This is a genomic window from Acetobacter fallax (assembly GCF_011516735.1).
Taxonomy (GTDB): domain Bacteria; phylum Pseudomonadota; class Alphaproteobacteria; order Acetobacterales; family Acetobacteraceae; genus Acetobacter; species Acetobacter fallax.
Genome location: NZ_WOSX01000006.1, coordinates 57,672 through 146,178, shown reverse-complemented (window position 1 = coordinate 146,178; position 88,507 = coordinate 57,672). Strand labels below are relative to the sequence as shown.

General features: G+C 59.1%; 78 protein-coding genes, 1 tRNA gene and 2 pseudogenes (1 of these 81 running past the window's edge). 21 read left to right on the top strand and 60 right to left on the bottom strand.

The annotated features are described in order from the left end of the window. Positions 1-102 (top strand): annotated as a pseudogene (locus tag GOB85_RS05520) (IS5-like element ISMex42 family transposase); the annotation flags it as partial. Between the two features lie 292 nt (positions 103-394). On the opposite strand, the gene GOB85_RS05515 reads toward GOB85_RS05520, so the two are convergent. Both GOB85_RS05515 and GOB85_RS05510 read right to left on the bottom strand, forming a co-directional pair. Then, positions 395-1,435, bottom strand: a complete 1,041-nt coding sequence (locus GOB85_RS05515; protein ID WP_173576516.1) for an aldo/keto reductase — start codon at positions 1,433-1,435, stop codon at positions 395-397. A gap of 53 nt (positions 1,436-1,488) precedes the next feature. Next, positions 1,489-2,181 carry a fumarylacetoacetate hydrolase family protein gene (locus GOB85_RS05510; RefSeq protein WP_173576517.1) on the bottom strand — a complete coding sequence of 231 codons (693 nt, stop codon included), beginning with the start codon at positions 2,179-2,181 and terminating at the stop codon, positions 1,489-1,491. 238 nt (positions 2,182-2,419) lie between these two features. Between GOB85_RS05510 and GOB85_RS05505 the strand changes: the two genes are divergently transcribed. Continuing rightward, on the top strand, positions 2,420-2,587 hold the full coding sequence (locus GOB85_RS05505) for a DUF1328 domain-containing protein (protein ID WP_173576518.1): 168 nt from the start codon (positions 2,420-2,422) through the stop codon (positions 2,585-2,587). Here the strand turns inward: GOB85_RS05505 and GOB85_RS05500 are convergent. The 7 genes from GOB85_RS05500 to GOB85_RS05470 all read right to left on the bottom strand — a co-directional run bounded on the left by GOB85_RS05500 (position 2,556) and on the right by GOB85_RS05470 (position 7,996). Then, positions 2,556-3,101 carry a disulfide bond formation protein B gene (locus tag GOB85_RS05500; RefSeq protein WP_173576519.1) on the bottom strand — a complete coding sequence of 182 codons (546 nt, stop codon included), beginning with the start codon at positions 3,099-3,101 and terminating at the stop codon, positions 2,556-2,558. The genes GOB85_RS05505 and GOB85_RS05500 overlap by 32 nt on opposite strands. 73 nt (positions 3,102-3,174) lie before the next feature. Beyond that, on the bottom strand, positions 3,175-4,533 hold the full coding sequence (locus GOB85_RS05495; RefSeq protein ID WP_173576520.1) for an alpha,alpha-trehalose-phosphate synthase (UDP-forming): 1,359 nt from the start codon (positions 4,531-4,533) through the stop codon (positions 3,175-3,177). A gap of 2 nt (positions 4,534-4,535) precedes the next feature. Beyond that, a complete protein-coding gene (gene otsB / locus GOB85_RS05490; protein ID WP_194298679.1) occupies positions 4,536-5,255 on the bottom strand; it encodes a trehalose-phosphatase in 720 nt (239 codons plus the stop codon). Between the two features lie 404 nt (positions 5,256-5,659). Next, entirely contained in the window at positions 5,660-6,277 is a 618-nt protein-coding gene (locus GOB85_RS05485) for a DUF2155 domain-containing protein (protein ID WP_242011308.1), read from the bottom strand. After that, on the bottom strand, positions 6,274-6,495 hold the full coding sequence (locus tag GOB85_RS05480) for a hypothetical protein (RefSeq protein ID WP_173576521.1): 222 nt from the start codon (positions 6,493-6,495) through the stop codon (positions 6,274-6,276). The genes GOB85_RS05485 and GOB85_RS05480 overlap by 4 nt, the downstream gene beginning before the upstream one ends. After that, positions 6,495-7,058, bottom strand: a complete 564-nt coding sequence (gene mlaD, locus GOB85_RS05475) for an outer membrane lipid asymmetry maintenance protein MlaD (RefSeq protein WP_173576522.1) — start codon at positions 7,056-7,058, stop codon at positions 6,495-6,497. Before mlaD ends, GOB85_RS05480 begins: the two co-directional genes overlap by 1 nt. A gap of 569 nt (positions 7,059-7,627) precedes the next feature. Then, the gene (locus GOB85_RS05470) at positions 7,628-7,996 is read right to left on the bottom strand and encodes an NADH-ubiquinone oxidoreductase subunit NDUFA12 family protein (protein WP_173576616.1); all 369 of its coding nucleotides are present in this window, start codon (positions 7,994-7,996) and stop codon (positions 7,628-7,630) included. Positions 7,997-8,202: 206 nt separating this feature from the next. On the opposite strand from GOB85_RS05470, the gene GOB85_RS05465 reads away from it, so the two are divergent. From GOB85_RS05465 to GOB85_RS05455, 3 genes are all read left to right on the top strand, one after another. After that, positions 8,203-9,834, top strand: a complete 1,632-nt coding sequence (locus GOB85_RS05465; RefSeq protein ID WP_173576523.1) for a TSCPD domain-containing protein — start codon at positions 8,203-8,205, stop codon at positions 9,832-9,834. A gap of 130 nt (positions 9,835-9,964) precedes the next feature. Then, a complete protein-coding gene (locus tag GOB85_RS05460; RefSeq protein ID WP_173576524.1) occupies positions 9,965-11,344 on the top strand; it encodes a sodium:solute symporter family protein in 1,380 nt (459 codons plus the stop codon). A gap of 159 nt (positions 11,345-11,503) precedes the next feature. Next, positions 11,504-12,973 carry a S10 family peptidase gene (locus tag GOB85_RS05455; protein WP_408737039.1) on the top strand — a complete coding sequence of 490 codons (1,470 nt, stop codon included), beginning with the start codon at positions 11,504-11,506 and terminating at the stop codon, positions 12,971-12,973. Between the two features lie 156 nt (positions 12,974-13,129). Here the strand turns inward: GOB85_RS05455 and hemH are convergent, their stop codons facing one another. The 3 genes from hemH to GOB85_RS05440 all read right to left on the bottom strand — a co-directional run bounded on the left by hemH (position 13,130) and on the right by GOB85_RS05440 (position 16,395). Next, entirely contained in the window at positions 13,130-14,188 is a 1,059-nt protein-coding gene (gene hemH, locus GOB85_RS05450) for a ferrochelatase (RefSeq protein WP_173576526.1), read from the bottom strand. A gap of 411 nt (positions 14,189-14,599) precedes the next feature. Next, the gene (locus GOB85_RS05445) at positions 14,600-15,235 is read right to left on the bottom strand and encodes a hypothetical protein (RefSeq protein WP_173576527.1); all 636 of its coding nucleotides are present in this window, start codon (positions 15,233-15,235) and stop codon (positions 14,600-14,602) included. Then, positions 15,232-16,395 carry an A/G-specific adenine glycosylase gene (locus GOB85_RS05440; protein WP_338421656.1) on the bottom strand — a complete coding sequence of 388 codons (1,164 nt, stop codon included), beginning with the start codon at positions 16,393-16,395 and terminating at the stop codon, positions 15,232-15,234. The genes GOB85_RS05445 and GOB85_RS05440 overlap by 4 nt, the downstream gene beginning before the upstream one ends. Before the next feature lie 11 nt (positions 16,396-16,406). Between GOB85_RS05440 and GOB85_RS05435 the strand changes: the two genes are divergently transcribed. Both GOB85_RS05435 and GOB85_RS05430 read left to right on the top strand, forming a co-directional pair. After that, complete coding sequence (locus tag GOB85_RS05435; RefSeq protein WP_242011307.1) at positions 16,407-16,907, top strand: DUF721 domain-containing protein; 501 nt, start codon at positions 16,407-16,409, stop codon at positions 16,905-16,907. 397 nt (positions 16,908-17,304) lie between these two features. Then, complete coding sequence (locus GOB85_RS05430; protein ID WP_242011306.1) at positions 17,305-17,535, top strand: hypothetical protein; 231 nt, start codon at positions 17,305-17,307, stop codon at positions 17,533-17,535. Between the two features lie 389 nt (positions 17,536-17,924). Here GOB85_RS05430 and GOB85_RS05425 read toward each other — a convergent pair whose 3' ends face one another. Together GOB85_RS05425 and GOB85_RS05420 are read right to left on the bottom strand one after the other, a co-directional pair. Beyond that, complete coding sequence (locus tag GOB85_RS05425; protein WP_173576529.1) at positions 17,925-19,070, bottom strand: GNAT family N-acetyltransferase; 1,146 nt, start codon at positions 19,068-19,070, stop codon at positions 17,925-17,927. Continuing rightward, positions 19,070-19,534 carry a RidA family protein gene (locus GOB85_RS05420; protein WP_173576530.1) on the bottom strand — a complete coding sequence of 155 codons (465 nt, stop codon included), beginning with the start codon at positions 19,532-19,534 and terminating at the stop codon, positions 19,070-19,072. The genes GOB85_RS05425 and GOB85_RS05420 overlap by 1 nt, the downstream gene beginning before the upstream one ends. Positions 19,535-20,318: 784 nt before the next feature. Between GOB85_RS05420 and GOB85_RS05415 the strand changes: the two genes are divergently transcribed. Continuing rightward, a complete protein-coding gene (locus tag GOB85_RS05415) occupies positions 20,319-22,730 on the top strand; it encodes a TonB-dependent siderophore receptor (RefSeq protein ID WP_173576531.1) in 2,412 nt (803 codons plus the stop codon). 514 nt (positions 22,731-23,244) lie between these two features. Here the strand turns inward: GOB85_RS05415 and ada are convergent. Both ada and GOB85_RS05405 read right to left on the bottom strand, forming a co-directional pair. After that, on the bottom strand, positions 23,245-24,324 hold the full coding sequence (ada, locus tag GOB85_RS05410) for a bifunctional DNA-binding transcriptional regulator/O6-methylguanine-DNA methyltransferase Ada (protein ID WP_173576532.1): 1,080 nt from the start codon (positions 24,322-24,324) through the stop codon (positions 23,245-23,247). Positions 24,325-24,340: 16 nt separating this feature from the next. Beyond that, the gene (locus tag GOB85_RS05405; RefSeq protein WP_173576533.1) at positions 24,341-24,529 is read right to left on the bottom strand and encodes a DUF1203 domain-containing protein; all 189 of its coding nucleotides are present in this window, start codon (positions 24,527-24,529) and stop codon (positions 24,341-24,343) included. 105 nt (positions 24,530-24,634) lie between these two features. Between GOB85_RS05405 and GOB85_RS19570 the strand changes: the two genes are divergently transcribed. Continuing rightward, a complete protein-coding gene (locus GOB85_RS19570; RefSeq protein ID WP_277875855.1) occupies positions 24,635-24,757 on the top strand; it encodes a hypothetical protein in 123 nt (40 codons plus the stop codon). 288 nt (positions 24,758-25,045) lie between these two features. Here the strand turns inward: GOB85_RS19570 and GOB85_RS05395 are convergent, their stop codons facing one another. Continuing rightward, complete coding sequence (locus GOB85_RS05395; protein ID WP_003618791.1) at positions 25,046-25,444, bottom strand: MerR family transcriptional regulator; 399 nt, start codon at positions 25,442-25,444, stop codon at positions 25,046-25,048. Positions 25,445-25,517: 73 nt separating this feature from the next. Between GOB85_RS05395 and GOB85_RS05390 the strand changes: the two genes are divergently transcribed. The 4 genes from GOB85_RS05390 to GOB85_RS05375 are packed head-to-tail and all read left to right on the top strand — an operon-like array spanning position 25,518 to position 31,768. After that, on the top strand, positions 25,518-26,168 hold the full coding sequence (locus GOB85_RS05390; protein WP_010516881.1) for a cation transporter: 651 nt from the start codon (positions 25,518-25,520) through the stop codon (positions 26,166-26,168). Further along, complete coding sequence (locus GOB85_RS05385) at positions 26,161-27,603, top strand: TolC family protein (protein ID WP_019088956.1); 1,443 nt, start codon at positions 26,161-26,163, stop codon at positions 27,601-27,603. The genes GOB85_RS05390 and GOB85_RS05385 overlap by 8 nt, the downstream gene beginning before the upstream one ends. Beyond that, the gene (locus tag GOB85_RS05380) at positions 27,600-28,634 is read left to right on the top strand and encodes an efflux RND transporter periplasmic adaptor subunit (protein WP_034932598.1); all 1,035 of its coding nucleotides are present in this window, start codon (positions 27,600-27,602) and stop codon (positions 28,632-28,634) included. Before GOB85_RS05385 ends, GOB85_RS05380 begins: the two co-directional genes overlap by 4 nt. Continuing rightward, on the top strand, positions 28,634-31,768 hold the full coding sequence (locus GOB85_RS05375; RefSeq protein ID WP_019092215.1) for an efflux RND transporter permease subunit: 3,135 nt from the start codon (positions 28,634-28,636) through the stop codon (positions 31,766-31,768). Before GOB85_RS05380 ends, GOB85_RS05375 begins: the two co-directional genes overlap by 1 nt. A 26-nt stretch (positions 31,769-31,794) precedes the next feature. On the opposite strand, the gene GOB85_RS05370 is transcribed toward GOB85_RS05375, so the two are convergent. Both GOB85_RS05370 and GOB85_RS05365 read right to left on the bottom strand, forming a co-directional pair. After that, positions 31,795-32,007 (bottom strand): hypothetical protein, encoded by a 213-nt coding sequence (locus GOB85_RS05370; protein ID WP_003618805.1) that lies wholly within the window; start codon positions 32,005-32,007, stop codon positions 31,795-31,797. A 264-nt stretch (positions 32,008-32,271) separates the two neighbouring features. Continuing rightward, on the bottom strand, positions 32,272-32,640 hold the full coding sequence (locus GOB85_RS05365) for a winged helix-turn-helix transcriptional regulator (RefSeq protein WP_010665696.1): 369 nt from the start codon (positions 32,638-32,640) through the stop codon (positions 32,272-32,274). Between the two features lie 115 nt (positions 32,641-32,755). Between GOB85_RS05365 and GOB85_RS05360 the strand changes: the two genes are divergently transcribed. Both GOB85_RS05360 and GOB85_RS05355 read left to right on the top strand, forming a co-directional pair. Further along, a complete protein-coding gene (locus GOB85_RS05360) occupies positions 32,756-33,880 on the top strand; it encodes an alkene reductase (protein ID WP_173576534.1) in 1,125 nt (374 codons plus the stop codon). Positions 33,881-33,896: 16 nt separating this feature from the next. Continuing rightward, positions 33,897-35,267 (top strand): annotated as a pseudogene (locus GOB85_RS05355) (NAD-dependent succinate-semialdehyde dehydrogenase). Positions 35,268-35,579: 312 nt separating this feature from the next. On the opposite strand, the gene GOB85_RS05350 reads toward GOB85_RS05355, so the two are convergent. The 7 genes from GOB85_RS05350 to hisB all read right to left on the bottom strand — a co-directional run bounded on the left by GOB85_RS05350 (position 35,580) and on the right by hisB (position 40,556). Continuing rightward, a complete protein-coding gene (locus GOB85_RS05350) occupies positions 35,580-35,957 on the bottom strand; it encodes a histidine triad nucleotide-binding protein (RefSeq protein ID WP_173576535.1) in 378 nt (125 codons plus the stop codon). Positions 35,958-36,137: 180 nt separating this feature from the next. Continuing rightward, positions 36,138-36,677 (bottom strand): phosphoribosyl-ATP diphosphatase, encoded by a 540-nt coding sequence (locus GOB85_RS05345; protein ID WP_408737036.1) that lies wholly within the window; start codon positions 36,675-36,677, stop codon positions 36,138-36,140. A 31-nt stretch (positions 36,678-36,708) separates the two neighbouring features. Further along, positions 36,709-37,470: an imidazole glycerol phosphate synthase subunit HisF gene (hisF, locus tag GOB85_RS05340; RefSeq protein ID WP_173576536.1), complete on the bottom strand. Its 762-nt coding sequence runs from the start codon at positions 37,468-37,470 to the stop codon at positions 36,709-36,711. Then, a complete protein-coding gene (gene hisA / locus GOB85_RS05335) occupies positions 37,470-38,822 on the bottom strand; it encodes a 1-(5-phosphoribosyl)-5-[(5-phosphoribosylamino)methylideneamino]imidazole-4-carboxamide isomerase (RefSeq protein ID WP_173576537.1) in 1,353 nt (450 codons plus the stop codon). The genes hisF and hisA overlap by 1 nt, the downstream gene beginning before the upstream one ends. Before the next feature lie 2 nt (positions 38,823-38,824). After that, positions 38,825-39,514 (bottom strand): imidazole glycerol phosphate synthase subunit HisH, encoded by a 690-nt coding sequence (gene hisH / locus GOB85_RS05330; protein ID WP_338421657.1) that lies wholly within the window; start codon positions 39,512-39,514, stop codon positions 38,825-38,827. Continuing rightward, complete coding sequence (locus GOB85_RS05325; RefSeq protein WP_173576538.1) at positions 39,511-39,894, bottom strand: hypothetical protein; 384 nt, start codon at positions 39,892-39,894, stop codon at positions 39,511-39,513. The genes hisH and GOB85_RS05325 overlap by 4 nt, the downstream gene beginning before the upstream one ends. A gap of 65 nt (positions 39,895-39,959) precedes the next feature. Further along, on the bottom strand, positions 39,960-40,556 hold the full coding sequence (hisB, locus tag GOB85_RS05320) for an imidazoleglycerol-phosphate dehydratase HisB (protein WP_173576539.1): 597 nt from the start codon (positions 40,554-40,556) through the stop codon (positions 39,960-39,962). Between the two features lie 194 nt (positions 40,557-40,750). On the opposite strand from hisB, the gene GOB85_RS05315 reads away from it, so the two are divergent. Beyond that, the gene (locus tag GOB85_RS05315) at positions 40,751-42,034 is read left to right on the top strand and encodes an N-succinylarginine dihydrolase (RefSeq protein WP_173576540.1); all 1,284 of its coding nucleotides are present in this window, start codon (positions 40,751-40,753) and stop codon (positions 42,032-42,034) included. Beyond that, positions 42,031-43,116: an arginine N-succinyltransferase gene (locus GOB85_RS05310; RefSeq protein WP_198912192.1), complete on the top strand. Its 1,086-nt coding sequence runs from the start codon at positions 42,031-42,033 to the stop codon at positions 43,114-43,116. Before GOB85_RS05315 ends, GOB85_RS05310 begins: the two co-directional genes overlap by 4 nt. A gap of 35 nt (positions 43,117-43,151) precedes the next feature. Here GOB85_RS05310 and GOB85_RS05305 read toward each other — a convergent pair whose 3' ends face one another. The 6 genes from GOB85_RS05305 to GOB85_RS05280 all read right to left on the bottom strand — a co-directional run bounded on the left by GOB85_RS05305 (position 43,152) and on the right by GOB85_RS05280 (position 52,993). Beyond that, a complete protein-coding gene (locus tag GOB85_RS05305; protein WP_173576541.1) occupies positions 43,152-45,560 on the bottom strand; it encodes an EAL domain-containing protein in 2,409 nt (802 codons plus the stop codon). 581 nt (positions 45,561-46,141) lie between these two features. Next, positions 46,142-48,502 carry a bifunctional diguanylate cyclase/phosphodiesterase gene (locus GOB85_RS05300; RefSeq protein ID WP_173576542.1) on the bottom strand — a complete coding sequence of 787 codons (2,361 nt, stop codon included), beginning with the start codon at positions 48,500-48,502 and terminating at the stop codon, positions 46,142-46,144. A 301-nt stretch (positions 48,503-48,803) separates the two neighbouring features. Further along, complete coding sequence (locus GOB85_RS05295) at positions 48,804-49,739, bottom strand: electron transfer flavoprotein subunit alpha/FixB family protein (protein ID WP_173576543.1); 936 nt, start codon at positions 49,737-49,739, stop codon at positions 48,804-48,806. 2 nt (positions 49,740-49,741) lie between these two features. Continuing rightward, a complete protein-coding gene (locus tag GOB85_RS05290; RefSeq protein ID WP_173576544.1) occupies positions 49,742-50,491 on the bottom strand; it encodes an electron transfer flavoprotein subunit beta/FixA family protein in 750 nt (249 codons plus the stop codon). Between the two features lie 110 nt (positions 50,492-50,601). After that, entirely contained in the window at positions 50,602-52,233 is a 1,632-nt protein-coding gene (locus GOB85_RS05285) for an electron transfer flavoprotein-ubiquinone oxidoreductase (protein WP_173576545.1), read from the bottom strand. 73 nt (positions 52,234-52,306) lie between these two features. Beyond that, positions 52,307-52,993: a 2OG-Fe(II) oxygenase gene (locus tag GOB85_RS05280; RefSeq protein WP_173576546.1), complete on the bottom strand. Its 687-nt coding sequence runs from the start codon at positions 52,991-52,993 to the stop codon at positions 52,307-52,309. Between the two features lie 447 nt (positions 52,994-53,440). Here GOB85_RS05280 and GOB85_RS05275 point away from each other — a divergent pair, with 447 nt between their 5' ends. Both GOB85_RS05275 and GOB85_RS05270 read left to right on the top strand, forming a co-directional pair. Next, positions 53,441-54,556, top strand: a complete 1,116-nt coding sequence (locus tag GOB85_RS05275) for an S-(hydroxymethyl)glutathione dehydrogenase/class III alcohol dehydrogenase (protein WP_173576547.1) — start codon at positions 53,441-53,443, stop codon at positions 54,554-54,556. Between the two features lie 128 nt (positions 54,557-54,684). Then, positions 54,685-55,617, top strand: coding sequence for a transglycosylase SLT domain-containing protein (locus tag GOB85_RS05270; protein WP_173576548.1), 933 nt, complete (start codon positions 54,685-54,687; stop codon positions 55,615-55,617). 154 nt (positions 55,618-55,771) lie between these two features. On the opposite strand, the gene GOB85_RS05265 is transcribed toward GOB85_RS05270, so the two are convergent. After that, positions 55,772-56,254 carry a YaiI/YqxD family protein gene (locus GOB85_RS05265; RefSeq protein ID WP_173576549.1) on the bottom strand — a complete coding sequence of 161 codons (483 nt, stop codon included), beginning with the start codon at positions 56,252-56,254 and terminating at the stop codon, positions 55,772-55,774. 87 nt (positions 56,255-56,341) lie between these two features. Here GOB85_RS05265 and mutL point away from each other — a divergent pair, with 87 nt between their 5' ends. Next, positions 56,342-58,192 carry a DNA mismatch repair endonuclease MutL gene (mutL, locus tag GOB85_RS05260; RefSeq protein WP_173576550.1) on the top strand — a complete coding sequence of 617 codons (1,851 nt, stop codon included), beginning with the start codon at positions 56,342-56,344 and terminating at the stop codon, positions 58,190-58,192. Between the two features lie 249 nt (positions 58,193-58,441). On the opposite strand, the gene GOB85_RS05255 is transcribed toward mutL, so the two are convergent. From GOB85_RS05255 to proS, 7 genes are all read right to left on the bottom strand, one after another. After that, a complete protein-coding gene (locus GOB85_RS05255; RefSeq protein WP_173576551.1) occupies positions 58,442-58,720 on the bottom strand; it encodes a hypothetical protein in 279 nt (92 codons plus the stop codon). 94 nt (positions 58,721-58,814) lie between these two features. Then, positions 58,815-61,793, bottom strand: a complete 2,979-nt coding sequence (locus GOB85_RS05250) for an ATP-dependent DNA helicase (protein ID WP_173576552.1) — start codon at positions 61,791-61,793, stop codon at positions 58,815-58,817. A gap of 130 nt (positions 61,794-61,923) precedes the next feature. Then, positions 61,924-62,502 carry a phage tail fiber protein gene (locus GOB85_RS05245; RefSeq protein WP_173576553.1) on the bottom strand — a complete coding sequence of 193 codons (579 nt, stop codon included), beginning with the start codon at positions 62,500-62,502 and terminating at the stop codon, positions 61,924-61,926. 126 nt (positions 62,503-62,628) lie between these two features. Next, positions 62,629-63,534, bottom strand: coding sequence for a glucosamine inositolphosphorylceramide transferase family protein (locus tag GOB85_RS05240; protein WP_173576554.1), 906 nt, complete (start codon positions 63,532-63,534; stop codon positions 62,629-62,631). Positions 63,535-63,552: 18 nt separating this feature from the next. Further along, complete coding sequence (locus GOB85_RS05235; RefSeq protein ID WP_173576555.1) at positions 63,553-64,248, bottom strand: ABC transporter ATP-binding protein; 696 nt, start codon at positions 64,246-64,248, stop codon at positions 63,553-63,555. Beyond that, positions 64,241-65,488 carry a lipoprotein-releasing ABC transporter permease subunit gene (locus GOB85_RS05230; protein ID WP_173576556.1) on the bottom strand — a complete coding sequence of 416 codons (1,248 nt, stop codon included), beginning with the start codon at positions 65,486-65,488 and terminating at the stop codon, positions 64,241-64,243. The genes GOB85_RS05235 and GOB85_RS05230 overlap by 8 nt, the downstream gene beginning before the upstream one ends. Further along, a complete protein-coding gene (proS, locus tag GOB85_RS05225; protein ID WP_173576557.1) occupies positions 65,488-66,804 on the bottom strand; it encodes a proline--tRNA ligase in 1,317 nt (438 codons plus the stop codon). Before proS ends, GOB85_RS05230 begins: the two co-directional genes overlap by 1 nt. On the opposite strand from proS, the gene GOB85_RS19565 reads away from it, so the two are divergent. After that, the gene (locus GOB85_RS19565) at positions 66,803-66,931 is read left to right on the top strand and encodes a hypothetical protein (RefSeq protein ID WP_277875853.1); all 129 of its coding nucleotides are present in this window, start codon (positions 66,803-66,805) and stop codon (positions 66,929-66,931) included. The genes proS and GOB85_RS19565 overlap by 2 nt on opposite strands. A gap of 248 nt (positions 66,932-67,179) precedes the next feature. Here GOB85_RS19565 and GOB85_RS05220 read toward each other — a convergent pair whose 3' ends face one another. The 20 genes from GOB85_RS05220 to clpX all read right to left on the bottom strand — a co-directional run. After that, positions 67,180-68,826, bottom strand: a complete 1,647-nt coding sequence (locus GOB85_RS05220; RefSeq protein ID WP_173576558.1) for a ribonuclease J — start codon at positions 68,824-68,826, stop codon at positions 67,180-67,182. Positions 68,827-68,835: 9 nt separating this feature from the next. Beyond that, entirely contained in the window at positions 68,836-69,648 is an 813-nt protein-coding gene (locus tag GOB85_RS05215; RefSeq protein ID WP_173576559.1) for a type III pantothenate kinase, read from the bottom strand. Further along, entirely contained in the window at positions 69,632-70,447 is an 816-nt protein-coding gene (locus tag GOB85_RS05210; RefSeq protein WP_242011305.1) for a biotin--[acetyl-CoA-carboxylase] ligase, read from the bottom strand. The genes GOB85_RS05215 and GOB85_RS05210 overlap by 17 nt, the downstream gene beginning before the upstream one ends. Further along, positions 70,434-71,864 (bottom strand): NADH-quinone oxidoreductase subunit NuoN, encoded by a 1,431-nt coding sequence (gene nuoN, locus GOB85_RS05205; protein ID WP_173576560.1) that lies wholly within the window; start codon positions 71,862-71,864, stop codon positions 70,434-70,436. The genes GOB85_RS05210 and nuoN overlap by 14 nt, the downstream gene beginning before the upstream one ends. A gap of 46 nt (positions 71,865-71,910) precedes the next feature. Then, the gene (gene nuoL, locus GOB85_RS05200) at positions 71,911-73,854 is read right to left on the bottom strand and encodes an NADH-quinone oxidoreductase subunit L (protein WP_173576561.1); all 1,944 of its coding nucleotides are present in this window, start codon (positions 73,852-73,854) and stop codon (positions 71,911-71,913) included. A gap of 6 nt (positions 73,855-73,860) precedes the next feature. Then, complete coding sequence (gene nuoK, locus GOB85_RS05195) at positions 73,861-74,184, bottom strand: NADH-quinone oxidoreductase subunit NuoK (RefSeq protein ID WP_173576562.1); 324 nt, start codon at positions 74,182-74,184, stop codon at positions 73,861-73,863. Then, positions 74,181-74,912, bottom strand: a complete 732-nt coding sequence (locus GOB85_RS05190; protein ID WP_173576563.1) for an NADH-quinone oxidoreductase subunit J — start codon at positions 74,910-74,912, stop codon at positions 74,181-74,183. Before GOB85_RS05190 ends, nuoK begins: the two co-directional genes overlap by 4 nt. A gap of 93 nt (positions 74,913-75,005) precedes the next feature. Further along, a complete protein-coding gene (gene nuoI / locus GOB85_RS05185; protein ID WP_173576564.1) occupies positions 75,006-75,494 on the bottom strand; it encodes an NADH-quinone oxidoreductase subunit NuoI in 489 nt (162 codons plus the stop codon). Next, positions 75,494-76,516, bottom strand: a complete 1,023-nt coding sequence (nuoH, locus tag GOB85_RS05180) for an NADH-quinone oxidoreductase subunit NuoH (RefSeq protein ID WP_173576565.1) — start codon at positions 76,514-76,516, stop codon at positions 75,494-75,496. The genes nuoI and nuoH overlap by 1 nt, the downstream gene beginning before the upstream one ends. A gap of 4 nt (positions 76,517-76,520) precedes the next feature. Continuing rightward, positions 76,521-78,557: an NADH-quinone oxidoreductase subunit NuoG gene (gene nuoG, locus GOB85_RS05175; RefSeq protein ID WP_173576566.1), complete on the bottom strand. Its 2,037-nt coding sequence runs from the start codon at positions 78,555-78,557 to the stop codon at positions 76,521-76,523. A 5-nt stretch (positions 78,558-78,562) separates the two neighbouring features. Next, complete coding sequence (gene nuoF, locus GOB85_RS05170) at positions 78,563-79,897, bottom strand: NADH-quinone oxidoreductase subunit NuoF (RefSeq protein ID WP_173576567.1); 1,335 nt, start codon at positions 79,895-79,897, stop codon at positions 78,563-78,565. A 12-nt stretch (positions 79,898-79,909) separates the two neighbouring features. After that, positions 79,910-80,551, bottom strand: a complete 642-nt coding sequence (locus GOB85_RS05165) for a complex I 24 kDa subunit family protein (protein ID WP_173576568.1) — start codon at positions 80,549-80,551, stop codon at positions 79,910-79,912. Further along, positions 80,548-81,825, bottom strand: coding sequence for an NADH-quinone oxidoreductase subunit D (locus GOB85_RS05160; protein WP_173576569.1), 1,278 nt, complete (start codon positions 81,823-81,825; stop codon positions 80,548-80,550). The genes GOB85_RS05165 and GOB85_RS05160 overlap by 4 nt, the downstream gene beginning before the upstream one ends. An 11-nt stretch (positions 81,826-81,836) precedes the next feature. Beyond that, on the bottom strand, positions 81,837-82,472 hold the full coding sequence (locus tag GOB85_RS05155) for an NADH-quinone oxidoreductase subunit C (RefSeq protein ID WP_173576623.1): 636 nt from the start codon (positions 82,470-82,472) through the stop codon (positions 81,837-81,839). Positions 82,473-82,491: 19 nt separating this feature from the next. Continuing rightward, the gene (locus GOB85_RS05150) at positions 82,492-83,064 is read right to left on the bottom strand and encodes a NuoB/complex I 20 kDa subunit family protein (RefSeq protein WP_173576570.1); all 573 of its coding nucleotides are present in this window, start codon (positions 83,062-83,064) and stop codon (positions 82,492-82,494) included. 46 nt (positions 83,065-83,110) lie between these two features. Beyond that, positions 83,111-83,476, bottom strand: coding sequence for an NADH-quinone oxidoreductase subunit A (locus GOB85_RS05145; RefSeq protein WP_173576624.1), 366 nt, complete (start codon positions 83,474-83,476; stop codon positions 83,111-83,113). 505 nt (positions 83,477-83,981) lie between these two features. Next, a tRNA-Val gene (locus GOB85_RS05140) sits at positions 83,982-84,056 on the bottom strand. 181 nt (positions 84,057-84,237) lie between these two features. Beyond that, positions 84,238-84,522: an HU family DNA-binding protein gene (locus GOB85_RS05135; RefSeq protein ID WP_173576571.1), complete on the bottom strand. Its 285-nt coding sequence runs from the start codon at positions 84,520-84,522 to the stop codon at positions 84,238-84,240. Between the two features lie 152 nt (positions 84,523-84,674). Further along, entirely contained in the window at positions 84,675-87,185 is a 2,511-nt protein-coding gene (gene lon, locus GOB85_RS05130) for an endopeptidase La (RefSeq protein ID WP_173576572.1), read from the bottom strand. Positions 87,186-87,423: 238 nt separating this feature from the next. After that, positions 87,424-88,507, bottom strand: partial view of an ATP-dependent Clp protease ATP-binding subunit ClpX gene (gene clpX / locus GOB85_RS05125; RefSeq protein WP_173576573.1) — the 3' portion only. It continues 182 nt past the right edge of the window; the window shows 1,084 of its 1,266 coding nt (coding positions 183-1,266); its start codon lies off the right edge, out of view; its stop codon occupies positions 87,424-87,426.

Below are 88,507 nucleotides of genomic sequence, written 5' to 3'. Positions count from 1 at the left end.
CTCAAGGAGTGGCGCGCTGTCGCAACCAGATACGAAAAAACAGCAACGTCGTTCCTCGCGGTCATCCACATCGCTGCCGCAGCAGACTGGATCAAGCCCTAACAGGCCCTAATATTTTTCACTAAATTAAATTCCAAATTACCGTAAATGTCAACATAAATAAAAATATTACAGAAAAATAAATTAAATTAAAAATACAGAAAAGTATTAGATAGTTTTTTTATTTAAAATATAATGCAATTTAGTATTTTTAATTTTAACAATTTACAAAAATATAATTCTAAGTTAGTATATAACTTAATTATATGATAATACTATAGGAAATATAAAACTTAACCGAAAATTATTTCGTTAAATTTAAAAATTATTTAGCTTTATATCAATTCTACTGGTATTACTCGGGGATCAGAACGCGGTCTGCGAAGGACAGACGGTCTGCGGCATTTCTGGCCTGATGCCAGTAAGGATAGATCAGCGGAGGACGACTGGCCTCATCCAGCTTCTTTATTTCTTCCGGTGTGAGCGTAAGACTGATTGCTTTCAGATTGGATTTTAGCTGCTCTTCGTTGCGCGCGCCAATAACGAGTGAAGTGATACCCGGGCGGCCCACAGTCCAGGCGAGAGCCACATCGGCAGCCGGAACATCTCGTTCTTCGGCAATAGCGACCAGCACTTCAACTATATCGAACAGATGCTCTTTGTCGTACACAGGCGGTTCGCCCCATTTTTCGAGCTGCCGGCCGTGCGGTTCTGGTTTGCCGCGACGATATTTCCCTGAAAGCAGCCCGCCCGCGAGCGGACTCCAGACCTGCACGCCAAGCCCCTGATCCACGGCTGCCGGAAGCAGTTCGTACTCTGCTTCCCGCGCCTGAAGCGAATAATAAATCTGCTGTGCGACCGGTGCGATAAAGCGATTTCGTTCAGCTACGGAAAGTGTTTTCATCAATTGCCAGCCGGTAAAATTTGAGACACCGGCATAGCGGATTTTACCTGACCGGCAGAGCGTATCAAGCGCCTCCAGAGTCTCTTCGAGAGGAGTCAGACCATCCCATTCATGCAGATAATAAAGATCGATATGGTCACGTCCGAGACGCCGAAGGCTGGCTTCGCAGGCAGCGATCAGATGGTATCGGGATGATCCTGCATCATTCTGACCCGGCCCCATGCGAAAACGCGCCTTGGTGGTCACCAGGATTTCCTCCGACCTGCCCTTTAGCGCCTGACCGAGAATTTCCTCGGAGGCGCCGGTTGAGTAGATATCTGCCGTATCAAACATGTTGATCCCTGCATCAATACACAGGTCGATCAGATATTTTGCACCTGCGAGATCTGTATTGCCGGTCTTTGCGAAATCACCGCTTCCGCCAAAAGTCATCGTTCCCAGAGTGAACGCGGAAATACGCAGGCCTGACCGGCCCAGCTGGCGATATTGCATGGTTCATGCTCCTCGTCCGAAAAACGCTGTATCGATTCCGATAATGTCTTCAGTTATGGTCTGGCGGTGTAGGTGACCTCAAGCTGCCCCACGCCCTCACAGTCAGCGCGAAGCGTATCCCCCGGTCTGACAGGACCTACCCCTGACGGTGTTCCCGTCATGATGAGGTCGCCCGGGCACAGCCTGACGTAAGTCGAAAGAAATGAGATGATCCGCGGCACAGACCAGATCATGTCTTCCAGTTTACCATCCTGCTTTATCACGCCGTTCACCTCCAGCGTGATGCGACCAGCATCAGGATGGCCTGATTTCGATTTGGGAACGATCGCGCTTATTGGACAGGACTGATCGAACCCTTTGCTGAGGTCCCACGGTTGCCCGGCTTTTTTTGCCGCGGCCTGAAGATCGCGGCGCGTCATATCGAGACCGACAGCGTAACCATAAATGAGTTCAGACGCCTGTTCGGGAGAAACGTTGAGGCCCGTTCCGCTGATCGCGACGACCAGTTCCACTTCGTAACTCAGGTTCTCAGTATGAAGAGGAAATAAGAGAGACGGCTCTGTCGTGACAGCATCTGCTGGCTTGGAAAAGAAAATCGGAGGATCTTTTGAAGGATCGCCGCCCATTTCCCGTGTATGATCGGCATAGTTGCGCCCGACACACCAGATACGGCGCACGGGAAACTCCGCGACTTCTCCTGTCACCGGAACACTGGTCTGCCTGGGCGGCTCAAACACATAGTTCATTCTGACGATCTCCTCTTTTTACAGAGTATAACATCACGTCAGTGGGGTTCCGCGGAGTGCTCCCACAAACGTGTTCCGGAACAACGAGGGAGGGGGAGAACGCCGTATCAGGTCGGTGTGCCATTCGCTGTCTTCTGAGTGGAGCTGGTTCCAAAATGTTGCTGAGCACGCCGGTCGCTCGCAACCCGCAATGACCCTGTTGCGTTGCACCTGCACCTCAAATACGGAAGAAAACCTCATGGATCTGATCCGCTGGACGCTCATTTTTCTTGTTTTTGCCCTGATCGCGGCTGTGTTCGGTTTTACCGGCGTTGCCTCTGATTTTGCCTATATCGGCAAGATACTCTTCTTCATCTTCATCGTGCTGTTTGTGATCAGCCTGATTTTCGGCCGCCGGGCCTCCTGATAAGCAGCAGCGAGACGAGCAGTGCGAGAATGGCGAGGGCTGCGACGCCTTCGAGCACTGTCATGGAAACAGGAAGCCAGTCGACCAGATAAGTCGGCGCATCGCAGGGTTTACCAGGTGTGAGCGGCATTGACGCAAGCCGTTCGGCTGGCGTCGTGCCGTGAAGCAGGGGAGCCCGGCATGAAGGAAGCGGACTGGGCCAGAGTTTCCATTCAACACCGGCATGAAGCACCGACAGGCCGATATCCGCTACAAGCGGCAGGACGCCGAGCCAGGCTATGCCCCGGGCCATACGTCTCGGAACCACAAGCCCGGCAAAGCCGATGACGAGCGCCACTCTCCACGGCCAGCGCTCCCACAGACACAGCTCGCACGGCATGATGCCGCGAACATCCTGCACCCACCAGACCATGGCAAAAGCCACAGCACTTGCGGCAACGAGCAGCAGCCCTGGCAACCTGACCGTCCCCGGCACAGTCTGACGAAAAATACGCCGACGCGGCAGCAGACTCATGGAGACCGACCTTCCTCCCGGGCAGTAATGTCAGAGCACTGTGTACTGAATACAAAAACGACCGGACAGGAACTCACGCGTCCTTTGCCTTTCCTGCATTGTGCAGAGCCTTGAGAAAATCTCTCGACCAGGTGCCGGCTGTTGTACTGCGCACTTCAGTGTCGAGCTGCTTCCACCGACGTTTACGAGCTGCTTTATCCATCGTCAGCGCCTGATGCAGCGCATCGGCGATGGCATCCGCATCATGGGGATTGACCAGCAGCGCTTCGGTCAGCTCCGGTGCCGCTCCGGCCAGATGCGAGAGCACCAGCGCGCCTGGATTTTCCGGGTCCTGCGCGGCGATATATTCTTTGGCCACCAGATTCATTCCGTCCCGCAATGGCGTGACGAGCGCCACGTCGGCGAGACGATAAAATCCGGCCAGAACCTGTCGCGGGACAGGTCGCGTCAGATAACGGATCGGTGTCCAGTCAAATTCCGCGAACGCACCGTTGATGCGTCCGATCGTCTCGTCAAGCTGACGGCGAAGCAGTCTGTATTCCTCAACCTCTCCACGGGAGACCGGTGCGATCTGCAGATATGTCACATGACACCGATGCTCAGGGTACCGTGTCAGAAGGCGTTCGTAGCCGAGGAATCGTTCTTCCAGACCTTTGGAGTAATCCAGCCTGTCGACCCCGATGATCAGCGGCTCATCATGCAGACTCTCCCTCAGACGGGCGACCTCCGGACCACTCCAGGCCTCACGGGCTTCCTTACCAAATTTAACCGGATCGATACCGATGGGGCATGCCATCACCCGGGACGCCCCGTCCAGGCCTTCGATCCGCAGACATTCTTTGAGGTTTTCGGCATCCTCATCCGTCTGGACGCCGATCAGATCGAATGCCGCCATATCACGAAGCAGGGCATCAGCCGGAGGCAGGGCTCTGAAGAGACTCCATGGCGGAAACGGGATGTGCAGGAAAAACCCGATCGGCGCTGTCACGCCCAGATCGCGCAGCATCTGTGCAAGCGGAAACAGATGGTAATCCTGAACCCAGATCGTATCACCGGGCTCCAGCAAAGGCAGGAGGGAACGGGCGAACATGCCGTTCACGTCCTTATAATACTCCCAGTCCGACTGGGTATAGTTCATCAGGCCCAGCCGATAGTGGCACAGTGGCCAGAGAATCCCGTTTGAGAACCGCTGATAATAGCCACGATGCTGTGCCGGTGTGAGCGGGATCGTGGCGTATGTTACCTTGTGATGGGTATCGATGGCCGGCGTCGGATCGCCCTCGAAATCCGACTGCTGACCTGACCAGCCGAACCAGAGGCTGCTCGCCTCATCCCGCAGGACGTCAGCAAGCGCGACGGCGAGACCACCGGCCGGCTGATCGCGCTCACGCGGATCCGGAACGCGGTTTGAGACAATAACCAGACGACCCATACTTATTTACTCCCGCCCGGAGACGTGTTTCCGGGAACCGGCACCAGAGACGCAAGCCATGACCGGAAAGAGGCCGGTGTCGGGAAATCCGCGGGGATGCGAAGTCCGAGCCCACCCAGGCTGACGGCGGCTTTCACCCCATCCTCGTCGGTCACGTCATCTCCTACAAAAACAGGTTTACGTCCGGTAAACGGTGCATTCTCCATGAGAAGTCGAACGGCATAACCTTTATCAATTCCGGCAGGCCGGATTTCCCAGGCCATTTTGGCTGCCTGCACATGAAAAGTGCCTTTGGTCGGTGCTACCCAGGCCTCGGCAGCGCGTTTCAGGACTTCTTCGGATTCCGGTGCCGCGCGATAATGCAGGACAAATCCGCCGACCTTGCGCTCCAGCCGTGTTCCCGGAAGAGACGCCACAAGATCCTGCGCTTCCCTGATCCAGTCAGTTGGCACGGGAGGAAGCGCGGCGCGCTCGACCGGGCCGCCGGGCCGGTGCCGGATAGCAATTCCGTGCTCCCCGGCGACAGCGAAAGGTATATCGCCCAGAAATTCATCAATCTGCGGCACGGGCCGTCCTGTAATGACGGCAAGCGCGCCGTCACATGCCTCACGCAGACGAAGCAGTGTTTCCTTCAGTCCCGGGGGCACGATGACGGCTTCCGGCGTCGGAGCGATATCAACGAGCGTGCCGTCAAAATCGAGCAGAAACGCCGCCTGCGACAACGAAAGATGGTCCCGTGAAAGACGGGCGGCTGAGCCGGAAGCGAGGGATTTGTCTTCTGTCGAGGCAATCACGTTGGGTGGCCTTCTTTACTATGAATACGTTCCGGTGCGCCGAAAACAGCTGTCCGTCTGGCGGTATCGGATCATCGGTTGCAACACCGGGGCACCCTGTGAGGGTCGCAGCATGCCGAAGCGCCTGGCGGGCGACAAGAGGCTCATCCCGAGGGACAGGACTGCGCCGTCTCATGACCGGGCACACGAGAATACGGCGATGCCCGGACAAAGCCCTGCGGCAGCCCTGTGCGAAAAAACCTCGCTGACTAAAGGATTCTGATCGCCCGCTTTCACCTTCATTACGGGATGGCCTGTCACACGACAACCGCTGACCGCTCAACGGATCGTGATCACTGTGGTGCCGGTTGAGCGCCGCTGTCATCCGGCACAACCGGGGAGGCTGATTCTGGCGACACACTGTCCGGCGAAACCGGGGCAAGCGGTGTGGCATCATTGCCAGACGTGCCGGGGTTACTGCCGGGCTCAGTCTTTGCTCCGGGCAGAGCGGGCACTGGCGGGTGTTCAGGCTGGGACAGAACTGGCGGGATGTCATTCCCTGCACAGCCCACGACACGGATATCATAGAGTGGATTTTCAAACACACCGAGCGATGGCTCAGCCGCCAGCATCCAGCCATGGAAGCCAGCACCCTGCATGTGCGTATCCTGCACATCGATCCAGGCGGCGGCATCCGTCCGCAGGGTGGGCGCACTCTCAAGACAGCGGGCCACGCTGATATTCAGAGTCTGATAGTGTGCGGAGCTGCCTGCTGGCACGTGAATCGTCTCAACATGCGTATCAAGCCGGTTAAGGACACGAAGCACGGCGTCGCTTTTCCCCTGCCAGGTGCCTGCCGGGTAAATCGCCGGAGGCGCGAGGGGTTCGGCGCTCAGGGCAGGGTCCGTTCCGATGCCGGCCATGACCAGCATCAGCACGCCGGCGCTCATGCCTGCTTGCAGAAGCCTCATGTTGCAGCGCCACCGGGTCTGACCAGGGACGCAACCATCTCTGTAATCATTCGCTTCATTTCGCCTTCATCAACCCCCATCAGCACCGCGTCCTCGAAGGCGTCGCGCATCACGTCGTGCAGTTCTTCCCAGTTTTCCCGGAGGACGACGAGTTTTTCCGTGCAGGACACGGGCGATCCGTCTGACTGCGGCCAGATCTTCGGTGTTTCAGCCGGCATTACGGAGGGGTTCCGTTTCCCTGCGGTGGCGATCCTGTTCTGGCGCGGTTTGCCTGTGTCAGCGTGTCGGTCACTGAGAAGATGAATTTACTGAGCAACTGCTCCAGACTGATCGAGCCCTGTGTCTCGGTCACGGTGCTTCCGGCCTTCAGCATGTGTGTGTCGCCGCCCGGCGACAGGGCGATATATTTGCCGCCGAGCAGACTGTCGCTGGTGATAATCGCTCCGGTATCGACCGGGAGCTGCACATCGGGCCGGACTGTGAAGATGACATTGGCCTGAAAGGTTTTCGGGTCCACTGTTTCGGACACCACATGGCCGATGGTGATGCCGGCAAGGCGGACATCTGAACCGACATCGAGACCGTCAATGTGGGAGAAGCCGGCTGTCAGCGGGTAGCCCTGATCGCTCTTTCTTCCTGTCCCGAGGATGGCCAGGGCCAGCATGGCGAGAAGCAGGGCAATCACGACGAAGCCGGCGATCAGCTCCGCTGTGGAACGCGCCGAGCGGGCGGGCACGATGACGGGAGATGGGGTCACGGCACTGGTCGAAACGGAATTCATCGGCCCTCATTCATTTCCACGGTCATGGCGCCAGTCTCCTGACCGGAGACCTGTCTGCACCAATAGCAGATCATGGAGAAGGGGACAGACCCGTCCATCGACTGTGGATAACGTGTAATACACCCGCGCGCATTGAGGCTGGCACACGGGAAGAGAGCCCCGGGACTCCGCTCCACCCCCCGCCAAAGGTCACGGGCCTCTGGAAAGGCTCTGTTGTCGTTACGTGTTGATCTGTGATTTTTCAAAGGGTTGGCAGATCCGGGCTCTGCCCGAACCCGGCAGGGACCGTCACGCGAAGGCGTGCTGCGCACGACGGCCCCTGCACCCCGATTGATTAATAATAAAATGGTTTCCAAAGGTCTGTGACCTTTGGTGGGTTCCAGGGCAAAGCCCTGGGAAGAAGCCAGCACTTAATGACAACAGAGCCTTTGGAAACGGCTTTTGCTACTCAACGGGGTAGGGTGAAGGCGCCTGCGGTCTCTTCCGGGTTCGGGCGGAGCCCGCGCTTTCTTCCTGACGGTCAATCTTCATGCGGGTGGGTATAACCCGCCGGAAGCCGGAAAACCGACTTACTCTTCAGGCGACCAGGACTCGTAATCACCGGTGGCAGGCGACCGCTTACCGCCGCGATACGCGCTTCCGGGCGGTCTGTATGCTCCCGGTGTTCCCGTCAGGTTGGGCTGAGCGGGGAGTTGCCAGGGTTTCCGCTCTTCCATCGGAACCGGCTTGTCCTCGACGTGGTGAATCCAGTTCCACCATTCAGGCGGTACGGCTGAGCCATCCTCACCCTTATGGTAGATGACCCAGCGCTCATACCGCTGCTCGCCGCCACCTTTGCGGGTGGGACGACGCGATTCGTAATAAGAGCGACCATCCTGGTCCTTGCCCACCAGACGACCATGCAGGCGGGTATGAAGAAGTGTGCCGAGCGTTGCCATGTCGCGACGATACGGCGGCGGCCGGAGCGCGTCCACAGGATTGGAGCATGACGTCGTTCACGATCTGATGTCCGGCAGATAACGGCACTCAAATGGCACCCTGAAAAAAGTTATCCCCTATATCCTCGTTTTGCGGACCATTAGAGGGCCTTCGAAGGTCTTATCCCTGCTTCCCTGGTGGCAAAGCAGAGGAATACAGTGAGCCCATGAACGCCCAACGATACTGGAACGGTGTGCGCATGCGCACCGTGATGGCCGCCCCCGATCCTGACGCCCCGCCGCGTCAGATCACACTTCCTGCTGACTGGGATGATGACGCGGCCTCGGCTCTCGCTGACATCGCACCGGGAACAGGCGCTGTGTCCATCGCGGCCGAATCCGCGCGATGGATCGATGCGCTGGTACCCGCCCGTGACGATGCAAAAGCGGCTCCTGTTAACGGACGCTCTCTCGCGTGGCTGCTGATGCTGAGGCAGGCGGCGCCGACACTTGCGCTGTGGAGTGGGGAATTCGACCGGCGGCCGGGATTCGTGGTCAATCTGGCGGCTTTTGTGCTGCCGGGCGAAGGGTTTTCGGGCGAGGCGTATGTCGCGGCACTCCGGCTGCTCTGCGCGACACTGCGGCTGGAGGCGGAAGAAAAGGCGAATCGCCGTAATGGCGAACTGGCCCTTGATGACGCTGCCACTGAGCCAACCCTGTTCGATCTTCCGGTGCGCGAGACCAGGCAGAGTCCGGACACCAGACCGGAACGTAATGACGCGGGCACGCCGGACCTGCCGCTGGGCGAACCGGCATCAGTCGCCGGTGAAATTCTGCTGACCAATCTTGATGCGTGCCTTGCCGCGCTCGGGCTGGATTACGATAGTGATGACGGTCGGGATGCTGCCTGTTCGCTCGTCGCACTGGCCACTCTCGTCGTGCGCGAAGGAACGGGCTGCGATCATCTGCCTCTTACCCCGCATCGCAATGTGATCCCCGGGCTTGCGCTGGTTGCGCGTGAAGCCTGGGCACGGGCGGCTGTGGAGACCGTGTCTCCGGCACAGCGCATTGAGACCGGTTTTTCAGGCCCCGGTCCGGTCGATGCACTGCTGGGATGCGAGGCCTGCGGTCTTGCACCGATCTTCTCGCCTCTTCGCACTGACGGACGGCTGGCCACCAGCACGCTGGCACGACTTGCGGCACGTGGTCTGTCCGTCGAGACAGCTTTCGCGGCCTGCCTTGCCGGCGACGTTCCGCTCGCCCTGCCCGCTCCTGACGCGCATATGCGGATGTATCGGGCTCTTGCCGGGTTTGTTGACCGTGTGCCGGCCCGGCCCGACCCGTCTGCTTCGCCGCTTCCCCGGATTCCGCCGCGGGGCGTGGCACGCATGCTGCCGGATCGTCACACCGGGGTCATGCAGAAGACGTCGATCGGGGGGCATCGCCTGTTCCTCCGCACAACGGAATATGATGACGGGACGCTGGGCGAAATCTCTCTGACGCCCGCACGGGAAAACGCGATGGTACGCGGCCTGCTGGAATGTTTTAGCGAAGCGGTGAGCGTCGGGCTGCAATATGGCGTGCCGCTTGAGGATTTCGTCGAACGCTTCGCCTATTCCTGTTTTGGCCCCGCGGGAACGGTGGAAGGCGATCCTGTTGCTTCCTATGCGACGTCGATGCTCGATTATGCGTTCCGGGCGCTTTCCGATCTCTATCTGGGACGACGTTTACCCGACGCGCCGCATGAAGATGCCGGGACAGACTCGTCACCGTTGTTGCCGTTCGAGTTCGATGCAACAGGAGCCGGAGTGCAGGCTCCGGGGCAGCCCCGGCGGCGTGGTCTGCGACTGGTGAGCTGACGAACCGGGCGGACGAAGGAAAGACGGCTTTTCTCCGTTCAGCCCTCGACAGCGTCGTCATTTCTGGTCCGTATTGAGTCTGCCGCTTTCGGGCGGCAGGTTTGAACCGGACACGGAGTAGCCTCGCCCGATGGACAAACTGGTCTTCGTTGCGATTCTGGCAGCGTCACTGCTGACGGCCTGGTGGTCACGTGGCGGGCGACGACATGATGAAATCCACGATTATTTCGTTGCGTCACGCCAGTTCGGCGGGGTTCTGCTGTTTTTTCTGGCTGTTGGTGAAACATACAGCCTTGGTGTTCTCACAGCGTTTCCGGGCGGGATTTACCTGCACGGCACCACATTCTGCATCTGGTTCATCGGTTATGTCGTGCTCGCCTTCCCCGTGGGATATTTCCTCGCTCCGATGATCTGGCGCGCGGCTCAGCGTTATGATCCGGTCACCATCGCGGATCTTTTCCGCCGGCATTTTGATAGTCGCGCCCTTGAGATTCTTGTGTCGCTCATTGCGATCCTGTTTCTGATTCCCTGGGGCGTTATTCAGTTCATGGGACTGACGATGGTGTTGCAGGGTCTGGGCTTTGCCCTGCCCTCCTGGATTCTCATGATCGCGGGCGCTCTGCTCGCTTATACCTACGCCGCCATGTCTGGCATTCGCGCACCGGCTTATGTTTCCGTGATCAAGGACACATTGCTGCTGGCGGCCATTATCGTGGTGGGTGTCGCGATTTTCCGACTGCCACACGGCTACCGGACGATGCTTCAGGGCATTGAGGAACCTGCGTTTACGGGTCGGGATATTCGCGTGATGGTCACGAATATCCTGTTTCAGGCTTCCGGGCTGTTTTTGTTTCCGGCAGCCGTTGCGTCATTTTTCACCGCGCGCAGTCCGCAGACGATCAGGCGGGCGATGATTGCCATGCCGCTTTACATGGTCATGTTCCTGTTTCTCATTCTGACGGCTTTTTATGCCCGCAATACATTCGGGCCAGGATTTTCCCCGAACCACATTTTTATCGATACGGCCCGGCAACTGCTTTCACCCTGGCTGATCGGTCTCGTTGCGGGAGGTGCCGCACTTTCGGGCCTTGTCGTTCTGGCCAGCACCTGCCTGGTGATCGGGCCGCTTCTGACCCATAATCTTCTGAAGGGACTGACTGAAAAGCAGCAAAAAGGCGGCGCTCAGTTTATTTCGGCGGTTTATCTGGTGGCCTCCATGCTCGGAGCCACATTTGCGGCATCCATTGCGGCCACCATGAATAATCTGACCTATTTCGGGCTGACGCAGTTTTTGCCGGGCGTTCTGATCATCTGTTTCAACCTGCGGGTGCCGGCGCGCGCGGTCCTGACTGGCCTTGTGACCGGTGTGGTAATCCCCTCCGTGCTTTTTCTGTGTGGCGTTGATACGGACGGCATCAATCCGGGGCTGACTGGCCTTGCATTCAACATCACTATCGTTGCGGCGTTTGCTCTCCGGCCAGGGCGCGGGCTGGCAGATACGGGGCGCTGAGGGTATCGCTGGCCCCCCTGGTACAGCCGGGTCAGAAATGCAGGACGCAGGTTCTGTGACAACGGAGGCTTCATGTTCACACGTTCCGACGGGCACGACGCGACGCGCAGACGCATTCTGCAGCGCGCCTTGCTCTGTGCCGCAGCGCTGCTGCCTGCCATGCCGGCACTTCCGGCTCTCGCGATCGACAAGCCTCATCCGGCGCAGACGGGCGCTTCGGACGCGGAAAGTAACAAGCCGAAATTTACGGGACTGGCGGCTCTTTTGCCAGCCGATTCCGTCACACATCAGACGCTCACGTCTGGAGGCAAAGAACTCGGCTACACGGCGCGGGCTGGTACACTGACGCTGCGCGACGACAAGGGCGAGCCGAGCGCCCGTGTGTTTTATGTCGCCTATACGCTGGACGGCGTGGCAGCAGACCGGCGACCTGTTTCTTTCTTCTTCAACGGCGGACCCGGGGGTGGCAGCGCCTATCTCAATCTGGGTGCTGCCGGCCCGACCGCATTGACCCTGCCAGCAGGCAACCCGACGGATGGCGCGAATGCAAAGCTTGGCCCCAACCCGGATAGCTGGCTTGCCGCCACGGACATGGTGTTCATCGATGCGATCGGCACCGGCTATTCCGTGCCAGTGAATCCGGACACGGCAGACAAGACATTTTACGGCACGAAACGCGATGCCCGTGCTTTTGCCAAGGCGATCAACCTCTGGATCAGCGCGAATAACCGCCATGCCTCACCGCATTACCTTGTCGGAGAAAGCTATGGGGGAATCCGCTCGATCGAAGTGGCAACGGCGCTCCAGCAACAGCAGAACATGATTCTCAACGGGATCATCATGGTCTCGCCGGCGCTGGAAATGAAACTGCTTGATCCGGGAAGCAATCCGCTTGCGGCAGCGATGCTGCTTCCGTCTTTTGAGGCGGCGCGTCTCGACATGCAGCATAAGCTGACACCGGACGCGGTTGAAGACTCCTATCACTATGCTTTCGGCCCGTATCTGACGGCTCTCGCCGCGCCTCTGCCGACGGGGGATGATGCCCGGGACTTTTATGGAGAAGTGGCACGCAGAACCGGGCTCGATCCGGCCGTCATCACCCGCGAGCGGGGAATGCCCGATCCGCAGGCCCATGATGTGCGCAGCCGCAATGGCCGCCTTTTCTCGCTTTACGACGGCACATTGTCTGTCGCAGATCCGTTTCCTGAGGGCATCGATAACGGTGACAGTCCGGACCCGGTTCTGTTCGGTTTTGGCCGGGCCTATGGCAATGCGTTTGAAGGCTATGCGGCGCAGACACTCGGCTTTCGCACCGAGCTGACCTACGATCTGCTCGATCTGAAGGTCAACAGCGCCTGGGATTATCGCGGAGAGGGAGAGCCGGTTGCCAGCGAAATTCCGCAACTTCGCAAGCTGCTGGCGCTCAACCCGACGTTACGGGTGTTCATCGCGAACGGTTATTTCGATCTGACCTGCACGTTCGCCAGTTCCCGCTGGGTGGCTGAGCATATTCCCGTCGGACGGGACCGCATTGCCCTGCATGTCTATCCGGGTGGCCATATGCTCTATATCCGCCCGGCGAGCCGTGCTGCGCTGGCACGGGATGTGCGGGCGTTTCTGGCGCCCTGATACCAATCCGTGTTGAGGCGGACACGCGGAAAGGGCGTTCCGGGGTCCCCCCTTCCAAAGGTCGCAGACCTTTGGAAGCAGGCATTATTTATCAGCATATCCGGGTGATGGGAGCTGCCCTCCCATCAGGGTTCGGGCAGAGCCCGACTCCGCCTCTTATCGTTCGCTCTGCGTGGAAGAGTTCACGATCCAGCCCTGCAGTTCTGACCGCGCCAGCGCTTCCAGAAGATCGATCGCTTCCGGGCTGCCGTTCAGGCAGGGGATGAGAGTCAGTTCCTCACCTCCCGCCGCGAGAAATTCAGCGCGCACTTCGTTGCCGATTTCATCCAGGGTTTCAATGCAGTCTGCCATGAAGCCTGGCATGATGACTGCGATCCGTCTGATCCCTCTGGCGGGTAGTCCGGCGATAAATGGGGCGGTATAAGGCTCCAGCCATTTTGCCGGCCCGAAACGTGACTGGAAGGTAAGCGGCATGTCATCTTCAGTCATGCCCATCGCGGTTCGCAGGGCAGCTACGGTGCGCTCACAGTCCGTACGATAGGGGTCGCCTTTGGCGACATACTCGTTCGGGAGGCCGTGAAAGGATGTCACGATCATCTGTGGTGGCGTGGATAACGTGGCCAGCGTCTGACGGGTCGTTCCGGCGAGAGCTTTGATATAGGCCGGGTGATCGGCAAAGGCCGGCAGAGTCCGGATAGCGGGCTGCCGGCGGAGTTTCATGAGAAACCGGAAGAGCTGATCGTTCGCTGTCGCGGTCGTTGTCGCGCTGTACTGAGGGTAGAGCGGCATGCACAGGATGCGATCGCAACCCGCAGTCATCAGCTCTTCCACAGCCTGGGCGACGGAGGGCGTTCCGTAGCGCATCCCCCAGACGACACTGACTGTCTCATCGCTGAAGCGCATCGTCAGCCGCTCTGCCTGCTCACGGGTGTACGTCCGGAGCGGGCTTTCGTTGCGTTCCTCATTCCATATCCGGCGATAGGCCGCGCCGCTGCGGCGTGGTCGCACGGTCAGCACAATGCCCTGCAGGATGGGCTGCCACAGCGCCGGAGACGCTTCTATAACACGCTGATCGGACAGAAATTCGGACAGGTAGCGGCGGACACCGGAAAAACCCGTGTCATCCGGAGTTCCGAGATTGACCAGAAGGATACCGACGCGCCCCTGCCCCATGGGAGCCGGAGCGGACGGGCCTGAAATATGCAGGAAGCTCATGTTCGCCTGCTTACAGGAATCAGATCATGAGCGAAATCCGGGCAGAGCCGTCACTCCGACCTGTGCTGCCGCTCGATAGGGACCGCAGGAACCTGCTCTGTGCAGCGCAGGCCTGAAATCAGTGACCCGCGCTGCCAGTTTCAGGAAATCAGCGGCGACGGACGCGAACAGGTATGGGACGCAGCGATGCACGGGACGCAGACACATGTCTCAGAAATACGGTTATTCCCGCCGCGACCGACAGAAGAGCTATGTCAGCGATATTCAGATGCGGCATGTATGACGCGATGTGGTTGAATAAAGACACTTCGCAACTCCCACATTTCCGGCACGATACCGCACCTCACGCACGGCGACGAACCTCTGGTTTCAGAGTAGGGCACGCAGTCGGAAACGACGCAAGACCAAAAATCATGTCGGCAGCGAGCTGGCCACGACAGAAAGTTCAGGTTTTCCACCAAGCGCGGGCAGAACGAGCCGCCTGTTTTCACCAGGTTCAAGCGCACCAAGCTGCGCGAGAAAACCGCTCACCAGATCCAGCGGATAGGTTCGGCCCGCGATCAGGATGGAATGCCCCGTTTCAGGCCTGGGAGCAGGATAGTCGTTCCCCTCATCGTCACGGAGAACGATGCCGCTGCCGGGGAAGAATGTCCGGGCCATCCGGGCCGGAATGGGCGCATAGAACTCCCATCCAGCATAATGACTGCGATCAAACAGGACTTCGCCGCTGGGCTGGCTGGAAAAGAAGCAGTCTCTGGTCACGGCGTAGGGGCCGTCCCGATCCAGCACTCTCAGCGCGATCGCGAGGCCATTCTGTGTGACCGGTTCGATCTGTGGCAGCGGCATCGGGCTTGTTTCACGCTTGACCAGCGCGAAGGGTTCGTCGTCACGCGACGGATCAATGTTCAGGATCAGACCAGGCAGACCACCCGGGCAGGCATCCGGCATCACTGCCACGATCCGGTCATGGCGGGGATCGTTGTGCAGAAAACGTCCGAAATAATCCATCAGCCAGATTTCCCGACTGAGATCCTGCGCGTGCGTCATGCTCCCTTTCCTCCGATCATTTTCGCTCTTTTCGTCTGACCGGGCGTCTTCCGCGCCAGCGACATGCCATATGTGTCTCCGAGGAATTCCAGGCCTTTTTCCGCGCATTTTTTCATCAGTGAAGAAAGCGCGCTCTTCTGAAGCTCGTCCGCCCGCACCAGAAAGCCGTCATGAGCGTCAGGATTGGGCATTACCGGGAGCCTCGCCACATACACCGCTACAGAAAGCGAGAAATGGGTAAAAACGTGCTTAACGGCCCCGGCAGCTTCCCATCGGATTTGCGGCTCGTTTTCAGTCATCCGGTCAGCAAATGGCGCATGGCGGACAGCATTTGCCAGAGACCAGGGGGCGGGCAGCCATTCGGTTCCCGGCAGTTCGACCGTTCCGCCGAGCAGCCCTGCTGGCGGGCGGCGGCGCATCAGGATGCGACCGGCCTCATCTGTAAGAAGAAAATGGGCGCCGTAGCGGGCCGGGCGGTCGCCTTTTGGTGTACGGCGCGGGAGGAGTGCCTGTATGCCCGCTTTTCGGGCGGCGCATCCCTCCTGCCATGGGCACAGAACGCAGGCCGGGTTGCGCGGCGCGCAGATACTGGCTCCGAGATCGAACAGGGCCTGAGCGAAATCGGAGGGCCGGGTCTGCGCGGGCCTGCCATGGTTGAGGGTTACGGCCCGTTCCGCCAGCACTTTTCGGGCGCCTGGCAATGGTGTTTCGATTGCGAAGACGCGGGCCGTGACGCGTTCGACGTTGCCGTCCACAGGCACGACCGGGACACCGAAGGCAATCGCCGCGATGGCGGAGGCTGTGTAAGCACCGATTCCCGGAAGGGTTTTCAGGCCTTCGACATCACGCGGAAAGCCGCCTCTGGCCACCAGTGCCTGCGCGCAGCGGTGCAGATTGCGTGCCCGTGAGTAGTATCCGAGGCCGGCCCAGAGAACGAGGACATCATCGACCGCAGCGTTTGCAAGCGATGCAATTGTCGGGAAACGTTCGAGAAATCTCTGATAATACGGGATGACGGCCCTGACCGTTGTCTGTTGCAGCATGATTTCGCTGATCCAGACGTGGTATGGGTCGGCCAGTTCACCCGGCAGCGCGCGCCAGGGAAGCGTGCGGCGGTTCCGGTCATACCAGGTGAGAAGCGCGGATGAACTCAGGGTCACAGGAGCGTGTTATGAAAGCCACGAAGAAAACCGGCAAGGGCAAGACTGCGGAAGCACAGCCGCCGAAGCGTGCTTTCACGGCCCGCAGCCTTTCCGCGCTGCTTCCCGCGGTCACACGCCCGGCGTTTCGCAAGCGCTCGCCGGCGACGGTGACTCTGTTTCTCGACTGGCACAGCATCGTTGGTCCATCCTACGCGTCACGCACGGAACCGAAGAAGCTTACAGCCGGCACGCTCACCATTGCATGCAGGGGGCCTGTGGCGATGGAGCTTCAGCATATGCAGGCGAGTCTGATCGAACGCATCAACACCTGGTGTGGGCCGCAAACTGTTGAGCGGCTGCGACTGACGCAGGATTTTCAGCCATCCGCGCAATCTTCACGGACGGGACGTCCGAAACCGTCTCCTGTCTCGTCGGTTTCGCTGCCGGAGATGCCGGAAGGGCCTTTACGCGACGCGCTGGAGGCTCTTGGTAGTCGCATCCATGAACGCAGCGGTGCGCGCCGCCGCTGAGGGGTTTCCCTCAAGGCGCTCCGTCTCCCGGTAAGGACTCGCCTTTGCAAATACACATCGGAGTGGAGGGAGCCGGGGCCCCTTGCGGGTGCGGGCAGAGCACGCGTCACTGTCCCCTTTTACTGAGTGCCTGCGGGGATTTCCCGGTCTGGCTACGCCCTGATCCGACGCCGGGATCTGCTTCTCATTTCAGATCTTCCGGAAACACAGATCTGACATTCGATGAGAAACTGCGCGCTGTTATCTGACAGACATAAAAAAGTCAGAGATGTCAGGCAACTTCCGGATTGAAAATTATTTTACCATTTGGTCATGGAGACATGCGAGACCGAGCCGCTTTTTGTTTTCAGATAAAAGCCGGTTTGTGACACGCAGTTCGTTCCGGCAGGAGTAGACGATGGATTACGACGTGGCTGCGCTGCCAGTTTCACAGCAGTCGGCTGAAATGACATCGGGACAGGACGCCCATACGCGGTCTGATCTCGATTTTCTGGCGCGCTGGGAGCGGATGTCACCCCGTGACACCGGGGCGATGCTTCGCGCCAGCCTGCTGCGGCGCACGAGTCCATGGCTTGTGCGCAAGGCGGAGGAGAAGATTCCGGCAGCGGTTGTGCCTGTCGAAGCATGAATGTGTTCGGGGTCTGATACCAGAGGTTGAGAAGACTGAGCTATCGATGAGAGTATCCGGGCTCTGCCCGGACCCGGCAGGGACCACAGGCTCTGTTAGCATTACGTGCCGGCGCTTTCTCAGGGCTTTGCCCTGGAACCCACCAAAGGTCACAGACCTTTGGAAACCATTTTATTATGAATCAATCGGGGTGCAGGGGCCGTCGTGCGCAGCACGCCTTCGCGTGACGGTCCCTGCCGGGTCCGGGCAGAGCCCGGATTCTGCTAACCCTTTGAAAAACCAAAGATCAACACGTAACGCGAACAGAGCCTTTGCCGGGTTACAGGGCAGAGCCCTCCCGGTCCTGCGCCAGCCAGCCTCACGCAGGTCAGAGGCCAGACCCTTCGGTATCAGTTCTCCTGCCGGTAGGGTGAAAAGGTGAGCAGGGCCTCGGCTTCCGCCATGATCGCGGGTCTTTCCTGATCGAGAAAGTCCGATACGGCATCACGCAGGCCGACGTTTCTGATCAGATGGGCCGAGAATGTCAGAGCGGGCAGATAGCCGCGCTGGATCTTGTGTTCGCCCTGTGCGCCTGCCTCCACGCGGGCGAGACCATGTTCGATGGCGAAGTCGATGGCACGGTAGTAGCAGAGTTCAAAATGCAGGAATGGCCAGTCTCCGACGCAGCCCCAGTTTCTGCCATAGAGGGTGTCGCGCCCGAGAAGATTGAGGGCGCCGGCAACGGGCTTGTTGTCGTGCTCGGCGATCATGAGGACGACTTTGTCGCCAAGCCGCTCTGACAGCAGCGAGAAGAAGCGACGTGTGAGGTAAGCCTGGCCCCATTTCCGGTCTACCGTGGCGTGATAGAAGACGAAAAAGGCATCCCACAGGGCTTCCGTGATTTCGCTGCCCCGGAAGGTGCGGAAGACGAGGCCGCAACTGTTGGCATCGCGGCGTTCCCGGCGGAGCGCCTTGCGTTTACGGGAGGAGAGCGCCTCAAGAAACGCATCGAAGCTGTCATAACCGCGATTGTGCCAGTGGTACTGCATGCCGAGGCGCTTCAGCCAGCCCTGGGCGGCGAGGCAGTCATAATCTTCGGTATTGCAGAAGGTGACATGCGTGGAAGACAGGTCGAGTTCGTCGCAGACCTGGGCCAGTGCCTGAGCGAGGATGTCCCGTGTTCCGGCGGGGGCATCGGGACGGACCAGAAGCCGGGCGCCCGGGGCCGGCGAGAACGGCACGGCGACCTGTAACTTGGGATAATAGGCGCCGCCTGCGTTCTCGAAGGCTCGCGCCCAGGCGTGATCGAAGACGTATTCGCCGTACGAATGTGATTTCAGGTAAGCCGGAGCGACGGCGATGATGCGGCCGGCGTCATCACGCAGCACGACATACTGAGGCAGCCAGCCGGTTCGGGGGGTAGCTGAGCCGCTATCCTCGACGGCGGAAAGGAAGGCGTGGCTGGTGAACGGATTATCGTCCCCCGCGCAGGCATCCCAGTCCTGAACCGGGATGTCAGCGATTTTCGCGTGGAGAGAGACAGTGCGGCCGGACATCAGCCGATCTCGAAGAGTCCTTCGACTTCCACCGGCGCATCGAGCGGAAGCGAGGGCACGCCGACGGTTGAGCGGGCGTGACGTCCGGCATCACCGAAGACATCCACGGCCAGATCCGACGCGCCGTTCATGACGGTGGCATGGGCCGTGAATTCCGGCGTGCAGGCGATGAAACCACCCAGACGGACGACGCGCGTGACCTTTGAGAGGTCACCCACGGCGGTTTTCAACTGCGCGATGAGGTTGATGAGGCAGAAGCGGGCGGCTTCCGTGCCGAGATCCAGCGAAACCGCATCACCGAGTTTACCGGTTGCGAGCAGTTTGCCGTCCTTCAGGGGAAGCTGGCCGGAAATGACGATGAGCGAGCCGGAGCGGGTCCACGGGAGGTAGTTGGCGACGGGAGTTGCCGGCGTCGGCAGGGTGATCCCGAGGGCAGCGAGGCGGGATTCCGGAGTTTCGGACATCGGTCGATCCTTGGCAGGTCAGCAGAGTGAAGGCCGCAGCCTGCCTCCCGCGTCATTCGGGGGCAAGTCCGGATTTGTTTTTTGTCGGGGCGGGGGCGTGTACGGAGATGGCGGGGCTTCCTGTCGGATGTGGGTTCTGGCTGGCAGGAAAGCTGTCTCTGTCTGCGGGGCGCGAGGTTTTTCTTTGGGCGTGGGTATTGGATGATTTCGGGGACGGTTCGGGCGTGTGGGTGGATTCCGGAATGTTATGGACGTTTCCGGTTCGGAGGTGGAACGGATTGGCGTAAGTGGGGACGGGGTGAGCAAGGGGTTTTTAAAAACCATACTGGCTGGCGGCTTTGGCCGGGGAAAGCGGAAGGTCGCTTCTGAGCGGTGTCAGTCTGGTAATACCGGAAGGTCCGGCCTTTGACCTGTGTGAGACTGGCCAGGGCAGGACTCTGCCCTGGAACCCGGCAAAGGCTCGCCTTTGCAAACCGTTTTATGATCAGCAGGCCGGATGCTCTCATCGACAGGTCAGTCTTCACAGCCTCCGGTATAACTGACCCGGGAGCATGGCGGTCGCGCGCTGGCGTTTGCTTTGCGGATCTCTGCTGACTGTTACGCAAAACGATTTGCTTTGCGTCCTTCATCAGTGGCTCAGCGCAACTGTATTATTCTGGCATCACTCTGTGATTATATTCATCCATATACAGGTTTATGCACGGAGATATATAGACAGCCCCATATCCGGCACGGCAGAAGGGCACCTCCTGTTCTTTATTCATATCGCGGGCCTGCCTGATCTATGCACGATCGTTTTCATACCTTTTTCATCACCGGAACGTTTGGCGCCCTCCTGCTGACAACCTCGGCGCTGGCCGCAACGCCTGCCCCTGCACAGCAGGGCGCGACCGGCAGACAGGCCGCCGTAAAAACGTCCGCTGCCAGAACATCGGGCACCAGGACATCAGCAACGAAAACACCAGTCACCAGAACGCCAGTCATCAAAACACAGGCCACCATGGCCCCTATTGCCGGGATACTGGATGGTTCCAATGGCGAAACGGTGACCGTTCACGGCCATCATGCCGCGGATGGCACGGGCGCCAAATATATGAACAAGATTGTCTATCTTGGACCGCTTGGTAATCGGGACACGCTGGATACGCCTTATTCCATCATGGGCGTGCCGCATGACGTTGTGGTCAATCAGCAGATTCGCAATCTCAATGACCTGGCGCAGTATCTGCCTTCCGTGCAGCTTGAAGTGCGCGGCGACCCCAATACGGCCCGCCCGCAGTCACGCGGGTTCGAGGCCGACGTGGTGGCCAACTCCCGCCTGGACGGGCTGAACGTGGTGTCCACCACCCCTTACCCGGCTGAATGGGTCGATAACCTTCAGGTTTTCAATGGTCTGGCCGCGGCGATGTATGGCCCCGAAAACCCGGCAGGTGTTTTTGAATATACGCTCAAGCGACCGACCGACAGGCGGACCGAACGGCTTTCAGTCGGCGTGGATTCCATCGGCACCCCCACGGTCAATGGCGATATTTCCGGTCGTCTGGGCAGAAACAGGTGGTTTGGCTACCGTCTGAACATGCTGCATGCCGATGGCACGGCCTATACGCAGGGAAGTTCGATACGCCGCGAAATGGTCAGTGGTGATTTTGATTTCCATCTCGACGACAAGACGGTGATCGAAGTTGATGCCAGTCATTATACATATGACCAGCGCGGCACGGCACCTGCCTTTGGTATTCTGGCGACCGGGGTCGGGGGGAGCAGATTACCCGAAGCACCGGATCTGAGCAGGCGTCTGGCTCCTGACTGGAGCGGCTACAATATGGAAACCAATACTTTCCTTGCCAAGATCAAACACCAGATCAACAAGGACTGGAGTTTTACGCTGGGCGGGCTGTATCAGGACGCCGCGAGGCAGTCCTTTGGTGTCGCCGATACGTTGTGCGACGGCAGCAAAACCTGTTCCGGACTGCGCGGCAGCGACGGATGGTACAGTTCAAAAGCAACAGCAACAACGACCGCGGATGATTTCCGCGTTGGCAGTAACATGGCTTATTTCAACGGTCGTGTTTACACCGGGCCGGTCAGGCATGACCTCGTCATCGGCACCAACGGTTACATGATGGGAAATTATAATCCGACAGCGGCTGTAACGAGCGCGCAAAACCTGGGAACTTACAACCTTTACGGTTCCTCACCGTCCGGCGGGACACAGCCTTATTATCGCGGGCGTTATAAATCCAGCAGTGTGACCAGTCAGTCCTTTATTGTGGGCGACACGCTGAAACTGAACAAACACTGGTCGATCATGGGCACGCTTGCCTGGAGCTGGATCAATCAGGAGGGCGCTCTCAATGCCACCAGCCCGCTGAGAAAAACCTTTGACACCTCTGCGGCTTTCAGTCCGACAGCCAGCGTGATGTACAAGCCGACCGACAATCAGACCATCTATTTCACCTATGGCCGGTCGGTTGAAGCTGGTCCTGTTACGCCCAACAGCGCAAGTTATACCAATACGAACATTGCGCTGCCTATTGCACACTCCGTGGAATATGAAGTTGGCTATAAACTGCGTTATCAGAAAATGCAGTTTAACGTTGCAGGTTTCCGGATGACCTCGCCTTATGCAATGTATGTTGCCGCCGCCGACCCGACAGGCTGCGCAGCCAAAGTCAACTGTCAGACTTACCAGTATGGTGGAACGCAGCGCAATTACGGTGTGGAAGCCCAGATTTCGGGCGAAGTGCTGCCTAACCTGTCTGTTCTTGCCGGTATGACCTGGCTGGATGCAGAACTGGTCAATGCGGCTTCATCTTCTCTCAACAAAAAGGAGATTGTTGGCGCGGCTCCTTTGCAGGCCAGCATGTTACTGGACTACCGTCTGCCGGCTTCGTTTGGCACCTTCGCGTCTCACTGGGCTTTCAATGCGGGCGTCCATTATATGGGCAACCGCGCGGCCAATGTCACCAATACCCTGCATACCGGATCGTATACGACGCTGGAACTGGGCACACGGTATGCCTTCAATGTTGCCCGCTTTCCGTGGGTCGTTCGTTTCGGCGTCAGCAACGTTACGAACGAGCGTTACTGGGCGTCGGTTTATACCGGTGCGCCCAGTGGCACATCGGGCGCGGCATCGAGCCTGTATGCGGGATTGCCACGGGTTTATCACTTTACCTTATCGGCGGAGTTCTGATGGCTTTTCGCGGGTATGACGGCTGACAGAACAGGAGGCTTGTCACGGTCTGTGATGAGCCGGTGGCCGTCTGATCAATAGCTGCGATGCTGTCTGTTTTTATCCTTCTTCGGTAAAGATGTTTAAGTATTTACCAGGTTTTGAACGGCTCTGTTCGTGTTACGTGTGATCTTTGATTTTTCACAAGAGCGGGCTCTGCCCGCGCCCGGAAGGGGTCGCGGACCCCTTCACCCCAATCTGTTGATCGATAAGCCGGTTTTCAAAGGTCTGCGACCTTTGGTGGGTTCCGGGGCAACGCCCTGAGAACGTGCCAGCACCTGACGACAACAGAGCCTTTGGTAACCATTGTATAGCCTTTGACCTGTGTGAGACCGGGAGATGCGGGACTGGCAGGGCTCTGCCCTGGCACCCGGCAAAGGCTCGCCTTTGCAAACCGTTTTACTGATCGACAGACCGGGGTGCAGGGGGCCGCGATCTCTTCCGGGTTTGGGCTGACTGCGTGCCATCTGTTCAATCATGCGAGTTGCTCCGCTTCCCGGTCGAGAAGCGCGCGCTTGCGCTCCACGCCCCAGCGATAACCAGAGAGCGCCCCATCGTTTCGGACGACCCTGTGGCACGGAATGGCGACTGCCAGTGCGTTCGCGCCGCAGGCACGCGCTACGGCACGAACCGCTTCCGGAGCGCCGATCGCCCGGGCAATTTCAGCATAACTGGCGGTTGATCCTGCCGGCAGCCTGGTAAGCGCCTGCCAGACTCGCTGCTGGAAAGCGGTGCCGCGCACATCAAGCGGCAGATCAAGCCCGAGCCGGGGCGCCTCGACAAAACCAATGACCTTCGCGACGACGGTCTCGAAATCGGGGTCGGCACCGACCAGTGTCGCCCTGGGAAACCGGTCCTGAAGGTCACGTGCCAGCGCGTCCGGATCGTCACCCATCAGGATCGCGCAGACACCTGTTTCACTGGCCGCGACCAGAATGGGACCGAGAGAACACTCCCCGATCGCGAAGCGGATCACCGCATCTGATCCGCCATTGCGGTAGCTGGCGGGCTTCATCCCGAGGATCGCATCAGCGCACTCGTAGAAGCGGCTGGCCGCCCCGAACCCGGCGTCGTAGATGGCGTCTGTCACCCGCTCTGTCTGAGTGAGGCTGTCCCTTATCCGTCTCGCGCGATGCGCGGTCGCATATCCCCGAGGCGTCAGGCCCGTGACGGCCCTGAACACACGATGAAAGTGATGCGGACTCAGGCCGGAGGCATGTGCCAGTTCGGTCAGGTTCGGTGCGTTCTCCGCTGCTTCAATCTTACGACAGGCGTTTGCGACGAGGGTGGCGCGCTGCTGATCGGGCGACCGCTCGTCGGGTTTGCACCGCCTGCACGGTCTGAAGCCGGCTGCTTCCGCATCTGCGATGCTCTTGTGGAATCGCACATTTTTCGGGTTGGGGAGGCGCGCGGCACAGCCAGGCCGGCAATATACGCCTGTTGTTTGCACTGAATAACAGAAGGTGCCGTCAGCGGTGCGGTCACGCGTCATCACCGCCTGCCAGCGCGGATCGTCTTCGATCAGACTGGCTGCATCCAAAGCTATGATGGTCATCTGTCCTCCCGGCCAGTCAGGCTCGAACGATATGGGCAGCGTAGCAACCCCGCTTTGCATAATGGGTGTGCAGATGGACTATGTCGGGGCTGGTGAAGAAACGCCCCATCAGAGAGACGAGGTCTGCGCCATCCGCGAGATCGGCATCGGACAGGCCGATAAGATGTCTGAACTCGTTCGGATCAAGACCCTGAATACGGAACATGATGACCCTCCCTTTTGCCGGGGTCTTCTCTGACACACTCTTACGACCCCGGCGTCCCGAATCCTGTGATCAAATCGGTTGCCGGAAACGTCCGCTTTCAGGAATATGAGCACGCTGTATCCCGAACCAGGAATGGCGCGGGTCGATCATCACTACATTTTCTGCCTGCCGCGTGAGAGCGGGCCAGCGTTGGTCGTCGCCATCCTGCACGAGCGCATGATCTTCTGACCTCCGCTTTCGGGAATGCAGATTGCGGGGCTCTGCGTCCGAAATGAAGGCGGCTACGGCCTGTCTGTTTCAGATCCATTGAGCAGACAGGCAGCTAAGGGGGGGGAAGCCGAATGTCTGCTTCAGAACTGGCCTGATCATAAACTGCCACCATGGGAGCACGTATAGTCCTTGAATTTTCCATGAGGATTTTTCAGATTCTGACACGTGAGGATGAGGCCGCATAACTATTTCGGGTAATCTTCCGTCAAATGCAGAATCGACTGGCTGCGAAAAAAGTCAGGAGAACTAATTATCAAACGGAGAAAGTGCTTCAATAATTCGGCATTCTGAAATATTACCTCCCCCGCATGATTCTATCATCGTAGAAAGTTCATGGCGCAATGCGATGAGATCCGCAATTTTGCGCTCAATTTCTGCCATATGGTCACGAGCAATTCTATCAACTGTCTTACAATCCTGGGTTCCCTGATCCGTTAGGGATAATAGAGCTCTTACCTGGTCTAATGAAAAACCCAGATCCCGAGATCGACGAATAAAAGACAGTCTCGCGAGTGCCTCATCATCATAAGTGCGATAATTGCCATCGGTCCGCTGTGGCGGAGCCAGAAGACCGATCCGTTCGTAATAGCGGATCGTCTCGACTTTGGTATTCGTCGCCTTCCCCAAGGCACCAATCGATCGCATTCCCTGCCTCTTGACCCTGTAGTTGCTACAGGGAGCATACATTAAAACAGATGATTCGTCAGGGAGGCGCTGGATGGCAGGAGGATGCTGTGGTGGATGCACAGATACGCCGCTACCAATCAATAAATCATGGCGGAGAGCGCTCCTGATCGCGCTTTTTCTCAATGCCAGCATGTTTGCCGTTGAAGCTGGGGCTGGCGTGTCGGTTGGATCTGCATCCGTACAGGCGGACGCGATTGATTTCCTTGGCGACAGCGCCAACTACGCAATAAGCCTCAGTGTTGCCGGAATGGCATTGCGATGGCGAGCTGGCGCGGCCTTTCTGAAAGGCCTGACCCTGTTCATGGCTGGGCTATGGGTAATGGCCAATGCTGGGTGGATAGTAATGAACAGCAACCATCCGCCTCACCCAGACGCAATGGGCGGCATTGGTCTGCTTGCCCTCGCGGTCAATCTGGCCTGTGCCCTCATATTATGGACACACCGGAAAGGTGATGCCAACCGCCGTTCTGTATGGATCTGCTCTCGTAATGATGCGATCGGAAATGTTGCCGTTGTGCTGGCAGCTCTGGGCGTGTTTGGCACTCGTTCTGCGTGGCCGGATATTGCGGTAGCTGCCATCCTTGCGATGCTTGGTATTAGTGGAGGTGTGCAGATTATGCGACAATCGAGAGTAGAACTAACAGATAACAAATCAGATATATCACGACATATCAATGTATAAATCATATAATACTCTAGAATATATTAAGCAGGTAAGGAGACGCACACGCTATAATGCGGCATTCATTCTCCTGATTTTTCCCCTGCTCTGTGGCTGTACAAATAGTGATCACTCAAATATTTCGCCGGAATCAGATGTCCAGAAATTTTCCAGCCGTCAATTTACGGATGCCGGATTGCAAGAATTCATTACAAAAGTTCTCGGACCAAACGTATCGAGTCAGGAAAACGCATGGGGCATCACTCGCCTGACGCTTGCTACCTTGTATTTTCATCCCGATATCCTTGTAGCTAAAGCTGAACTGGAAACGGCTCGCGCTGGAATCAAGACAGCCGGTCAACTGCCCAATCCCAGTTTCACGGTGCTGGGTGGCCCATCGGCTCATTACGTCGGCTACGGCGCGTCAATACTGATCGAATTTTTCGGCAGGCGTTATCACCGTATCAAAGAAGCCAGATATCGGGCTGCCGTCGCGCAATGGGAAGTCATCAATACTGCATGGAAACTACGCAGCGACACGCGGTCTGCTCTTCTCGGCGTCTGGGCTGTATCCGGGCGCCTCAAGCTTGTGGAAGAGACTGCGGCAGCTAAACGCGAACTCTTTACCCTGGAACAGGCACGTTTTGATCAGGGGCGAGCATCCGCTCTCGAAATATCGCAGGTACGGACGGAAATGATCCATGCCGAGTTGTCTGTCAGTGATCTGCGGCGCGAGTATGCCGTCCGTAAGGCAGCTCTGGCAGGAGCAATCGGGGTTCCTGCCGAAGCACTTGATTCCATTGCTCTTGATACAAAAGCATTTGATGTCTGTCCCGACCTCATGGAATACCGCGATTCACAGGACATGAGATACCAAGCCGTAATGCAACGCGCGGATCTGCGGGAACTTCTTGCGTCTTATGACGCCGCCCGACAGGCTCTACGGGTCGAAGTTTCCCGACGCTATCCCGATGTCACCATCAGTCCCGCCTATAACTGGGATATTTCAAATCGCTTTGAGGTAAATCCCTCTCTGCAAATTCCGATTTTCAATCAGAACGAAGGCCCCATAGCTGAAGCTGTTGGGCAGGAGCATGAGGCGGCGGCTCGTCTCCGGCGTGCAGAGAACACGGTGTTTAAGTCCATCTCGCAGGCTACGGCCAATTACCGCGGCACGACATCAATTCTGCTACAGGCGGATGAACTTGCCAAAACCGTACGGGTAAGGCTGAACCAGATGCAGCACCGCCTTCAGTCAGGCGCAATCGACCGACCAACGATGGTTATGACTCATATAGAGCAGATTCAAGCAGAGACCGCTCTTCTTGAAGCAGAAATTCAGCAACGGCAAGCCATAGGTCAGATCGAAGATGGCATGCAGCAGCCCATTTTTGATCACACCAGTGCCGCGCAGGTTTCCGGCCTGCTTGAAAATAACCAAAGGAACTCACCATGAAAGCGAGGGCCTTCTGGCTGCCTCTTGTAGGTCTTTCTGTCTTCCTAGTTCTAAACGTGGCGGACATTGCTATTGCAGATGATGATGATCCACCAGTTTCGGTTCTTGGCGAAGAGGCGACCGTGACGGTCTCCCCGGAAGCAGTTACGAAGAGTGGCATCGCTTCTGCACGACCCAGCATCGTGCCTTGGAGAAAGTTGGTTCCCGCCTATGGTTACGTTCTGAACGCAACACAACTTATCACTCTTGTTAGTGATTATGCTGACATGAAAGCGCGGCTGGAGAGCATGCAGGCACAGCAGACGCTTGCCCGTGCGAAACTCGATCGTGACAAAGGACTGTATCGCGACCGGCAGAATATCTCTCAGGAACAATTCCAGGAGACAACAGCCAGATTTCAGTCCAACTCAGCTATGGTAAAAGCAGAACAGGTCCGGGTGAATAACGCACTTAATATTATCAGACAGCAATTTGGTTCGGTCATATCTGACGCTACCGAAAAAAATACAATTTTCATTACACAGTTACTTCAACAACAAGTGGTCTTGGTCAAGGTGACCCTTCCACCAGATACGGATCTACCAACCCCACCAAGTCAGGCGGATGTGACCGATTATGGAAACACGGGTGGACACGGGACAATGCTCCACTATTTGTCTCCTGTAACCATGACCGATCCTGCTATTCAGGGGCGTAGCTTTTTCTATTTTGCGTCGGCTGAAAGTCAGCTTGTCGCGGGCATGAATGTTTCCGTTCTCCTGCCTACCGAAGAGGAACGTCCCGGTATCCGGATACCTGCATCAGCTATTATCTGGCTGCAAGGTAAGTCGTGGATATACCGTGATAACGGACACGGAAAATTTACACGCCTACCCCTTACGACCGACGTGCCGGACCGAGAAGGTGGCTACCTGATCCAAGATACTCCAGGACAAATCACACACGAAACGCAAATCGTCGTAGAGGGTACGCAATTACTTCTGTCTGAAGAATTCCGAGCTCAGCTTGAATCAGGAGACGATGACGACTGATGACGGGACGTTCTTTCAGCCTTCAGGCAGCTATTATCGGGTTTTCGATCCGCTTCCGGGGCGTGGTTATCGCAACCGCATGTCTGTTGTTCTTCTATGGCCTGTATGGCTTGAGACATGCCAGCTATGATGTGTTTCCGGAATTCATTCCGCCACGGGTCACGATCCAGACCGAAGCCGCTGGTTTTACGCCGGAACAGGTCGAAACATTGGTTAGTCGCCCAATGGAAATTGCCCTGACCGGCCTCCCGGGTATTCAGCGCGTGCAATCGACTTCGATTCAGGGACTGTCAGTCGTCAACGTCCTGTTTGCGACATCGACCGATATTTATCGCGCCCGGCAACTGGTCGGGGAACAAATGAATGTTGTTGCACAGCAATTGCCAGCCGGTGTTCATGCTCCGACTATGACGCCACTGACCTCATCCGCCGGTCTGGTACTGGTGATTGGTCTGACGTCGGAACAACAGTCCCTCATGCAGTTGCGCACGCTTACTGACTGGTCATTAAGGCCGCGTCTGCTGGCGTTGCCTGGTGTGGCTGGAGTCAGTGTGTTTGGCGGGGAGCGTCGGTCACTCCAGATACAGGTACATCCAGACCAACTCATCTTGCATCATATCGGACTTGATGACGTCCTTGCGGCTGCCCAGGAAGCAACTGGCATACAGGGGGCCGGCTTTATTGATACCCCGAACCAAAGAGTCGTTCTTCAGTCTGACGGTCAGGCCCTGACGCCAGAAAGTCTGGCCCGCACTGTGATTGTCCGCTCTGATAATGGTGCTGTCACACTGGGCAGTATTGCCACTGTAACTGAAGCCCCTATTCCCGCCTTCGGCGCGGCCAGTATCGAGGGAAAGACAGGCATTGTGGTTAATATATGGGAACAGTACGGTGCCAATACGATGGCTGTGACCCGGGAAATCGAGGCGGCACTTACCGATTTCCGCCCGCAATTGCAGGGACAGGGGATTACATTGCATGCTGACCTGTTCCGACCCGCCAATTTCATTACGACCGCATTGGGGAATGCCACACGAGCATTGCTTCTGGGCGGTTTTCTGGTGGTTGCCGTAATCTTTCTTTTCCTTTTTGACCTGCGAACCGCTGCAATCTGTTGCGCCACCATACCTTTGGCTATTCTGATAGCCCTGTCGTTGCTGGAGACACTCGGGGTTACTTTGAATGCCATGACCCTGGGGGGGCTTGCTATCGCCATCGGCGAGGTCGTGGATGACGCCGTGATCGGGGTCGAAAATGTTACACGCCGATTGCGTGAAAACCGGCTTCTGGTCCAGCCCGCATCTACAGCGCGCGTCGTACTCGATGCATGCGTTGAAGTCCGCAGTGCAGTGGTTTACGCGACCTTTGCTGTCATTATCGTTTTCTTGCCTGTCATCGCCCTTCCCGGACTTTCGGGACGACTGTTTGCTCCACTGGCAACAGCTTATGTTCTTGCGGTCATGGCTTCTCTTGCCGCTGCTGTAACCGTTGTACCTGCACTCTGCGCATGGCTCTTGGCGACGCCTGGAGAAACCCGGAGAGAGCCCCCCCTGGCAGGATGGACCGCCAGAGCTTATGAACGTCTTCTGGCCAGATTAATGCGCCATCCCCGATTTGTTATAGGCGGGATGATCCTGACCACCTTGATAGGGTTTGCGGCCCTTCCATTCCTTGAAAGCGATTTCATTCCTGATTTCAAGGAAGGTCACCTTATCATTCATATGACGGCTGCTCCGGGGACTTCCCTGGAACAGTCTCTGAAATTAGGTAGACAGGTTACAGAAAAACTTCGTCAGCTTCCCGAAATCCGTTCGGTTGCTCAGAGAGTCGGACGCGCCTCGCTGGATGAGGACACGTATGGACCACATACCAGCGAGTTTGAGGTTGATTTGAATCAGGTGGATGGGAAGGCTTCCCGACAGATTGATGCCCGCGTTCGCAAAGCGCTTGACGGGTTCGTTGGGGCCAGTTTTTCTGTCAGTAGTTTTTTGACGATGCGCGTAAACGAAACCCTTTCTGGTTCGTCTTCGGCTGTGGCAATCAATATTATTGGCGATGATCTGGATGTATTGGATATCCAGGCAAATAATATTGTCCGCATGTTGCATCAGATACATGGCGCAACAGATGTCCGGATAGAAGCACCCCCTGGTGTTCCGGAACTTGCTATTCGGCTACGCCCTGCTGATCTGGAGCGCTGGGGGCTTCGGTCGGCGGATGTACTCCGATCCATCCATACAGCCTGGCAGGGTGAAACCGTGGGGCAGATATACGAGCGTTCTGCGGCTTTTAATGTTATGGTTCGTCTTGATGACGCAAGTCGTAATGATGTTGCGTCTGTCGGCTTCCTGCCACTGCATACTGTTCACGGAAACTACGTACCACTCCGCGCTGTCGCAGACATATATGAGACGAACGGTCGCTATCAGGTGTCACATCTGGGAGCACAGAGAACACAGACTGTCACCGCAAATGTTACAGGACGATCAGCTCAATCTTTCGTTCAGGACGCACGCACGGCTATAGCAAAAAATATCAAACTGCCTCTTGGAACCTACGTTCAGTTTACATCCGCAGCGGAAGCTGAATCACAATCACGCAAGGAACTGTTTATAAATTCCGGGCTCGCTGCCATAGCGGTCATGATTCTGCTCTCAATAATCACACAAGGATGGCGCAATCTCGCTCTGATACTCGTCAATCTTCCCTTCGCATTTGTCGGCGGCATTCTGGCAATCATTGTTTCCGGCACAACGCTAACTCTTGGGGCAACAGTCGGCTTCGTTACTCTATTCGGGATTACGCTTCGGAATTCGGTGATGATGATTTCGCATTTTGAGACTTTGGTCGAGCGGGAACATCTCACATGGGGAGTAACAACAGCGCTCCGGGGGGCCAGAGACCGCGTCGTCCCCGTACTCATGACATCGCTCGTTACGGCGCTTGGACTGGCGCCTCTGGCTGTTGATATGAATGCGCCTGGGCGGGAAATCGAAGGACCTATGGCAGCTGTCATTCTTGGAGGGCTCATGACATCAATGATACTTAACCTGTTTGTTTTGCCTATTCTTGCTGTCAAATTTGGTAGTTTTTCTGAAAACGAAACGGGAGTTCCGGAAACCTTGTTCAAGTGACAGGTATGGGCCACTGCTGCACAGAACTACTTGAAGATTATGTCCGATATGCCAATAGAACCCAGAATGAAAACTGCTTCCGTATCACGCTCGGCCACCATTCGGTCTGGCTCGACCTTCTGGTTGGGTTCGGAATTGCCTTCATGAATCTTGACGCTGTCCAGAAAATCTGGATTGCCGCCCGCACCGAACATCATCGTGTCAAGGCCGAAAACCGAAAGCATCGTTGCCCGATCCAAATGATTTATACTCCCTGCCCAGTGGCTTCGGGCGTGTCTTGCTACGGCCAACCTAAGCGCCTGTATTCTTGCTGGTTATTTCCCATAACGATCACCCCACTCTCGGCTCCAAGTGATAGCGGGGGACTGCGCGGACTATGTCCGTTATGCGAAAGGCGAGCCAACCCACTTTTATGTCCGACATGTAGGCGACTGCAGCCTGTCTGCTCTGCTTTTGCTAACCCGACAGACAGGTTGAGTCGGAATTGCCACGATGCTTAGCGGTCAATCTCGATCACCAGCTTTGTTCCGCTGAACAGAATGCGCATACCGATCTCCCCACTTCTTGAGCGCCTGAATAACTGGCTTCAGCGTCTTTCCCAGTTCGGTCAGGGCGTATTCCACATGCGGTGGCACCTCGGGGAAAACGGTGCGTGACACCAGTCCGTCTGCCTCGAGTTCGCGCAACTGATTGGTCAGCATCCGCTGCGTGACGTTGGGAAGACGACGGCGCAGTTCGCCGAACCGCAGCACTCCGTCCTCGAACAGGTGATACAGAATCAACGCCTTCCACTTCCCGCCAAACAGTTCCAGCGTGGCTTCCACCGTGCAGCCGGGGCTGCAGGCCAGCGTGGTATGACGGATGCGAGGCATGGTATCATTCCTGACACTAGTGGCGGTTTATGTGCGTTCTTGCGCATAAGATGGGGCGGGTCAATGTTTACAGGCAGGCCGGACGAATGGCCTGTATTTGTAAACAAGGTTGGTCATGTCTTCATCTTCTTTATTCGGGCCTGTGCGGCTGGGAGATCTGCCTCTTGAAAACCGGATCTTCCTGCCGCCATTGACACGTTGCCGCAGCACTCAACCGGGGGACGTCGCCAACGCGCTCATGGCCGGGTATTACGCGCAGCGCACGCAGGCGGGTTTCCTGATTACCGAAGGTACGCAGATCGAACCCCGCGGGCAGGGCTATGCCTGGACGCCAGGCATCTATTCACCCGAGCAGGTCGCGGGCTGGAAGCTGGTCACCGATGCGGTACACGCAAAGCGGCGGCCCATCTTTGCACAATTGTGGCATGTGGGCCGCGTGTCCCACCGGGCATTGCAGCCCGGTCATGAGGCACCGATCGCTCCGTCCGCGGTCGCGGCAACAGGCGTAAACGTGTTCATCCCCACGGGGCCGGGTACAGGAAAGCTGGTACCCCCTGATGTGCCACGCGCGCTGACCATTCCCGAAATCCATGAACTGGTGGAGCTGTACGCACAGGCAGCCCGCAACGCCCTGTCAGCCGGTTTCGATGGCGTCGAAATCCACGCCGCCAATGGCTACCTGATCAACCAGTTCATCTCCGAACGGGCCAATTTCCGCACCGATGCCTATGGCGGCAGCCTGTCCAACCGCCTGCGCTTCCTGCGCGAGGTGGTAGAGGCCGTTTCCGCCGTCGTCACCCCCGACAGACTGGGCGTGCGGTTTTCCCCGCTGTTCGGCACGACGACGGAAGAGCGCGTCTATCTCGGCCTGCTGGAGGACAATCCAGCGGAAACCTACACGGCAGCCGTGCGCGTACTGGCGGAGGCGGGCATCGCCTACGTCTCGCTGGCCGAAGCCGACTGGGACAATGCGCCGGAAATGCCGGATGCCTTCCGCGCCAGCGTGCGCGACATCTTCGGCGGCCGCATCCTGTGCGCGGGCCGTTACGACCTGCACAAGGCACAGCATGTGCTGGGCCATGGATGGGCGGACATGATCGGCTTTGGCCGGAAATTCATCGCCAATCCGGACCTGCCCGCGCGGCTGGAACATAACTGGCCGCTCAATCCGCTGGACCCGGCGACGATGTACGGCGGCAGCGCGCATGGCTACACCGACTACCTTTTCCATAATCAATAAACAGGGAAACGGACCAATGAGTTTTTACCAGACCCTCAACCCGACCACGGAAACCGTGGAACGCACGTTCTAACTTCACACCGCCGCGCAGATGAAGGCGATTATCGATCGAGCAGACCATGTGTGGAAGACCGACTGGAAAAAGCGCGATATAGCCGCCCGCAAGGTCATCATGTCAAAGGCCGCCAATCTGCTACGCCACGACCGCGAGACCCATGCGCGTCTGATCGCGACTGAAATGGGTAAGGCGCTGCCTGATGCGCTGGAAGAAATCGACATCACGGTCGACATCCTCTCCTACTATGCCGAAGGCGCGGAGAAATTTCTCGCTCCCACGCCCCTGAAGGTCAGGGAAGGCCATGCAAAGATCATCAACCAGGCGCTTGGCGTAATCTACTGCATCGAGCCCTGGAACTTCCCCTATTACCAGCTTGCCCGCGTGGCGGGGCCGAACCTTATGGCGGGCAACGTGGTTATCGCGAAGCACGCGCCCAACGTGCCGCAATGTGCACTGGCTTTTGAAAAACTGTTTCACGATGCTGGCGCGCCAGAGGGCGTCTATACCAACATTTTCCTCGACAACGATCAGTCCGCCGAACTGATCAAGGATTTCCGCATCCGTGGCGTCGCCCTGACGGGCAGCGAACGCGCGGGCCAGACGGTTGCGGCCGAAGCCGGTGCGGCGCTGAAGAAGGACACGATGGAACTTGGCGGTAGCGACGCGTTCATCGTGCTGGATGACGCGGACCTTGAACTGGCAATCAAATGGGCGACATGGGGCCGGTTCGCCAATAACGGGCAGGTCTGCACGGCGGCCAAGCGGATGATCGTGCATGAGAAGGTCTACGACGCCTTCCTCGCGGGTCTGAAAACCGCGATCACGCAGTTCCGCATTGGCGATCCGCTGGCTGAGGGTACCACCCATGGCCCGATGAGCAGCAGGAAGGCACTCGACACCGCACTGGCGCAGACTGACGAAGCGGTCAAGGCAGGCGCAACGTTGGTGGCCGGGGGCAAGCGGATGGAGTGCCGCGGCTTCTTCATGGAACCGACCATCCTGACCAATGTGTCAAAGGACAACCCGGTCTTCTATCAGGAGATTTTCGGCCCGGTCGCTGTGGTACATAAGGTTGCCTCGGAACATGAGGCCATCGAACTGGCCAATGATTCTCCTTACGGCCTCGGCGGGTCCGTGTTCTCCCGTGATCTTACACGTGCCGAAAAAGTGGCTGAACAGGTCGAGACCGGCATGATGTTCATCAACACAGCCATGGCTGCTGCACCGGAACTGCCTTTTGGCGGGATCAAGAATTCGGGCTTTGGCCGCGAACTGTCCTTCCTCGGCATTGAGGAGTTCATCAATCGCAAGCTGATCCGCGTCGCCTGACAGGCATGATGCCGTTTCCTGTCCCGGATAAACTCCTGTCCGGGACAAATCTGCACTGCCCAAAAAGGCAAATGTCGACAGTGGTCGAGTGATACTGGCGAATGGTGCATGTCTGTTTTGCGAACCGGACAATTAGGCATCAAATGGCAGACATGTAGGCGAAAGCAGCCATGATAACCTGCTCCGCTTTTCTCCCGAAGTGACCGGAACATTGTTTCCGAAATACATTTTTCCAGACAAACCGGGGCCATGGGTCCGGGCGGCGTCGGGGATGTTTCTCTTCGTCCGGCTTTGGCTGATGACCGTGTTTTTTTATGGCGAGACCAGAGCGCCGAGAGGGTGGCCGCCGAGGAGATGGACGTGGAAGTGGGGGACTTCCTGGCCGGAATCCGGGCCGACGTTGCCGATGAGACGGTAGCCGGGTTCGTTGAGGCCGAGGGTGGTGGCGACGTGGCCGACGGCTCGGGTGAAGCCGGTGATTTCATCGTCTGAGGCGCGGGCGCTGAAGTCCACGAAGGAGACGTAGGGGCCTTTGGGGATGATGAGGACATGGACGGGGGCTTTGGGGCCGATGTCGTTAAAGGCGAGAGCCCATTCGTTTTCGTAGACTTTTTTGCAGGGAATTTCGCCGCGCAGGATTTTTGCAAAGATGTTGTCGGGGTCGTATGCGCCGATGCCGCTGACTGCCATGATATGCTCCTGCGTGTTTTTTCTCAGGGCTCTGCCCTGAAACCCGGCAAAGGTCGCGGACCTTTGCAAACCTTTAGTTTAACAAATCAGGGCGCAGGAAGCCACGCTCCCTGCCGGACCCGGGCAGAGCCCGGACTCCCCTCCCCTCCTTAAAATTTCCTGCTCAGACAAACGCTTTTCTCAGCGCTTGCTGCCTGGGCGGGATGCCTTTTCAGCGATGCCGCTTGTGCCTTCCCGGCGGTCCAGTTCGGCCCAGACCTGTGCCGGGGTGACGCCTGCATCGACCCACAGAACGATGAGATGATAGAGCACGTCGGCGCTTTCACCGACGAGTTCATGCTGACGCCCGGCGACGGCTTCGATGAGACATTCGACGGCTTCCTCGCCGAATTTCTGCGCGATCTTGCCGGTGCCACGGGACAGGAGGCGGGCGGAGTGGCTGATGGAGGGATCGGTGCCACGGCGGCTGGTGACGACATCGAAGAGACGATCGAGAACCGAGGCGTCCACGGTGATGTCTTCAGGCACGGGCAGGACCGGAAGAGGTGATGTGCTCTTTTTTTCTGTCTGCTTCCGGGCTGCGGCTTTGGCGGTTTTTTTCGATTTTTCGGCTGTTTTACCGCGAGCGGGTTTGCCGGTGACGGGCTTTTCGACGGCTGTGCGGAGGGATTTTTTCTCCGGCGTTCCGGAAGAGGTCTTTTTCGTGGGTGTCCTGGGCATGGCTTATCCGGTCAAGAAGCAGGAGAGAAAATCAGGGGTTCGGGCGAACCGGCAGGCCGGCGGCGGCCAGAGCCTGTTTGACCTCCGGCACGGTAAACTGGCCGAAGTGAAACACGCTGGCGGCGAGAAGGCCAGTCGCGCCGGCGCGGGCACCTTCGACGAAGTGTTCCAGCGTGCCGACGCCGCCGGAAGCGACGACGGGCAGGCGGACGGCGGCGTTAACGGCGCGGAGCAGGTCGAGATCGAAGCCGGAGCGGGTTCCGTCGCGATCCATGGACGTGAGAAGGATTTCTCCGGCACCGCGGGCCGCGACGTTGCGGCACCAGTCGAGCACATCGAGTCCTGTCGGGGTGCGGCCGCCATGGGTGAAGACTTCCCAGCCGCCTTTGCCATTGGAGCGGGCGTCGACGCCGACGACGACGCACTGGCTGCCGAATTTATTTGCGGCTTCGCTGACCAGTTCGGGCCGGCTCACGGCGGCGGAATTCATCGCGCATTTATCGGCGCCGGCGAGCAGCAGGCGGCGCATATCGGCGGTTGTGCGGACGCCGCCGCCGACGGTCAGGGGCAGGAAGATCCGTTCGGCGGTGCGGCTGACGACGTCCAGGATGGTGTCACGGTTTTCGTGGCTGGCGGTGATGTCGAGGAAGGTGAGTTCATCGGCTCCGGCGGCGTCATAGATCGCGGCCTGCTCGACGGGATCGCCGGCGTCGCGCAGGGAGACGAAGTTGACGCCTTTGACGACGCGGCCGTTTTTCACGTCCAGACACGGGATGACCCGGAGCTTCAGCATCAGGCGAGCACCCTGAGCGCGTCGACCGGAGAAATCCGGCCGTCATAAAGTGCGCGTCCGACGACGACGCCTTCGATACCGGGCGTGGTATCGGCGATGCGTTTCAGGGCGAGGAGGTGGTCAAGAGAGCCAACTCCGCCGCTGGCGATGACGGGGACGGACACGGTTTCGGCGAGCTGGGCAGTCTGTTCGAGATCAAGGCCTTCGAGCATGCCGTCACGGGTGATTTCGGTGAAGATGATCGCGGCCACGCCGGCGTCCTGCATGCGCAGGCCGAGTTCGGTGGCCTGCATGTCGGAGATTTCGGCCCAGCCTTCTGTGGCGACGTGGCCCTGTCGGGCGTCGATGCCGGCGACGATGCGACCGGGAAATGCGCGGCAGGCCTCGCGGACGAGTTCGGGGTTTTTCACGGCGACGGAGCCGAGGATGATTCGGGTGACGCCGGCTTCGAGCCAGGCGGCGATGCCTTCCATGTCACGCAGGCCGCCGCCGAGCTGGACCGGCACTGTCGCGTTGGCGACGATGCTGCGGACAGCGTCGGTATTGGCGGACCGTCCGGCGAAGGCGCCATTGAGATCGACGACGTGGAGGCGGTGGAATCCGGCTTCGCACCAGGCGCGGGCCTGGGCGCCGGGGTCGTTTGAATAGACTGTGGCGTCGTCCATTTCGCCGCGACGGAGGCGGACACAGGCGCCGTCCTTGAGGTCGATGGCGGGATAGAGGGTCAGGGACCGTGAAGTCCGGGATTCGGTCATGGAGTCGGGGTTTCCAGTGTCAGATCGGATGTCTGCCGCGCAATGGGTGATGCGGCTCTGATCCTGCAGGCGTTTGACAAAATAAAGGCCGCGACGGACGCAGCCATCGACGAAGGCATAGGCGGGATGGTGGCCCCAGAGTTCGAAGCCTGTGCTTCGGAACAGGGCGATTGCTGCATCCTGGCTCTCGCGGACATCAAGATTAAGGAACTGGTAGCCCATGGCGCGTGCGCATTGCAGGATCTCGTCGAGCAGCAGGCGTCCGAGGCCGAGGCGGCGGGCATAGGGCGCGACATTGAAGTGCATCAGGCTGGCGCTCATGGCCTGGGCTTCGTTGTTGCGCGGCGGACGGACGAGCTGCGCCGATCCGACGATGGTGTCATTCTGTCGCACGACGAAGAGGGATCGTTCGGGCACGAGCATGACGCCGCGGAAATACCGTTCCAGCGCCATGTGGCCCTGTGGTCTGACCCATCCGAAACCGCCGCCGTCGAGGATGGCGGCATCGGTTGCCTCGCACAGCGCGTGGAGATCATCTTCGGTGAGAGACTGCACACGTTCGGCGGTGAGGTGATCGGCGTTTTTTGCGTCGGGCATGATCACAGGCGCATCCCGTTTTCGTCGGGCGTCCAGCGCAGGAAGTTCGCCAGGATACGCAGACCGACGGTTTGACTCTTTTCGACGTGGAACTGAGTGCCGGCCCGGTTGCCTTTTGCCACGATGGCCGGAACCGCGCCGCCATACTCTGTTGTGGCGATCAGTTCGTCGGGGCTGGCGCCGGAGAGGGCATAGGAGTGAACGAAATAGCCGTGCGGGTGCGCGCCCAGCCCTTCCGTCAGCGGGTGCGGGCGGGAGAAGACGAGTTCGTTCCATCCCATCTGTGGCAGGCGGAGGCCGGGGGCTTCCATTGGTGCGATTTCCCCTCTGACCCATCCGAAACCGGGGGTTGTGCCGTGTTCCAGGCCGCGTTCGGCCATCAGCTGCATGCCGACACAGATGCCGAGAAACGGCGTGCCGCCGGCGACGGCTGTGTCGATGGCTTCGCGCAGACCGGGGACGGCGTCGAGGCCGCGCGCGCAGTCGGCGAAGGCGCCCTGCCCCGGCAGCACGATGCGGTCGGCGGCGAGGACGGCGGCGGGTTCGTTCGTGATGGTGACGGAGACGGGGAGGCTCGTCAGTTCGGCCGCGCGCATCAGCGCCCGCGCGGCGGAGGCCAGATTGCCGCCGTCATAATCGATGACGACGACTGACTGCGTGGGTTCGGCATTATGCACTGACGTGTCGCTCACAGCCTGGCTCCGGCGGCGATCGCGAACGGGTCTGGCACGGCGTTGTTGCCTGCGGATGGTATGGAGCGGGTACTGCCGTTTCGGCTGGTCTGGTCCATATAACGCAGCAGGGCGGAAGCGGCGTTTGCGCCGGCGACGACGCCGTCCTGCGTGAAGCCGTGCAGGCGCATGTCCCATTCGACCAGTTCGGCGCGGAAGATGGCGAGCCCCAGCCGGCCGGTCAGAAAGACTGGCAGCCAGAGCCAGGTATCGGTCAGGCCTGCGAGCACCAGGAGCAGGGCCGCAATGGCCAGCAGGCCGACGATGCGGGCGCCCAGGACAATGAATCCGAGGCCGCCAAAAAACAGCACGAGCCAGCCGGTGTGCTGGGGGATCAGCACTGGCAGTCCGTCATTTTGTCTCCGTCGGGGGGTGCCGGGACCGGGCAGCCAGACAGAATAAATCTTCACAGAACCCCCTTGGTTGACGGGATCGCACCGGCGGCCCGGGGATCGTGCTCCACGGCCATGCGAAGGGCGCGTGCTGTCGCCTTGAACGCGCTTTCGGCGATATGGTGGCAGTTGCGTCCGGTTTTTTGTGTGACGTGGAGGGTCATCATCGCGGCCATGGCGAAGGCGCGGAAGAATTCCTCGAACAGTTCGGTGTCGACTTCTCCGACCGTGGAGGCCGGGAATGTGACGGACCAGGCGAAGAATGGCCGGCCTGAAAGATCGACCACCACCTCGGCGAGTGCCTCGTCGAGCGGCACCAGGGCGGAGCCGAACCGGCGCACGCCGCGCTTGTCGCCGAGCGCGCGGGCGATGGCCTGGCCGAGGGCGATGCCTGTATCTTCGACGGTGTGGTGGAAATCGATATGCAGATCGCCTTTTGCGACGATATCGAGATCGAGCATGCCGTGCTTTGCGAGGGCCGTCAGCATATGATCGAAGAAACCGATGCCCGTGTCGATGGACGCGGTTCCGGTTCCGTCGAGATTGACGGTGACGCTGATATCGGTCTCGCCAGTGACCCGTTGCAGTGAGGCGATGCGCGGTTCGTTCATGCCGTGACTTTTACAGGATGACTGGCGCCAATGCCATTGGCTGACGCTTAATTCGTGCCGGTGAAACAGTTTTGGGTGAGCGGGACTGTCCTGTTTTGGCATGTGCTGTCGTGCGTCGGGGCTCGCTCTCCTGTATGAGGTGCTCCGCAGGAGATCCGTGTCGCCTCTGTGGCGGCCGCAGCCGGAGGCCGCCCATGCGCGAAATCAACTTCGATGGTCTGGTCGGACCCAGTCACAATTATGGGGGGCTGTCCTTCGGGAACCGGGCCTCCTCCACCCATGCGGGCCAGGTGTCCCGTCCCCGGACGGCGGCGCTTCAGGGGCTGGCGAAAATGCGCCGCATGATGGAACTCGGACTTCGCCAGGGGATTCTGCTGCCGCATGAGCGTCCTCTGACCGGGTGGCTTCGGCAGTTCGGGTTCACGGGATCGGACGATGCGGTCTGTGCGGCGGCCTGGCGCAACGAACCTGGTCTGCTGCGGACGGCGATGTCTGCGTCTCCGATGTGGACGGCCAATGCTGCCACGGTGTCTCCGGCGCCGGACACCGAGGATGGGCGCTGTCATCTGTCGGTGGCCAATCTGTCCGGCATGTTGCATCGGAGCATTGAGGCGCCGGAAACGACCCGGCAACTGGGCCAGCTTTTTGCCGACACGGACCATTTCGCGCTTCATCCGGCGTTGCCGTCGGGTACTGGCGATGAGGGGGCGGCAAACGCGATGCGGCTCTGTTCCCGTCATGGTGCTCCGGGTCTGGAAATTTTCGTTTATGGCGAGACGCAGCCGGGTGGCTTTCCGGCCCGGCAGTCCCGCGTGGCCAGTGCTGCGATTGCGCGTCGGCATGGCCTTGATCCGGCGCGCACGCTGCTGGCGCGTCAGAGTGACGCCGCGATACAGGCGGGTGCGTTTCATAACGATGTGGTGGCGGTTGCCAATGAATCGGTTCTGCTTGTTCATGAGCAGGCTTTTGCCGATCAGGGCATGGTTTACGACGCTATTCTGCGGCATGTGCCGGAGGCGACAATTCTTGAGGTTCCGGCGGCGCGGGTGAGTCTTGAGGATGCGATCAGCAGTTATCTGTTCAATGCTCAGCTTGTGACGCTGCCTGAGGGCGGGATGGTGCTGATTGTTCCGGATGAATGTCGGAAACGTGCTGCTGTGGCGGAGTGGCTGGATGCGACGGTTTCAGGGAATGGACCGATCCGCCGGGTTGAGAGCCTGAATCTGAGGGAGTCGATGCAGAATGGCGGAGGTCCGGCGTGTCTGCGTCTGCGTGTTGTGGTTGATGAGGCAGCGGAAGCGGCTCTCGATCAGCGCTTTTTGCCTGATGAGGCGCGGCTTGATGGGCTTGCGGCTCTGATTGATGATCGCTGGCCTGAGCGCATTGGCCCTGATGATCCGGGGCATGCGGATCTTTGGGAGGACTGCCGCAATGCGCGACTGGCATTGCTGGATTTTCTGGGATTTACGGAGCGATGAACAGGGTTTCCGCCGGTTCGGGAGCGATGGACGACGCCGTATCGAGTCATAGTGAACGCAAAACCGATCCGTGGACCGTGCGACTGGCGCGGTCGGATGATCTGGAGCAGCTATACTCTCTGGCGGCGCATACAGGGGGAGGCCTTCTTAATCTGCCTTATGACCGGGCGGCACTGAAAAAGCGTCTGGACTGGTCAGCGGCGTCGCTTGCGTGCGACATTGAGACACCGGAAAATGAGCTTTATCTGCTTGTTCTGGAAAACGGGCAGAATGGCATGATCGCCGGTTCTGCCTGTATTTTTTCTCGTATTGGCACGCCGTGGCCGTTTTACAGTTATAAAATCGCGACGCACACGCATGTATCACGGGAGCTGGGACGGACCTTTTCCACGCGCCTGCTTCATCTCGTAAACGATTTCGACGGGGCGTCTGAAGTCGGGGGGCTGTTTCTGCATCCTGACTATCGGACGGGGGGCCTCGGTTCACTGCTTGCCCGTAGTCGTTATCTGTTTATCGCGCGGCATCGCGAGCGGTTTGCGGATCGGGTGATTGCGGACCTGCGTGGTTACGTCAGTGCGGAAGGTCCGCCATTCTGGAATGCGGTCGGACGGATTTTTTTTGGACGGGATTTCGCTGAAGCCGATCACTATAATGCGCTTCATGGGAATCAGTTCATTGCTGATCTGATGCCACGTTATCCGATTTATATCGATCTGCTTCCCGAGGCTGCGCGCGCGTCGATCGGGCGCACTCATGATCTCGCAGTTCCGGCCCGAAAAATACTGGAGGGCGAAGGGTTCGTGTATGATGGGTATATCGACATCTTTGATGGTGGGCCGACGCTTTCGGCATCCACGAAAAACCTGAGAACCCTGCGCGAAAGCCTATGCGCAACCGTTATTCCGCAGGAACCTGGCTCTGATGTTTCCGATGGCAGACGGGCTCTTATCTCGGCCGGGCACCTGGGAGACTTTCGGGCGTGGCGTGATCGGGTTACGGAGAAAAGGCATGGAATTACTCTGCATGACAGAACGACCCTGAGACAGGGAACGGATGTACTTTATCTTCTTTCCGGCCAGTAAAGGTCTGTTCAGCCGGAAGAGTGTGCGTCGATGCTTTACGTTCTGAGTATTTCGTGCATTTTTCGGCCTGTCTGTTTTTCTCCTGCCAGCAGCGATGCTTCTGTTTCGGGCATCGGACGGCCCAGCAGGAAGCCCTGCATTTCATCGCAGCCATGCCCCTTCAGCAATGAGAGCTGAGCGCCGGTTTCGATTCCTTCCGCAGTCACACGAAGCTTGAGTTTATGGCTCATGACAATAATCGATTCGACAATGGTCCATGCATTCGGGTCATTTGTGATCTTGTTGATAAACGTTCTGTCAACTTTTACTTTATCGAACGGGAAGTTATGGAGATAAGCAAGACTGGAATATCCTGTTCCGAAATCATCAAGCGCCACACGCACTCCGCGCTCACGCAGGCTGGTGACAAGCGCCAGTGCCTTCGCGGTATCTTCCATGAGAAGACTTTCGGTGACTTCCAGTTCAAGTCTCCAGGGTTCAAGTCCTGTTTCTTTTAGAACTGCACTGACTGTTTCCACAAGATCGACACGCTGGAACTGGGTCGGTGACAGATTGACCGCAATACTGATGTCAGAGCGCCAGGTTGATGCGACCTTGCAGGCCGTTCGCAAAACCCACTCGCCAAGAGGAACGATCAGTCCTGTTTCCTCAGCCAGCGGGATGAACCGGTCTGGTGGGATCATCCCTCTTTCCGGATGTGGCCAGCGGGCCAGCGCCTCAAAAGCTGTTAGTTTTCCAGAGCTGTCGAACAGGGGCTGATAATGAATCTTCAGTTCCCCACGGCTCAGGGCGCGACGCAGATCGAGCTCCAGGTCATGCCTTTCGCGCAGATCCGCATCCATTCCCGCCGCGAACTCGCAAACCTGTCCTTTGCCATGTAATTTTGCCTGATACATTGCGATATCAGACGATTTCAGAAGCATCTGTGCGGTGTCGCCGTCACGGGGGCTTACGGCAATACCGATACTCACGCCAACATAAGCATCGTGACCGCTTAGTTTAAACGGCTGCCAGAGACATGAAATCAGACGTTTCGCGAGTTTTACGGCATCATCTTTCGAACTGATATTACGGAGAATGATAACAAACTCATCACCACCCAGTCGCGCGAGATAATCCGAATCTCTCAGCTGCTTCTGAAACCGTGCGGCAACTTCTTTAAGAAGCAGATCTCCTGCATAATGTCCCAGTGTATCATTGACGGCTTTGAAACCATCCAGATCCAGACCGAGGACTGCTGACTCCGAGCCGGTCTGACGGGAGTTCTCGACGATCTGGGCAAGCACCATTTCCAGGCCGCGCCTGTTGGGCAGGGATGTGAGCGAATCATGCAATGCCAGATAGCGGATATGTTCTTCCGCTGCCTTGCGTTCCGTGATGTCGCGCACCGCGAGCACCGCTGCTGACTGCCCGTCAACGTAAGGCATGTCCCGGGACAGCACTTCCACCGGAATCCGTCGCATTCCCGGTCCGACCAGTTCAAGTTGTTCCGGTGCAAAAATATCCGACGAGCCGGCTTCTCTGCCGGACAGGGTCCGTTCAGAAGGTGGGCTGACAAACAGATCTGGCATTGCTCTGTGCTTGAGCGTTGTCAGGTCCAGACCAGTCATTTCCTGAATACGCTGATTGGCGTCAATGATTTCTGAGCCACGACAGATAAGCAGACCTTCAAACGTGCCATCCGCGAGGTGCCTGATGCGATCTCCCTCTTTCTGCTGAGCGACTGCAACACGGATATCAAGAAGCGATGCGATGCCAACAAGGAAGATAATCGCGATGAATTCTGACAGGGCGATGACACCAATCGGTGAAAACGACGCGCTGTCCGGTGTCTGGATGACTGTCATCCATTCACCAAAGGGCAGTACAGATCCCATTGATCCCAGAGGAAGGACCGTCAGTGTCAGGGCGAGCAGAATGCTGGCGAACAGTCGTGGGCGGATCGCGGCTAAACTGCCGAGTTCCCAGAATGCAAAACCACACAGCGTCGATCCAAGGACCATGATACTCAGAACTGCAGAAAGATCGTATGCCAGAACAAACGGTTTTACGATTGAAACCAGTATCGTGAACGCGGAAAACGACAACCCGAATGCCAGAACGCAGCCTGCCAGAATGACGGTTTTTATGGTTCGGCGCGGGCAAAGATAAAAATAGGCTGAGATACAGGCCGCAATGAACACAACAATGGCGGCGATCGCCGTCGTCACCAGCGGAATATGCCACAATAAATAAGGATAACTCGACCATAGCGTATCAAAAAACGATACGAGGTTGCCTGTTGTAATTGCGATTCCGAAAAGAACGATCTGTATGTTCGTTTTGAATCTGGTGGCTGCGAGACATTGTATAGCAAGCGTACCACAGAGGAACGCCAGCGCTGTCACCGTGAAATGTGACACCGCATGCTGCTCACTCAGGAGGAATGTAAACAGCCGCTCCATTCACCTTGTCTTTCACGTGCCAGCCAGGCGCGCTTAACACGCGCAGGAACACAGTTAAGCAGTCACATGTTAAGGAGGTGATAAAAGAGCATTCTCCAGAAACAGCCATACGGAATCTGGTGAAAAAGAAAGAATCTTTTCGACTGAAGATCGTGGAGAAAGACTATCCGCTACGTGAGACACTTCAAAAAATCTCAGAGTACCTGTCAATATCACTGATTTTTACAGGTCATCATATTCGGCGACTGTTTCATGCATTTTTCTGCCTGTAAGAATCCCTGCGGAGGGGTATGACCGGCCTGTGTTTTGAGTGCCTGAGCGGAGTGATTCATACAGACCACGAACATCGGGTCACAGGAAATACGCTTCGTATCAGGGAACTGTGAAACAGTCTGTTATCAATAAATTTATGATCTATGATAGTGTTTTCGACCAGAAAGCTGTCTGGAATCGGCATATTGATGTGGGTTGATATTAACAGACAGATTCAGGGAATGCTATTAACAAAAATTATGAGAAAATCAGTAAAAATCATTACTATTATATACAGTGATACTCATCAGAAATCTCCGTTCTGGTTTTTAAACAGCTTCTCTCAGAGATTCCAGCACGCTCTCAGAAGGGGCTTCTGCGATCTCCCGGCCAGGTCTTCCGATAAAGTATCCCTGCACCAGAGTGCAGCAGCGTTTTTCAAGATAGGCCAGTTGCTCTGATGTTTCGATTCCTTCAGCAACGATATCGATTCCCAGCCCTTTGCCGAGTGACAGAATCGCATCGACAATTGCGGCTGAATGAGGCTGCTGAAGCATATCCCGGATGAACGACCGGTCTATCTTCACTTTATCAAACTGGAAGTCACGAAGATAGCTCAGGCTTGAATAACCGGTGCCGAAATCATCCATAACGACGCCAGCCCCCAGATTCCGCAGACTACGAAGAATCTCCATATTCTGCCGCCCCTGCTGAAGCAATGTGTTTTCGGTAATCTCAATATCAAGTCTGGCAGGATCAAGACCTGCATCCCGAACGGCTGCGGTTATGACCGCAGGCAGATCAGACGTCGCAAATTGCAGTGGAGAAACATTGACCGATACACTCAGTCCGTTGCTCCAGCATGCGGCGTCGGCACAGGCGCGCCGGACCACCCATTCGCCCAGTTCCGCAATCAGGCCACATTCTTCCGCGACACCGATGAACTGATCCGGTGGAATCCGCCCTCGCTCCGGATGCTGCCAGCGAACCAGCGCCTCATATCCGGTAAGGCGATGAGTCCGTGTGCACATAATCGGCTGGTATTCGAGAAAGAACTCGTTTCGATCAAGAGCAAGGCGGATTTCCTGCTCCATCCGAAAACGGTCCTGAATCGAGGTGTCGAAATTATAATCATATTCCCGCACGCTACCTCGCCCCGCCTGCTTGGCAGCAAGCAGAGCGACACCCAGACGGTGAAGCAGGGCCTCGCCGTCCGGCGTATCGCGATCAGACACAGCAAATCCGACACTGACCGAAACAGGGACAGAATTGTTCCTGTCATCCAGCGGCATTTTAAGCTGCTGAGCCAGCTGCGCAGCGAAAGCTGACGGATCGCACCCATCGGCTGGAAATGCCACAGCGAACTCGTCACCTGCGATCCGCGCGGTGACCGCGCCTTCCGGAACCGCCCCTGAAATCCCCTGTGCGATGTGAGCGAGGACGGCGTCTCCCGCCGCGTGGCCACTCGTCTCGTTAATATTTTTGAAGCGGTCAACATCAATCAGAAAAGCAGCGATCCGTGGACTCCGGCCTTTCTGACGCAGAAAATCTGTCAGCTTTGAAACAAAATACGGACGATTACCGATCCCTGTCAGACTGTCCTGAAAGGAGATTGCCCGCAGAGCCGCCTCCGCCTCCTTGCGCGCCCTCAAATCGACGACGGCGAGGACTGTCCGGGTGCGACCTTTCCATGTCGCTTTACGCGCATAGATTTCAACCGGAACGGGCTGATCATCACCTGTTATCAGCCACACCTCCCGAGGCTTTTCTTCCGCGATCAGAGCTCTCAGAATATCGCCGGATACCAGTTCCGGCAGACAGACACCAAGCGAACCCGTTTCATAACGGGACCATGAGACCAGTTTCCGAAAAGCATCATTGGCGTCGATAATCTGTGCCCCGTCCGTTACAACAAGCCCCTCGATTGCGGCATCCGCAAAATTGCGGGCGCGCATGTTGTCATCACGCCGGTTCAGGCCGACGCGGTATTCAAAGCCAAGCCAGATGAGCGCGAGGATCAGAAACGTTGCTGTTCCGGCGGCGACCATACCGGCCAGCGAGACTGAACCGGCCTGCATTTCTTCCGCTGCCATATCATGCATGTGCGAACCGGGCGGCACGCCGATAAAATGCAGGCAGCAAACCCCGATGACCCAGGGGGCTGTGGCCAGCGCCCGCCAGGGGCCGTGCTGACGTCGGAGAAACAGGCAGCCGGCATAAAACAGGACAAATCCGAAAATCAGCGATGTGACGACGCGGGCGGCCGAAATATCAGGCAGCGCACCATCATCCATCGCACTGATGCCGATATAGTGCATTCCGCCGACAGCCATCATCATCAGAAACGCTGTTGAAGGTGAAAACGACCGGCCAGGCGTCTCTCTCTCGTTCCACCAGGCTCCGAAAAAGATGAGAAACGCCACGCCCGCCGACAGCACGGTCAGGCCTGGCGCATAGACTGCATCCATGGCCGAGTTCCGGCCGAGCATTGCCAGAAAATGAGTTGCCCATATGCCGTTTCCGGCAACGGCGGCGGCGAGAAGAAGCCGCTTTATCCTCGACGCCCCACGGACCATGGCCGCCCGGCAGACCATCCGGACAACGATCAGCATCGATGTCGCGCAGAGTGCCGCGGCACCGGCAATCATACCCGGATTATAATCATACAGATCGGGCAGGGCGTCGTACATTGAGGAATCATCCTGGTCTCGGGACGATTCAGCCTGCCCTGTATTTATCACTCAGCCGTTAACAGCCCGAACAGATTTTTGCTTCTGTCCGGTCGTCACGGTCATTTGCGACCAGAACCGTGATCCCTGAACGGAACGACGGGCACACAACATTTCATTGTGGATGACTATTCTGAAAAGCGTAAGTCCGGTGAGTAATCCTTTCCGGACGTGCCCATAAAAAACACTGCTTCCGGCCTGATTACCGGAAGCAGCGCATTCTCATAGTCTGATAGTATATCTTTAAAATCAGCAGTGATTTTCAGAGCGCGGCGGTCAGGGCGGGGACGATCTCGAAGAGATCGCCGACCAGGCTGTAATCCGCTACCTGAAGAATCGGGGCTTCCGCGTCTTTGTTGATCGCGACAATGACCTTGCTGTCCTTCATGCCGGCCAGATGCTGAATCGCGCCGGAGATACCGACTGCGATATAAAGCTCCGGCGCCACGATCTTGCCGGTCTGTCCGACCTGACTGTCATTGGGTGCGTAACCCGAGTCCACCGCCACGCGCGAGGCGCCGATTGCTGCTCCGAGTTTGTCCGCCAGCGGCTCAAGGTATTTGTGGAAGTTTTCAGCGCTTTGCAGGCCGCGACCACCCGAAACGATCACGCGGGCTGACTCGAGTTCCGGACGATCACTGACCGGCGTATGCGCCGAAACGAAGCGGGAGGTCTCGTCCGTCACCGTGACGGTGACAGCTTCGACGGGGGCCGAACCGCCTTCGGCCGGGGCCGGATCGAAGCTCGCGGCGCGGATTGTCAGGACTTTCTTTGCATCCGAGGATTTAACCGTCGCAAGGGCGTTGCCGGCATAGATCGGGCGGACAAACGTGTCGGCGTCCACGATGGCCATGACGTCAGGGATCGGCTGCACGTCAAGCAGGGCCGCGACACGGGGCATCACGTTCTTACCCGCGGCTGAAGAGGCCGCCAGAAGATGCGTGTAGTCGCCAGCCAGCGCCACGATCAGGTCCGCCAGAGGCTCGGCCAGTTCGTGAGCCAGAACATCGGCGCCGGCCTTCAGCACCCTGGCGACACCGGGCACTTTAGCCGCTGCCGTGGCGGCGGCGTCACTGGCTGCGGCATCGCCGGCGACGAGTGCATGTACGTCGCCCAGCTTCGTTGCGGCGGCGATCGCGGAACGGGAGGCCTGACGGACCTGACCGGCTTCGGTTTCGACAAAAACAAGAACGGTCATGATCAGATCACCCTGGCTTCGTTACGCAGCTTTTCGACCAGTTCGGCGACGGAACTGACGGTCACACCTGCTTTGCGGGTCGGCGGCTCGGAGACGGACACCGTTGTCAGACGTCGCGTCGTGTCCACACCGAGATCGGCGGCCTGCAGCGTCTCCATTGGCTTTTTCTTCGCCTTCATGATGTTGGGCAGCGACGCGTAGCGTGGTTCGTTCAGGCGCAGATCCGCCGTGACGATCGCGGGGAGTGCCAGCGAGACCGTCTCGGTGCCGCCGTCGATTTCGCGCGCGACGTCGACGCGGCCATCAGCCACCTCGACCTTGCTGGCGAATGTGCCCTGCGGCCATCCGAGCAGACCGGCCAGCATCTGACCTGTTGCGTTCATATCGTCATCAATCGCCTGCTTGCCCAGGAACACGAGTTCCGGCTTTTCACGCTCGACGAGGACTTTCAGGATCTTTGCAACGGTGAGGGGCTCCGGGCTCTCATCCGTGAGGACGAGGATGGCGCGGTCGGCTCCCATGGCGAGGGCTGTGCGCAGGGTGTCCTGCGCCTGCTGCACACCGATGGAGATGGCGATGACCTCTGTCGCGGCGCCTTTTTCACGCAGCCGCACGGCTTCTTCGACGGCGATTTCGTCGAAGGGATTCATCGACATTTTGAGGCCTGCCGTCTCAACACCGGTTCCGTCGGATCTGACCCGAACCTTGATGTTGTAATCGACGACACGTTTCACCGGGACGAGAATTTTCATGGTCTTCCTGCCTGTACCCGTTGGTGGTGGGAACGGGCGGGAGGGCAGTTCCACGCCCGGTTACCGTTCCACCGGAATTGATGGTTGCCTTAGCGTACCACGCCCGGAAATTACATCCCGGCCGGGTAATTCGGGCCGCCGCCTCCTTCCGGCGTCACCCAGTCGATGTTCTGCGCCGGATCCTTGATGTCGCATGTTTTGCAGTGCACGCAGTTCTGCGCGTTGATGACCAGGCGCGGATCGGTCGCCTCATCGGCCACCTCGTAGACACCTGCCGGGCAGTAACGGCTTTCCGGCGAGCGGAAGACGTCCCAGTTCACCGTTTTCCACAGCGGCATGTTCTCCACATGCAGATGCACCGGCTGATCTTCCTCGTGATTGGTGTTCGAGAGAAAGACCGAGGACAACCTGTCGAACGTCACCTTGCCATCGGGCTTCGGATAGCTGATCGGCTCTGACAGGGAGGCGGGACGGAGCGTCTCGTTGTCCGTATGGCGATAATGCAGTGTCCAGGGCGCGCGGCCCCGGAGGATCATGGCGTCGATGCCGGCGTATAGCGCGCCGGCTTTCATGCCCCATTTTGCGAAGGCGGGGCGGACGTTGCGGGCGGATTTCAGTTCTTCGTACAGCCAGGAATTGCGGACCCGCTGCGTGAAGGAGCCGGGTTCGACACGACTGGTAGCCAGTGCTTCCACCACGGCCTCGGCGGCGAGCATGCCGGACTTCATGGCCGTATGGGTGCCCTTGATCTTCGGCGTGTTCAGGAATCCGGCGGAATCGCCGATCAGGGCGCCGCCGGGGAAGGTCAGGCGCGGAATTGACTGAAGGCCGCCTTCCGAGAGAGCTCTGGCGCCATAGATCAGGCGGCGGCCGCCTTCGAAATGCGGGCGGAAGACCGGGTGCAGCTTGGTGCGCTGCATTTCGTCGAACGGGGACAGCCAGGTGTTTTCGTAATCGAGGCCGGTGACGAAGCCGTAGGAAACGAGGTTTTCGCCGAAATGGTAGAGCCAGGCGCCGCCATAGGTGCGGTCGTCCAGCGGCCAGCCGAAGCTGTGGACCACGAGGCCGGGGCGGTGATTTTCTGGTGGGATTTCCCAGACTTCCTTGACGCCGAGGCCGTAGGTCTGCGGATCGACACCTTTACGGAGGTCATAATGCGCCATGACGCGTTTGGTGAGGGAACCGCGGCAGCCTTCGGCGAACAGGGTGTATTTCCCTCGCAATTCCATGCCGGGGGCGTAATTCGGTCCGTGTTCGCCTTCGCGGGTGATGCCCATGTCGCCGGTAGCGACTCCGACGACGCGGTTGTTTTCGATCAGGACTTCGGCGCCGGCGAAACCGGGGTAGATTTCAACGCCCATGTCCTCGGCCTTTGCGGCCAGCCAGCGGCAGACCTCACCGAGGCTGACGACGTAATTGCCGTGATTGGCGAGGTGGGGCATCACGCGGTCGAGGGCGGGGATGCGATGCCCCTTTGTTTCGGTGAGGAAGTACATTTCCTCTTCCGAGACCGGTGTTCTGATCGGGGAGTCCTGATTACGCCAGTCAGGCAGCAGTTCGTCGAGCGCGCGCGGCTCGATCACGGCGCCTGATACGATATGGGCACCGATTTCGCTGCCTTTTTCGATCAGACAGACGGTTGCCTCGGGAGCCAGCTGCCGCAGTCTGATCGCTGCGGCCAGACCAGCCGGGCCACCTCCCACGATGACGACATCAAAATCCATCGCCTCGCGTTCGCTCATAACACTTGCTCTCCGTAAACAGTCTTGTGTGAGGGAAGAAGGAAACCGCCGGGAGGCGGGTGATCCGGCACGATCAGATCGCAGGCCCGAACGCCAGTTCGTGCGTCGCACGCCAGCTTGAGTCGACGAAATTCACAATCAGGCCCCGTCGCAGCCCTTCGATCGGGCGCGGGGCAAATCCATGCCATGTGTCATCACCAGGCACGAACAATGTTCCTGTGTTGAAGCGGCCCGAGCTGCGGACGACCGACTCGCCCGCCGCGTTCATCAGATCCGTTCCCCATTGCTCTGCTTCCGGGTGAACGGAGAGCGGAATCAGGAGCGTCAGTTTCTTTGCACCGATGTCGGTATGGGGCTCCAGCCAGAACCCGTCGGTGTCCAGGCTGAGTTCCAGACGCAGAGCCGTGTGGTCCAGGGATGTGCCGCACAGAGAGGTGATCGCGGCGCGGGCTTCCGGGCTGTCGAACATCCGCGCCATCACGTCGAGCCGCGCATCGCGTGCCCGCGCTCCCGGCTCCACGAAGACCCGTGCGCCGTTGCGTGTCTCACGCCGGCCGCCAGTATCGCCAGCCACCGATCCTTCGGCGGGCTGCCAGGCAACGAGAGCCTCACATGCTTCGGCGGGAATCACGTTTTCCAGGGTCCAGTGACGAAACGGAATATCCGACTCAAGGGACGTTGCCACTGTCGTGCGGAAGGCCCCGATCGCGGCGGCGCAGGCATCGGTGTCACATGAGCGGGTCTGCGTGGTCTGCATCATCTCGTCATCCTTCCCGGCCGGCAACGTGATACGGGCATGGGGTCATCTGGTCGGGGCCCGGCATTTTGCGCGGGCAGTCTGCCCGCGCATCTTATTATTGTAAGAGGCTGTTTCAAAAGCTTTTCCGCTGAGCGAGAGCGCCCGTGAGGGGCGCGGCCGGCGTGTGTTTTGGAGCACAGAAGCGAACCGGGCGGCCGGCCCATGAGCTTCGGAGCGCAGAAAACGCGCGTCGGATCGCCAGCAGAGAAGCTTTTGAAACAGCCTCTGACCGGTTGTCCGCAGACATGAATGCTCGTCGTAGCAAATCGTCTTATGAAAGGCGAGGCGTCTTTCCCCATGGGGCAACAACGCACGCAGCATACTGTGCGTTCATGTCACATCCGGTCTAATATCCGAAAAACATTGATTCTCGCCTGCCCGGCAGGTGAGCACCTGGGGAGTCAGATCATGGATGTGAGAGCAGCGGTCGCGTTTGAAGCCGGCAGACCTCTTGAGATTGAGACGGTTCAGCTTGAAGGCCCGCACGAGGGTGAAGTCCTTGTGGAGATCATGGCGACTGGCCTGTGCCACACCGACAAATACACGCTGTCAGGGGCCGATCCTGAGGGGCTGTTTCCGGCCATTCTGGGCCATGAGGGCGCTGGTATTGTCCGCGAGGTTGGCAAGGGCGTGAAGCATCTGAAGCCTGGCGATCATGTGATCCCGCTCTACACGCCGGAATGTCGCGAGTGTAAGTCGTGTCTGTCGCGCAAGACCAATCTCTGTACGGCGATCCGCTCCACGCAGGGCAAGGGGCTGATGCCGGACGGCACGTCGCGCTTCTCGTTTAAGGGTCAGCCAATCCACCATTATATGGGCTGTTCGACCTTCGCGAATTTCACCGTTCTGCCGGAGATCGCGCTGGCGAAGATCCGAGAGGACGCGCCGTTCGACAAGGTTTGCTACATTGGCTGCGGCGTCACGACCGGGATTGGCGCGGTGCTGTTTACCGCGAAGGTGGAGACGGGGTCTTCCGTTGTTGTCTTCGGCCTTGGCGGCATCGGGCTGAATGTGATTCAGGGCGCGAAGATGGTCGGGGCTGATCAGATTATCGGTGTGGACATCAACCCCGAACGTGAGGCGATCGCGCGCAAATTCGGGATGACCGATTTCGTCAATCCGAAAGAGCTGGGGCCGGACGGGGATCTGGTCGGGCATATTATCGAACTTACGGGCGGTGGCGCGGATTACACGTTCGAGTGCATCGGCAACACGACGCTGATGCGACAGGCGCTTGAGTGCGCGCATCGCGGCTGGGGTGTTTCCACGATTATCGGTGTGGCGTCGGCGGGGCAGGAGATCAGCACGCGACCTTTCCAGCTTGTCACCGGGCGTCGCTGGATCGGGTCAGCATTCGGGGGGGCGCGCGGTCGCACGGACGTTCCGAAGATTGTTGACTGGTATATGGAGCACAAGATCAACATTGACGATCTCATCACCCATAAACTGCCGCTGGAGCGGATCAATGAGGGCTTCGACATGATGGCGAAAGGCGAGAGTATCCGGACGGTTGTTGAATACTGAAGCTTCCGGTTTTCTCAGGGGCTGGCAGCAGTGTGATGACCGGCCTTTGTTTCTGTTTCGTTCAGTGCCGGAAGGATCGTGCCCGGCATAACCTCTGATTAACAGAATCGGGCCATAGTGAGCCCGTGATGCGTCGCGTTTTTTCCTCCCTGCTGACGGTTCTGGCTTTTGTGACCGGAACACGGGCAGTCGCTTTTCCGCTCGCCATGGTGCCGCAGCCGGTTTCCGGGGCGGATGTTTCTGTGGATGCGGCGTCTGCGGATCAGACTGGCGCGGCGATCATCCGGAGAAATTTCATTTCACCGGGAGATGCCGGGCTCTGCGCGCAGGCGGCCCTCTCGGCGGAGCGCAGCACCCGCATTCCCGATCAGTTTCTTGTTGCGATGGGGCGTGTTGAGAGCGGCCGCCACCTTCCGAATGGTCAGTTCGTTGCCTGGCCCTGGACGGTCAACGCGCAGGGCAAGGGGTATGTTTACAGCACGAGGCAGCAGGCCATCGATGCCGTTCACGCGTTTCAGGACCAGGGCATCCGCTCGATTGATGTCGGTTGTCTGCAGGTCAATCTTTTGCAGCACGCCGACGCATTTTCTTCGCTGGAAGCGGCTTTCGATCCCATGACCAATGCGCGTTATGCGGCCCGTTTTCTTGCTGATCTGTTTACTCGCACCGGAAGCTGGCCCCGCGCGGCGGCGGCGTATCATTCTTTCACGCCGGACATCGGGACAGTTTATCAGTGGAAAGTGCTGGAATCGTGGGCAATGCCCGCCGATGCGTCTTCCGGGTCAGTGTCGGTTCCACGGTTTTCGGGTGGCGGGCGTCCGGTGCCTCCGGTGCCACACACATCGCAGCCGGTCGTGGCCTATGCCACAAAGACCGGCAACAGCAACCTGGCCATGTCTCAGGCGCCGGCGCAGAGCACGTTTCACCCCGCTATTCATGGCTATAATCCCCCGCCATCCCGGCCTGCCATCACGGGAGGATCGGGCCGGACGCTGGCCTCCTATCGGGCCAGCCCTGTTCACATGATCCGCCAGACGATGATGATCCCGGCGCGTTTCTAGGGGCGCCCGGACCAGTTACTTGTGAGACCGCGAGAGCGCTGCCCGGACACCCGGCAAAGGCTCTGTCAGCGTTACGTGATGTGCTGTGATTTTTCAAAGAGCTGGCAGAAGACCGGGCTCCGCCCGAACCCTGAAGGGGCCGCAAGTCCGGGTATCAGTTCCGGCCCGGGTGCAGCCGTTTCAGCAGGCTCTGCTTCCGGACGCGGACAATCAGCGTGTCAAGCGCCGAGAGAAAGCGGGAGCGGTCGGCTTTTGTGAAGGATGGACCACCCGGTGTCATGACGCCGGCGGACCGGAGATCGGTCATCAGATCGCGCATCGCCAGCGCCATGCCGATAGCGTCTCCGTCGAGATGTCGTCCTTTAGGGTCAAGCACGTCGGCCTTGCCGGCCACACAACGTGACGCCAGCGGAATGTCGGATGTGATCACGACATCACCGGCGCCGGCGTGCTCTGCGATCCAGTCATCCGCGCAGTCCGGTCCGGCTTCGACGATCACCCGTTCGATGACGGGGCTTTGCGGCACTGCGATCATGCGGTTGGAGACGACCGCGACGGAAAGGCCGTAGCGGGCCGCCACACGATACACCTCGTCCTTTACCGGGCAGGCGTCAGCATCAATAAAAATCCTCATCATGGTCCTTTCCTGCCGCAGGGAACCTTCCGGGGTAAAGAGCCGGATGCACTCCTTTCCTGGCGGACAAACTGCTAAAGTGGGCTTTCCATGACCGATATGCCTGCTCCCCACTCCGTTCTGCGTCGTCTCACGGACGACGTCATCAACCGTATCGCCGCCGGCGAGGTCATTGAGCGTCCGGCGGCGGCGCTCAAGGAACTGGTCGAAAACGCCATTGATGCCCGGGCGCGACGCATCCGGATCGCTATTGTGAACGGAGGCGCGGACCGGATTGTCGTCACCGATGACGGTGTTGGCATGACGCCGGACGAGCTGGAGCTTGCCGTCCAGCGTCACTGCACCTCGAAGCTGACGGACGAGACGCTGGTGCGGATTTCCAGCCTCGGTTTTCGTGGTGAGGCCTTGCCGTCGATCGGCGCCGCTGCCCGGCTGACCATCACGTCACGCAAAGCCGACAGTGACTGTGCCTGGCGCATCCATGTCGCAGGGGGGCTTGTTTCGCCACCCGAACCCTGTGCGGGCGAACCTGGCACGAGTCTCCTTGTCGAAGACATGTTCTTCGCCACGCCCGCGCGGCGGAAGTTTCTGAAAAGCGCGCGCGTTGAAGGCACGCATGCGGAAAGCGCCGTCCGGCGTCTGGCTCTTGCCGCGCCGGATGTCGCTTTTTTCATGGAGCTCGACGGGCGGACTGTGATCGACCGGCCTGCCGAGACACCGGAAGCCCGCGCCGCCGCTCTTCTCGGCGTGGCGGACGCAGACGGTCTTCTGGCGCTCGACGGGGAGCGAGGCGACATGCGCCTGACCGGGTTTGCGTGCAGCCCGTCCGTGCACCGGCCCACGGCGGCGGGTCAGTTCATGCTGGTCAATGGCCGTGCGGTGGTCGATCCGCTGCTGCGGACCGCGATCCGGGTTGCGTATCGCCGCGTCATTGAGGTGGGGCGGCATCCTGTCGCGGTGCTCAGTCTCTCGCTGCCTTATGACCAGGTCGATGTGAACGTGCATCCGGCCAAAACGGAACTGCGGTTTGCCGACGAAGCGGGCGTGCGGTCTCTCGTCATTGGCACGCTGACCCGCGCTCTGGGGCTGGGCGCCGGCGCGGTTGGTGTGCGTCCGGGATTCACACCATCCCGGGGCGCCAGGATCTTCTATCCGGCGGAGGAAGCACCGCAGCGGGACGGTTTCGCGGAGCCCGGCCTGGCCCTCGGCTCGGTGCCCGCGGCGCGCAGTTTCGCGTCTCCCGCGACACTCATGGCGGCACCTGCCGGGACTGCTTCCGCGCCACCTCCGGTGAGTGCGGATGACATCTCACCTCTGGCGGCCAGTCAGACTCCGGGCACTGAATACCCGCTTGGCGCGCCGGTCGCGCAGATTCTGGAGACCTACATCATCGCGGTCACCAGCGATGAAAATATGATTCTTGTAGATCAGCATGCCGCTCATGAACGTCTGACGCATGAGGATCTCAGGGAGCAGTTTCTGTCGGGCACCATTCAGGCGCAGCGACTTCTGGTTCCGGATGTTGTTGAACTGTCCGGCAGTCAGGCGGATCTTCTGGTTTCACGGGCTTCCGCGCTGTCAAAACTGGGAATCGACATTGAAGCGTTCGGTCCTGGCGCTGTGCTTGTGCGGTCCCTGCCCGGCCTGCTCGGGAATGTCTCTGCCGTCGCGCTGCTGCGTGATCTGGCAGAAGAACTGGATGCCGACGAGCTGGCGGCGATTGATGAGACGCCTGCTCTGGATGCCCGGCTCGATGCGGTGATTGCCCGCATGGCGTGCCACGGCAGCATCCGGGCCGGCCGCAAATTGTCGCTGGCTGAAATGAACGCTCTGCTTCGCCGTATGGAAGCCACGCCCCGGGCCGGTACCTGCTCACATGGGCGCCCCACCTGGGTGCGGATGACGCGCAACGATCTGGAGCTTCTGTTCCGCAGGCGTTAAAATCGTTCGATCACGTCAGGATATGTTTCAGGGGCTGCGTCAAACGCCACTGTATATCGTTAGGTGTTGGTACCTTCCCGTGGCTTTCCCCTGGAATGCACCAAAGGTCGCAGATCTTTCGAAACCGTTTTATCGTAAATAAATCGGGGTGCAGGGACCTGCGGTTCCTGCCGGGTTCGGGCAGAGCCCGGATTCTGCTAACCCTTTGAAAAAATACTTACCGCGAACGGAGCTTTTTGAAACGGTCTCTTAAAGAGCGGAACACCACTGGCGCGGCAGGCTCTCCCGGACGACAGCCCGGGCGTGCAGTTCCAGATCAAGAACGAATTTCAGAACCGTGGCCGAGAGACGGATCATGTCCTCGGTTGTCTGGTCTTCTTCCGACAGATTGCTGGCGCATTGCTGCGCCCAGGCGAGGATGACGGGATCGGTCGATGCGAAACGGGAGACAGACGCCCGCAGCGCGGCCAGTTCGGCGGTGTCGGGCTGCCGCACGTCACTCTCCGGGTGGTGATCCTGAAACTCCATTGCCGCATCAAATCCTTATGGACATCCTTTCGATGCCACGGAGTGTTACAGGGAAGTTTTAGCATCAGGTTAAGCGGGGACCGGGGCTGTGCCCTCACTGACCCTGCGCATCAAAAAACGCCCGGATTTCCGCGGCGGCGGCGGCGATTCCCATTCGGCGCGGGGCCACACCGTCCGGAAAGGCGCCGAGCAGACGGGATGGCGTCCGCCTGTCCAGCAGCACGAAGACACCACGGTCATCGCGCGCCCGGATCAGCCGCCCGAAAGCCTGCCGGAGGCGGAGCCGGGCGATTCTGTCGTCATAGAGGCCCGGCGCGCCCTGTGAGAGATGCAGTCGCCGCTCCCTGTGCAGGATATCCGGGCGTGGCCACGGGACACGCTCGAAGGCCACCAGACGCAGTGCCCGCCCCGGCACATCCACGCCATCCCGCATGGCGTCTGTTCCGAGCAGGCAGGAATCCGTTTCGGTGCGAAAGACATCGACCAGGGTTGTGTTGTCCATCGCATCGACGTGCTGGGCGTAGAGCGGGATGCCGTCTTCTTCCAGCGGCGCCGCGATTCTGCGGTGCACGCCGCGCAGCCGCTCGATGGCCGTAAACAATCCCAGACCGCCGCCACCGGATGCCAGAAACAGCGTGCGGTACGCTGCCGCCAGGGCATCGAGATTGTCGTGCGCGACGTCGTTTATGATGAACACCCGTGTCTGCGACGCATAGTCGAACGGACTGGCCAGCGCGGCGCGGAGCGCGGGCATCGGCAGATGATTCGCGCCCACGCGCGCTTCCGCCGCCTCCCACACCCGTTCTGCTTCGCCTTCCTGGATGGATCCCGTCTCATCGCGAAGCGTTGCGGAGGTGATCAGGAGTCCGTGAGCGGGGGCTGCGAGGATGGCGGCGAATGGAATTGTCGGGTCCAGCCAGTGCTGATGCAGCCCGACATCCTGCTCGCCCCGACGCTGTCCTTCCCGGGATTCCGTGCGGATGAAGCGGATAAATTGCGGTGTGATGTCGCCATTCTGTGGTTCGGAGACGGTTGCCAGCATGGCCGCCCAGCCATCGATGCGCGACAGGGCCCGGCGGCGGAGGGCGCGGATCATCGCCTCGATCCGTCCGCGTGATGTTGAGTCGAGCGTGTCGGTCTCATCGCGCAGCCGCTCTTCAAGGCGCGTGACCAGCGTCCGCAGCGGCTCGGAAATCCGCCCCAGGGCACGGGCGAGCGTGACAGCGGCCTCTCCAAGGCCGGGGATCAGTGGATAGAGATCACACTCTTTGTTTCCCCGCCGCTCGCGCCCGGTGCCGGGTGTGCGGGCCTGAACCTGCTCACGCAGCAGGCGGAGAAAGGCTTCGGTCGGGTTGATGGTTACCGGCTCCGGGATGGTTTCCTGCACGGGCAGCAGGAGCGCGGGCATCAGGGTCATCATGGAAGGCGCATCGTCTGCCGGCGGCTCGTCGTCTTCATCTGGCCGGAGTCGCGCGGACCAGCCGGGGGCCGGGAGAGCCTTCGCGGCCAGGAGAGCGGCATCGAGCGGAGTTTCCAGACGCGGGATTCCCACGACCAGATCGTCGAGGCGTCGCTTCAGGCCCCGCGCACGGGAGCGACTGCCTTCGGCTCCGAGCAGCCAGCGTCGCAGTTCCGCTGCCTCCAGCCCGGACAGTTCCAGCGCAAACGCGCCATCGGCCGCGTCGGCGAGATGATGTCCCTCATCGAAAACATAACGTGTCGGAAGGCCATCCTCGTCCGGCACAGCTTCGCCCTCAGGCGGGGTGCTGCCATCCGGGTCGCCCCGCTCCACGGCATGCACACCCTGCACCTGCGCCCAGGCGGCCTGCGACATCACGAGCGCATGATTGGCAATGACAAGATCGGCTTCCTGTGCCCGCCGGATCGAGTGTTCGACGAAACAACGCTGATAATGCGGGCAGGCGCCGTGGATACACTCTCCTCTGCGATCCGCCACGGCGGAGACGACGCCATGACCGAACACCTCACCAAACCAGCCAGGCAGATCGCCGCCGAACAGATCGCCCTCGGCGGATGTCACGCCCCAGCGCGCCAGCAGGGAAAGGGCGATCACCGCCGCGTTGCCGCGCGTGGGCGCGACATTCACGGCTTCTTCCATATTCAGCAGGCAGAGGTAATTTTCGCGGCCTTTGCGAACGACAACGTGGCGCCTGCGTACGGCCGGGTCAGCATGCAGACGCGCGGTTTCTGCTTCGATCTGACGCTGAAGATGCCTTGTATAGGTGCTGATCCAGACCGCGCCGCCATTGCGTTCGGCCCAGACGCTTGCGGGGGCGATATACCCCAGTGTCTTGCCGGTACCTGTTCCTGCTTCGGCCAGCACGACCTGTGGCAGACCGGGACTTTCCCGTGGCGCGAAGGCGGCAGTCGCCACATCGGCGAAATCGGCCTGACCGACACGACTTTCGGCCTGAGGTCCGAGCAGTGACGTGAGACGCGCCCGCGCTTCGGCGGGGGTTACGGGTTTTGATCCGGGCGGCGGGCGGCGGGCGGTTTCCTCCCATTTCGGCAGGTTGCGCCATATTCGCAAAGCGTCGCCGGGCTGCATGACCTCGACGGGAAGCGGGGCGCTGACGCCGAGTGTATCCGTGACCGCCTGGCCCCAGATCCATCCTGCTTTCGCGAGACGCACCGCCAGAGCGCCGACCAGTTCCTGCGCCTCCGTGCCTTTGACCTGTCGCAGATCGGCGAGCAGCCGCGCGGCCAGGCGCGGCAGCAGATCCGCCTCAATGCGCCGGTCCGCGACATCTCCGACATCCAGCGCGAGGGCCAGACCGCGTGGTGTGGGGGCCACGGGCCTTGCCGGATGGACAAAGGCGAACAGCTCAAGCAGATCAAACCATGGGGAGGGCTGGCCGGGCGCTGACAGGCCCAGCATCCTCGCCGTTGCGGGAGCGTGAACGACAAGGGGCGCCCCTGCCCGTTCAGCAAATCGTCGCGCCGCGTCCCTGTCGAGCGACAGCAACTCTCCGTCCTGTGTCATGCAGGAGAAAAAACCGTGGCCGGCGACAAGAGCCGGAGCATCGTGAGGAGAGGGTGTAACCGGGGACATTCACCCGGAGTTTAGACGAAGATTGTCTCGCCGCAATCAGCCGGAGGCATCCAGGTCCGACCGGGTTTCATCTGTGAACGGCGATATCGTATTCAGAAACAGACTATCGCGGCAAAATGCGCCGGAACGTTCATGATTTCTGAGAGATTGCCAGAAGATTTGAATTGACCCACAGCGATTGTCCGTCACCCGGATCATCCTGCGGCAGGCTTTGCATCAGCTGCACCAGCGCCGTGTTCAGCTGCGCAATGGTGAGAGAGCCGGAATCGCTGTCTCCGCCGCAAACGGGGATTACAACGCCGTCCACGACAGACAGTGTCTGACCGGCAATGATCCCGGCGCCTTCCGCGCTCACACCAAGAACGTCGCCCTCGGCGAAAACCTGCTGTGTTTCGATCAGAAGCGAGAGCGCGCCCACGGGAACAGTGTAGGTATGTCCTGCGCTGACGGTGACCGGCTGTACCGACCATGTTGCAACCGGTGATCCACCCGGTGTGAGAGTGGCATAAAGAGCGAGACCCGTCACAAGGCCCCAGTCTTCCGTCGCCAGCCCGAAACTGTAAGCGGAAGAGACAGCGACTGTCCGGCGGCCGTCTCCGGGTGACGTGAAGCTGACGGGCAGCCGCGCATATCCTCCTGCGCTCACCTCATCGGCGAGCGCTGACGGGCCTCCCGATACAAGCCCCATGAAACCTACAAAAAACGGCACGCCTGTTTCTCCCCACAGCATTCCCGGCGGGACAAAACAGCCCGGCCTCCGGCGATCAGTGAGGACAGTATTGCTGTCCCAGGAATGCGACTGTGTGGGGAACAGACGTAACGGATCGTTTCCGGATCAGATTTTACCGGAACGGTGCGTTAATGCCCTGCGCGCATCGAAAAGATGCCGGGCAGGAGAAAGACTGATGCGCTTGGCGTCGATAATGGTTATCGGTCCCGCGCCGGAGAGTGTGTGAAGACCCTGTCTCCACGGTGCGCAGGATGAGGGGGCTGTGATATGTCCTGTGACCGTCGCCTGAAATCTGTCGGGCGTGGGATCGGTGATGGTCAGCAGCGAAAGCGCGCCACCATAGGTATGTGTGCAGTCCTGGGTCGGCAGAACAATGCCGGCGCTGGTCACGACCGGTGTTCCGCCCGGTCGTGACGACGCCGGATTGCGCCGCAGCGGGTTGCCGGGATGCAGATGCCATGGCCCTGTCAGTTTTTCCGCCCAGGCCGCGCACAGCACGGACTGTCTTTCCGCTTTGTTGCCCGGCGGCGAAAAGAACATCCACCACAGGCCACCATATCGGACCGGAGAGGCATCGATCGCCGCGACAGGAAAAGACCAGTCAGCGACCGGCTCCCAGTGGTGCGGAAAGGAAACAGCCCGGTAGAGCTGCAACGTTCCTGTATTCCATGCCTCCGGAAGCATGAAAATCTCTCCATCATCCTCAATGATGACGGGATAGGACAAATGCCAGGGCGGGTTCAGAACGGTGCCGCGGCCGAGGAGAGTCAGGTCAGAGTCGAATGCAAGATGATCGATCCGGCCCCGTCTGTCGCGATAATCATAAGCTTCGGCGAAAACATGCAGGATTCCGTCACGCCAGATGCCGAACGGATCAGCCAGGAACCGGAAAGACCGGGTGTCGTTCAGCCAGGTGATCCGCTGTCCTTCCAGGGTTCCGGCGGACACCAGTTCCCCGATCGGCGCATGCACTGCGGCGCAGCGCCACAGATCGGTCCGCATGAACGGCATGGCCGGATCTCCTTTCCGTCAGAGTTCCACCAGCATGCCGTCACGCAGTGTTACCACGCGATCCATCCGGGCGGCCAGTTCGTCATTATGGGTCGCGATCAGCGCCGCCAGACCGGAACTCCGGGCGGCCCGCAACAACTCATCGAAGACCGTGGCGGCGGTTTTGACATCGAGGTTGCCGGTTGGCTCGTCTGCCAGAAGCAAAGAGGGCTCATTGGCGAGCGCGCGGGCGATCGCCACACGCTGCTGCTCACCGCCGGAGAGTTTGCCGGGGAGATGATCCAGCCGGTGGCCCAGGCCGAACAGGCTGAGCAGATTTTCTGCTCGCTCGCGGGCGATGTGCTGAGATTTCTTTGCGATCATCTGAGGCAGCATGACGTTTTCACGTGCCGTGAACTCTCCGAGCAAATGATGAAACTGATAGACGAAGCCGATTTCCGAACAGCGGATTGCCGTGCGGTCGTTATCGGCCAGCCGTCCGGAATCGCGCCCGATGATCTCGACGGAACCGGCATCGGGCCGGTCCAGCAGGCCGGCGATATGCAGCAGGGTCGATTTCCCCGTTCCCGACGGTGCGACGAGTGCCACGATCTCACCCGCATGCAGCGAGAAGCTGGTATCGCGCAGGACGTGCAGCGTCTCGTCGCCACTGACATAGGACCGCGCCACATCGCGCAGTTGCAGAACGGTCTTTCCGGTGGTTGCTTCAGCCATGACGCAGTGCCTCCACCGGGTCTGTCCGGGCTGCACGCCATGAGGGGTAGAGCGTGGCGAGCAGGGACAGGACGAGCGCCATGGTGATCACTTCAAGAACCTGTCCCCAGACCAGCTTCGCCGGCAGATGCTCCAGATAATACACTTCCGGGTTAAACAGGTTGGTGCCGGTTATTTTCTGAAGAAGCTGCCTGATCCGTTCGATGTTCTCACAGAAGACAACACCGATGAGCGTGCCCAGAAGTGTGCCTGTGACGCCGACGGAGGCGCCGCACATCAGGAAGATGCGCATGATCGCGCCCCGGGTCGCACCGAGGGTTCGCAGGACGGCGATGTCCACTGTCTTGTCCTTCACCATCATGATGAGCGACGAGATCACGTTGAAGGCCGCGACGAGGATGATGAGCGTCAGGATCAGGAACATCACGTTCTGCTCGACCTGGACCGCGCCGAAGAACGCGTTGTTGCTGTTCGTCCAGTCCAGAACCCGGATACGCGGATCAGCCAGCGTCCGTTCGATCGCGCGTGTCACGGGCTGCACATTGTCCGCGTTCGCGGTCATCACGACGATCTGCGAGACGGCATTCGGCTTCTGAAAATAGACCTGTGCAGCAGGAAGCGGCAGAAACACATAGCCGGCGTTATAATCATTCACGCCGGCATCGAAGATCGCAACCACCCGGTAGGCGCGCACACGGGGCATCGTCCCGAAGGCTGTTGCGGCGCCGTTCGGGGAGACGAGCGTGATTTTCGACCCGATCACCAGCCCGGCCCGATCCGCCAGTGTCACACCGATGGCGACCGCGTCATCACCCTGAAAATCATCGAGCGAGCCGGCGATGATCGAAGAACTGACCGCTTTGAGATCCTGCAGTCCCCGGCGTGTCATGCCATGGACGATGCCGCCCGCGCTGTATGGGCCGGCGCTGAGCAGCACCTGTCCTTCCAGCAGCGGTGTGGCGCTGACAACGCCTGGCACTTTGCGAACTTTTCCGGCGAGGTCATCATACTCCGTGATCGAACGGGTCACGCCGTAGAGCGTGAGATCACCGTTCAGTCCGAGGATGCGCCCCATGAGATCGGAGCGGAACCCGTTCATCACCGCCATGACGATGATGAGCGTCGCCACGCCGAGCGCGATGCCGACCAGCGAGAAAATCGCGATGACCGAGACAAAACGCTCGCCTTTGCGTGCTCTCAGATAGCGACCGGCAACGGCGCGCTCGAACGATCCGAACATCAGTGACCGAGCACTTTCGCCAGCGCTTCGGCAACCGGCAGTTCAAAGCGCTCGCCTGTGGCGCGCTGCTTCAGTTCCACCTTCTGTTCCTTCGCGCCACGCGGGCCGACGATGAATTGCCAGGGATGTCCCATCAGGTCGGCGTCGGCGAATTTTGCACCGGCACGGTCCGTGCGGTCATCGTAGAGGAACTGTTCGGGGGCGGCGGCATAGAGTTGCTCGCACAGAGCGTCACAGGTTGCGTCGCCGACCTTCAGATTGATGATGACGGCTTTGAACGGCGCCACGCTTTCGGGCCAGATGATTCCGGCGTCATCATGGCTGGCCTCGATGATCGCGCCGACAAGGCGGGACACGCCGATGCCGTACGACCCCATTTCGGGATGGATTGATGTGCTGTCCGGCCCGGCGACGGTGATGTCCATCGACTTCGTGTATTTGGTGCCGAAATAGAAGATGTGACCGACTTCAATGCCGCGTCCTTCCCGGCGACGGGCTTCGGGCACACTGGCCCAGGCAGCGTCATCGTGCTTTTCGTCGGTCGCAGCGTAATAGGACGTCACGTTTGAGAAGAACTTATCCAGCGAGGCGCTGTTGTCGACATCGACCGGCTCGCCCAGCCAGTCGAGCGTATCCAGCGCGCCGTCATAGAACACGCCGCTTTCGCCGGTCGGGGCGAGGATGAGGAATTCGTGGCTCAGATCGCCGCCGATCGGGCCGGTATCGGCGACCATGGGCACGGCGCGGACGCCGAGGCGCTGGAAGGTGCGGAGGTAGGCCAGCATCATCCGGCGATAGGTGTCCACTGCGGCTTCGTAGCTGATATCGAAGCTGTAGGCGTCCTTCATCAGGAATTCGCGGCCGCGCATCACGCCGAAGCGGGGGCGGACTTCGTCGCGGAATTTCCACTGGATCTGATAGAGGACCTGCGGCAGTTCCTTGTAGGATTTCACGCCCTGGCCGAAGAGATCGGTGATCACCTCCTCGTTGGTTGGCCCGTAGAGCAGATCCCGTTCATGGCGATCACGGACGCGGAGCATTTCCGGACCGTAAGCGTCGTAGCGACCGGAGCGTTTCCACAGATCCGCCGACTGAAGTGTGGGCATCAGCACTTCCTGTGCGCCGACCGCGTCCTGCTCTTCCCGGACGATCTGCGCGACATTGCGCAGCACCCGCAGTCCCGCCGGGAGCCAGGCGTAAATTCCTGAGGCCGTCTGACGGATCAGGCCGGCCCTCAGCATCAGCCTGTGCGACGCGATCTGGGCGTCGGAGGGTGTTTCCTTGAGAGTCGGCAGAAAACTGCGTGACAGGCGCATGATGGAGATTCTCGTCCCTGAAAACGAACCGGCCGCAACCGGTCAGATGGAAGCGTCTGGCGGAAGTGAAGATACGCACGGCACAATGCGTCGGCATATCGATCATGACCAGCACGAACCGGTCTGATTCCGCAGATCATGCTGCCTGACAGAGACTGCCGGACAGCACCAGACTCGCCACCCGCCTATCTCTCACGATGGCTCCGGATGCAAGCGCGCAGACCCGCCGGAACGCACACCGGCTTGTGATCGCAGGGCGGCTTGCGTCCTGGTCTGGCGATGATAGATTTATCTCAAATAAGAATAAGAAAAATAGACAAACTAAAGAGAGCGGCGGTCCGGTTTCCCGGTCCGCCGTTTTCTGTTGTGCCGCGCTTACACGCGCAGCACATGCACATCCACGAGGGGACGCTTCTGGATTTTCCGCCCCAGCGCACGGCGCAGGGCAGTTTTCGCGGCCTCACGGAAGGACTGGTCGTCCATCCGCAGTTCATCAGGGATCTCGTCGATGGCGTTGGCGAATTCCTCACGGACCCGGATACTTTCCGGCTCTTCCGCGTCGAGAAGCCCCGGCGCGCTCACCTTCGGCTCACCGATGACATAGCCTTCGTCATCAACCGCGAAGCTGGCCAGGACAATGCCGTTGAAGAGCATCTTGCGGCGTGCAGCGAGGACATCGCCGTTCATTGCCAGCAACCTGTTGCCGTCCACGGCCAGACGCCCTGTCGGCGCGGTATCGACCACCTCGACGGTGCCTGGCGCCAGATTCAGGATGTCACCATCCTCAAGCAGGATCGCCGCGATGCCCTTTTCCTGAGCAAGTGCCGCGTGAGCAGTCAGATGACGCCACTCACCATGCGTCGGCACGGAGTATTGCGGCCGGACGAGATCATACATCGTCCTGACGTCGTCACCGGTTGCATGGCCGGAGCAATGGACCATCGCGTCACGATCGGTCAGCACTGTCACGCCACGCCGCGTGAGGTTATCCTGCACCTGCATGATGGCGCGCTCATTACCCGGGATCATACGGCTGGAATAAATGACCGTATCGCCTTCGCCCAGCGCCACATTCGGATGTACGTCGGACGCGATGCGGGACAGTGCCGAACGGGGTTCGCCCTGGCTGCCCGTGATGATCATCACGACCTGGTCATCCGGCAGGTCATTGACTTCCTGTTCGGACAGGAAGGGCAGCACGCCGGAAAGATAGCCGCATTCGCGGGCCGCGACATCGAGATTGCGCAGCGAACGACCGACGAGAACGACGGTGCGTCCTGCGGCCTGCGCCGCCATGGCGATGGTCTCGACGCGTGCGACGTTGGACGCGAAGCAGGTGACGGCGATGCGTCCCTTAAGAGAGCCGATCAGCGCCGTCATGCCCTCACGGACTTCCGCCTCGGAGCGGGACGGTCCCTGGGTCATCACATTCGTGCTGTCGCCGACGAGGGCCAGAACACCCTCGTCACCGATCTCGCGGAGACGTTCGATATCGGTTGGCGGCCCGACAAGCGGCGTCGGGTCGAGCTTCCAGTCACCCGTGTGCAGGATCGTGCCATGCGGCGTGCGGATTGCGAGGGCCTGGGCTTCGGGCACTGAATGCGTGACCGGGATGAACTCGATGTCGAACGGGCCGACATTGAACCGTCCGCCGCATCTGATCGTGTGGATTTTGACCTTCTGATCCAGCCGGGCTTCACCCAGCTTGCGACGCAGAACAACGCTGGCAAACGGCGTCGCATAGACCGGGCACTGGAGCCGGGTCCAGAGATGGGCCACCGCGCCGATATGATCTTCATGCGCGTGCGTGATCACCAGACCGGCGAGTTTGTCCCGTCGCTCCATGATGAATGTCGGGTCTGGCGTGAGGATTTCGGCTTCAGGCGTGTCGTTGCCTGAAAACCCGATCCCGCAGTCAATCGCAAGCCATGTGTCACCCAACCTGTAGAGGTTGAGATTCATGCCGATCTCACCCGTTCCGCCGAGAGGCAGAAAGGCCAGACCGCCGTCCTTTTCTGTCATTTCTTAATATTATCCTTCTATTGAATGGTCTCTGTCATTGCTCAGAATCGGCTCGGGGTTTCTCCCGGCCAGAAAGCGCAGTCCATTGATCGTCAGTTGCGGGTCGATATGCTCGAACACAGTTGTCCCCTCCGAGAAGAGCGGAGCCAGACCGCCGGTCGCAAGCACCTTCATCGGCGCCCCGAATTCCCGTCTGATCCTCTCGACGATCCCCTCAACCAGACCGATATACCCCCAGAACACACCTGACCGCATGGCGGCATTCGTGTTACGTCCAATCACCAGGCCGCCCTCCGGGCGACCTACACCAATTCGCGGCAGCCGGGCTGCCGCACTGTGCAACGCTTCCACCGAGAGATTGATCCCCGGTGCGATAACGCCGCCACGATAACTTCCATCACCGCCGACGACATCAAATGTCGTCGCCGTCCCGAAATCGATCACGATCAGCGGGCCACCATACATACGATGCGCGGCCAGCCCGTTGAGCAGGCGGTCCACGCCGACCTCTCCCGGATTATCGAGATCGATCCGGAATCCCCAGTCGAGCCGGGGCGAGGCGATCAGCGGCTCCACATCAAAATATCGCCGGCAGACCTGCCGAAGATGATAGAGCGCCGCCGGCACCACTGTGCCGATAACGGCCGCATTCACATCCGCGGCCGACAGACCTTCAATCTCAAGCAGCGTGCGCAGCCAGACGGCATATTCGTCACTTGTTCGCTGCGTCTGCATCGAAATGCGCCACGATCCGCGCCATTTTTCACCGTCATGGACAGCAAAGACAACGTTCGTATTGCCGGCATCAACGACCAGAAGCACGATCGGCTTCCATTTTCTTCACCGGGAAATCACCATAAAAAATCTCACCGGTGACAAGGCGTTCCAGCTTCCCTCCACGATCAAGAAGCAGCTCCCCGTCTTCACCGATACCTGTGAACAGACCATGAGAATAGGTTTTTCCGTCACTGACTACAAGGGCCGAGCCCACAGGCAGCGAACGGGCGAGCCAGGCCACCCGGATCGCGGCGAAACCGCGCTGACGAAAAACGGCTCGCCAGTGAGTCAGATAATGCAGGATGCGCGGGGCAACGGCACGCGGATCGCACAATGACGCATGCTCTGCCAGACAGGCCAGATGACGACCTTCGATCCGGGGCGAGCGGGCCAGATTGGCACCAAAACCGATCACCACATGGTCCGCGGGCGCGCCATTGATCTCGACGAGCAGCCCGCCGAGCTTGCGTCCGTCGAGCAGGATGTCATTCGGCCATTTGATCCGCAAACGGGGCGTGAGAGCCCCGCTGGCCAGACCATCATAAAACGCCAGCGCCGCGATGAACGCCCAGGCGGTGTTGCTCACCTGCTCCGCTGCATCCGGCCGCAGCAGAACGGAAAGCGCCAGACTGTCACCGGGGTCCGCCCAGATGCGTCCCCGGCTTCCGCGCGCCCGGGTCTGGCTGAGTGCCAGCACGGCAAGTCCTTCAGCCTCGCCGTGCTGCGCCCGCTCAATACAGGCGTCGGATGTGGAGGGCAGTTCGTCGTAACACTCGAAACGCCACGCCGGGGCCTCCGATGCTCCGGTGTGCTCCCTGGTCAGAGACGATTCAGCCCTGGCCAATGAGTGCCTGGGCAGCGGCCTGCGCCGCCGTGCTGATGGGGCCAAGGCCGATCAGGAAGAGCACGGTCGCCAGCCCCATCGCAACAGATACGAACGAAACAGAAGGAGCAGTTTTGTCAAAGGGCGCGGCGGCGGGATCGAAGTAAATCACCTTCACGACCCGCAGATAATAGAACGCTCCCACGACAGCCGAGACAGCGCCCACGGCGACGAGCGGATACAGCCCTGCATTCCAGGCGGCCGCGAACACCATGAACTTGCCGAAGAACCCGGCCATTGGCGGCACGCCGATCATGCTGAACATGCAGATCGCCAGAACCAGTGCGAGGCCGGGATTGTTCCGTCCCAGGCCCGCCAGGTCCGAAATCCCGGTCACTTCATGGCCACGACGACGCATTGCCGCGATCACACCGAACGTGCCGGCGTTCATCACCAGATAGGCGGCGAGATAGACCAGCGTGCCGGTGGTCCCGGCGGGAGAGGCCGCGGCCAGGCCCATCATGGCGTAGCCCATGTGACCGATCGAGGAATAGGCCATCAGACGCTTGATATTGTGCTGTGGGATGGCGGCGAAGGAGCCGAACAGCATCGACAGCGCCGCGATGACCTCGATCAGCATCTGCCAGCGTGGTGACATCGCTCCGAACGGCCCGCTCATGACACGCAGGATAAGCGCGAATGCCGCGAATTTCGGCGCGCCGGCCATATAAGCCGTCACCGGGGTGGGTGCGCCCTGATAGACATCCGGCGTCCACATATGGAACGGCACGGCGGACAGTTTGAACGCCAGGCCGACGATGATGAACACTGTTCCGATCATCAGTCCGAGCGGCACGACGCCGGTTCCGTTAATCTCCGCCGCGATCGGTGCATAGTCCATCGTCCCGGCATAACCGTAGACCAGCGACATGCCATAGAGCAGCAGACCGGAAGCCAGCGAGCCCAGGATGAAATACTTCAGCCCCGCTTCAGCAGCCCCCAGCCGGTCGCGCTCGATTGCGCATAGGATATAGATCGAAAGGGAGGACAGTTCGAGCCCGACGAAGAGCGTCATGAGATTGGAAGAAGAGGCCATGACCATTGCGCCGAGCGTGGAGAACAGCACGAGGACCGGCATTTCGAACGGCAGCTGGCGTCGCCCGTCTGAATAGCCGATCGATAGCGCGATCGCGGCCACGCCACCGATAAGGGCGAGCACTTTGATGAAACGCGAGAACGCATCGACAACGAGCATGCCATTATAGGCAATGCCGTCAGGCGCCCTGACCACCAGAAAGCCGGTCACCACGAAGGCCGCGATACTGAGCATCGCACAGGGCAGAAACGCCTCGTCCTTTTTTTGCAGCACGCCTGCTGCAAGGATGACAAGAGCGCTGACCGCCAGCACCAGTTCAGGCAGGCCGAGTATCCAGTTCATCGCCCGTTCTCCCCGATGGCTGCGTCAAAACTCTTCTGAAAACCTGTCATTGGAAGAACACCACCGTCGTCACCAGAACCACGAGCCCGACCAGCATCGTCAGCGCATAGACGGCGATCGAGCCGGTCTGGGTCCGCGTTGCAGCAACCGCGCCGCCCCATGTGACGCGGGCCAGCTCGACAGGGACTTTTTCAACCACACCTTCATCGACACCCTTCCATAGTGACCGGGCAATCGCACGGTACGGGCGGACGAAGATGTGGTCATACAGTTCGTCGAAATACCATTTATTGAGCAGGAACAGGTAGGCCGGGCGGAAGGACGAGGCGAGTGTCGCCGGCAGTTCCGGCCGGGCGATGTAGAGCACATAGGCGGCGCCAATTCCGAGCAGGCCGACAATGCTCGGCATCAGACCGATCAGCATCGGCACGTCCTCGAGCGAGGCCATCACGGTGTTTCCGGGGGCATTAAAGATTGCGCCACCCCAGAAAGCGACCTGTCTGCCACCGATATAGAACGGCGCCAGCACGACACCGGCCACAATTGCGCCGAGCGACAGCAGCACGACCGGCACGAGCATGACCGGAGGGCTCTCATGCGCTCCTTCGTGAAGATGCGCATCACGCGGCTGACCATGGAACACGAGGAAAATCAGGCGCCAGCTATAGAGCGCCGTGATGAACGCGGTGACTGTGCCCATGACCCAGCCATAGGTGCCCGCCGTGCTATGCGAGACCCAGGCCGCGTTCAGGATCGCGTCCTTCGACCAGTAGCCGGCGAAGGGGAATACACCTGCGAGGGCAAGGCTGCCGATCCACATCATTGCATAGGTGACGGGGATCTTCTTCCACAGCCCGCCCATGCGGAACATATTCTGCTCATCATGCACGGCATGGATCACGCAGCCTGCGCCAAGGAACAGCAGTGCCTTGAAGAACGCATGAGTCGTGAGGTGGAACGCGGCGGCCTGGTAGGCGCCGACGCCGATGGCCATGAACATGTACCCAAGCTGGGAACAGGTTGAGTAAGCGATTGTCCGCTTGATGTCCGGCTGCACCATTCCCACCGTGGCGGCGAAGAAACACGTCGTCGCGCCAATCAGAACGATGAAGATCCGCGTATCGGGAGCAAATTCCACCAGCGGCGACATGCGGGCCATCAGGAACACGCCGGCAGTAACCATGGTGGCTGCGTGGATGAGGGCGGAGACTGGCGTCGGGCCTTCCATGGCGTCAGGAAGCCAGGTGTGCAGGAACAGCTGGGCCGACTTACCCATCGCGCCGATGAACAGCAGCGTCGCGATGATTTCAATGATGGAATGTGTGGAGCCGAAGAGCTGATAGCCAGTGTTGACCTGGTCCGGCACCATGGCGAAGATGTCATCATACTGCACCGTGCCGAAGGTCACGAAGATCAGGCCGATGCCGACAAGGAAAAACAGATCGGCAATGCGGTTGACCACGAAGGCCTTGATTGCCGCGGCTGAAGCACTCGGCTTGTTATACCAGTAGCCAATCAGCAGATAACTCGCGAGACCGACGCCTTCCCAGCCAAAGAAGAGCTGGATGAGATCATTTGACGACACCAGCATCAGCATGGCGAAGGTGAAGAGCGAGAGATACGAGAAGAAGCGGTAACGCGGCATGGAATCGTGCGCCATGTAACCGAGGCTGTAGATATGGACGAGCAGCGAGACGGTCAGCACCATCGCCGTCATCGTGACTGACAGCGTATCGAACCGGAACGCCCAGTTCGCATGGAAGGAACCGGCATCGACCCAGTGTGCCAGGAGCACGACACCGGGCATTCCGCCTGCTGTCATGCCGCCCAGCAGCGCGCCGTAGCTGCACAGCGTCGCCACGCCCATGAAGAGAATGGTGATGGCCTGCGCCGGCCCGTCGCCGATGCGCCGTCCGGTCAGCCCGGCAATCGCCGCGCCGCCCAGAGGCGCCAGCACGGCGATTGCGAAAAGGATCAGTGCCGCCTGCATATCCGCTCAGCCCTTCATCGTCGCAACGTCGTCGACCTGAATCGAGCCACGGTTGCGGAAATAGACAGTGAGGATGGCGAGCCCGATCGCGGCCTCGGCCGCCGCGATGGTCAGGGTGAACAGCACCATCACCTGACCGGACAGGTCACCAAGCGCTCCTGAAAACGCGACAAAATTGAGATTCGCGGAGAGCAGGATCAGTTCCATCGACATCATGATGATGATGATGTTTTTCCGGTTGAGAAAAATACCGAACACACCGAGCACCAGCAGTGCCGCGCTGACGGTCAGAAAGGGTCCGAGCCCGATCTGGGCGATCGCGGAATTCATTTCGGCACTCCTTCCCCGTTTTCAGATGCCCGGCTGTCAGAGGGCGGAATCCCGTACGAACCGGGGACGGCGGTGTCATAATAAGAGCCCGGCGGGCGCAGGAAGCCGCCATTGGCATTTGTGCCGTTGCCGAGCGGCAGGTCGAGCATCTCAAGGGTATCGGCCCGCATGCGGTCATGCTGTTTGCCGATGATCTGACGGCGCCCTGTTGGCTTCTCGCGGAGGGTGAGTGTGATCGCGCCGATCATCGCGACGAGCAGGATCAGGCCGCAGAGCTGAAACAGCAGGATGTAATGCGTGTAGATCAGGGTGCCGAGCGCTGACGTATTGGTCATCGGGCCGCCCGGTTCGCCGAGGCCACCCGTGATCGGCGCCGGCGTCACGGGCGATGTGACCCAGTGCAGGCCGGCCATCACGAGTTCCGCGAACAGCACGCAGCCGACAGCCGCGCCAAATGGCGCATAACGCTGCAATCCTTCGCGCATCTTCGTAAAGTCGATGTCGAGCATCATCACGACGAACAGGAACAGGACCGCCACGGCGCCGACATAGACGATGACCAGGATCATCGCCAGGAACTCGGCCCCGGCGATGAGAAACAGTCCGGCCGCGTTGAAGAATCCGAGGATCAGGAACAGCACCGAATGAACCGGATTGCGCGCGCTGATGACCATCGCGGCGGACGCGACGAGCACGGTGGCGAAGACGTAGAAAACCAGCTGGATCATCCCGGCTCTCCTCCGTGACGAAGGACGGAATCCTTCAGGGCGACAGATGCGGGATACGCCGCACGGGACTGACTGTTCATGACAGGAGGTTGCTCAGCGATAAGGCGCATCAAGTTCGAGCCTCCGCGCCAGCACGCTCTCCCAGCGGTCTCCGTTGGAGAGAAGCTTGTCCTTGTTGTACATCAGCTCCTCGCGTGTCTCGGTGGCGAACTCGTAGTTCGGTCCCTCGACAATCGCATCCACCGGGCAGGCCTCCTCGCAGAGACCGCAATAGATGCATTTCGTCATATCGATATCGTAGCGCGTGGTGCGACGTGATCCGTCATCCCGCGGCTCGGACTCGATGGTGATGGCTTCCGCCGGGCAGGCTGCTTCGCAAAGCTTGCAGGCGATGCAACGCTCTTCTCCGTTCGGATAGCGCCTCAGCGCGTGCTCGCCGCGGAAGCGGGGCGAGAGCGGGCTCTTCTCGTACGGGTAGTTGAGGGTCACTTTCGGTTTGAACATCGTTTTGAACGTCGCGGCCATGCCGGAGACGATCTCGGTCAGCAGAAATGCCTTAAGTGCGCGATCCATGCCGGCCATCAGCTTACCCCCTGCGGCAACAGTCCGGTTGCGAGCAGAAATCCGGCTGTCGCGATCATCCAGAGCAGCGAGACGGGCAGGAAGACTTTCCAGCCCAGCCGCATAAGCTGGTCATAGCGGTAGCGAGGGAATGTTGCGCGCGTCCAGATGAAGACGAAAAGACAGAAAAGAATTTTTGCGATCAGCCAGAGCGGGCCCGGAATCCATGTAAACGGCGCGATTCCGAGCGGTGGGAGCCAGCCTCCGAGGAAGAGGATGCTGACCATGCCGGACATGAGGATCATGTTGGCGTATTCGCCCAGGAAGAAGAGGCCGAAGGACAGGGACGAGTATTCGACGAAGAATCCCGCCACGAGTTCACTCTCGCCTTCCGGCAGATCGAACGGCGCCCGGTTCGTCTCGGCGAGTGCCGAGATGAAGAAGACGATGAACATCGGGAACATCGGGACGCAGAACCAGACATGCCGCTGCGCCAGGATGATGTCGTTAAGGTTCAGGCTGCCGACCGCCAGCAGCACGGAGACGATCACCAGTCCGATTGAGACTTCGTATGAGACCATCTGCGCGGCTGACCGGAGGCCGCCGAGGAAAGCGTATTTCGAGTTCGAGGCCCAGCCGGCGATCAGCATGCCGTAGACACCCAGGGACGAGATCGCCAGCAGATAGAGAATGCCGACATTGATGTTCGCGACCGCAAGACCGTTGCCGGTCGGGATGACGGCCCAGGCCATCATGGCCAGCGAGAAAGTCAGGAACGGCGCGAAGAGAAACAGGAACCGGTTAGCGCCTGACGGAATGATCGTCTCTTTCGTGATCATCTTGATCGCGTCAGCGAAAGCCTGAAGGAGACCGAAAAGGCCGTTCACGTTCGGTCCGCGACGCATCTGCATCGCCGCCATGACCTTACGCTCCATCAGCGTCAGATAGGCGACTGCGATCAGCAGCGGCACCAGAACGGCCAGTGCTTCAAGGACGATCAGGATGACCTGGCCGACAATCGTGTCGAAGAAAAAATGCGCCACGTCCCTACTCCGCCGCTACAGCCGTGCGTGGCGCATGAACACGCGCACACTCAATCATCGTCGGACTCGCCCGGCTGATCGGATTTGTCAGGTAATATCCCTGTGTGAGCGGCACGAACGGACGCGCATTGAGCCCGCCCTGACCGCCTGCGGCCTCACTCTGCCCTGGCACGGCGTTCGCACCGAGGTGCAGATGCTCACGCAGGGCCTCCAGTGTGTCATAAGGCAGCGTGTGCCCGAGGACTTCGGAAAGCGCACGCAGAATACGCCAGTCCTCGCGGGCTTCGCCTGGCGGGAACACCGCCTGAAAGCCTCGCTGCACCCGCCCTTCCGTGTTCACCCAGGTTCCGGATTTCTCGGTGTAGGCCGCGCCCGGCAGGATCACATCCGCCCGCGCGGCTCCGGCATCACCATGATGTCCCTGATAGATCACAAATGTCTCAGGACCGATCGCATGGACCGGGAACTCGTCGGCGCCCAGCAGCCATAGCACATCGACTCCGCCGCTCAGCATTCCGCGAACGCTGCGTCCGCCCTGCCGGGGCAGGAAACCGAGATCCAGCGCGGCGACGCGGGAAGCGGCTGTATGCAGAATGTTCAGACCGTTCCATCCTTCGGCAACCGCTCCCACGCTCTCCGCCAGCCGGGCACACAGCGCGAGCACGTCTCCGGCATCTTCGCGGACCAGCGCTTCCTGACCGATAATGATCATCGGCTTTTTCGCGGTCTTCAGAATCTCTGTGAAAGCATGAGAGCCACCGACGAGATCATGAAGTGTCTCCGGGCCGGCTCCGAGATTTTCATAAGCCCAGGTGGGGTCGGCACCGACGTCCCCGATCACGCCGATCGGGAAACCACCGCGCCCCGTCGAAAGATAACGTTTGCGGATGCGGGCATTGAGCACAGGTGCGTCGTGCCGGGGGTTTGCTCCGATCACCAGCAGCGCATCCGCTTCGTCAATGCCGGCAATGCCGCTTGCGAACACATAGCGCGACCTGTCGGACGTATCATACTGTGCGCCATCCTGACGGCAATCGAGATTGGGCGATCCGAGTGCCAGCATCAGATCGCGCAGCGCCATGATGCTCTCCGCTTCGCAGAGATCCCCAACAATTGCGCCGATGCGTGAACCTGGCACGCCGTCGAGCCGCCGCGCGATCGCGACAAAGGCATCCTGCCAGGAGACTGGCTGCAACTTTCCATGCACCCGGACCCAGGGACGATCGAGCCTGCGACGTTTCAGGCCGTCAACAGAGAAGCGACCTTTATCGGACAGCCATTCTTCGTTGACGTCGTCATTAACGCGCGGAACGATCCGCTTGACCTCGCCACCCCGCACCTGAATCTGAATGTTGGTTCCAACGGCATCCATCACGTCGATGGCGTCGGTTTTCTTCATCTCCCAGGGCCGTGCCTGAAACGCTCCGGGCTTTGAGGTCAGCGCGCCTACCGGGCAGATATCGATCAGGTTGCCGGAAAGCTCCGAGGTCAGTGCCTTCTCGACATAGGTGGTGATTTCCATGTTCTCACCGCGTGAGACCGCGCCAAGTTCGGGCGTGCCGGCGATCTCCGTGCAGAAGCGGACGCAACGGGTGCACTGAATGCACCGTGTCATCACCGTCTTGACCAGCGGTCCGAGATTCTTGTCGGTGACAGCCCGCTTTTCCTCGTGATAGCGGGAAATGCCCGAGCCGTAGCCATAAGCCTGATCCTGAAGATCGCACTCACCACCCTGATCGCAGATCGGGCAGTCGAGCGGATGGTTGATCAGCAGGAACTCCATCACCGCCCGCCGCGCCTTCCGGACGACTTCCGTGTCTGTCTTAATCTGCATTCCTTCAGCGACCGGGAAACCACAGGACGCCACGGGCTTTGGCGCCCGCACGACTTCCACGAGACACATGCGGCAGTTGCCGGCAACCGACAGACGCTCGTGGAAGCAGAAACGCGGAATTTCCTTACCTGCCGCCTCGCACGCCTGAAGCGCGGAGGAGCCGGCAGGAACATTAACCGGAATACCGTCGACGATCACGTTGACCATCAGCCTTACTCCGCCGCCAGAGTGACAACCGGCGTGCCGGCAGGCACCTGAACCTGCACGCCACCGCCATGTAATCGCTTATAGGTCTGAATCCGCTCTTCCATGAGCGGCCGGAAGTGACGGATCAGCCCCTGAATCGGCCAGGCTGCCGCATCACCCAGAGCACAGATCGTATGGCCTTCCACCTGGCGCGTAACCTGCTCAAGCATATCGATTTCCTCGATTTCTGCGCGCCCTTCGACCATGCGGTTCATCACCCGCATCATCCAGCCAGTGCCTTCACGACATGGCGTGCACTGTCCGCAACTCTCATGTTTGAAAAACTTCGAGAAGCGGGCAATGGCCTGTATGATGTCGGTGGATTTATCCATCACGATCATGCAGGCCGTACCCAGCCCGGATCGTTCGGCCCGCAGGCTGTCATAATCCATCAGGACGGTCTCGCAGATGTCTTTCGGCAGCAAAGGCACCGAGCACCCGCCGGGGATCACGGCGAGAAGGTTATCCCATCCGCCCCTGACACCGCCGCCATGTTTCTCAATGATTTCTTTCAGCGGAACGCCAAGCTCTTCCTCGAACACACAGGGTGTATTTACATGCCCGGAAATCGCCATGAGCTTGGACCCGGCATTGTTCGGGCGCCCCAGTCCGGAAAACCACGCGCCACCGCGCCGCAGGATCGTCGAGGCCACAGCAATGCTCTCGACATTATTGACCGTCGTCGGGCAGCCATACAGACCCGCACCCGCAGGGAAGGGCGGCTTCATGCGCGGCTGCCCTTTCTTGCCCTCAAGGCTTTCCAGCAGGGCTGTTTCTTCGCCGCAGATATATGCGCCGGCACCGCGATGAATATAAAAATCGAAATCCCACCCGGTCCCGGCGGCATTTTTTCCGATCAGACCGGCTTCGTAGGCTTCATCGACAGCGATCTGCAGATGGCGGGCCTCATTATAAAACTCGCCACGGACGTAGATGTAGGCTGCATGAGCGCCCATCGCGAATGACGCAATCAGCGCACTCTCGATCAGCTTATGCGGTTCGTGCCGGAGGATTTCTCGATCCTTGCAGGTTCCTGGCTCTGATTCATCACCATTGATGACGAGATAACGTGGGAGTGGGCCTTCACCTTTCGGCATGAAGGACCATTTCAGCCCGGTCGGAAATCCGGCTCCGCCTCGTCCGCGCAGACCGGAAGCCTTCATTTCCGCGACGATCCCGTCACGGCCTTTCTCAAGGATCGCTTTCGTATCATTCCAGTCGCCGCGCGCACGGGCTCCGGCAAGATGCCAGTCATTCTGGCCGTAGAGATTGGTGAATATCCGGTCTTTATCGCTCAGCATCGCCGCTCTCCCTCACCCCTGCCCCGAACCGGAGTCTTCGTGAGCCGTCTCCAGCAATACTTTCCGCCCACCTGCCGGCGCCGACGTCATCCGGTCGATCGTCGGTCCCGGCTCAGGCCGTTCTCCGCGACGAAGAGCTTCGATCAGCGCTTCCGTACGCGGACCATCGAGATCTTCGTAGTAATCGTCATCAACCTGAAGAATGGGGGCGTTAGAACACGCGCCGAGACACTCCACTTCGCTCAGGGTGAACAACCCGTCATCGCTGGTGTCACCAAAATGCTTTACGCCCGCAGCCTTCTTACAGGCGCTCACCACATCATCCGATCCGCGCAGCCAGCAGGACGTCGTGGTGCAGACCTGGAGGTGATAGCGGCCGATCGGCTTTGTATTGAACATGAAATAGAATGTTGCGACTTCGTAGACCCGGATCGGCGCGATCTCCAGCCGTTCCGCAATCCGGTCCATCGCCACAACCGGCACCCAGGCACTCCCCGTCTGCCGTCCCATCTGCTTCTGCGCGACATAGAGCAGAGGAAGCGATCCGCTGGCTTTCCGCTCAGGCGGATACTTCACGAGAATTTTTGCAATCTCGGCTTCGCTGATCTCGTCAAATGCGAAGTGATCAGGCTGCTCGCGATTCACGTCGCTCATCTGTCCACTTCTCCAAACACCAGATCCAGCGATCCGATAATCGCGACCGTATCCGCCAGCATTGACCGCCGCGACATCTCGTCAATCGCCTGCAGATGCGAGAAACCTGTCGGCCTGATCTTGCAGCGATAAGGTCTGTTACTGCCATCCGCCACGAGATACACCCCGAACTCGCCCTTCGGCGTCTCCACTGCGGTGTATGTCGCACCGGGCGGCACATGATACCCCTCGGTAAACAACTTGAAGTGATGGATCAGTGCTTCCATCGACCGCTTCATGACGGCACGGGGCGGGGCGGAGAATTTCGGATCCTGAATTTTGATCGGACCCGGTTTAATCTTCTCCAGTCCTTGTCTGATGATTTTTACACTCTCGCGCAGTTCCGCGACCCGGATGAGATAACGATCATAGCAGTCGCCATGCCGCGCAACCGGCACGTTGAACGTGACCTGGTCGTAATTATCATAAGGCTGCGAGCGCCGGAGATCCCACGGCACACCCGAACCGCGAAGACAGGGGCCACTGAAACCCCAGGCCAGCGCCTGCTCGCTTGTGAAAACACCAATTCCGACCGTGCGCTGTTTCCAGATGCGGTTTTCCGTCAGCAGGCTTTCCAGGTCATCGATCCAGGACGGGAATTCCTCAGCCCAGTTCGCGATCCGCTCTTCCAGACCTGCCGGAAGATCACGCGCCACGCCACCAGGGCGGAAATAATTGGCATGGAATCGTGCCCCGGACGCGGCTTCATGAAACTCGATGAGTTTCTCACGTTCCTCGTATCCCCACAGTGCCGGCGTCACGGCACCGCAATCCAGCCCCATGGCCGTCAGATTGAGAATATGATTCAGAATTCGTGTGATCTCCGCAAAGATAACGCGAATCCACTTCGCGCGGTCCGGCGCCTCGATCCCCAGCAGCTTTTCCGTCGCCAGCGCGAAGGCATGTTCCTCACACATCGGTGAGACGTAATCGAGACGATCAAAATACGGCAACGCTTTCTGATACGTCTTATGCTCAATCAGCTTTTCCGTACCACGATGCAGCAAGCCGATATGTGGCACCGCGCGGGCGACGACCTCACCTTCCATCTCCAGCACAAGCCGGAGCACGCCATGCGCGGAGGGATGTTGCGGACCGAAATTCAGTGCATGACTGTCGATCTCAACCGTCCGCCGCTCAACCTCGTCGGCAAGCTCTTCCGGCATAAGGGATTGCGGCAGGACGCCCTCTCCAGGAAATTCGGAGTCAGGATCCTGTCTGGTGGCCTGCGTCATGAGAGCTCCTGTCACTTCAGCTTCTGCATGATCTGACGCAACTCATGCGCCCGCTCATCGCCCGGGAGAGTCAGAACGCCTTCCCACGGAGAAACAAAATCGAAATCCCGGAAATCCTGTGTCAGCGACACGGGTTCGCGCACAATCTGTCGCCGCTCCGGGTCGTAACGGACCTCGACATAACCGGTGAGCGGAAAGTCCTTGCGCAGCGGATGTCCCTCAAATCCATAATCCGTCAGAATCCGGCGCAGGTCAGGTTGTCCGGAGAACAGCACGCCAAGGAGGTCATAACACTCGCGCTCCCACCAGGTCGCACAGGGCCAGAGCGTATGCACTGATGGCACGGGCGTCAGTTCGTCCGTCGTGACGATTACTCTGATCCGGTGATTATGGCTGACCGAGAGCAGATTACAGACAACATCAAACCGCTCTTCGCGCTGCGGGAAATCCACCCCGCAAAGATCCATCAGCTGCTCGCATCGAAAACGCGGATCGTCACGCAGCAGCAGCATGAGCGGAATCAGACGATCGCGATGCGTGCGCACCACGAGTTCGCCGCCTTCAAGTGCTGCGGAGGAGACCCCTGGAAGTGAGGTGGACAGCACAAATGCAAGATGCGGCAGGCTTGAAGACGCCGGAGCGCCCACGCTGACCGGAGCTGGATCGTCAACCACGCAGAATCGTCCCTGTCCGACGGATTTTCTTTTGCAGCAGCATGATGCCGTAGATCAGCGCCTCGGCTGTAGGCGGGCATCCGGGCACATAGACATCGACCGGCACCACGCGGTCACAGCCCCGCACGACAGAATAGGAGTAGTGATAATAGCCGCCGCCATTCGCGCAGGAGCCCATCGAAATCACCCAGCGCGGTTCGGCCATCTGGTCGTAAACGCGTCGCAGAGCGGGAGCCATCTTGTTGGTCAGCGTACCGGCAACGATCATCACATCCGACTGACGCGGCGAACCGCGCGGGATGATTCCCATCCGGTCAAGATCGTAACGCGGCATATAGGCGTGGATCATCTCCACCGCACAACATGCCAGACCAAAGGACATCGGCCAGAGGCTTCCGGTCCGTCCCCAGTTCACCAGCTTGTCGAGACTGGCGACAACAAAGCCTTTTTCGCTGATTTCTCCGGTAATTCCACGGACAATCGCATCCTGTTCGGGACCGGGAGGAACCATATCCCGATTCCAGACAACATTTTCTGTCGACCCGCCTGCACTGTCACTGCTCATTGCGCGCACCTCTCATTACTCTCAGGCCGAAAGCCGGACAGCCCCATCAATCCCAGTCAAGCGCGCCCTTACGCCACTCATAAAGAAACCCGATACCCAGCACGCCAAGAAAGGCCATCATTGAAAAGAAGCCGAAAGCGCCGATCCGCGAGAGACTGATCGCCCATGGGAACAGGAAAGCGACCTCAAGATCGAAAATAATGAACAGGATCGACACGAGGTAAAAACGGACATCGAAGCGACGCCGCGCGTCATCGAAGGCCTCGAAACCGCATTCATAGGCTGAAAGTTTCTCGGCATATGGTTTCTGATGGCCGCAGATCAGGGATGCACCCAGCATAGCGCCGGCGATCACCACGGACAGCACGCCAAAAATCAGAACGGGAAGGTAATCATTGATGACCGAATGCAAGACCGCCCCCATATCCCAGTTTCCTGTCACGCAGGCGTTTCCTTGCGGTGTCCGCTGCCGTGACGACAGGCTGAAACTATGCCCGGTGGCGTTGCGTGGCCAGAGCCCAACCCGCCGATATCAGGAACTTTCCCGTGAACCCGGCGCCAGCGGCATAGATTGCGGAGGCTAATCGGCCAACACAAATTCGAGACCGTGTTTTACACAGAGCAGAACAGCCGGAGGAGGTGGGAGCCAGGACAGTTACGGGACAATGAAATTTTCAGGAAAGCTGACGGCGTAGCTTTAAAACTGCGGCAATTACACAGGACGAAAATCCGGACATCATACATTTGTGCAAATAGTCCGGCTGCATTCAGATTTTTTCAGAATATTACCAGAAGCTGGACCTGATACAGCTTTATTCCGGAAAACAAATAACTCTTACAGATCTCTGACAAGATGATCTGCCACCATTGTCCAGACAAAACTCTGCAGGGTGACCAGTCTCCTCATGGGAACTGGCTGGTGGGCGATGACGGGATCGAACCGCCGACCCTCTCGGTGTAAACGAGACGCTCTACCGCTGAGCTAATCGCCCCTGCCGCTGCTTAACCATAATCGGAGCGATCAATCAACCACTCCTGAACCGAACAGGATAACCGGCCGGAACTCTTTCTGCTTTCCGTTCCATTAAGGACCGGGGAATGGGATCAGATCTCTGTACAAAAAAACGGGCAAGGCAGAAACCTGCCTTGCCCGTCCGCGCGTGAGAGCGTCAATCAGCTCACAGCGTCTTTCAGTGTTTTGCCAGGCTTGAACCGGACAGAGGTCGACGCAGGAATGTCAATCTCTTCGCCTGTGCGCGGGTTACGGCCTTTTGTTGCCTTACGGTTAGCCGTAACGAACGAACCAAATCCAACGAGACGAACTTCCTGCTTCTGCTTCAGGGCCTTCTCGATTGCAGCGAAAACGGCATCAACCACTTCGCCAGCTTTCGCTTTCGGCAGGTCAACTTCATCAGCGATGATCGTGACGAGTTCCTGCTTGTTAAGCGGCTTATCCATATATACGCCTTTCTCTGTTCAGGTCCTTGTCGCAACCTGACGTCGCGACGGACATTCCGGGGCGCACTATGAAGCCGTTTTCCGCCACGTCAACTGGCTCAGCGCACCGGAAGAAGGCAAATTTTCCTTCTCCCGGCGAGCATCGCCGCAGATCAGTGCGCGACGGCAATTGCGGCACCAGGTGCTGCAATCCTGGCCACCACCTCGGACTCATCCTCCCACTCAATCGGCACCGGAACCCTGACGAGCGCCCGGTCAATCACCTCATCGACATGAGAAACCGGAATAAGTTCGAGATGTTTCTTCACGGCATCTGGCAGCTCGGCCAGATCCTTCTCGTTGTCCTTTGGCAGAAAGACCGTTTTGATCCCGGCCCGCAGTGCAGCCAGAAGTTTTTCCTTGAGGCCGCCAATGGGCAACACACGGCCGCGAAGGGTGATTTCACCCGTCATGGCCACATCATGCCGCACCGGAATCCCGGTCATTATGCTTACCAGCGATGTCGCCATCGCAATGCCTGCTGACGGACCATCCTTCGGAGTCGCCCCCTCCGGCACATGTACGTGGATATCCCGCTTCTCGAACAGCGTCGGTTTGATCCCGAAATGGGTTGCCCGGCTGCGGACATAGGACAGGGCGGCTGACACGCTTTCCTGCATCACGTCACCCAGCTTGCCGGTCTGTTTGACCGCACCTTTACCGGGCACCATCACACTCTCAATCGTCAGGATTTCTCCTCCGACCTCGGTCCAGGCCAGGCCGGTTACGACACCGACCATATCCACAGCTTCAGTCTCGCCATGCGCGAAGCGCTTGACCCCGGCAAATTTGCCAAGGTTTTTCATAGTGATTGCGACCTTCTTCGCCTTGCCGGTCACAATCTCTTTCACGACCTTGCGGGCCAGATTCGCGATCTCACGCTCCAGACTACGAACGCCCGCCTCACGCGTGTAAGAGCGGATCAGCTCCATGAGCGCATCGTCAGAGATGGACCACTCATCCGGCTTCAGATTATGGGTCTCGCTCTGCTTGGCGATCAGATGGCGCCGGGCGATGTTCAGCTTTTCCTCTTCGGTGTAGCCGGAGAGGCGGATGATCTCCATGCGATCCAGCAGAGGCTGGGGCATGTTGAGACTGTTGGCCGTGGTCACGAACATCACGTCCGAAAGATCGTAATCGACCTCCAGATAATGATCAGAGAATGTCGCATTCTGCTCCGGGTCCAGCACCTCAAGCAGCGCCGATGCCGGATCACCACGCCAGTCCGCACCGAGCTTGTCGATTTCATCCAGAAGGAAGAGCGGGTTCGAGACCTTCGCCTTCTTCATCCCCTGAATGATCTTCCCTGGCATCGACCCTATATAGGTCCGCCGGTGTCCGCGAATCTCGGATTCATCACGCACGCCGCCAAGCGACATCCGCACATAATGACGACCTGTCGCCTTCGCGATCGACTTTGCCAGCGTGGTCTTACCCACGCCCGGTGGCCCGACGAGACACAGAATCGGCCCCTTCAGTTTCTGTGACCGGCTCTGCACTGCCAGATATTCAAGGATACGCTCCTTGACCTTCTCCAGCGCGTAGTGATCCTCATCCAGGATCTGCTCGGCTTCAACCAGATCGTTTCTGACTTTTGTCCGCTTCTTCCAGGGAACGCCAAGCAGCCAGTCGAGGTAGTTCCGCACCACCGTCGATTCAGCCGACATCGGGCTCATTGCGCGCAGCTTTTTCAGCTCGCCCATGGCCTTCTCGCGGGCTTCTTTGCTCAGCTTCGTTTTGGCGATTTTTTCTTCAAGCTCGGCGGTTTCATCCTTACCGTCCTCGCCTTCACCCAGTTCCTTCTGGATCGCCTTGAGCTGCTCGTTCAGATAATACTCGCGCTGTGTCTTCTCCATCTGCCGCTTCACGCGGTTGCGGATGCGCTTTTCGACCTGAAGGACGCCAATTTCAGCTTCCATATGAGCAAGGATTTTCTCGAGCTGCTTCGTGACGGACGGCAGTTCAAGAATATCCTGTTTCTCGGAAATCTTCAGGTTCAGATGGCTGGCCACCGTATCGGCAAGCTTGGACAGATCGCTGATCTGATTCAGCGACACCATCACTTCGGCCGCGATCTTCTTGTTCAGCTTGATATACTGTTCAAACTGACCGACGACCGCGCGGGCAAGAGCCTCGGTTTCCTCGCTCGCGGCAGTTTCCTCAATGATCGGCTCGATATCCGCCTCGAAGTGGCCATCCACTTCCAGCAGTTTCGTCACGCGGGCCCGGCGAGTGCCCTCTACCAGCACTTTTACTGTTCCGTCAGGGAGCTTGAGAAGCTGGAGAATCGTCGAAATGGTGCCAAAGCGATAAACATCGTCCGGCCCGGGATCGTCCTGCGCGGCATCTTTCTGCGCCAGCAACAAAATATGCTTGTCGTCTTTAGTAACCGACTCCAACGCCCGGACGGATTTCTCGCGGCCCACGAAGAGCGGCACGATCATGTGCGGGAACACAACGATATCGCGAAGCGGCAGAACGGCCACGCGATCCGGGTGTAACACTTCAGAGACGGCAGGTGTTTCCTCAGAATTCGCTGTCTCCACAGGCGTTACCGCCGGTACAGCTTCAGCCTCTTTAACGCGCTTGCGCCGCGGAGCCGGAGTTTTCTTCTTTTCTGTCATGCTAACGGCGACCTCCTGAAGGGACGATCCTGCGATATGCGCCCGATAACGGCACGCCTACCGCGAACCTGCCTGTAGAGCAGACGCAGCCCGGAACTGACGCAGGACGTCACGCTCAGAACTCGCGTATGATGATTAATATCGGGATGATTTTCGGCCCCGCAAGAGCCGCTCACGCGCATGCGAGAGAGTTCCGGAGAACACTCCCGATGCTGTTCGCCGGGGCGCGTGCGGTTCCTCAGGCGGACTGCTCCGCCTGCACTTCTTTCGCCTTGCCATAGACATAGACAGGCGATGCCTTGCCTTCGGCCACTTCCTTGTTGACCACAACTTCGTCAACATTATCGAGACCAGGCAGATCAAACATCGTGGAGAGCAGAATGCTTTCCATAATCGATCTCAGGCCGCGGGCACCGGTCTTGCGCTCGATGGCCCGATGCGAGATCGCCTTCAGCGCATCATCGGTGAAGGTCAGTTTGACGCCTTCGATCTGGAACAGTTTGGCATACTGCTTCACCAGCGCATTTTTTGGTTCAGAAAGAATCTGCACCAGCGCCGCTTCATCCAGATCATCAAGCGTCGCCACGACCGGCAGACGTCCGATAAATTCAGGAATAAGACCGAATTTCATCAGATCTTCCGGCTCAACACCGCGCAGAACAGCGCCGGTCCGACGATCTTCCGGCGACTGAACGTCTGCCCCGAAACCGATCCCCGATCCCTTGCCGCGCGCGGAAATGATCTTGTCCAGCCCGGCAAAGGCACCACCGCAGATGAAGAGCATGTTGGTCGTATCGACCTGAAGGAATTCCTGCTGCGGATGTTTGCGACCACCCTGCGGCGGAACGGACGCGACCGTCCCTTCCATGAGCTTCAGAAGAGCCTGCTGCACGCCTTCGCCACTGACGTCCCGCGTAATCGACGGATTGTCCGATTTGCGCGAAATCTTGTCGATTTCATCGATGTAGACGATGCCACGCTGGGCCCGCTCGACATTGTAGTCCGCTGCCTGGAGAAGCTTCAGGATGATGTTTTCAACATCCTCACCGACATAACCGGCTTCGGTCAGAGTGGTCGCATCAGCCATGGTGAACGGCACGTCAATAATCCGCGCCAGGGTTTGAGCCAGCAGGGTTTTACCTGTGCCGGTTGGCCCGATCAGCAGAATATTCGACTTCGCGATCTCGACGTCGTTATTCTTCTGGGCATAGGCCAGACGCTTATAATGGTTATGGACCGCGACAGCGAGCACCTTCTTGGCGTCATACTGCCCGATGACATAATCATTCAGGACGTTACAGATTTCCCTTGGCGTCGGCACG

What these genes read in the sequence shown, in the direction of transcription:
- mlaD (WP_173576522.1), bottom strand. Translation starts at nt 7,058, where the DNA reads ATGAATTCCGTTTCGACCAGTGCCGTGACCCCATCTCCCGTCATCGTG.
- GOB85_RS05515 (WP_173576516.1), bottom strand. Translation starts at nt 1,435, where the DNA reads ATGCAATATCGCCAGCTGGGCCGGTCAGGCCTGCGTATTTCCGCGTTC.
- GOB85_RS05500 (WP_173576519.1), bottom strand. Translation starts at nt 3,101, where the DNA reads ATGAGTCTGCTGCCGCGTCGGCGTATTTTTCGTCAGACTGTGCCGGGG.
- GOB85_RS05470 (WP_173576616.1), bottom strand. Translation starts at nt 7,996, where the DNA reads ATGGCAACGCTCGGCACACTTCTTCATACCCGCCTGCATGGTCGTCTG.
- GOB85_RS05150 (WP_173576570.1), bottom strand. Translation starts at nt 83,064, where the DNA reads ATGAGCAGTGACAGTGCAGGCGGGTCGACAGAAAATGTTGTCTGGAAT.
- GOB85_RS05265 (WP_173576549.1), bottom strand. Translation starts at nt 56,254, where the DNA reads ATGATGAGGATTTTTATTGATGCTGACGCCTGCCCGGTAAAGGACGAG.
- nuoL (WP_173576561.1), bottom strand. Translation starts at nt 73,854, where the DNA reads ATGCAGGCGGCACTGATCCTTTTCGCAATCGCCGTGCTGGCGCCTCTG.
- GOB85_RS05300 (WP_173576542.1), bottom strand. Translation starts at nt 48,502, where the DNA reads ATGTACGACGCCCTGCCCGATCTGTATGATTATAATCCGGGTATGATT.
- GOB85_RS05420 (WP_173576530.1), bottom strand. Translation starts at nt 19,534, where the DNA reads ATGTCCGAAACTCCGGAATCCCGCCTCGCTGCCCTCGGGATCACCCTG.
- GOB85_RS05385 (WP_019088956.1), top strand. Translation starts at nt 26,161, where the DNA reads ATGTATAAATCATATAATACTCTAGAATATATTAAGCAGGTAAGGAGA.
- GOB85_RS05465 (WP_173576523.1), top strand. Translation starts at nt 8,203, where the DNA reads ATGAACGCCCAACGATACTGGAACGGTGTGCGCATGCGCACCGTGATG.
- GOB85_RS05360 (WP_173576534.1), top strand. Translation starts at nt 32,756, where the DNA reads ATGTCTTCATCTTCTTTATTCGGGCCTGTGCGGCTGGGAGATCTGCCT.
- GOB85_RS05510 (WP_173576517.1), bottom strand. Translation starts at nt 2,181, where the DNA reads ATGAACTATGTGTTTGAGCCGCCCAGGCAGACCAGTGTTCCGGTGACA.
- GOB85_RS05485 (WP_242011308.1), bottom strand. Translation starts at nt 6,277, where the DNA reads ATGAGGCTTCTGCAAGCAGGCATGAGCGCCGGCGTGCTGATGCTGGTC.
- GOB85_RS05430 (WP_242011306.1), top strand. Translation starts at nt 17,305, where the DNA reads ATGGATTACGACGTGGCTGCGCTGCCAGTTTCACAGCAGTCGGCTGAA.
- GOB85_RS05135 (WP_173576571.1), bottom strand. Translation starts at nt 84,522, where the DNA reads ATGGATAAGCCGCTTAACAAGCAGGAACTCGTCACGATCATCGCTGAT.
- GOB85_RS05315 (WP_173576540.1), top strand. Translation starts at nt 40,751, where the DNA reads ATGCGCGAAATCAACTTCGATGGTCTGGTCGGACCCAGTCACAATTAT.
- GOB85_RS05290 (WP_173576544.1), bottom strand. Translation starts at nt 50,491, where the DNA reads ATGAAAATTCTCGTCCCGGTGAAACGTGTCGTCGATTACAACATCAAG.
- GOB85_RS05230 (WP_173576556.1), bottom strand. Translation starts at nt 65,488, where the DNA reads ATGTTCGGATCGTTCGAGCGCGCCGTTGCCGGTCGCTATCTGAGAGCA.
- GOB85_RS05270 (WP_173576548.1), top strand. Translation starts at nt 54,685, where the DNA reads ATGCGTCGCGTTTTTTCCTCCCTGCTGACGGTTCTGGCTTTTGTGACC.
- GOB85_RS05160 (WP_173576569.1), bottom strand. Translation starts at nt 81,825, where the DNA reads ATGACGCAGGCCACCAGACAGGATCCTGACTCCGAATTTCCTGGAGAG.
- GOB85_RS05275 (WP_173576547.1), top strand. Translation starts at nt 53,441, where the DNA reads ATGGATGTGAGAGCAGCGGTCGCGTTTGAAGCCGGCAGACCTCTTGAG.
- GOB85_RS05190 (WP_173576563.1), bottom strand. Translation starts at nt 74,912, where the DNA reads ATGATCCAGCTGGTTTTCTACGTCTTCGCCACCGTGCTCGTCGCGTCC.
- GOB85_RS05295 (WP_173576543.1), bottom strand. Translation starts at nt 49,739, where the DNA reads ATGACCGTTCTTGTTTTTGTCGAAACCGAAGCCGGTCAGGTCCGTCAG.
- GOB85_RS05375 (WP_019092215.1), top strand. Translation starts at nt 28,634, where the DNA reads ATGACGGGACGTTCTTTCAGCCTTCAGGCAGCTATTATCGGGTTTTCG.
- GOB85_RS05425 (WP_173576529.1), bottom strand. Translation starts at nt 19,070, where the DNA reads ATGTCCGGCCGCACTGTCTCTCTCCACGCGAAAATCGCTGACATCCCG.
- GOB85_RS05505 (WP_173576518.1), top strand. Translation starts at nt 2,420, where the DNA reads ATGGATCTGATCCGCTGGACGCTCATTTTTCTTGTTTTTGCCCTGATC.
- GOB85_RS05240 (WP_173576554.1), bottom strand. Translation starts at nt 63,534, where the DNA reads ATGCCGTTCATGCGGACCGATCTGTGGCGCTGCGCCGCAGTGCATGCG.
- GOB85_RS05310 (WP_198912192.1), top strand. Translation starts at nt 42,031, where the DNA reads ATGAACAGGGTTTCCGCCGGTTCGGGAGCGATGGACGACGCCGTATCG.
- GOB85_RS05285 (WP_173576545.1), bottom strand. Translation starts at nt 52,233, where the DNA reads ATGAGCGAACGCGAGGCGATGGATTTTGATGTCGTCATCGTGGGAGGT.
- nuoN (WP_173576560.1), bottom strand. Translation starts at nt 71,864, where the DNA reads ATGAACTGGATACTCGGCCTGCCTGAACTGGTGCTGGCGGTCAGCGCT.
- GOB85_RS05220 (WP_173576558.1), bottom strand. Translation starts at nt 68,826, where the DNA reads ATGACAGAAAAGGACGGCGGTCTGGCCTTTCTGCCTCTCGGCGGAACG.
- GOB85_RS05445 (WP_173576527.1), bottom strand. Translation starts at nt 15,235, where the DNA reads ATGACGCACGCGCAGGATCTCAGTCGGGAAATCTGGCTGATGGATTAT.
- GOB85_RS05250 (WP_173576552.1), bottom strand. Translation starts at nt 61,793, where the DNA reads ATGTCCCCGGTTACACCCTCTCCTCACGATGCTCCGGCTCTTGTCGCC.
- GOB85_RS05255 (WP_173576551.1), bottom strand. Translation starts at nt 58,720, where the DNA reads ATGGAGTTTCAGGATCACCACCCGGAGAGTGACGTGCGGCAGCCCGAC.
- GOB85_RS05435 (WP_242011307.1), top strand. Translation starts at nt 16,407, where the DNA reads ATGAAAGCCACGAAGAAAACCGGCAAGGGCAAGACTGCGGAAGCACAG.
- nuoI (WP_173576564.1), bottom strand. Translation starts at nt 75,494, where the DNA reads ATGGCCGGCATGGATCGCGCACTTAAGGCATTTCTGCTGACCGAGATC.
- GOB85_RS05165 (WP_173576568.1), bottom strand. Translation starts at nt 80,551, where the DNA reads ATGAGCGACGTGAATCGCGAGCAGCCTGATCACTTCGCATTTGACGAG.
- mutL (WP_173576550.1), top strand. Translation starts at nt 56,342, where the DNA reads ATGACCGATATGCCTGCTCCCCACTCCGTTCTGCGTCGTCTCACGGAC.
- proS (WP_173576557.1), bottom strand. Translation starts at nt 66,804, where the DNA reads ATGCGCCTGTCACGCAGTTTTCTGCCGACTCTCAAGGAAACACCCTCC.
- GOB85_RS19570 (WP_277875855.1), top strand. Translation starts at nt 24,635, where the DNA reads ATGAGCACGCTGTATCCCGAACCAGGAATGGCGCGGGTCGATCATCAC.
- GOB85_RS05280 (WP_173576546.1), bottom strand. Translation starts at nt 52,993, where the DNA reads ATGATGCAGACCACGCAGACCCGCTCATGTGACACCGATGCCTGCGCC.
- GOB85_RS05395 (WP_003618791.1), bottom strand. Translation starts at nt 25,444, where the DNA reads ATGCGATCGATTGGTGCCTTGGGGAAGGCGACGAATACCAAAGTCGAG.
- GOB85_RS05350 (WP_173576535.1), bottom strand. Translation starts at nt 35,957, where the DNA reads ATGGCAGTCAGCGGCATCGGCGCATACGACCCCGACAACATCTTTGCA.
- hisF (WP_173576536.1), bottom strand. Translation starts at nt 37,470, where the DNA reads ATGCTGAAGCTCCGGGTCATCCCGTGTCTGGACGTGAAAAACGGCCGC.
- GOB85_RS05345 (WP_408737036.1), bottom strand. Translation starts at nt 36,677, where the DNA reads ATGCCCAGGACACCCACGAAAAAGACCTCTTCCGGAACGCCGGAGAAA.
- hemH (WP_173576526.1), bottom strand. Translation starts at nt 14,188, where the DNA reads ATGAGCTTCCTGCATATTTCAGGCCCGTCCGCTCCGGCTCCCATGGGG.
- GOB85_RS05455 (WP_408737039.1), top strand. Translation starts at nt 11,504, where the DNA reads ATGCCGGCACTTCCGGCTCTCGCGATCGACAAGCCTCATCCGGCGCAG.
- GOB85_RS19565 (WP_277875853.1), top strand. Translation starts at nt 66,803, where the DNA reads ATGATGGAGATTCTCGTCCCTGAAAACGAACCGGCCGCAACCGGTCAG.
- hisB (WP_173576539.1), bottom strand. Translation starts at nt 40,556, where the DNA reads ATGAACGAACCGCGCATCGCCTCACTGCAACGGGTCACTGGCGAGACC.
- lon (WP_173576572.1), bottom strand. Translation starts at nt 87,185, where the DNA reads ATGACAGAAAAGAAGAAAACTCCGGCTCCGCGGCGCAAGCGCGTTAAA.
- GOB85_RS05460 (WP_173576524.1), top strand. Translation starts at nt 9,965, where the DNA reads ATGGACAAACTGGTCTTCGTTGCGATTCTGGCAGCGTCACTGCTGACG.
- GOB85_RS05390 (WP_010516881.1), top strand. Translation starts at nt 25,518, where the DNA reads ATGGCAGGAGGATGCTGTGGTGGATGCACAGATACGCCGCTACCAATC.
- nuoG (WP_173576566.1), bottom strand. Translation starts at nt 78,557, where the DNA reads ATGGTCAACGTGATCGTCGACGGTATTCCGGTTAATGTTCCTGCCGGC.
- GOB85_RS05235 (WP_173576555.1), bottom strand. Translation starts at nt 64,248, where the DNA reads ATGGCTGAAGCAACCACCGGAAAGACCGTTCTGCAACTGCGCGATGTG.
- GOB85_RS05380 (WP_034932598.1), top strand. Translation starts at nt 27,600, where the DNA reads ATGAAAGCGAGGGCCTTCTGGCTGCCTCTTGTAGGTCTTTCTGTCTTC.
- GOB85_RS05415 (WP_173576531.1), top strand. Translation starts at nt 20,319, where the DNA reads ATGCACGATCGTTTTCATACCTTTTTCATCACCGGAACGTTTGGCGCC.
- GOB85_RS05305 (WP_173576541.1), bottom strand. Translation starts at nt 45,560, where the DNA reads ATGGAGCGGCTGTTTACATTCCTCCTGAGTGAGCAGCATGCGGTGTCA.
- GOB85_RS05365 (WP_010665696.1), bottom strand. Translation starts at nt 32,640, where the DNA reads ATGCCTCGCATCCGTCATACCACGCTGGCCTGCAGCCCCGGCTGCACG.
- GOB85_RS05480 (WP_173576521.1), bottom strand. Translation starts at nt 6,495, where the DNA reads ATGCCGGCTGAAACACCGAAGATCTGGCCGCAGTCAGACGGATCGCCC.
- GOB85_RS05495 (WP_173576520.1), bottom strand. Translation starts at nt 4,533, where the DNA reads ATGGGTCGTCTGGTTATTGTCTCAAACCGCGTTCCGGATCCGCGTGAG.
- nuoF (WP_173576567.1), bottom strand. Translation starts at nt 79,897, where the DNA reads ATGCTGAGCGATAAAGACCGGATATTCACCAATCTCTACGGCCAGAAT.
- GOB85_RS05405 (WP_173576533.1), bottom strand. Translation starts at nt 24,529, where the DNA reads ATGTTCCGTATTCAGGGTCTTGATCCGAACGAGTTCAGACATCTTATC.
- ada (WP_173576532.1), bottom strand. Translation starts at nt 24,324, where the DNA reads ATGACCATCATAGCTTTGGATGCAGCCAGTCTGATCGAAGACGATCCG.
- nuoK (WP_173576562.1), bottom strand. Translation starts at nt 74,184, where the DNA reads ATGAATTCCGCGATCGCCCAGATCGGGCTCGGACCCTTTCTGACCGTC.
- hisA (WP_173576537.1), bottom strand. Translation starts at nt 38,822, where the DNA reads ATGCCCGACGCAAAAAACGCCGATCACCTCACCGCCGAACGTGTGCAG.